The 115343-nt window shown below is 57.9% G+C and carries 103 protein-coding genes, 5 tRNA genes and 2 pseudogenes (2 of these 110 only partly in view); 31 read left to right on the forward strand and 79 right to left on the reverse strand.

Annotated features, from left to right (window positions below; translation table 11 throughout):
• A protein-coding gene (locus tag LAD35_RS14620) for a phytanoyl-CoA dioxygenase family protein (protein WP_224149744.1) crosses the window boundary here: on the forward strand, positions 1-93 show its final stretch. Its footprint begins 609 nt before the window's first position; the window shows 93 of its 702 coding nt (coding positions 610-702); the start codon falls outside the window, past its left edge; its stop codon occupies positions 91-93.
• 93 nt (positions 94-186) lie between these two features.
• Here LAD35_RS14620 and LAD35_RS14625 read toward each other — a convergent pair whose 3' ends face one another.
• Positions 187-1269, reverse strand: a complete 1083-nt coding sequence (locus LAD35_RS14625; RefSeq protein ID WP_224149745.1) for a TRAP transporter substrate-binding protein — start codon at positions 1267-1269, stop codon at positions 187-189.
• 257 nt (positions 1270-1526) lie between these two features.
• On the opposite strand from LAD35_RS14625, the gene LAD35_RS14630 reads away from it, so the two are divergent.
• Complete coding sequence (locus LAD35_RS14630; RefSeq protein WP_224149746.1) at positions 1527-1823, forward strand: pyridoxine 5'-phosphate oxidase C-terminal domain-containing protein; 297 nt, start codon at positions 1527-1529, stop codon at positions 1821-1823.
• Positions 1824-1869: 46 nt separating this feature from the next.
• Here LAD35_RS14630 and LAD35_RS14635 read toward each other — a convergent pair whose 3' ends face one another.
• Complete coding sequence (locus LAD35_RS14635) at positions 1870-2376, reverse strand: GNAT family N-acetyltransferase (RefSeq protein ID WP_224149747.1); 507 nt, start codon at positions 2374-2376, stop codon at positions 1870-1872.
• A gap of 217 nt (positions 2377-2593) precedes the next feature.
• On the opposite strand from LAD35_RS14635, the gene LAD35_RS14640 reads away from it, so the two are divergent.
• Both LAD35_RS14640 and LAD35_RS14645 read left to right on the forward strand, forming a co-directional pair.
• The gene (locus LAD35_RS14640; protein ID WP_224149748.1) at positions 2594-3130 is read left to right on the forward strand and encodes a P-loop NTPase family protein; all 537 of its coding nucleotides are present in this window, start codon (positions 2594-2596) and stop codon (positions 3128-3130) included.
• A gap of 287 nt (positions 3131-3417) precedes the next feature.
• The gene (locus tag LAD35_RS14645) at positions 3418-5562 is read left to right on the forward strand and encodes a tripartite tricarboxylate transporter substrate-binding protein (RefSeq protein ID WP_224149749.1); all 2145 of its coding nucleotides are present in this window, start codon (positions 3418-3420) and stop codon (positions 5560-5562) included.
• A gap of 213 nt (positions 5563-5775) precedes the next feature.
• Here LAD35_RS14645 and dxs read toward each other — a convergent pair whose 3' ends face one another.
• The 3 genes from dxs to LAD35_RS14660 form a co-directional block, all read right to left on the reverse strand.
• Positions 5776-7686, reverse strand: a complete 1911-nt coding sequence (gene dxs, locus LAD35_RS14650; protein WP_224149750.1) for a 1-deoxy-D-xylulose-5-phosphate synthase — start codon at positions 7684-7686, stop codon at positions 5776-5778.
• Positions 7687-7814: 128 nt separating this feature from the next.
• Complete coding sequence (locus LAD35_RS14655) at positions 7815-8723, reverse strand: polyprenyl synthetase family protein (protein ID WP_224149751.1); 909 nt, start codon at positions 8721-8723, stop codon at positions 7815-7817.
• An 8-nt stretch (positions 8724-8731) separates the two neighbouring features.
• Positions 8732-8989 carry an exodeoxyribonuclease VII small subunit gene (locus tag LAD35_RS14660; RefSeq protein WP_224149752.1) on the reverse strand — a complete coding sequence of 86 codons (258 nt, stop codon included), beginning with the start codon at positions 8987-8989 and terminating at the stop codon, positions 8732-8734.
• Between the two features lie 393 nt (positions 8990-9382).
• Between LAD35_RS14660 and LAD35_RS14665 the strand changes: the two genes are divergently transcribed.
• Both LAD35_RS14665 and LAD35_RS14670 read left to right on the forward strand, forming a co-directional pair.
• A complete protein-coding gene (locus LAD35_RS14665; protein WP_224149753.1) occupies positions 9383-10522 on the forward strand; it encodes an aromatic ring-hydroxylating oxygenase subunit alpha in 1140 nt (379 codons plus the stop codon).
• Positions 10523-10605: 83 nt separating this feature from the next.
• Positions 10606-11487 (forward strand): DMT family transporter, encoded by an 882-nt coding sequence (locus LAD35_RS14670; RefSeq protein ID WP_224149754.1) that lies wholly within the window; start codon positions 10606-10608, stop codon positions 11485-11487.
• Between the two features lie 24 nt (positions 11488-11511).
• Here the strand turns inward: LAD35_RS14670 and LAD35_RS14675 are convergent, their stop codons facing one another.
• Positions 11512-11649, reverse strand: coding sequence for a hypothetical protein (locus LAD35_RS14675; protein WP_224149755.1), 138 nt, complete (start codon positions 11647-11649; stop codon positions 11512-11514).
• Between LAD35_RS14675 and LAD35_RS14680 the strand changes: the two genes are divergently transcribed.
• The gene (locus LAD35_RS14680) at positions 11648-12523 is read left to right on the forward strand and encodes a sulfurtransferase (RefSeq protein WP_224152721.1); all 876 of its coding nucleotides are present in this window, start codon (positions 11648-11650) and stop codon (positions 12521-12523) included. The genes LAD35_RS14675 and LAD35_RS14680 overlap by 2 nt on opposite strands.
• 136 nt (positions 12524-12659) lie before the next feature.
• Here LAD35_RS14680 and LAD35_RS14685 read toward each other — a convergent pair whose 3' ends face one another.
• From LAD35_RS14685 to ppc, 19 genes and pseudogenes are all read right to left on the reverse strand, one after another.
• Complete coding sequence (locus tag LAD35_RS14685; RefSeq protein ID WP_224149756.1) at positions 12660-14315, reverse strand: hypothetical protein; 1656 nt, start codon at positions 14313-14315, stop codon at positions 12660-12662.
• 224 nt (positions 14316-14539) lie between these two features.
• Positions 14540-15481, reverse strand: a complete 942-nt coding sequence (locus LAD35_RS14690) for a hemagglutinin repeat-containing protein (RefSeq protein WP_224149757.1) — start codon at positions 15479-15481, stop codon at positions 14540-14542.
• Positions 15482-15512: 31 nt separating this feature from the next.
• The gene (locus tag LAD35_RS14695; RefSeq protein ID WP_224149758.1) at positions 15513-16013 is read right to left on the reverse strand and encodes a contact-dependent growth inhibition system immunity protein; all 501 of its coding nucleotides are present in this window, start codon (positions 16011-16013) and stop codon (positions 15513-15515) included.
• Position 16014: 1 nt separating this feature from the next.
• Positions 16015-16716, reverse strand: a complete 702-nt coding sequence (locus tag LAD35_RS14700) for an endonuclease toxin domain-containing protein (RefSeq protein WP_224149759.1) — start codon at positions 16714-16716, stop codon at positions 16015-16017.
• Between the two features lie 77 nt (positions 16717-16793).
• Positions 16794-17693, reverse strand: coding sequence for a hypothetical protein (locus tag LAD35_RS14705; RefSeq protein ID WP_224149760.1), 900 nt, complete (start codon positions 17691-17693; stop codon positions 16794-16796).
• Positions 17690-18055, reverse strand: a complete 366-nt coding sequence (locus LAD35_RS14710; protein ID WP_224149761.1) for a hypothetical protein — start codon at positions 18053-18055, stop codon at positions 17690-17692. The genes LAD35_RS14705 and LAD35_RS14710 overlap by 4 nt, the downstream gene beginning before the upstream one ends.
• A 290-nt stretch (positions 18056-18345) precedes the next feature.
• Positions 18346-18705, reverse strand: coding sequence for a hypothetical protein (locus LAD35_RS14715; RefSeq protein WP_224149762.1), 360 nt, complete (start codon positions 18703-18705; stop codon positions 18346-18348).
• A gap of 76 nt (positions 18706-18781) precedes the next feature.
• Positions 18782-19087 carry a hypothetical protein gene (locus LAD35_RS14720; RefSeq protein ID WP_224149763.1) on the reverse strand — a complete coding sequence of 102 codons (306 nt, stop codon included), beginning with the start codon at positions 19085-19087 and terminating at the stop codon, positions 18782-18784.
• A gap of 1 nt (position 19088) precedes the next feature.
• Entirely contained in the window at positions 19089-19364 is a 276-nt protein-coding gene (locus LAD35_RS14725; protein WP_224149764.1) for a CdiA C-terminal domain-containing protein, read from the reverse strand.
• 46 nt (positions 19365-19410) lie between these two features.
• On the reverse strand, positions 19411-19800 hold the full coding sequence (locus tag LAD35_RS14730; protein WP_224149765.1) for a hypothetical protein: 390 nt from the start codon (positions 19798-19800) through the stop codon (positions 19411-19413).
• 2 nt (positions 19801-19802) lie between these two features.
• Positions 19803-20699, reverse strand: a complete 897-nt coding sequence (locus LAD35_RS14735) for a hypothetical protein (protein WP_224149766.1) — start codon at positions 20697-20699, stop codon at positions 19803-19805.
• Positions 20700-20816: 117 nt separating this feature from the next.
• Entirely contained in the window at positions 20817-21053 is a 237-nt protein-coding gene (locus LAD35_RS14740; protein WP_224149767.1) for a hypothetical protein, read from the reverse strand.
• A gap of 241 nt (positions 21054-21294) precedes the next feature.
• Positions 21295-21723: a hypothetical protein gene (locus LAD35_RS14745; RefSeq protein ID WP_224149768.1), complete on the reverse strand. Its 429-nt coding sequence runs from the start codon at positions 21721-21723 to the stop codon at positions 21295-21297.
• Positions 21724-21727: 4 nt separating this feature from the next.
• Positions 21728-32215, reverse strand: a complete 10488-nt coding sequence (locus LAD35_RS14750; protein WP_224152722.1) for a hemagglutinin repeat-containing protein — start codon at positions 32213-32215, stop codon at positions 21728-21730.
• A 114-nt stretch (positions 32216-32329) separates the two neighbouring features.
• Positions 32330-33265, reverse strand: a pseudogene (locus tag LAD35_RS22435) (filamentous hemagglutinin N-terminal domain-containing protein); the annotation flags it as partial.
• A 115-nt stretch (positions 33266-33380) separates the two neighbouring features.
• Positions 33381-35042, reverse strand: a complete 1662-nt coding sequence (locus tag LAD35_RS14760; RefSeq protein WP_224149769.1) for a ShlB/FhaC/HecB family hemolysin secretion/activation protein — start codon at positions 35040-35042, stop codon at positions 33381-33383.
• 44 nt (positions 35043-35086) lie between these two features.
• Positions 35087-36946, reverse strand: a complete 1860-nt coding sequence (locus LAD35_RS14765) for a filamentous hemagglutinin N-terminal domain-containing protein (protein ID WP_224149770.1) — start codon at positions 36944-36946, stop codon at positions 35087-35089.
• A 455-nt stretch (positions 36947-37401) separates the two neighbouring features.
• Positions 37402-38660 (reverse strand): IS3 family transposase gene (locus tag LAD35_RS14770; RefSeq protein WP_396022749.1). Its coding sequence is split into 2 segments (ribosomal slippage): positions 37402-38312 and positions 38312-38660, totalling 1260 coding nucleotides; the frame shifts between segments, so codons are not numbered across the junction.
• 390 nt (positions 38661-39050) lie between these two features.
• Positions 39051-41945 (reverse strand): phosphoenolpyruvate carboxylase, encoded by a 2895-nt coding sequence (gene ppc, locus LAD35_RS14775; protein WP_224149771.1) that lies wholly within the window; start codon positions 41943-41945, stop codon positions 39051-39053.
• Between the two features lie 182 nt (positions 41946-42127).
• Between ppc and hemC the strand changes: the two genes are divergently transcribed.
• From hemC to LAD35_RS14795, 4 genes are read left to right on the forward strand one after another with little or no spacing between them, the layout of a single operon-like run.
• Positions 42128-43045, forward strand: coding sequence for a hydroxymethylbilane synthase (hemC, locus tag LAD35_RS14780; RefSeq protein WP_224149772.1), 918 nt, complete (start codon positions 42128-42130; stop codon positions 43043-43045).
• Between the two features lie 32 nt (positions 43046-43077).
• Positions 43078-43935 (forward strand): uroporphyrinogen-III synthase, encoded by an 858-nt coding sequence (locus tag LAD35_RS14785; RefSeq protein WP_317986711.1) that lies wholly within the window; start codon positions 43078-43080, stop codon positions 43933-43935.
• Positions 43932-45107 carry a uroporphyrinogen-III C-methyltransferase gene (locus tag LAD35_RS14790; RefSeq protein WP_224149773.1) on the forward strand — a complete coding sequence of 392 codons (1176 nt, stop codon included), beginning with the start codon at positions 43932-43934 and terminating at the stop codon, positions 45105-45107. The genes LAD35_RS14785 and LAD35_RS14790 overlap by 4 nt, the downstream gene beginning before the upstream one ends.
• Before the next feature lie 3 nt (positions 45108-45110).
• Positions 45111-46394, forward strand: a complete 1284-nt coding sequence (locus LAD35_RS14795; RefSeq protein WP_224149774.1) for a heme biosynthesis protein HemY — start codon at positions 45111-45113, stop codon at positions 46392-46394.
• A 143-nt stretch (positions 46395-46537) separates the two neighbouring features.
• Here the strand turns inward: LAD35_RS14795 and LAD35_RS14800 are convergent, their stop codons facing one another.
• From LAD35_RS14800 to glnH, 5 genes are all read right to left on the reverse strand, one after another.
• The gene (locus LAD35_RS14800) at positions 46538-47464 is read right to left on the reverse strand and encodes a MurR/RpiR family transcriptional regulator (RefSeq protein ID WP_224149775.1); all 927 of its coding nucleotides are present in this window, start codon (positions 47462-47464) and stop codon (positions 46538-46540) included.
• The gene (locus LAD35_RS14805) at positions 47461-48483 is read right to left on the reverse strand and encodes a C45 family autoproteolytic acyltransferase/hydolase (RefSeq protein ID WP_224149776.1); all 1023 of its coding nucleotides are present in this window, start codon (positions 48481-48483) and stop codon (positions 47461-47463) included. The genes LAD35_RS14800 and LAD35_RS14805 overlap by 4 nt, the downstream gene beginning before the upstream one ends.
• A gap of 4 nt (positions 48484-48487) precedes the next feature.
• Complete coding sequence (glnQ, locus tag LAD35_RS14810; protein WP_224149777.1) at positions 48488-49216, reverse strand: glutamine ABC transporter ATP-binding protein GlnQ; 729 nt, start codon at positions 49214-49216, stop codon at positions 48488-48490.
• On the reverse strand, positions 49213-49869 hold the full coding sequence (gene glnP, locus LAD35_RS14815; RefSeq protein ID WP_224149778.1) for a glutamine ABC transporter permease GlnP: 657 nt from the start codon (positions 49867-49869) through the stop codon (positions 49213-49215). Before glnP ends, glnQ begins: the two co-directional genes overlap by 4 nt.
• Before the next feature lie 113 nt (positions 49870-49982).
• The gene (gene glnH, locus LAD35_RS14820; RefSeq protein ID WP_224149779.1) at positions 49983-50729 is read right to left on the reverse strand and encodes a glutamine ABC transporter substrate-binding protein GlnH; all 747 of its coding nucleotides are present in this window, start codon (positions 50727-50729) and stop codon (positions 49983-49985) included.
• A 434-nt stretch (positions 50730-51163) separates the two neighbouring features.
• On the opposite strand from glnH, the gene LAD35_RS14825 reads away from it, so the two are divergent.
• From LAD35_RS14825 to galU, 5 genes are all read left to right on the forward strand, one after another.
• Positions 51164-51727 carry a cytochrome b gene (locus LAD35_RS14825; RefSeq protein ID WP_224149780.1) on the forward strand — a complete coding sequence of 188 codons (564 nt, stop codon included), beginning with the start codon at positions 51164-51166 and terminating at the stop codon, positions 51725-51727.
• A gap of 28 nt (positions 51728-51755) precedes the next feature.
• Positions 51756-52331 (forward strand): YceI family protein, encoded by a 576-nt coding sequence (locus tag LAD35_RS14830; protein ID WP_224149781.1) that lies wholly within the window; start codon positions 51756-51758, stop codon positions 52329-52331.
• 82 nt (positions 52332-52413) lie between these two features.
• A complete protein-coding gene (locus tag LAD35_RS14835) occupies positions 52414-52989 on the forward strand; it encodes a YceI family protein (protein ID WP_224149782.1) in 576 nt (191 codons plus the stop codon).
• A gap of 215 nt (positions 52990-53204) precedes the next feature.
• The gene (locus LAD35_RS14840; protein WP_224149783.1) at positions 53205-56120 is read left to right on the forward strand and encodes a valine--tRNA ligase; all 2916 of its coding nucleotides are present in this window, start codon (positions 53205-53207) and stop codon (positions 56118-56120) included.
• A 107-nt stretch (positions 56121-56227) separates the two neighbouring features.
• On the forward strand, positions 56228-57115 hold the full coding sequence (galU, locus tag LAD35_RS14845; RefSeq protein WP_224149784.1) for a UTP--glucose-1-phosphate uridylyltransferase GalU: 888 nt from the start codon (positions 56228-56230) through the stop codon (positions 57113-57115).
• A gap of 169 nt (positions 57116-57284) precedes the next feature.
• Here galU and LAD35_RS14850 read toward each other — a convergent pair whose 3' ends face one another.
• The 3 genes from LAD35_RS14850 to cysM form a co-directional block, all read right to left on the reverse strand.
• Complete coding sequence (locus tag LAD35_RS14850) at positions 57285-57512, reverse strand: sulfurtransferase TusA family protein (RefSeq protein WP_224149785.1); 228 nt, start codon at positions 57510-57512, stop codon at positions 57285-57287.
• A gap of 206 nt (positions 57513-57718) precedes the next feature.
• Positions 57719-58342: an NUDIX hydrolase gene (locus tag LAD35_RS14855; RefSeq protein ID WP_224149786.1), complete on the reverse strand. Its 624-nt coding sequence runs from the start codon at positions 58340-58342 to the stop codon at positions 57719-57721.
• A gap of 54 nt (positions 58343-58396) precedes the next feature.
• Positions 58397-59302 (reverse strand): cysteine synthase CysM, encoded by a 906-nt coding sequence (gene cysM, locus LAD35_RS14860; protein WP_224149787.1) that lies wholly within the window; start codon positions 59300-59302, stop codon positions 58397-58399.
• 41 nt (positions 59303-59343) lie between these two features.
• Between cysM and LAD35_RS14865 the strand changes: the two genes are divergently transcribed.
• Positions 59344-59428, forward strand: a tRNA-Leu gene (locus tag LAD35_RS14865).
• A gap of 354 nt (positions 59429-59782) precedes the next feature.
• Positions 59783-60028: a hypothetical protein gene (locus LAD35_RS14870; RefSeq protein ID WP_224149788.1), complete on the forward strand. Its 246-nt coding sequence runs from the start codon at positions 59783-59785 to the stop codon at positions 60026-60028.
• A gap of 235 nt (positions 60029-60263) precedes the next feature.
• On the opposite strand, the gene LAD35_RS14875 is transcribed toward LAD35_RS14870, so the two are convergent.
• From LAD35_RS14875 to LAD35_RS14905, 7 genes are all read right to left on the reverse strand, one after another.
• Positions 60264-60339 (reverse strand) — tRNA-His (locus tag LAD35_RS14875).
• A gap of 61 nt (positions 60340-60400) precedes the next feature.
• Entirely contained in the window at positions 60401-62314 is a 1914-nt protein-coding gene (locus LAD35_RS14880; RefSeq protein WP_224149789.1) for a SurA N-terminal domain-containing protein, read from the reverse strand.
• Positions 62315-62375: 61 nt separating this feature from the next.
• A tRNA-Val gene (locus LAD35_RS14885) sits at positions 62376-62451 on the reverse strand.
• Between the two features lie 16 nt (positions 62452-62467).
• Positions 62468-62740 carry an HU family DNA-binding protein gene (locus tag LAD35_RS14890; protein WP_021026954.1) on the reverse strand — a complete coding sequence of 91 codons (273 nt, stop codon included), beginning with the start codon at positions 62738-62740 and terminating at the stop codon, positions 62468-62470.
• Between the two features lie 306 nt (positions 62741-63046).
• A complete protein-coding gene (pgsA, locus tag LAD35_RS14895) occupies positions 63047-63613 on the reverse strand; it encodes a CDP-diacylglycerol--glycerol-3-phosphate 3-phosphatidyltransferase (RefSeq protein ID WP_224149790.1) in 567 nt (188 codons plus the stop codon).
• An 82-nt stretch (positions 63614-63695) separates the two neighbouring features.
• The gene (gene uvrC / locus LAD35_RS14900) at positions 63696-65678 is read right to left on the reverse strand and encodes an excinuclease ABC subunit UvrC (RefSeq protein ID WP_224149791.1); all 1983 of its coding nucleotides are present in this window, start codon (positions 65676-65678) and stop codon (positions 63696-63698) included.
• Positions 65679-65795: 117 nt separating this feature from the next.
• Positions 65796-67025: a CaiB/BaiF CoA transferase family protein gene (locus LAD35_RS14905; RefSeq protein ID WP_224149792.1), complete on the reverse strand. Its 1230-nt coding sequence runs from the start codon at positions 67023-67025 to the stop codon at positions 65796-65798.
• Between the two features lie 95 nt (positions 67026-67120).
• Between LAD35_RS14905 and earP the strand changes: the two genes are divergently transcribed.
• From earP to LAD35_RS14930, 5 genes are all read left to right on the forward strand, one after another.
• On the forward strand, positions 67121-68203 hold the full coding sequence (earP, locus tag LAD35_RS14910; RefSeq protein ID WP_224149793.1) for an elongation factor P maturation arginine rhamnosyltransferase EarP: 1083 nt from the start codon (positions 67121-67123) through the stop codon (positions 68201-68203).
• 164 nt (positions 68204-68367) lie between these two features.
• Positions 68368-68922, forward strand: a complete 555-nt coding sequence (gene efp / locus LAD35_RS14915) for an elongation factor P (protein WP_184711640.1) — start codon at positions 68368-68370, stop codon at positions 68920-68922.
• Between the two features lie 315 nt (positions 68923-69237).
• Entirely contained in the window at positions 69238-69864 is a 627-nt protein-coding gene (locus LAD35_RS14920; protein WP_224149794.1) for a DUF2239 family protein, read from the forward strand.
• A gap of 118 nt (positions 69865-69982) precedes the next feature.
• Positions 69983-71425: an MATE family efflux transporter gene (locus LAD35_RS14925; protein ID WP_377780348.1), complete on the forward strand. Its 1443-nt coding sequence runs from the start codon at positions 69983-69985 to the stop codon at positions 71423-71425.
• A gap of 133 nt (positions 71426-71558) precedes the next feature.
• Positions 71559-72371 carry a PPK2 family polyphosphate kinase gene (locus LAD35_RS14930; protein WP_377780349.1) on the forward strand — a complete coding sequence of 271 codons (813 nt, stop codon included), beginning with the start codon at positions 71559-71561 and terminating at the stop codon, positions 72369-72371.
• A 120-nt stretch (positions 72372-72491) separates the two neighbouring features.
• Here LAD35_RS14930 and rimO read toward each other — a convergent pair whose 3' ends face one another.
• Together rimO and phaR are read right to left on the reverse strand one after the other, a co-directional pair.
• Positions 72492-73904 carry a 30S ribosomal protein S12 methylthiotransferase RimO gene (gene rimO, locus LAD35_RS14935; RefSeq protein ID WP_224149796.1) on the reverse strand — a complete coding sequence of 471 codons (1413 nt, stop codon included), beginning with the start codon at positions 73902-73904 and terminating at the stop codon, positions 72492-72494.
• Positions 73905-74115: 211 nt separating this feature from the next.
• Positions 74116-74646 (reverse strand): polyhydroxyalkanoate synthesis repressor PhaR, encoded by a 531-nt coding sequence (gene phaR / locus LAD35_RS14940; protein WP_224149797.1) that lies wholly within the window; start codon positions 74644-74646, stop codon positions 74116-74118.
• A 461-nt stretch (positions 74647-75107) separates the two neighbouring features.
• Here phaR and LAD35_RS14945 point away from each other — a divergent pair, with 461 nt between their 5' ends.
• Entirely contained in the window at positions 75108-77261 is a 2154-nt protein-coding gene (locus tag LAD35_RS14945; protein ID WP_224149798.1) for a putative bifunctional diguanylate cyclase/phosphodiesterase, read from the forward strand.
• On the opposite strand, the gene LAD35_RS14950 is transcribed toward LAD35_RS14945, so the two are convergent.
• Together LAD35_RS14950 and LAD35_RS14955 are read right to left on the reverse strand one after the other, a co-directional pair.
• A complete protein-coding gene (locus LAD35_RS14950) occupies positions 77258-77662 on the reverse strand; it encodes a DUF4124 domain-containing protein (RefSeq protein ID WP_224149799.1) in 405 nt (134 codons plus the stop codon). The genes LAD35_RS14945 and LAD35_RS14950 overlap by 4 nt on opposite strands.
• 362 nt (positions 77663-78024) lie before the next feature.
• Complete coding sequence (locus LAD35_RS14955; RefSeq protein ID WP_224149800.1) at positions 78025-78276, reverse strand: hypothetical protein; 252 nt, start codon at positions 78274-78276, stop codon at positions 78025-78027.
• A 4-nt stretch (positions 78277-78280) separates the two neighbouring features.
• Here LAD35_RS14955 and LAD35_RS14960 point away from each other — a divergent pair, with 4 nt between their 5' ends.
• The gene (locus tag LAD35_RS14960) at positions 78281-79441 is read left to right on the forward strand and encodes a DUF7933 domain-containing protein (protein ID WP_224149801.1); all 1161 of its coding nucleotides are present in this window, start codon (positions 78281-78283) and stop codon (positions 79439-79441) included.
• Positions 79442-79975: 534 nt separating this feature from the next.
• Here the strand turns inward: LAD35_RS14960 and LAD35_RS14965 are convergent.
• Positions 79976-80377, reverse strand: a complete 402-nt coding sequence (locus LAD35_RS14965) for a hypothetical protein (protein ID WP_224149802.1) — start codon at positions 80375-80377, stop codon at positions 79976-79978.
• A 276-nt stretch (positions 80378-80653) separates the two neighbouring features.
• Here LAD35_RS14965 and LAD35_RS14970 point away from each other — a divergent pair.
• Positions 80654-81301: pseudogene (locus LAD35_RS14970) on the forward strand (IS5 family transposase).
• A 194-nt stretch (positions 81302-81495) separates the two neighbouring features.
• On the opposite strand, the gene LAD35_RS14975 reads toward LAD35_RS14970, so the two are convergent.
• A complete protein-coding gene (locus LAD35_RS14975) occupies positions 81496-83286 on the reverse strand; it encodes a prealbumin-like fold domain-containing protein (protein ID WP_224149803.1) in 1791 nt (596 codons plus the stop codon).
• A 626-nt stretch (positions 83287-83912) separates the two neighbouring features.
• A complete protein-coding gene (locus LAD35_RS14980; RefSeq protein WP_224149804.1) occupies positions 83913-84281 on the reverse strand; it encodes a hypothetical protein in 369 nt (122 codons plus the stop codon).
• A gap of 806 nt (positions 84282-85087) precedes the next feature.
• Between LAD35_RS14980 and LAD35_RS14985 the strand changes: the two genes are divergently transcribed.
• Entirely contained in the window at positions 85088-87166 is a 2079-nt protein-coding gene (locus LAD35_RS14985) for a DUF5979 domain-containing protein (RefSeq protein WP_224149805.1), read from the forward strand.
• A gap of 279 nt (positions 87167-87445) precedes the next feature.
• Here the strand turns inward: LAD35_RS14985 and LAD35_RS14990 are convergent, their stop codons facing one another.
• Both LAD35_RS14990 and LAD35_RS14995 read right to left on the reverse strand, forming a co-directional pair.
• Positions 87446-88963, reverse strand: coding sequence for a hypothetical protein (locus LAD35_RS14990; protein ID WP_224149806.1), 1518 nt, complete (start codon positions 88961-88963; stop codon positions 87446-87448).
• Positions 88964-89127: 164 nt separating this feature from the next.
• Positions 89128-89418, reverse strand: coding sequence for a hypothetical protein (locus LAD35_RS14995; RefSeq protein WP_224152728.1), 291 nt, complete (start codon positions 89416-89418; stop codon positions 89128-89130).
• A 136-nt stretch (positions 89419-89554) separates the two neighbouring features.
• Between LAD35_RS14995 and LAD35_RS15000 the strand changes: the two genes are divergently transcribed.
• From LAD35_RS15000 to LAD35_RS15010, 3 genes are all read left to right on the forward strand, one after another.
• The gene (locus tag LAD35_RS15000) at positions 89555-89770 is read left to right on the forward strand and encodes a hypothetical protein (protein ID WP_224149807.1); all 216 of its coding nucleotides are present in this window, start codon (positions 89555-89557) and stop codon (positions 89768-89770) included.
• Positions 89771-89817: 47 nt separating this feature from the next.
• The gene (locus LAD35_RS15005; RefSeq protein ID WP_224149808.1) at positions 89818-90099 is read left to right on the forward strand and encodes an XRE family transcriptional regulator; all 282 of its coding nucleotides are present in this window, start codon (positions 89818-89820) and stop codon (positions 90097-90099) included.
• Between the two features lie 553 nt (positions 90100-90652).
• Complete coding sequence (locus LAD35_RS15010) at positions 90653-91744, forward strand: IPTL-CTERM sorting domain-containing protein (protein ID WP_224149809.1); 1092 nt, start codon at positions 90653-90655, stop codon at positions 91742-91744.
• 25 nt (positions 91745-91769) lie between these two features.
• Here the strand turns inward: LAD35_RS15010 and LAD35_RS15015 are convergent, their stop codons facing one another.
• From LAD35_RS15015 to LAD35_RS15050, 8 genes are all read right to left on the reverse strand, one after another.
• Positions 91770-92303: a hypothetical protein gene (locus LAD35_RS15015; protein WP_224149810.1), complete on the reverse strand. Its 534-nt coding sequence runs from the start codon at positions 92301-92303 to the stop codon at positions 91770-91772.
• Positions 92300-92848, reverse strand: coding sequence for a glycoside hydrolase family protein (locus LAD35_RS15020; RefSeq protein ID WP_224149811.1), 549 nt, complete (start codon positions 92846-92848; stop codon positions 92300-92302). The genes LAD35_RS15015 and LAD35_RS15020 overlap by 4 nt, the downstream gene beginning before the upstream one ends.
• Positions 92845-93087 carry a holin gene (locus LAD35_RS15025; RefSeq protein ID WP_184708059.1) on the reverse strand — a complete coding sequence of 81 codons (243 nt, stop codon included), beginning with the start codon at positions 93085-93087 and terminating at the stop codon, positions 92845-92847. Before LAD35_RS15025 ends, LAD35_RS15020 begins: the two co-directional genes overlap by 4 nt.
• Before the next feature lie 67 nt (positions 93088-93154).
• Complete coding sequence (locus tag LAD35_RS15030) at positions 93155-94021, reverse strand: hypothetical protein (protein WP_224149812.1); 867 nt, start codon at positions 94019-94021, stop codon at positions 93155-93157.
• Between the two features lies 1 nt (position 94022).
• Complete coding sequence (locus tag LAD35_RS15035) at positions 94023-94685, reverse strand: DUF4376 domain-containing protein (protein WP_224149813.1); 663 nt, start codon at positions 94683-94685, stop codon at positions 94023-94025.
• The gene (locus LAD35_RS15040; protein ID WP_224149814.1) at positions 94686-96005 is read right to left on the reverse strand and encodes a hypothetical protein; all 1320 of its coding nucleotides are present in this window, start codon (positions 96003-96005) and stop codon (positions 94686-94688) included.
• A complete protein-coding gene (locus LAD35_RS15045) occupies positions 96005-96937 on the reverse strand; it encodes a hypothetical protein (protein WP_224149815.1) in 933 nt (310 codons plus the stop codon). Before LAD35_RS15045 ends, LAD35_RS15040 begins: the two co-directional genes overlap by 1 nt.
• 89 nt (positions 96938-97026) lie before the next feature.
• A complete protein-coding gene (locus LAD35_RS15050) occupies positions 97027-102714 on the reverse strand; it encodes a phage tail length tape measure family protein (RefSeq protein ID WP_263434660.1) in 5688 nt (1895 codons plus the stop codon).
• On the opposite strand from LAD35_RS15050, the gene LAD35_RS15055 reads away from it, so the two are divergent.
• Entirely contained in the window at positions 102661-103350 is a 690-nt protein-coding gene (locus LAD35_RS15055; protein WP_224152868.1) for a hypothetical protein, read from the forward strand. The genes LAD35_RS15050 and LAD35_RS15055 overlap by 54 nt on opposite strands.
• A 32-nt stretch (positions 103351-103382) precedes the next feature.
• On the opposite strand, the gene LAD35_RS15060 is transcribed toward LAD35_RS15055, so the two are convergent.
• The 22 genes from LAD35_RS15060 to LAD35_RS15165 all read right to left on the reverse strand — a co-directional run.
• Positions 103383-103652, reverse strand: a complete 270-nt coding sequence (locus LAD35_RS15060; RefSeq protein WP_224149816.1) for a DUF1799 domain-containing protein — start codon at positions 103650-103652, stop codon at positions 103383-103385.
• Between the two features lie 26 nt (positions 103653-103678).
• Complete coding sequence (locus tag LAD35_RS15065; RefSeq protein WP_224149817.1) at positions 103679-104098, reverse strand: phage tail assembly chaperone; 420 nt, start codon at positions 104096-104098, stop codon at positions 103679-103681.
• A 117-nt stretch (positions 104099-104215) separates the two neighbouring features.
• The gene (locus tag LAD35_RS15070) at positions 104216-104878 is read right to left on the reverse strand and encodes a phage tail protein (RefSeq protein ID WP_224149818.1); all 663 of its coding nucleotides are present in this window, start codon (positions 104876-104878) and stop codon (positions 104216-104218) included.
• Between the two features lie 112 nt (positions 104879-104990).
• Positions 104991-105344: a tail completion protein gp17 gene (gp17, locus tag LAD35_RS15075; RefSeq protein ID WP_224149819.1), complete on the reverse strand. Its 354-nt coding sequence runs from the start codon at positions 105342-105344 to the stop codon at positions 104991-104993.
• Between the two features lies 1 nt (position 105345).
• Entirely contained in the window at positions 105346-105936 is a 591-nt protein-coding gene (locus tag LAD35_RS15080) for an HK97 gp10 family phage protein (RefSeq protein ID WP_224149820.1), read from the reverse strand.
• A gap of 2 nt (positions 105937-105938) precedes the next feature.
• The gene (locus LAD35_RS15085; RefSeq protein ID WP_224149821.1) at positions 105939-106193 is read right to left on the reverse strand and encodes a hypothetical protein; all 255 of its coding nucleotides are present in this window, start codon (positions 106191-106193) and stop codon (positions 105939-105941) included.
• Entirely contained in the window at positions 106190-106516 is a 327-nt protein-coding gene (locus LAD35_RS15090; RefSeq protein ID WP_224149822.1) for a phage head closure protein, read from the reverse strand. Before LAD35_RS15090 ends, LAD35_RS15085 begins: the two co-directional genes overlap by 4 nt.
• A gap of 2 nt (positions 106517-106518) precedes the next feature.
• Positions 106519-106860 (reverse strand): head-tail connector protein, encoded by a 342-nt coding sequence (locus LAD35_RS15095; RefSeq protein ID WP_224149823.1) that lies wholly within the window; start codon positions 106858-106860, stop codon positions 106519-106521.
• 3 nt (positions 106861-106863) lie between these two features.
• A complete protein-coding gene (locus LAD35_RS15100) occupies positions 106864-107028 on the reverse strand; it encodes a hypothetical protein (protein WP_224149824.1) in 165 nt (54 codons plus the stop codon).
• Between the two features lie 56 nt (positions 107029-107084).
• A complete protein-coding gene (locus tag LAD35_RS15105; protein WP_224149825.1) occupies positions 107085-108257 on the reverse strand; it encodes a phage major capsid protein in 1173 nt (390 codons plus the stop codon).
• The gene (locus tag LAD35_RS15110; protein ID WP_224149826.1) at positions 108254-109117 is read right to left on the reverse strand and encodes a head maturation protease, ClpP-related; all 864 of its coding nucleotides are present in this window, start codon (positions 109115-109117) and stop codon (positions 108254-108256) included. Before LAD35_RS15110 ends, LAD35_RS15105 begins: the two co-directional genes overlap by 4 nt.
• Positions 109114-110304, reverse strand: coding sequence for a phage portal protein (locus LAD35_RS15115; protein WP_224149827.1), 1191 nt, complete (start codon positions 110302-110304; stop codon positions 109114-109116). The genes LAD35_RS15110 and LAD35_RS15115 overlap by 4 nt, the downstream gene beginning before the upstream one ends.
• Positions 110305-110396: 92 nt before the next feature.
• On the reverse strand, positions 110397-112073 hold the full coding sequence (locus tag LAD35_RS15120) for a terminase large subunit (RefSeq protein WP_224149828.1): 1677 nt from the start codon (positions 112071-112073) through the stop codon (positions 110397-110399).
• On the reverse strand, positions 112073-112501 hold the full coding sequence (locus LAD35_RS15125) for a terminase small subunit (RefSeq protein ID WP_224149829.1): 429 nt from the start codon (positions 112499-112501) through the stop codon (positions 112073-112075). Before LAD35_RS15125 ends, LAD35_RS15120 begins: the two co-directional genes overlap by 1 nt.
• 156 nt (positions 112502-112657) lie before the next feature.
• Positions 112658-112978, reverse strand: a complete 321-nt coding sequence (locus LAD35_RS15130) for an HNH endonuclease (protein ID WP_224149830.1) — start codon at positions 112976-112978, stop codon at positions 112658-112660.
• Positions 112975-113148, reverse strand: a complete 174-nt coding sequence (locus tag LAD35_RS15135; protein WP_224149831.1) for a hypothetical protein — start codon at positions 113146-113148, stop codon at positions 112975-112977. The genes LAD35_RS15130 and LAD35_RS15135 overlap by 4 nt, the downstream gene beginning before the upstream one ends.
• Positions 113149-113464: 316 nt before the next feature.
• On the reverse strand, positions 113465-113623 hold the full coding sequence (locus tag LAD35_RS15140; RefSeq protein ID WP_224149832.1) for a hypothetical protein: 159 nt from the start codon (positions 113621-113623) through the stop codon (positions 113465-113467).
• 253 nt (positions 113624-113876) lie between these two features.
• Positions 113877-113951, reverse strand: a tRNA-Arg gene (locus tag LAD35_RS15145).
• A 4-nt stretch (positions 113952-113955) separates the two neighbouring features.
• Positions 113956-114046: transfer RNA gene (locus LAD35_RS15150), tRNA-Ser, on the reverse strand.
• A gap of 146 nt (positions 114047-114192) precedes the next feature.
• Positions 114193-114603 carry a hypothetical protein gene (locus tag LAD35_RS15155; protein ID WP_224149833.1) on the reverse strand — a complete coding sequence of 137 codons (411 nt, stop codon included), beginning with the start codon at positions 114601-114603 and terminating at the stop codon, positions 114193-114195.
• Between the two features lies 1 nt (position 114604).
• The gene (locus LAD35_RS15160) at positions 114605-115030 is read right to left on the reverse strand and encodes a hypothetical protein (RefSeq protein WP_224149834.1); all 426 of its coding nucleotides are present in this window, start codon (positions 115028-115030) and stop codon (positions 114605-114607) included.
• Between the two features lie 16 nt (positions 115031-115046).
• On the reverse strand, positions 115047-115343 hold the 3' portion of the coding sequence (locus LAD35_RS15165; protein ID WP_224149835.1) for a hypothetical protein. The gene runs 42 nt beyond the window's last position; only the last 297 of its 339 coding nucleotides appear in the window; its start codon lies beyond the right edge, outside the window — the gene reads right to left on this strand; its stop codon occupies positions 115047-115049.

Here is a 115343-nt window from a genome sequence, read left to right on the forward strand (position 1 = left end):
CCGCTGTATGCCTCTCACCTCAAGACCGCCAGGCTGCGCAACGTACGCATGGATACCAGTGAGTGTTTTGAACCGGGTGCTGCAGGGGCCTGAGCGACCCTGATCGCCGCAATGAAAAAAAACGCAGCTTGCGCTGCGGCTTGGGTGCTCCATCCCGCAGCGCCGAGCGCTGCAGAGGGAATCGCTTTAGATCTTGACCGACGCCATGTACTGGTTGAATGGGTACTCGGAGAAACGGTTCCACAGGATCTGGTCGCGCTGGAAGGCACGCATGTCCTGGTGGATCTTCTTGAACTCGGGCGACTTGGCTTCGTGCTCGGCAAACACTTCCATCGAAGCCTTGAAGCCTGCGTCCATCAGCTCCTTGGGGAAAGGCTTGAGCTGGGTCTTGTTGGCCACCAGCTTCTTGAGCGCGATGGGGTTGAGGACCTGGTACTTGCTGGTCATGTCGGCAGCTGCCACACGGGTAGCTGCATCGAGGATCGCCTTGTTCTCGGGCGACAGCGCGTTGTACTTCTTGATGTTGATGAAGAATTCCAGGTCTGCGGAGCCTTCCCACCAGCCGGGGTAGTAGTAGAACGGAGCCACTTTGTTGAAGCCCAGCTTTTCATCGTCGTAGGGGCCGACGAACTCCACGGCATCCAGGGTGCCCTTTTCCAGAGCCTGGTACACATCGCCTGCAGGCATGTTTTGCGCCACCACGCCCAGCTTGGCCATGGCTTCACCGAACACGCCGCCACCCAGACGCATCTTGAGGCCCTTGAGGTCGGCAACGGTCTTGATTTCCTTGCGGTACCAGCCGCCCATCTGGGTGGTGGTGTTGCCAGCGGATGCCGTCTTGAAGTTGTATTTCTCGAAGAAGGCATCGAGCAGCTTGCGGCCATTGCCATGGTCCTTCCAGGCATTCATCTGCAAGGTGGTCAGGCCAAAGGGCACGGCACAGCTGAAGGCGAAGATCGGATCCTTGCCGGTGAAGTAGTAGGCAGCGGTTTCTGCCATGTCGATGGTGTCGGACTGCAGTGCGTCGACCACACCGAAAGCAGGCATCAACTCGCCAGCGGGGTGAACGGAGATTTCAAACTTGCCGCCCGACAGCGCCTTGACGGTCTGCGACAGCTTCTCGGCGCTACCGAAAATGGTATCCAGCGACTTGGGGAAGCTGGAAGCCAGACGCCAGCGCACCGCCGCCTGGGCATGCACAGCGGGGGCCACACCAGCGGCCAACACGCCAGCGATGCCAGCATTCTTGATAAGGGAACGACGATCCATCTGTATCTCCGATTGATTGTAAAAAGTTGCAGCTGCAATCGTGCCACAGCTGAAGCCCGGTTTTTGGTTTGCAAATTGTAGAAATGGTTGCTCATGCGACTTGCTCGGGTTTTCCCTGCAGATCGCGCCTTATTTATGTTCCTTGTCCACCACATCTGCACCACGCGTGCAAGAAGGCGTGTGGCCTTGGCCCCCCAATACATGGGCATGCTTTCACAACCGCTCTTTGCCAGTCGTTGCTTCTTGCCATCTTTGACATGGAGATGGAAAACGCGGCTTTCTTGACCTGCATCATGAGCCTTTGCTCATTCGACAATGAATGCCAATTCGTCAAGAGTGTCGCTCCGCAGCAGGTCACGCGCCTGCCGCCAGTTGGAGCCCGGACATTTCTCGGCAACCATCCCAAGCATACCGAGCCGGGATGGCGTCTGTTCGCCGTCATGCGCACCATGCCGGAGTTCTGGCAGGGCACCACGGACAGATCGCATCAACGGCTTCGCTATGCCAATACGGAAAAGGAAGGCAACTGGCAAAAGCAGGTGCTGTGGCCCTGAACGCCTTAAACGCCTTGAAGGCCCAGAAGGCCCCAGGCGCATTCCATCAATGCGTTGCCGTAAATGCAGAATGGTAGGAAACGACTCCGGCAGGCACTGTCGGCCCAAACGATATTGCCATGAAGTATTCAGGCGGGACGCCCGGCAAGACCAGACCCGCCTCATTTCTGAAGCCGAATCGCGTGTAGTACAAGGGGTCTCCCAGCACCACGCAGCCCGATGCCCCTTGCTCCTTGAGCATGCCCAGCGCCTGGCGTACCAGCTTCGACCCGATGCCTTTGCCTTGCAGGGCAGGAACGACCGATACCGGCCCCAGGCCGAACCAGCCCACCGAATCACCGGCAATGGAAACTGGTGAAACAGCGACATGCCCGACCACGGCTGCATCCACCTCAGCAACAAGAGAGATGCTAAGTGCCTGTGCAGCTCGAAGGGCCGCAACAATGCACTGTTCGTTGTGGTCGGTATGGGGCGCATGAAGAAATGCGGCCACGGTAACGGACTCAATGGCCGCTGGGTCTGTGGGCCTTTCAGGTCGAATCAGCAGGTTCATGTCTGCGAGTGTAGCGCTGGCAACATGCGGACCATCGCCGGTCTCTCACTCGTGTCTCCGCAGTTGGCAGGTAGTGAACTGAGCTTGCACTGATGTGCTGGCCCGTCATGCGTGTCTACAGAAGTGATGAACTTGCTGGTATGGTCGAGAAGTGTCGGCCTTCCGTCACCTCTTCTCTCGTGAGCACAATGGGAAGCCATGCAAATACAGGAATGAGATGCGCTATCTAGTAGTCGGCACCAGCGGGGCAGGCAAATCCACCTTGGCGATGAAACTGGCAGCCCAAACGCGGTCTCCTTTCATCGAGTTGGATTCGCTGTACTGGGGGCCAGGCTGGCAACCCGTGCCCCTGGATCAATTCAGGCGTTCGGTCACTGAAGCGACTCAAGGCGCATGCTGGGTCGCAGATGGGAATTACAGCGCTGTTCGGGACGTGCTCTGGTCACGCGCAACACATGTGGTCTGGCTCAACTACGGACGCTTCACGGTTTTCTCCCGCCTGCTCTGGCGCACCCTCGGCCGTGGTCTCACTCGCAAGCAGCTGTCACACGGAAACCGGGAATCGCTGCGCATGGCATTCTTTTCCAAAGACTCGATTCTTCTCTGGGCTCTGTCCACCTACGAGAAAAACCAGTCGAAATTCGCTGCTTTGCGCGACCACGGCGAATTCTCCCATCTCCAGTGGATAGAAATCACCGAGCCGTCACAGGCCCCGCAGTTTCTCGACAAAGTCACCGCTTCGCCGCGGGGCTGATACGGGGGCGCGCCTCGCCCCAGCAGTGAACAGCTCAACCGTCCATTGCATATTTGGCATCAGGCATTTTGGGGACTGGTTCAGACAGCAGCTGCGCTGCGCCTTTGCCGCGGATGGGACTGTGACCGAACCCTTCGCTCACATGGCGCATGTTTCACAACAAACCACCATACCATTCCAAACAGTATGCTCTTGTCCATCTGCCCGGTGCATTGCCAAGGCGGCAAGGTAGCGATAGGAAAATCATGCCATTGAAATGGACACGCAGTGCCTGGAGACATCACCCGATGAAGCGTCTGTATCTCGTCGCCGCCCTGTTGTGGCTCGGCATCGCCCTGGGTCAGGTCCATGCAGCGCCGCCGAGTTACGCCGACCTCTATGCCGATCCTGGCCGTGCCATGCCCATGCAAGCGAACTGGCAATTGCAGCCGGTGACCGGGCAAGTCGGGCAGGTGCAGCCGTGGAAAGACATTTTCGCGTTCACGGTCGGCATTGACCCCCGCCTGATGGAGCGGTTGCGTTGGCTAGGCCTCAATCCGGGCAAAAACAGCGCGCTGGCCCCCGCGCTGTTCAACGCGCAGAGCGGACAAACGCTTTTTCTGTCCTCGGCAGCTCGTAGCTTCTGCGATGGCCGCTGGCAGGTTGTCCGGATGGACTATGTCAGCGCCAGCAGCATCAACGACACACTTCAACCGGGATTCAAAGTGTGGCTGGTAGAGCGAAAGCCGGGAGGTGGACTCCGAAGCACCACGGCCTACGGGCGGATTGATTCGCAAGGTCGGTGGGCCGTTCCGCCCGTGACCTGTGATGGCTTGGACCCGAGATACGTCGATTCCCCCTTCGCCATTTCCTACCTGTCGCCAGACGGAGGCGAACAAATGGCCTCCGATTTGCATATTGACAAGGTATATGCACAGCCTGGGCTGCGCAATGCACAAGGCCAGTGGCTTCCCCCCGTACCGCCGCTCGATATCACTACTGCGCAGTGGATGGCCTACAGGAAGCAGATTGTGACGCCTGGCTCCTCTGGCACAGGACTGATCGATGCGCGAGGGAGGATGGTGATCCCGTTCATCTTCGGCAACCTGCCCGATGCAACCGCCCAGAAGCGCATCCAGCTGTGTACCTCTGGCGGATGGGATTCTCAGCGCCACACCGACACCTCACGTGTGTGCCGCTGGCAACGGTTGCACGGCAGCCATGGAGGAGCCGCCCTGCGCCCGGTGAAGGATGTGAACACGAATCGGTGGGGATACCAGGACGCCCAGGGCCAATGGGTGATTGCGCCGCAATTTCATGAGGCGCGCCAGTTCCGCCACGGTTACGCCATTGTCGCAGGCGCATTCCCGGAGGATTGGCGCCCTCCCGGGTGGCAGGACGATTGGCCCATGATCCGGAAATTCCATCGCGTGGGTCGCTATTGGGCGGCCGAAGCTCTGGTACGCAACGCATCTACTGATGGACAGTGGGCCATACGCTTCGGACTGATGAACGATGCAGGGCAGTGGCTAGTCCCTGCACCGCAGCCCACGCTGCACATCACCGTGATATTTCCCCCCGGTGGCCGCAGCGACCACTATGCCCAGATGCTGGCCAAGCACTTGCCCAATCTGCTGGGGCGCAATGTGCAGGTCGATCACAAGCCGCCCGCCACTTTGGCCGACTATCGCCTGTTGACGATGGAAGGCGGTAACGCCAAAGTCTGGCTCGGCGCCATGATGCTGCCGCGCGGGGGTATCAAGGGCCTGCACCAAGGCCCGTCGATCGATACGCTGCTGCAATCCCTTCACCCCGTCACGCTGCTGGCGTCGGAGCCACTGGTTCTGGTCATCGACAGCGAGAAGGCCGACACGCTGGGCATTCACAGCACGGATGACCTGCTGGCCTACGCGCGCGCCCACCCTGGCAGCCTGCGCATCGCCACTGGTGACGATGGCTGGATCGGACACCTCGCCTTCGGCCTGCTCCGCTCGATGAGCGGCGTTGACATGCAACGCGTGGTCTACAAGCGCATGTACCCCGACTCGGATGTGATTACCAAGGAACATGCGGTGGAGTTGCTGTTTGCACCCGCCAACGGCGTGAAAGTAGCCATCGAACGCGGCCAGTTGCGGGTGCTGGGCACCACCGCCAACCCGGCGCATCCCCAAAGCTACCGGGGAGTGCAGTGGCCAACGCTGGCTTCAAATGCATCCTTGGCTGGCTACACGGTATACGACCACTTCAGCCTTTGGGCACCTGCGGATTCGGATTCCGCATCCAACCGCATCTTGCAGGAAGCGGTGGCACAGGTGCTTGCCAAGCCCGAGGTGCGCGACTATCTGCGAGACATTCAGGCCGTCGGTGGAGGCGGCCCACCCGAGGCCTTGCTGGAGCTGGAACACCAGGAGTACGAACACTGGATGCGCGCGCTCTCATCATCGACGCGTTGATGGCTGCATTCACGCTCTCCACGGAAAGCGACGCTGCCACAGCGGCAGTCTCACGCGCTCGCCAGCAGGCAGGCCTGGGCCGGCCCACCGCATCCACGTCAGGCAACCAAACAGGACCAGGCACCCCCCGAAAGGTGCTTTTGTTCAGCGAGGCATCTTCCAAGAAAAAATGCCTGGCAACCTGCCAGGCATCGTGATTGGCGTGTACGGAAATCAGGCTGCCGCACTGGCAGCTGCAACGGTGCGCGGGCCAAAGCGCTCGGTGATCGATTTCTGGATTCCTGCCGCATCCAGCCCTTGCAACGCCATCAGTTTGGCAGGGTCGCCGTGTTCGATGAATTCGTCCTTCAAGCCCAGTTGCAGCACCGGCACCTCCAGGTGCAAGGCCTGCAGTGCTTCGAGCACGGCGCTGCCTGCACCGCCCATCACACAACCGTCTTCCACGGTCACCAGGGCATCGTGGGTCTGTGCGATCTGCTGCAGCAGTTCGGTATCCAGCGGCTTGGCCCAGCGCATGTTGGCAACCGTGGCATTAATCTGCTCTGCGGCCTGCAAGGCCGGATACAGCAAGCTGCCAAACGACAGGATGGCAATGCGTGGCGCCCCCGCCACCGCAGGCTGGGCCTGGCGGCGGATTTCACCCTTGCCAAAGGGCAGGCCCTCCAGCGACTCCAGCGGTACCACGCCAACGCCTGCGCCACGGGGGTAGCGCACGGTCACGGGGTGGTTCTGCGCATAGGCGGTGCTCAGCAGTTGGCGGCATTCGCGCTCATCAGCCGGGCAGGCCACACTCATGTTGGGAATGCAGCGGGTGAATGCAATGTCGTAATTACCCGCATGCGTGGCGCCATCGGCACCGACAAGGCCCGCGCGGTCCAGCGCAAACACCACGGGCAGGTTCTGCAGGGCCACGTCGTGGATCAGCTGGTCGTACGCGCGCTGCAGAAAGGTCGAATAGATGGCGACCACCGGCTTGAGTCCTTCGCAGGCCAGGCCCCCGGCAAACGTGACCGAATGCTGCTCCGCAATGCCCACATCGAAGTAGCGCTTGGGAAAGCGTTTGTGGTATTCGACCATGCCCGAGCCTTCGCGCATGGCTGGCGTAATGGCCACCAGTCGCTCATCATGGGCGGCCATGTCGCACAGCCAGCTGCCAAATACCTGGGTGAAGGTCTGCTTGGGCGGCGTGGCAGGTTTGACGAGACCAATGGCCGGGTCGAACTTGCCCGGGCCATGGTAGGCCACCGGGTCGGCCTCGGCCAGTTTGTAGCCCTGGCCTTTCTTGGTGACGACGTGCAGAAACTGCGGCCCCTTGAGCTGGCGGATGTTCTCCAGCGTGGGAATGAGCGAATCGAGATCATGCCCATCGATGGGGCCGATGTAGTTGAAGCCGAAATTCTCGAACAGCGTGGCAGGCACCACCATGCCCTTGGCCTGCTGCTCCAGTCGTTTGGCAAGCTCCAGCAACGGCGGCACCTGCTTGAGCACGCTCTTGCCCACGCCACGCGCCTTGGCGTAGAACTGGCCGCTCATCAACTGCGCCAGATAGCGGTTGAGTGCGCCCACCGGCGGGCTGATGCTCATGTCGTTGTCGTTCAGGATGACGAGCAGGTTCGCATCGCTGACACCGGCATTGTTCAAGGCTTCAAACGCCATGCCGGCCGTCATCGCGCCATCGCCGATGATGGCCACTGCCTGGCGGCTTTCGCCCTTGAGCTTGGAGGCTTCGGCCATGCCCAGGGCTGCCGATATGCTGGTGGACGAATGCGCGGTACCGAATGCGTCGTATTCGCTCTCGGTACGCAGCGGAAAGCCCGAAATCCCGCCCAACTGGCGCAAGCCGGTCATGCGGTCGCGGCGGCCGGTCAGAATCTTGTGTGGATAGGTCTGGTGGCCCACGTCCCACACGAAGCGGTCATGGGGCGTGTCGTAGACCGCGTGCAAGGCAATGGTCAACTCGACCGTTCCCAGGTTGGAACTCAGGTGTCCGCCGGTCTGCGACACGCTCTCCAGAACGAACTCCCGCAGTTCGCGCGCCAGGGTCTTGAGCTCGGCGCGCGACAGCTTGCGCAGATCGGCCGGATCGTTGATGGTGGCGAGCAATGGAAAGTTCTTCGTGGGCATACTACTGTTTCGATAGCTGACTGCGCATGCCAGACAAGCGCTGGCGCAGTTTTTTGTTCAAATCGCAATGGTCTATGGTAGCGCCTTGGGTAAATTGACCTATATCAAGGCACTTTTTGCACCACGCCTCAGTGGCTGCGGCGCACCACCATATCGGCCAGCGCGGCCAGCGCGCGCGGTTGCGCAAGGCCGCTGCCCGCCAGCGCCAGTTGCGCCTCGGCCAGCAGATCATTGGCGTAGGCGCGGGCAGCATCCAGGCCCATCAGCGATACATAGGTAGGCTTGTCATTGTCCGCGTCCTTGCCTGCCGTCTTGCCCAATGTGGCGGAATCTGCCACCACATCGAGCACATCGTCGATGACCTGAAAGGCCAGGCCCAGTGCCGCGCCGTATTGCCGCAGCGCCGCCAGTGCAGCGCCCGTAATACCGGCGCAGGTGGCGCCCATTTCCACGCTGGCCTGCAGCAGCGCGCCGGTCTTGAGCTTGTGCATCTGCTGCAACTGAGGCTGCGTCAGACTCTTGCCGACACTCGCCAGATCGATTGCCTGGCCCCCTGCCATGCCGTTGTAGCCAGCGGCGAGCGCCAACTGGCGGCACAGCCTGGCCTGCATGGCGTCGGGAATATCGCGGCCCTCAGGCACCAGCAATTCAAACGCCAGGGCCTGCAAGGCATCGCCCGCCAGCAAGGCCTGGGCTTCGCCAAACTGCACATGCACCGTGGGCTTGCCCCGTCGCAGCACATCGTTGTCCATGCAGGGCATGTCATCGTGCACCAGCGAGTAGGCATGGATCAGCTCCACCGCACAACCGGCGCGCAAAGCGGCTTCGGCCTGCGGCACGCCCAGCGGACCGGCGGACTGTGCAGCGGCCAGCACCAGCAAGGGACGCAGGCGCTTTCCCCCATCAAGCACGGCGTAACGCATGGGCTCGCCCAGGTTGGCGGGAGCGTCGGCCACGATCCATTGGTTCAGGGCCGCTTCCACGCGGGCCAGTTCATCGCTGCACCACTGTGCAAAATTTTCGTGCGCTGCTGTCATTGTTCTCTTTATTCCTCGCTCGCCCAGGGCTTGAGCTGGCCATTGTCCAGCACCTTGATCTGGTCCTGCACCGCTTCGAGCTTGCCACGGCAGTAGGCCAGCAACACGGCGCCGCGCTGGTAGGCGGCCAGCATGTCGTCGAGCGGCAACTGGCCCGATTCGATGCGCGCCACCAGGCCTTCGAGCTCCTGCAAGGCGCTTTCATAGTTGGCGGGTTCGGGCAAATCTGGCATGGCAGACGCCTTGGAGGCTGTGGCCTTGGGCATGGGCTTGCGAGGGCAACCGGGGTTGCCGCTGGTACGGAATGGAAAGCGCTGATTTTAGGCGCTGCGCGCGCCACCACGAACACAGCGCCCGCTGCCCCTGCAAAGCGCAGACCAGCAGGCCATCATATCCAGTTCTCCAGACAAGGATTTCGCCCTACCAGAGCGCGCAGTCAGCTATCAATTTGATAGAATTTTGAAGCCAGCATGGAAAGGCAGTTCCGTTCTGCAGCCGAGAATTGCTCTCAATTCACGCATGAACGGAACGGGAATAACCCCACTGGGTATAATCCCATTTCTCGCGAAACCGGTATTCTTCTAGGGTAGCCGGTTTTATTTTTTCTCTGCGCATGCACGCGCAACCTCCCTGTGGGGAGTCTTTAGGTCAGGTCACCCATGTCTGATTTAAGTCTTCAACTGCAGCAGGCCGCAAGCCAACTTCCAGTTTCAAGCTATTTCGATCAAGCGCTCTTTGAGCGCGAGATGCAAACCATCTTCCAGCACGGCCCCAAGTATGTCGGCCACCAACTGGCGATCCCCGAGATTGGCGACTATTACGCCCTTCCGCATGAAAAGGAAGGGCGCGCTCTGGTGCGCAGCGCCACGGGCCAGGCCGAGCTGATCTCCAACGTCTGCCGACATCGCCAGGCGGTGATGCTCAAGGGCCGGGGCTCACTCCATCACCAGCAAAAAGGCAGTGCGGGCGGCAACATCGTCTGCCCGCTGCACCGCTGGACCTACAGCCCCAGTGGTGAACTGCTGGGCGCGCCCCATTTCGCGCAAGACCCTTGCCTCAACCTCAACAACTACCGTTTGCGTGAATGGAACGGCCTGCTGTTTGAAGACAACGGTCGCGACATCCAGGCCGACCTGGCTGGCATGGGCCCGGCCGCAGCGCTCAGCTTTGATGGCTTTGTGCTCAACCACGTGGAAATGCACGAGTGCAACTACAACTGGAAGACCTTCATCGAGGTCTATCTGGAGGACTACCACGTCGGCCCTTTCCACCCAGGTCTGGGCAATTTCGTCACCTGCGACGATCTCCAGTGGGAGTTTGGCAAGGAGTACTCGGTGCAGACCGTAGGCGTTGCGCCCGGCTTTGCCCGCCCCGGCTCCGATACCTACAAGAAGTGGCACGAAGTGCTGCTGGCCTACCGTGGCGGGCAGATGCCCGAGCACGGTGCCATCTGGCTCACCTACTACCCGCACATCATGGTTGAGTGGTACCCACATGTGCTGACCGTCTCGACCCTGCACCCGATCAGCCCGGAAAAGACCATGAACGTGGTCGAGTTCTACTACCCGGAAGAAATCAGCGCCTTCGAGCCCGAGTTCGTGCAGGCCCAGCGTGCAGCCTACATGGAAACCGCCATTGAGGACGACGAGATCGGCGAGCGCATGGACGCGGGCCGCCGGGCTCTGTGGGAGCGCGGCGACAACGAAGTCGGCCCCTACCAGAGTCCCATGGAAGACGGCATGCAGCACTTTCACGAGTGGTATCGCAGTATGATGAAAGACGCTGTTCTGGCGAAGTAATTCCTCTCAATTACTATCAAATCAATAGCTGCTCGCGCTTACACAATAAGCGCAAGCAGCTTTTTTATTCTAAAGTCCTTCCGATGCAAGCCCTGTGGATGGTGGCCGCCGCCTTTTGTTTCGCACTCATGGGCGTGTGCATCAAGTTCGCATCTGCCCACTACAACGCGGCAGAGATCATCTTCTACCGGGGCCTCATCAGCATGGCCTTGCTGTGGTGGCTGGCCCGGCGCAAGCGCATCACCCTGGGCACGCAGTACCCGTTGATGCACGCCTGGCGCAGTTTCATCGGCGTGCTCTCGATGGGCTTCTGGTTCTACTCCATCGGCAAGCTGCCCCTGGCCACCGCCATGACGCTCAACTACATGAGCAGTCTCTGGATCGCTGCCTTTGTCGTGGGCGGCGCGCTGATGGCCTGGCGACCCAAGGCAGCAGGCGACCAGCCAGCGCTCAATATTCCGCTGGTGCTCACGGTCCTCATCGGCTTTGCCGGGGTGCTGCTGATGCTGCGCCCCAGCATGGATGCCGAGCAGCTGTTTGCCGGCATCATCGGCCTGCTGTCGGGCCTGATGTCTGCCTTTGCCTACATGCAGGTGGTGGCGCTGTCGCGCATTGGCGAGCCCGAGCAGCGCGTGGTCTTCTACTTTGCTGTGGGCTCCGCTGTTGCAGGGGGGCTGACCATGCTGTTCACCGGCGCCTCGCCCTTCCCCGGCTGGCCTGCGCTCTGGCATATACCCATCGGCATTCTGGCCACGGCAGGTCAGCTGTTCATGACCATGGCCTACGCCAGTGCCACCACGCGCCGCGCGACCCTGGTCGTGGCCAACCTCCAGTACTCGGGCATCGTGTTCGGCGGGCTGGCCAGCATTGTGGTGTTTGGCGACCAGATTCCGGCCATCGGCTGGATCGGCATGGCGCTGATCGTGGGCAGCGGCATTGCCGCCACCGTGCTGCGCAAAGGATAGCTGACGGCGCACACCAGTCATGCGTCAGCCGTGTTTTTCATTCATAAAGCACGGCGCCAGCAGTGCTGCACCATAATGGCTGAAAACAACTCTTTTCAGGCTTGAGCGGGCCTTGTCCGGCCTGCGCCAGCCGCTTTTTTGGAGCACTGTGATGGCAACCATGCCCTATACCACCCTCATCACCCCTGCCCAGCTGCAGGCGCTGCAGCAGAGCGCGCCTGCTAGCGTCATGGTGTTCGACTGCACGTTCGAGCTGGCCCAGCCCCTGGCGGGCGAGGCGCTGTATGACGAAGTGCACATTGCTGGCGCCCTGTACGCCAACCTCGACAAGAACCTCAGCGCCCCGCACGACGGCGCTGGCCGGGTGGTTGCGGCCGCATCCGGTGGTCGCCACCCCCTGCCCACGCGCGAAACCTTTGCCACCTGGCTGTCGCAGGTCGGCTTTCGCAACGACATGCAGGCTGTGGTGTATGACCGCAATGGCGTCAATTACGCAGGCCGCCTGTGGTGGATGCTGAAATGGGCAGGCCACGAGGCCGTCGCCGTGCTCGACGGTGGTCTGCAAGCCTGGCAAGCCATGGGCGGAGCGGTAGAGAGTGGCAAGCCCACCAGCCATTTCCAGAGCAATTTCGAGTTGAAAGCCCCATTGCGCGAGCTGCGCACCGCAGGCCAGGTGCTCCAAGCGCTGGGCAGTGCGCAGACCGTGATCGATGCCCGGGCCCCTGCCCGCTATCGCGGCGAGGTAGAGCCGCTCGATCCTGTTGCCGGCCACATTCCAGGTGCGCTCAATCGTTTGTTCAGCACCAACATCGGCGCAGATGGGCGCTTCAAACCGGCCGCCGAGCTGCGCGCCGAATTTGACGCACTGCTGGGTGGCCGCGATCCCGGCACCGTCGTTCACCAATGCGGCAGCGGCGTGAGCGCCCTGCCCAACCTGATCGCCATGGAAATTGCAGGCTACGCGCCCACGGCCCTGTTTGCGGGCAGTTGGAGCGAATGGTGCAGCGATGCGGCGCGGCCGGTGGAGCGCGGGTAAAACGCACCGCCCTCACGCCGCACAACAAAAAAGAGGCCTGCGCTGTGGGTTGATAGAGCAACCCCCAACGTCAGGCCTACAGACAGGTCCTAGTGACCTACAGCTTCTGAAAATCTAAATTTCTGACCGGCTGGGCTTACACACCCAGAAAATTGCCTTTTCGATCCTTGATTTTGATCACGCTACCAGATGCTGGCGAAGTGCCGTTATATACAAAAGACACGCCCCCCATTTCCTGGGGCGTAGCACCACTGCTGTAGAACTTGCAGCTGATTTGCCTCTCCGCCACAGACTCAAACAGACATTTGACGTTGCCAGATTTATTGGCGACCGCACCGTCCACCACCCGATCCAGCGACACTGTTGTCAGAATGCTGCCTGATTTCTCGCCTCGAAAAATCATATGCCAGTCCCCCAGCAAAGATTCTTCAGGGGAACTTTGCGACGTCAACCCCATGCGAACCATCTTCTTGGGCCCCTCGCCGGGAAATTGAATCATTGCCTCTGCCAATGAAGGTGCCCCCTGAAGGTCAATCTGCACAGCGCCAGCGTCCTCCACCACAGATCCACTTCGAGCCGGGCCACCAAAATAGCGCCCTCCACCGTAGCGGAAAAGATCAATATCCATGGACGACTGGCCATAAGAGCCCGACCCCATGTGAAAAGTAGAGGCGCCAGTATTCAGGTAATCAAAAATCTGCAACACAGCAATATTGTTTTGCACATCCAAGCTGATTCCTCTTCCGGGTTTTCCATTGAGCTCATCCGCAACCACCCAGGTTCCATTGACTGGCATACGGGAGCCATTGCAGTTGTCACCTGGAACAAAGGTCTGCAAGGTTGTAGAAATGCATTGGCCGGGTATAACGCTCCCAGGCACCGCTCCATTGGCCAGCATATTGCCCATCAAGCGTATAGTTTTGCCAGTGGATGCATCCGTGATGACCGTGCCAGTCACATCTGCAGCCGCGTAGCGAAAGCTGATTTTTGGCATGAAATTGGCTGGAGCCTGCGAATCGCTGCGTGTGCAGTCGTAACCCTGGGCACCGCTGCCGGAATACTGGCAGTCGTAGGTCAGGTTCTTGCCAAGAAAGAGTGGCTCATTCGAGCCCAGAAAAAATGGCTTGTAGGTGATCGGGCTCAACTTCAGCTGATACTTGCCTTCGGCCGTCTTGAGCAGCTTGCTTCCCCAAATGACGGCAATCGAATCACCATCAACTGCTAGCCACCTTGCATTTTGACCGTCTCGCATTGCTGCGGCGTTGCCGGGGCTAAACGCATCATCAGAGCTTCCCGCCAAAAAGCGCTCAATCGCTACAGGCTCCTCACCCGGAAACTGAACCGTCCCCGTCAACCCACTGGAAAAAGTAATGGTCACATTGCCTGCATTACCAGCTTCATGGGCTGTAAGTGGCCCACTTCCAAAGTAGCGACCACCTTCGTAATGCGTCAAGGGAGCTGTTACCGTATTGCCCTTCAATTCACCAAGTGCGGTGTGGAACGTCGCCTCGCCATTGGCCTTGTAGTTGTAGACCTGCATGAAGAAAGTGTCTTCCTGCACGTCAATGGCCAGGCCTCGGCCCGGTTTGCCATTAACTTCTGCGCTTACCACCCAGGTACCCGCCTGCGGCGTGAAAGGGCGTTGCTCTGCCTGAGCCAAATGCCCCATCAAAAGACAAGCAGTTACGGGCATGCTACCCAACCAAACCAAAGCACGTCTTTTCATTCCATCTCCTCTTTGAGTAAAAATCAACATGGGTGAATTTGAATTATTCAATTGATAATCAAGCATTCTTATCACTATATCTTTACCATATAGTTCTTGCCATCAAACCAAATTACGCAATTATGGCAAATATATAATTTAATAATTACAACATAATTATGATATTCTTCATTTTTGCGCTGTAAATTTGATTTCAATCAAACACAAATCATTTTATTAATAATAATTACTGAGCAAATAATAGGTAAAATTTTATATTCATATAATCTCTCACCAAAATCCTGCACACTCTATACATGCTTCACTGAGTTTTGACATCCTAAAAATTCAGACCTAACGCGCTCTTTGTCAAAGATTGGCTTGAGGCCTGTTTCCTTGTCTCCCGTTCTCGCACTGGTGTTGCCAGCAATGCCCGAGATACCAGCCTGCGTTGTGCTGCTGGCACTGCCATTGTCCCGGCCCACGCCAGCACTGCTGCTGCCCAGGCTTCCTCCCACACCGAGCGTCATTTGCGAGCCGCTGGCGTTGTATTCGGCCTGGTTCTGCAGGTCGCTCATTACCAGCTGACCACCCGTGCGGAAGCTGTTTTTGCCCTCATCCACCGCCTTTTGCGTGCTGGTGATGGCGCCGCCCTTTAAGGTAGTGTCTCCGGCTACGTTGACTTGGAAACCTCCGTCACCGGCTCGTATGCCGCTTTGGGTGCCCGTGCTTTGGTAGTTGCTGTCGATATTGGTGTTGCCATGGCTGACTGTGAGCCCGGGCATGCCCGCACCAATGGGAATAACCAAACTAAAGCCGCTATTGCTGCTGTGTTCGTTGTAGTTGTCCTTGTTTTGCAGGCTTTCGATGGTGAGGTTACCGCCCACATCGGCCTTGACGCCAGTGCCCGCTACTGTTGCCCCGCGCAAGGTGGTGTCGCCCGCGCTTTGCAAGCTGACATTGCCACCTGCTTTGACGGTGGTGTTGTTGTAGCTGACTCCTGTGCCGCTGACTGTGCCAGCGCTGACGGCGCTATGTGCCGTGCTGCTTTGCTGTCCACGATCACTGCTCACACCCGCAGCTGCGCCGCTGATAGAAGCTATTATATTTATAGCATTCTGCGCTTGATGGGCAAGCGCCAAAGGCTGCTTTCCCTTCAAATCCCCTATCGCCACAACCCCTGCCTGCACCGGCGTGCATAGCAGGGTCTGCAAGATAAAGAAGATGGTAAAGAGACGGGCCAGTGATTTCACAAGGCCTTTATGTGATTGCGCAAAAACACCTCTACCTAATTGCACTTGTGCACAAAGTGAAAGCGTGTCGTAATGCTGCTCCTAGTTCTTCGTCTGAGACTGTATGTGATATCTTCAAAGGGGTTAAATCCATATCTTTTGTTACGGTATATCCATCTAATGACGTTTGTTGGGTCGGCTGAATTTCAATGAAATCACCATATACGCTTACATCACATAAATTCATGTTTTTATACAATGCTTTTTTTGTTTTGTATCCATATTTATTCATGGTGTACTTCTCGCGCATTTTTTCTGTTTCTTCGAGAATCCCCGAATTCCATAACTTCTGAAATTCTTCCAAACTTACTCTCTTGCTTTTAGAAAGAGCCAACCTCAACGATTCCCCTAAGATTTTATCTGATATATCTAGAGGTAAATATTGAGGCTCAACCTCTGGATCCCCATAACCCAACATACCTCTTGATATAGTTGTAATTTCAAAAAAAACATCGTTAAAACTTACATTAGCCCACGCTGTCGATTTATTCATTTCACTTCAACCTTGTTACAACAATAGCAATACCTCTATCTGCAGCATATTGCATCGAACGATTAATAGCATCCATCTGAGCTGGCGTTGTGCTGTATGGAATAGCAAGCTGCATCTGCTTAGACGCAATATCAGCAGATGTAATTTGTCGTCCATTGCGGGGGCCATCTCTCACAAAATTCACCATATCATCCACATACCCATTAAGCGTACTAGTGATCCGATTTGGATTTTGGTAAGTCACGCTCCCAACTGTGTCCATCGTCTTGGTACTGACGGCCACGCCCTCTGGCGTCAGATGATCAAATGTCTTGAAGTTACTCTTGATGATGTTGAGATCGATAGTACCTTCAGGCAGTTGGGATTGCACGTAGCTTTCAAAGGGTTTGCCTTGGCCGTTGATGCCTTTGCCAAACTCTACACCCGTTGCCTCTTTGGCTACGACTCCGCCCAATGCCTCAACTTCCATGCTCCCCGTCAGGCGCCCATACAATGCAGCCACGCCTTTGAATGCGGTGTTGATGACTTTATTGCCCAACAGTAGCTCTTCGGCCGTCGTGTCCGGCTTGATGCTGTCTCGCATCGCATAGAACTGGTTGAGCTCCTGGATGCTGTTTTTCTCATCAGCCGTGCAATAACGCGGTGGAGAGCAGGCAGTGTTGAGCTCGGTCAGTACCGACTGTAATGATTGCTTGTCAAACACGCTCGAGCACTGATCTTTGACCAGCCTACGCTAGCTGGCAACGACATTTGTGCTACAACGCCATTCCTCTTACATCATCACTCGCTGATAGACGCCAATACCTGCCGCCAATTTCCTGCCAATGGCTGGCGCAGAATGTAATGCTGCCTGAGCGCAGCCAATTCTAGGCGTAGAACATTAATATTTCCAAACAAATTCGTACCGTCTATGTTATCCCCAGGCATGCCTCGAAGCTCGGGGTTGCGCACGTTGTCAAAGAACGTTTGGAATTCTTCAATTGCCTCATCAGACAAAGAACCCTCATCCGCAGCATCAATGGCGTTGCACAGCGCCTGCAGCCACTGCTGGTGCACATAAGTGTGCTTGAATTTGCGGCGGATGTTTTTTAGCAGGAACTGCGCCTTGTCTACCCGGCCAGCTAGCAGGCACAGGCGCACGGAACGCAAATACTTGCTTTGGGGCATGTAGATCCATTCTTTGGAGCCTCCATGCAGAGCGGTTTCGGCGATCTCTTCGGCAGCTTGCAGAAGGAGTGCAGCATTTAGTTCGCTGTCATCTCGCAGGACACGGGCCAAGCAAGCTCCAGCCAAGGTTTCACCGTGGTTGCCAGGGTAGATGCCTTCAACCTTCCACCCTCTGCATGGCCCATTAGAAATGAACTTGACTGACCGGTCTGCTTCTGGATCGATATCGAATCGCTCATCAGCCAATGCCCGGTCTGCTGCTTCATTGGCCCAATTTAAAAAAATCCTACTGTATTCATGGTCGGGGTAGGCCACTGAAATGAAGATGAAATTACCCAAGAACCTATCCACCGGCCCCTCTGGCATGGCCAATTTTCCCCAATCAAAGAAAGGCCCCCCTTTTTCAGCATAAGACCTTATCACTCCTGGATATCCAGATATTTGCCCCCACTGATCCAGTGTGCCGTCTAATGAAATATCAACCTTTTGCTTCCAATCCTCAAAGTACATCATTTATTTCTCCCGAACGTAACAACCCGAGAAACAGGAGATCCCATTCTTTTGGCAAGAATATCATCCACCCGGCCCGCTGTCTTGGCTGCATTATTTACACTAGTATAAAGCTCCACCTGATAAGTTTTAGACTCCAACTGCACCAAAAGTGAATCCCGTATTCTCTCATTATCAATTTTCAATATGCTTTCTCGAACTACATTGAGATTTCTATTTAATGTTTCCACCTTATATTCCCCCAGTGCAGTTAACTCACTATCACCCGCCTTGGCTTCACCAATCACTAATTGGGGCCGTCCGTTTACCATCTTGGCGTACGCAATGTCAAGGCCATTGTTATTACCAGTCTTGGAGCCAAGCATACCAATGAAGTCCTTTCCAGCCTCGTCTTTGACAAACTGCGCTGCAGAGGCTTTGCTATTATTTCAGCAGCTTCAAGCGCTTTATGGACGGGGCACTAGAGGCTGATTTTCTTGTAACTTGCAAAGATCACCTCGCCTGCGTGCGCATGAGGTAGCGACATTGCGCATAGCACGATGATGAGGTGGAGGAGGCGGAGCATCAGATTTTCAAAAGGAGAGCGGGGCAGCTTGGTACGGCACAGACGGGTAAAAATAAGCGTGGGTCAGCTTGGAGCGGCACACGATTTGGCTCACCAATTCTTCAACTGCTCGCCAGAATCAGGTACTGGTCGTAGTACCCCATCTGACATGATGATTACGTTTTCAACACCAAGCGCTGCCCTTACAAGAGCCAAGACTGTTCTTACTAGGTCTGAGGCGCTTTTGTCATTGAGGCTAATGATGAATTCGCAAGTTGCAACAAGACCGTACTCAAGAGCAATCTCCTTTTGAATGTCAGTTGCCTCCGTTGCTTCATATATTATGAAGCGACTTTGATAGGCAGACGTCTTAGAATAAAAAAGGCCAGGGTGCTGAGCTATCAATGAATCAAGCACTTTTGTCACATGTTCCAATGGTAATGATGAATAGCAAAATAGATCGACTGCCATATTATTTCGGTGGCAACAGAATAAATACAACCTTGCCAGTTTGATGATGCCCTCGCGCCTAAGCCGCTTCCAGACCTTATTGTCGTTCCTCGTTTTCAAACAAAACGACAACATTGGCATCGCCAAACGCATCTTTGACAATGTCCGCGACCTTTGATATTTGCCCCACTGCGCTCTTGTCATTTACACGAATGAGAAAAGTACTCCTTGCATGCAAGCCATGCTCAAGCGCAACTTCTTTTCCCACGTCACTCGATTCCGTAGCCTTGGAAATCAAGAATTTTTTTTCAAAAAATTCTTGATGTTTTGCTAATAGCAACTCGAGTACATCCGTCACATCACCCGCCGACCGTGAGACATGACAAAACAGATCAATTGCCATGTCATTTCCCCTTGAACTTGATGACAGTGGGCGTACCCGACTTGTCTATGATGATGACTTGCTTCAGACTAGGAATTGGGTAGTTGGTCAGTTGCTGCCGCAGTGCGTCAGGAGTAATCGAGCTATCCGCCAAATTGACAACTACATTGTCTGCTTGCCCTGAAGCAACTTTTCCGCCAATAACGTCTGCGGCATTTCGCACATTGCTTGTAGAGGGCGCATAGTTATCAAACACTTGCCCATTGATGATGTAGTCAGGGTTTTTGCCATTTGGCAACGTTGGCGGATTTTTTCCATGTGGTCACTACCCCTTCCCGGCAGGCTTATGAATCCGTATGCAACTCAAAATTTCTCGCTCGTACTTCCCAATCAACCCAAGCAACGGGCGTATTCAGGGTGCCTTCAAGCAAATACGTTGTGGCATTTTCATCAAATGTCCCCGGTGGAATATCTTCCACCAAATACTCATCCTTGAAACCCTGGGGATGTCTCGGATCACCAATGTACTCAGTTAACTTTCTTGCCGACTTCGATACTTCCGCGAAGACAAGATAGCCACTGATCTGCTTCAGCGTTCCGTCATTCAATGGATGTCCCTTTAATGTGAGAAGACCAGAAACCGGGATAGTCAATGTCCCACTCTTAACCACAGGCTCACCCAAGCGACTTTCAGTGAAATGAAGATGGTCAAAATATCCGACGATGCGCTTCATGGTCAATTCCCTGTCTTCTGCAACACGGTTGAAAGAACCTTGTTGCTGGGAATTTGCCCACCATCGGTGTAGCGGAAAATATTGCCTTGGAATTCCGGCAACAGCGGGCCTGGTGGTTGTACTACTTTTAAACCGAGGCTATCAAGAACATCGGCGCTGGGCAGTTGACCAAATTTATTCAACTGCGTTGCATTGATTGTCAACGTGCCGCCAGATTTTAGAGAGTTTGCCTCATCGGGTAGCCAGTCCATGATTCCAGATCCCCCGGGCAGGTAAGGGTTGCTGGCAATGATGCGATCTGCGGTCGCTGGCCCAAAAGGAAGCTGAGTGGCTGAAGCCCTAACTCCTTGCTCCGCAACAATATCAACATTGATTGCACCAGGAATTTGTGAGGTGCGCCCTCCGAAGAGATCAAGGACAACGGGCGTGCCGCCCGTCGCACCACTCCCCTTTGCCCCATCTCCAACCGGCACCCCACCGCGCTGAGCCGTTCGCGATCCCGCTGCTGGCCCTGTTCCTATATTCTCCAGTACCGTTACGCCCACCTTGCGGCCTACCGCAGCTGCCACCACTGGTATCGTCAACGCCGTCACCAGCGTCTCTCCGCGCACCCTCGGGTCATCGCTCATCAGACCCGCCATGATGTTCTCTGGCAGCCCCTTGATGCCTTGAATCACAGCTATTGCTGTTGCCTCTCCTCCATTGTTAATGATGGCAGTGGTGAGGTTGTAGGCAATTTGTCCTGCCCCTGCTACCGCCCCTGCAGGTGTGAGGTAGCTCAGCCCTTGGGACAGACCCAGCAGAAATTTGGCCTTGTCTACGCATTCTGGCGTGTTGCACTGGCGGTCATAAAGGTTGCCGCGGATGATGGTGGCGCCGTTGCTTTGGAGGTTGAGCAATTTCCCCACATCGTTTGGCGAGATAGGTGCTCCGATGTTGCGACGGATGCTATCAATGCTACGTGGTCAACCGATACGCGGTAGACCGCCTCAACAAGCCCAGCAGTTTCACAGGCATCAGATCAGCTTGAGAATTTTGAGATCGTGCCGAAATACTTCTACCTCATCAGTCGGAACGTCAGCAAGCAGGCTTTCTAGGTCATGCTTGGCTATTGCAGCAGTAATCAACTGATACTGACGACGAGGCCATTCTGGATACCATCCACCAGACAGCACCAATAAAATAACATTCCACATCAAATCCTCTATAGGGCGCTCAAAACCATCCTCAAAGCTATAGGCAATTCGTGCCAATACTTGTTCGTGTGGCCAGCGACTAACTAACCCACTACCCCTACAAAAATCGAAATAATCATTTAATGCCCAGGATTTAAGGGTTTCATATGTTACTCACTCTTCATGAAGCATATTAAGGCACCTTTTTAACTGGGGCGACAGCACCACCGTTATCCATAATATAAATCGTTATATCAACGAGCGGCCCTATGATCGTCCGGAATGCGACAGCTAGCCGCCTTTAAATCATCTTAAATTATCAATCCTCAAGCACATGCAAGGAAAATTTTTCGGCAGAAATCATGTAAAAATACGATAACAAAAAATCATCGTTACTCATTCTAAAATTAACCCCAAAAGAGAAATCATTCATGAGATTATTATTTTTACAAAAAACATAATACTGTTCAATCGATTCTTTTTTATGCTCTGATTTTTCAATGATTGGGGTAATTCTAAAATGCACTCTACAAACATTGTGAAAAACCAATTTACAGGCACCCAAATAAAGAAATTCTTTTTCTTCTTCATATAGTTGCTTCTCTGTTACCTCCAGAGAAGTTCTTTCAGGATAAAGATGTATACCCTCTTTCACATAAATCTCTGACACATGTTTATTAAAGTGATGATCACCAAAAATTGCAGAGGACACATAGATATTATTCCAACAGTTATCAATTATTTTCATGATTTTACTTTTTTACAAAAATAATAGTTTGCATTGAATTAACAGGCATTACTGCACCTTCTGTCGTTCGGTACACACCTCCTTGAAACTCTGGTTTCAGTGGCCCTTGATAGATCACCTTCAGTCCTAACTCATCCAATTGCGACAACGAAGGCAGCTTAACGTAAGGGTTCCTGATCGTCCCATTGACAATAATTTCACCACCTTGCTGTGTAATACGCGTCGCCTCTGGCAAATAATCCATCATGGAGAAAGTTCCACCTGCATCTTTGGGAATAAATGGATTATTAGCGACCACCGTGGCTTGACTGCCGCTTGGAATACTCGGCATATTCGTCGCATCTGTAGCTACTGCTCCTGGCGTAGTGGGGCCTACCCCCACAGCACCAGGTACTTGTGGCCCTCGAGAATCCGTAAACAGTTCAACGGTTCCTCCTTGCACTGCGACCGACGGCTTTTGCGAAGTTCCGCCAGAGTTTGGCTTTCCACCGGCGCTATCCGCATCCCCGTTACCAAAATTCACCCCACCGCGCTGTGCCGTTCGCGATCCCGCTGCTGGCCCTGTTCCTATATTCTCCAGTACCGTTACGCCCACCTTGCGGCCTACCGCAGCTGCCACCACTGGTATCGTCAACGCCGTCACCAGCGTCTCTCCGCGCACCCTCGGGTCATCGCTCATCAGACCCGCCATGATGTTCTCTGGCAGCCCCTTGATGCCTTGAATCACAGCTATTGCTGTTGCCTCTCCTCCATTGTTAATGATGGCAGTGGTGAGGTTGTAGGCAATTTGTCCTGCCCCTGCTACCGCCCCTGCAGGTGTGAGGTAGCTCAGCCCTTGGGACAGACCCAGCAGAAATTTGGCCTTGTCTACGCATTCTGGCGTGTTGCACTGGCGGTCATAAAGGTTGCCGCGGATGATGGTGGCGCCGTTGCTTTGGAGGTTGAGCAATTTCCCCACATCGTTTGGCGAGATACCCGCATCCAGCAGCCCTTCTATAGTGCTGGTGCCTTTGCTGTACTCTGCCTTGAGGGTATCGCAGCTATTGTTGGCCTTGCAGCCCAGCAGTTCCAAGTCGTTGGCGGCACTGGTGATGTACGCGTTTTGAATGACTTTGTCACGGCATTCCTTGTCTGAGCATTGCGTCAGTTGTTGCTTGATGCGGATGACATCTTCGTGTTTGAGGTAGTTGTTGGTGACTTCATTGGCTGCAGCTGCTGCCCCCGATGCACCACCGGCTACCGCGCCCACAGCCGTACTTGCTGCAGCGACAATGGTGTCTGCCAGCGGGCCGGTAATGCCCGCTTCTTGCAAGGCTTGCGCCACAGCAGGAGCGGTGAGCGTGCCTGCTGCCGCACCGGCTGCCCCCTGTACGCCACCAGTGAGGCCGCCTACCACGGTGTGGGCCAGTACGCGCAATTTGCCATCAGATCCCCAGTCGCTGTCGAGTTGCTGGGCCTGCTGGTTCAACTGGGCCTTGCGCGGGTCGTTGTCATCCAGTTGCGCAGCCTCACGTCTCAGTCCATCGGCTTTGTTCAGCTGGCTTTGCGCATAGTCACCCACAGCTCTGGTGGCTTGTTGGCCGAACATGGCGTAAATCTGCGCATTGGCTTGTTGCTGCGCCATCAGGGCTGGGCCATCCCAGGTTTTGTTCAGGCTGCCTGCAGCTTTTCCATCATCTCCTGTGCGAGCGTCCCGATTCAAGCTGGCTAGCACTTGGCCAGAGTTCTGTCCTGCACCAGTGATGGTGACTGCGCCTGCGCTGACGGCGCTGTGTGTCGTGCTGTTTTGCTGTCCACGATCACTGCTCACACCCGCAGCTGCGCCGCTGACCCCGGGTTTACCGGGGTTTTGCCACGACCAGTCGGTGCCGTTGTTTACGGTGCTGGGCTGGCCCCCTGCCTCTTTGGGGTCCTTGCCTCCGAGCGACACGCCACCTGACAGGTTGATGCCACTCGCGGAGTAGTTGTCATGGTTCTCTATGCTGCTGACGGTAAGGGACCCCGTTGTCAGGCTATTGGCGTTGCTGTCCACTGCCTTTTGTGTGCTGGTAATCGCTGCACCCTTGAGATCGGTATTTCCTTTGACGGTGATGTCAAAACCGCCGTCGCCTGCACGGATGGCCGTTTGCTCGGTCACGCTGGCATAGTCGCCATTGGCCTTGCTGCTGCTGTAGCTCACGCTACCTGCAACGCCAGCACCGACCGTGATAGAACCGCCCAGGCTTTGCTGCTTGCCGTCGAACTTGCTGGTGTCTTGCAGGCTTTCGAGCTTGAGGTCACCACCCACGTTCGCTGTTACTTTTTTGCCTTGGGCAACCGCCCCACGCAGAGTGGTATCTCCACCTGATTGAATGGTCAGGTTGTTACCGGCGCTGATGTGGGTATTGGTGTAGTAGACATCGTCAGAGTTTTGATGCCCACGGCCACCACTCGCACTGGCAGTGATGCCCGCTGCAACGCCATTGCCACCTAATTGAAGAGCCACCCCTACCGCCGCGCTGGAGCTGCTGTTCTCACCTCGATTGGTGACAGTGTTTTTCGCCGCAAGCAGGTCGATTTTGTTATCGGCGGCCAATGTCAAGTCTTTATCTGCCGAGACATTGCTGCCTTGGATGCGAATGTTGCTATCCTGACCTGCCCCTGTCGCTTTAATAGTGACATTGCCGTTGCCGTGTACAGTGCTTCCAGCAGCCAGATACTTTTCTTGGTTTTGAGTGCTCTGGCTTTGGCTGGAGCCCAGAGTGAGCGAGATGTTGAGGCCTGCTGCGGGGTTGCCGTCGGTAAGAGCCTGGGCCGACTGGCCTATCGCCTGGGCATTGTTGTAGGCATACAGGCCCGTAGTGGCTGCGCCCAACGCCAGTGCGCGGGCATCGCTGGTCTTACCCATGGCGTTGCCCAATGCCGTGCCGGTCTGAATGGCGCTGATAATCGGGCTGCTGATCGAGAGTGTGAGCCCACTTTGCTTGGCGCGGGTCTCAAACTTGTCCTTCTCGATTTCGCGTGCTTCGGTGATATCTACACTTTTAGCAAGAATGCTGACGTCCTTTTCCGCAAGAACGGCCGAGCCAGTTTGCTGGTAGTGACCACCTGCAACTACATTGACACTGCCTCCCATGGCTTGCAAACTGGAAGCAGCAGCCACTTCGCTTGTTGTGTTATGGGTCGACGAGACAGTGCTGGAGCCCAATGTCCAACTGAACAAGCCATTGCTAAAGAGGCCAGATTTTTTGGTCTCGCTAAAACTCTCACCCTGTGCGGTATTTTTACCCGCCAATACATTGATATCTCCGCCAGCGAGTAAGCCGATGTCTCCTGTAGCCACAACGTGCGAGCCGCGCAGGTTGATGTTCTGGCCCGCATTTATAGTGACATCCTTGCCCTGTACAACACTGCCTTCGCTGAGGCTCGAATGGCCCGTGTCAACAGTGGTGGTGCGCTTGCTGCTTAAAAAGCCGCTGCTCTTGCTGTAGCTTTCCTCGTAGCGGTCATGCCCGGTTTGCACGTCTAGCAGGTTGACATCACCGCTTGCAATGAGGGCTGTATTGCCCTTGGCAGTGACGGTGGCACCTTGCAGTGTGATGTTGCCAGAGCCCTTGCCCGAGCTGATTTCCGTGGGTTTTACCGCCACAGGGTCATCTGGGGTGCCTGTGCCAGTGCGGGGATTGGCTGGCTTAGGTACGGGAGTTCCGTTGGCAATGAGCGTGATGCCACCATCCGCAGTGATTTCACCGCCCTTGAGGGTTTCATTGCTTTGCGCCAGGCGGTGTTCTTTGCGGCCGCTCTTTTCGTAGTCGTTGGTATAGGCGCTGTCTTTGGCCGCCTGCACGGTGACGCTCGCGCCCTTGACGACGATGTCTTTACCCGCAGTGAGGTTGGAGCCGATGATGCCCACATCACCCTTGGCAGCAATTTGCACATCGCCTTCTTTGCTGGAGACGACTGTGCTGTGGTTGGTCACGCCGGTGCTTTCGCCTTCGGTGCGGGTGTTTGCCAGGGTGGTCTGTTTGCCGCTGTAGGTAGCGCTGCTGTCCGCCTTCAGGGCTTGCAGGTCAACATTGCCAGTGGCCGAGATGCCCACGCCTTGCTTGCCTTCGATCTGGCTGCCGGAGAGCAGCACGTTGCCGCCTGATTTGCTGGCGTCGGTGCCCGCGCCGCCATCGGCAATGATGGCCACCTTGCCACCTGCGGTTACAGTGCCTCCGCTGTAGCTTTCGCTACGCGTGGTGCTGGTTTCGCGGTCGGTTTCGCGGCCATCGGCAGTGCGTGTCTGCTCTTTGGTGGTAACGGTGCTTTCTTTGGCTGCCTGCACGGTCACGTCTGCGCCCTTGAGCAGCACGTCCTTGCCAGCATTGATGCCGCCACCAGTAATTGCAAGCTTGCCGCCAGCGGCAATGGCGACACTGCCTTCTCCGCTTTGAATGGTGGTGCCAACACTGGTGGTGGTTGTGGTGGTGCTTGCCTGGCGGTTTTCGATAACCGAGGTGCCCTCTACAAAGGTGTCGCTGCCACTGGCGCTGTTGTTCCAGGCTTGGGTTTCTGTCAGATTTTTATTCGCATGAACAGTTTGGGTGGTCTGCTTGGCTCCCAGATTAATGTTGCCACCTGCATTAAGGCCCACGCCTTGCTTGCCTTCAACCTTGCTGGCAATGAGGTCGATGTCGCCACCGGCATCCAGTACAAACTTGCCTGCATCGCTGATGAACTGGCCTTCATTGGCCGCAATGTTGCCACCCGCCTGCAAAAAGCCGCCGTTGCTCGCAACGATGCGGCCACGGTTGTTGCTGATGTCTCCCTTGATATCGGTGACAAGCGTGCGAGCTTGGATAAGGCCGTTGTCGTTGTTCAGGTATTTGCCATTGAGGCTGGCGGTGCCGCCTGCCCTGATGCTGGCACCGAAGTTGTCAATGCCTTCTGCAGCGTTGATGATGAGCTGGTTAGTGACATCAAGCTGGCCGTGGTTGGTAAAGCGGCCATCCAGGTTGAGTTGCAGGTCATTGGCGCTGATGCCACCAGGCACCACGCGCAATTGGTTCCAGTCTGGCCACTTCGGGTTGAAGCCCGAGCCCATCAATACCGCGACGGCGCCTTCCGGTGTCTGGAAGATGGGGTCTTTGAGGTTGAGGGTACGCGCTGGCGGCGTGGGAGTTGGTCCATCGCCATTGCCTGCCACAGGGGTGCCCGCTGAGCCGGTATCGCCTGCGCCGCCATTGCTGCCTGCGCCGCTTCCTGCGCCACTCGTATCGGTGGTCGCTACATTGGTGCTACCGGCTGCGTTCGGGTCATTCACCGCCAGAGGCTTGATATTGCCGGTCGTGGTGTCTGCCGTGTTGCCAGCTTGTGCATTACCCGCATTGACCTGGGTGCCCTGCGCGTTGGTGACCAGAGGCAGGCCTGTAGCCGGATCAATGCCAGGATTGATGGTGATGCTGCCGCCATTGATGACGATTCCATCCCCTACGATGGTGCCGGTATTCGGGCCGTTGAGCGTGATATTGGTCGTACCCGAACCGGTATTGAGTCGCGCCAGTGTTTGAGAGTCTGCTTCTACCTGAACGGTATTTCCACCTGCATCTTTCCCTTCCCAGATGACTTTCTGGGCGACGTTCTCCTGGGTCAAGCTATAAGTGCCACCAACAGAAGCGTCAGAGGCGCGATTGTGCAGGCTTCCGCTGAAAGCGCCACCAATATAGAGTTGTGCACGGTGATCGACATCGGTGTACCCCACCACCGTCGCTCCGGTCAAGCCAGTAGGCGAGCCATTGATTTCATAAGTACCGTCATAGACGTTGGGAGACCCCGTAAATGCGCTGTTACCCGAGGACAGGTTCTCGATCGCACCCGATGCATTACCCGCCATGGCTACGCTGCCGTAGTTGGTCAGGGTACCCGTCCAGTTGACGTCGGTGCTGGCAACATTCCAGCTCTCGCCTACGCCTACCGAGATACCGCCAACCTGCAGATCGAGTTTACCCAGTGCCACGAGGGCATTGCCCGCTGGCGCGTAGTTGCCTGCCATGGTCAAGGTGGCGTCCTGCAAGCTACCGACAGTGCCGCCCGTGTTGCTGTATGTCCCAGCCTTGATGTCGAGCTTTTCGCCAGCGATCACGATACCTGTGGCGGCATTGTTAAAGCCACCATTGGTCTGGATAGTGACCTTGCTTGGGGCGGCATTTTGCCCATAGACAATTCCTGCGTTGCTGAAACTGTCGCCCTTGATGGTGACATTGTCGCCCAGCAGTTTTCCGTCTTTGGTGTTGGAGACGGCGCCGGTCGCAGTAAGGTTCAGGCCTCCAGTGGCTGCAACGGTGCCTTTGTTGTTGATGGCGCCATTGGTGGCAATCAGGTCCGCATTGCCTGCCTGAGCCAGCACCATGCCATCATTATTGATGGTTCCTGCAGTCACCTTGACGCTCTTGCCGATGACTTGACCGGCTACATCCTCCGTAGGTGCTGCATTGTTAAATGCACCGGAGCTCGTAATTTGCACAGCATTTCCTGCTTGCAACTGACCGCTGTTCTGTACAGATGGCCCTGTCACATTCAGGTTGCCACCTGCAGAGATAATGCCCGAGACCGCGCCACCGCCAGCCCCCGCCGAGGTGTAGGGGTCGTTGGTGCTGCGCTCGTTGTTCAGGGCGCCATTGATGGTGATGTCTGAGCCCGCATGGATCACCCCTTTGTTGGTGGCGTTCGCTACGTTGATATTGAGCGTGCTGCCCGCGGAGATGGATCCGGGGGTCTGGCTGTATTCGTAGGTGTCAGGCGTAGTGCATCCGCCCGGCTGCGTGCAGCTCTTGCTCTCTTGCAGGCGGTTTTCAAAAGTACCACCAGCAATAATCATCGCGCCAGAGGACTGGATTTGACCCCCATTGGTGATGGCGGATCCAGCCAAGCTGACTGTGCCGCCGGCAATGGTGCCGTCATTGGACGTGGAGCCGCCGCTGACACTGACCGAGCTGCCACCACTGACGGCTCCGGTATTCGACAGGCCGCCGCTGATGTCTACCGTGTCCGCCGCAATTTCACCCGAGTTATTGGTTGCACCCAGGGTGACGCTTTGGGCACCGACCTTGCCACTGTTGTCCAACGAAGCCATGGTCAGCGTCTTGGCTGCAATTTCGCCGCTGTTGGTGGCGCTGCCAGTCACATTCAGGTTGTTTTGGATATACACATTGCCTTGGTTGGCCAGGGCAGCATCGATATCTGCGTTCTGCGCTACCACAGTGCCGCTGCTAGACAAAGCACCACCCGTATAGTGAAGGTCTTGGCCCGCGGCAATGGTGCCTGCCGCTTGGGTGCCAGATGCAGCTTGCAGGGTGATGTCCTCGGCTGCATTGAAGGTACCGCTCTGGCCTTGGCGGGTCATGCCTGATGCCGTCAACGACAGATTGCCGCCTGTGGCAATTCCACCTTTTTGCGCCAGATTGCTGTCAATGTTTCGGGCACTGACGGTGATATCGCCTTGTGACTGGATCGTGCCTTCGTTGACGAAATCGCCCGTGGTATTGATGTTCACGGCTTGGCCAAAGGTCATGTTCCCCTGGTTGTTGATGCGGCCCGTATCTGCCTTGAGGTCAGTCTGCCCCAACAGCAGGCTGTCACCCAAGAAGTTCAGGTCTTTGTTGGCATGGCCACTGAAGTCGCCCGCCACTTGCAGGTCATCCGCAAAGGTGATGCTGCCTGCACTGCTGGCCGCTTGCAGGTTGCCCATGACCGCTGTCTTTCCGGCCACGGCGATATCTTGCTGTGCCTGCAGCGATGCATCGCCCTGGGATGAGAGGTTGCCGCCGACTGCCACGCCGCCACCGCTGCTGGTGAACTGAACGGCATTGGCCAATACATCGCCACCGACCTGCACGCCTTGGTTTGCATTGACCAGGGCTGCTCCCTGGGTACCCAGCAAGCCGCCGACATTCAGCGCGCCGGCAGTGCTTGTCACCTGCAGACCATTGTTGGCGATCAGGTCGCCAGTCACTTGCAGCCCACCTTGGGCATTGGAGAGCAATTGGTCAGTGACTTGCAGATTCCCCGCAATTTGCTGGGCACCGCCGCTTTGCAGCTGTGCGTTGCCAATGACCAGTGCATCGCCATTGACGACGATATTGCCGCCAGCCTGCGCCTGCAGACCGTTGCCTACCGAAAGCAGGCCTGCCTGTATGTCTCCCCCCGCTTGTACGTCAGCATGGCCTTGAATTGCCATGTCGTTGGCAACAACGTGGTTCTGCCCCGCGCGCCCCACATAGTCACCACCGGTCCGCAAACTGTTCAGCTGCACAGAACCCGTCGCAGTAATGGAGGCCGCATCGGCATTCGCCACGCCAGCGACAATGTCGCCTGCCACAATGTTGCCCCCCGACGCCATCGCCAGCGCCCCCGCCGTGCCCACCTGACCACCAATAGTGGTGTTGCCTGTAACCGATTGAGTCACTACAGAGCCTGCCATCAGATTTTGTGCAACGCTGATGTCTTGCTTTGCCTGGAGGTTGGCTTGTCCCCCCACCTGCAGCTCATTGAGTGTGATGCTATCGGCAGCGATTTGGGCATTGCCGCCTGCAGCCACGTTTGTGGCAACCAATGCTCCGCCGATTTGCGTCTGCAAATTCTGCTGTGCAATTACATCGCCGCTAATGCGCGTGTCTCCAGCGCTTTGCAAGGTAATGCTGGTAGCGGACTGAACGGATCCGCCAATGGTGGAGGTGCCAGCGGACTGCAGCAGCACGTTACCCATAGCGGCTATGCCCGCATCGCTATTGATGTTGCCAGCCGTCGCGACAACGGTTGCAGCACCTCCCGATTGCAGCCCTTGGGCCAGGCGAATGTCTTTGCCTTCGACATCAACACTCTGCGCTCCGTAAAGGCTGCCCCCCAAATCCACCTTTCCACTGGAGCTGGCGATCCGCGCATTGGCGCCGGATGCGACTTCACCTGCAACGACGATATCGCCCATTGCCTGGGTGTTGATATCCCCACTAGCCAGAATCGCCTGCGCCGATAGCCCGGAGTTCGTCGACGTCAAAGTGGCATTGCCTCCTGCACTGACGCCACCGGCAATCTGCACAGCCTGCGATGCTGCAATGGAGAGATTCTCTCCAGCAGAAGCTTGGGCGAGCTGAACGCCCGCCTGGCTGGAGGCGATGGCGACGTTCCGGCCTGCGCCTACATCTCCACTCACGGCAATACGGTCTTGGGCATTGAGGGTCAGATCACGTCCTGCCAGCAGTGTTTGCGCGGTAATCTGATTGGCAGTGGAGACAAGTGAAATATCGCTGGTTGCCTGAACGGTTTGAACATTGACACTACCGGGGCTGCGCACGTCGACCGAGCCATTGGAGAAGACCGACTGGGCCACGATCCCGCCTTGCGCGCTGCTGAGATTGACGTTGCCATTGGCCCGCACCTCATTGCCCAATTGGAGATTGTTATTTGCAGCAATAGTGACTGCACCATTGCCCAGAACCGTTCCAGCAATATTGACGTTGCTACCTTGGACATTTACGTTATTGCCCTGCAGTCCTTGAGAAGCGTTGAAATCCCCCCCGGCTTGCCAGTTCTGCGAGCCAGCAGAGTTGACTTGCTCATTCACGGAAATATTGCCACCAGCCGTCCCATTCACACCACCACCTGCGGTGATCGTGTTATTGATCTGCAGGTTGTTGCCTGCATTCAAGTGGGTGCTGCCACCACTGTTTACCGCACCGTTGATAGCAATATCGCCACCCGCATTGACGCCAAAATTGGAGCCTGTGGAAACCGTGCCATCAAACTGTGCATTGCCTCCTGTGGTAAGACCAAAGCTGCCAGAAACATTGACATTGCCCGTGTTATGGAAAGATTGGCTGACGTTGAGGTTGAGGTCGCCTCGAGCATTGAGATTGCCGTCTGTTCCGCCCAGATTCAACTGCTGTGCAGATACGGTGGTCTGGCCAGCATCCAGGTCGCCAGAAATGGTGACGTTCCCCCCTCCAACACCCAGATGGTTTCCTACCGTTGTGGTACCCAGAAGATCCACGGACTGGACTCCCAGGATGTCCATGTTCTCGCCGACGGTGAGGGTGCCAGATGTACTGACATTGCGGCCGCTTACGCTTGCGCTCTGGTTGACCTGGATATTGCCGAACAGCGCGGAATCGCCGCCGCTTTGCATGGACAGGTTGCCGGCGATGGTGGCATTGCCTACGATCGAGGCGCCGCTGGCTGCATTGATATTGACGTCTTTACCGCCAGCAAATTTTCCCGAAATGGATACCGTATCACCTGAGAGATTGGTATTTCCCGCAATCTGGGTTGCGGCGCTCTCGGAGTTGAGACGCACGGCTTGCGCCGCTTGGACATTGAGGTCTCCCGCCGTTGCCAGGGGCCCCAACGCAGTGATGCCGCCCTGGGCACTTGAAAAATTGAGCCCTTTGTTGGCGCTGGCCGCTCCCGCAAGGTAAACACCATCTTTGCCGTTGATTTGCAAGCTGTCGTTGGCGGCTACTCTGCCGCCCGCCACTACAAATCCGTCTGCATCAATACGGATATCGCGCGAGGCGGCTATATCCCCGGTAGAAACTCGACCCGCACTTTGAATGTTTACGTCTTGCTGATATGCCAACAGAGGGCCCCGCAGGTTCACACCCATACCTGCATCGTTAGAAATGATACTGATGCGCCCTGCCGTCATGGCCCCCAAAGCCGTGGCATCGATTGCCACCGATGTACCCGGCACCGCACTTGCAGCAACGTTAGAGTTTGCAGTTAACGCAGGGGTTACGGGTGTTTTACCGGCCGTAAGATTGATGCTGGATATACCTTGGTTCAGGTAGTGCGCGCGCAACGGTCCATCGATACGCAACAACTCACCGATTAAATCAATCTGCCCTACGGTACCTTCAATGCCCGTGCCCTGAATCGACACCTGCCCACCTTGAATGTTGTATCCAACACCAGAGGCAAGATCAAAGTTGCTGGAAGCGCCATTGACGTCTTGCAATGTAATGCTGCCGGTGCTGAACGACAGGCGGGGAGCATTTACGACACCGCAGCCATTACAGGTGATACCGCTGGGATTGGCCACAATGACCGCAGCCGGATTGCCAAACACTTCGATCGTTCCATTGATCTGGCTCGGACCACCTTGAACTGTGACCTCATTGACAATCGTATTGGCGGTTCCTCCTGTCAAATGTGGATTGGCTGTTACAGCCCCTCCAAGCAAAGGAGTTCCGCCAATCTGGCTGTTATTGAGAACGACACCGGATGCCGGAACATCGAACTGCTGGTATTGGTTGAGCGACAGGCCAGCAGCGTTCGGTGTAGTAATGTTGATTACCGGTGCACCACCTGGCGTCGTCTGGATGCTTGGCTGAAAAGCAAGTGGCGCACGTGGATCAGCGATGGGCCCAATTGGCATCGGAGGCGCGCTCTGAGCAAACGCGGGCGCCAACACGCCCATGCCAGCCTGTGTCCAAAAATAGGTCGCAAGCACTGCTTTTGCGACGCGGCGTTTGTTCTTGTTGGTAAACAGCATAGACCGTTCCTGTTGTTCGCTGCACTCGTTCATCACATCACCCCTCGCGACTACGCATTTCACAGCAGCCTCGCGACGCTGGGATCAATACCTGTCCTGACCTTTAAAACCTACAATGGAGCCAGCACAAGGACCAAATCCCAAATACTTAAAACTGATACGTCAAATTGGCGTTAACCCGCCAGCCTTGTTTCTGATATCCAGTAGGAGACTTCATTGCTCTACCGACTTGAACATCGGCAAAAGCGTTTTGGAAGGCTAGGCGAGCACCTGCACCGACTCCAAAAATGCTGCGCGAGCGACCGTCAGAGACCGTCTTGAGGTACGCTGCATCCGCAAAGAGATAGGGCTCATAGCGCGCACCGCCTTCCCATAACGGCTGGGTTTTGGCCAAAGCAAATTCGTTGCGCCAGATAACGCCTTGGTCACCTCCCAGATAGGACTCTGGATATGCACGCACACTGGAGACACCCCCGGCAAACAACTGCTCTGATGAATAAAGCGGCCGATTGCTCCAGATGGCGCTGAGCTTGCCTCGATAGATGATGCGCTCGCCAACAGGACGATCCAATGAGGCCGAAGCGTCCAGTTTGGTGAATTGGTAACGTGCTGCCTCCTTGGGCAGATCATCCGGGTCTTTGTCAGCGCTCAGTGCAGGGATGCCACGCGAGAGCCCAACATCCACACTCCACTGCCCTGTCCCCAACTTCGTGTCAAACCGCGTCAACCGGTTGACCCCTGCGCGCAAACTGGTTTGACTTTGTGGAGTGAGAGGATAGTTGTTGACTTCTCTTGTGGACTCACGTTTTGCCAACGATATGTCCAGCGCGGTTTTACTATTCTGATCGCGCGCCAGCAAACGGTTGAGTGACAAAGAGAAATTCTTGGAGCGTCCATACACCAGCGCCGTATCAGCAATGAGGTTCTGATACTCAGAGATAGACGCCATGGCCGAGATAGTGTTGTATCCCCAGGGGACAGAGACTAGGCCGTAGATGGCATTGGTCTCTTGGCTGGAGGTCAAGCCAAATGTCATGGACTCCATCAAGCCAAGAATGTTGCCTACGTCCACTCCTGCTTGGACGCGTGCGCGCCCCGTACTGGAGCTTCCCTGGTTGTCCAACCCCATGTTGTATCTGGCCGCTTTCCCTTCCTTGTTGACAAATTCAACGATGGAGCCGCCAGAGGTCTCGCCTGGCTTGATGAGGACTTGAACATTGTTACGGCGCAGGCGGTTGAATTGGTCCACCGCTTGCTCGATATCGCGCAGACGGAGAATATCTCCCTCCCTCATGGGCATGGCCAGCCACGCGCCCACGTCAGTAGCGGGCGCTCCATTGAAGAGCAGTTTTTCTATTCGACCCGCAACGATGGTGATCGCAAGGGTTCCTTCTTTGAGGTTCTGGCCACCCACGTAGGCGCGCGACGTGGTGTAGCCCTCTTGGATCAATGCCTTGTTGATACGGTCAAGCAGGACGTTGATGTGCTCGACTGCCAGTTGTTGTCCAACAAAAGGCTGAGTGATTTTGGCAAACCGGCTGCTACTGAGCAGTTCGCTGTCACCTGTGGCATGGATCTCGTGAATCTCAAAGCTCGGCCCCGTGGTTTGAAGCCCGGCAGGGAAGCTGCTGTCATCCTCCGCCCCGCTCGCTGGCTCGGCACCCTGCTGGATTTTTCCTGCGGCGTTCTGCTCCACCAACTCCTTGCGCAGCTTTTCTTGCTGCTCGCGCATAAGTTGATCGTTAGGGTCGCGAATTGGGTTGTTCTGCGCCATAGCAGACAGGCTAAGCACCCCTGCCAGCGAACCCATCCAGAGCGCGCTCTTTTTTCTATTTATTTTCATCGCCGTACCTACTACCACCAGAAGATGCCGAGATGATCCTCGATACGTACAGGGTCCCGATGGGGTTTACGGATGACCTGAATTTCTCCGTCAATTCCGACAGCTGCCACAAAAGCTCCTCCGTCTTGCTGAGCAACCCCTTGCAGCATTAAGCGACCTTGTTGAGCAGTGAAGGACCCGCCTTGGTCTGTGGCATACACCTGGGCCCAGGTGTCCCCAAACAACGCCTTGAGTCCTTTGTCTCGCAAAATGACAGTGTGAACAGGCTTGGCTCGCGCAATGATGGACGGCGCGTTGATAACCATGTTCTGGCCTGCATACATGGTTCCGCCATTGTTGAGCACGGTGCCTCCAGCATCTACCCGCAGGTCATTGGCAGCCATGACCTTGCCTCCCATCAGCTTCTCAGTGCTATTAGCTGTTGTTTTGCATATGAAAAGCACGCAGCGCTTGCTGTACTCAAACATTCCGACGCTATGCGCCTCATTGGTGAAAGCGCCTTTCGTCTTGATATCCACGCTACCTGCGTTGGAATAGATGAACCCACCAGTGTTGGACAAAGATGCGCCTGAAACGCTGACATTGCCTTGAGCGACCCAGTAGCCGAGATTTTTCTCGTCCGCAAGGCTTCCCATGTCTACCCGGTAGCCATTCTTGCGAGACAAGAAGCCCGATGTACGCCAGTCCGAGGATTCACTACCCAGGATGTGCGCGCTTTCATTGGTGATGGCACCTTGGCTGACTAGGTCCAGGTTCAAGTTAGAGACAAGTCGCGCGTTCACGGAGTGAATCCCGCCTGCGCCAGACTCCAGCTTGATCGAGTCACCCTTACCGAAAATAACACTGGTCTTTTCTGCACCTACGGGGCTGCGGTTCTCTATGCCATTGCCTGCTTTCAGGTAGACCGCGTAAGGGCTTTCCTCCGAGAGCCTTTGGGTGCCAACAATTTCCCCACCAATATTACGAATGGAACCGATCGCCTGCAAATTCGCTTGCAAGCCAGCAGAGACCAGGCTTTGATGCGCATCTACACCTTCTAGATGGATATCTGCTGCACTTAAATTGACAGAGCCTTGTGCACCGATCTTGCCACCAAGCTGAACCAGGTCTCCCGTGGCAGACAATGTAAAATTACCCGCCGAAGCTACCATTTCACCTTCGTTGCGGACACCTGCGCCTTTATCAGTGACCAGGATTTCGATCTTGCCTGCTGTGACTTTGGAGCCCGCCCCTACCTTAATTGCGACTTCTTTGCGCTCCGCAGAGCCTGCTTGATAGTAAACCCAAGGGGTCAGGTTATCGACCGGTGACGCTGCAGTATCGAAACTGGCCTTGGAGTCCCCGGCCACCATGCGCACCTGCGCGCTGGATGATGTGTAGTTATTGGCAACTGGGCCGTTAACCTCAATATTCTTGGCGATCATCTCAAGACGGATGAGATTTCCTGCGATCCCTTGGTCGCCCACCTGGATGGTGCCTTGACCTGTAGTGACATCGACAAAGCGCTGGTTGTGACCTGCGCTTTGCTGCTGGTCCCTTAAGCTGATGGCGCCTGTTGCGAATGCCACACTGCCAAAATTTATAAGGTTGGTGCCATTAAGGCTAATACCGTTCTGATTTGCCAGAATGAAATTTGCACGCGGCCCCACGACCTCCAGGTCTCCTTGAATTCGAGACGGCGCCGCTGAAAACACTTCAGCCACAATCGTGCGCGCATTGACGCCCTGATTCTCAAAAGTCAGCCCTTGCTTGCCTACGTCAAACTGGTTGAATCCGTTGTACGAAACACCATCTTTAGCTGCTGTCGGTATCACATGTGCACGGCCAGAATCGCCTATGTGGACTTGGGCCCCATCCAATCCTTTAGGCACAACCGAAGTAACAACGGTTTGAGCACAGCACCACTGTGTGGTTGTAAACAGCAACCCTAAGCACAAACACCGACGCGTCCCCATAAGTTCCTCATTCTTCCGTTCCACACATGAATGCACTCAATTTATACAGCGTTGCATTTCAATAAATTATGCTTACATCTCTCTGACTGGGACTGCTTGCCGTACTGACTCTATGAGGATTTAGCATACGAATTTCTTTATGAAAGGGAGTCACTTGGTGTTAAAGCAACATAGCCATCAAAGAGAACGCATCAGCAATTTGTCAACAATCGACATCAAAAATTAATAACGCAGATTTTTGACAAACGCTCTGCTAGCAATTCATTTTTCCAAGCTTGGAAGCACTGCTTGCTGACCAATCTCTCCAAGCAAAGAAATTTGGTAAGTGGGGTCTCGCTTAAGGAGTGACTCGTCCTGTCATAGGTTGACACCTATTCGCGACTAATCTCCAGCCCAAGCTGGTTGGCGAGAGACGCCCGATGTACTGCATCGGGCGTTTTGTATTTTAGGGACAGGTGCGGCCGGCGCTCGTTGTACAGCCGTACCGATTCGCCCACCATGGTGCGGGCCTGCGAGAGATCGGCAGGTCGTTGCAACAAGTATTCCATCTTGAGGATTCCATTGACCCGCTCAGCCAGAGCGTTTTGGTAGCAATCGTAGCCATCGGTCATGGAGCAGGTGATGCGGTGGCGTGCATGGATGCGCTGGTATTGAGCCGAGCAGTACTGAACACCTCTATCAGAGTGGTGTACGAGCGGCTGATCTGTTCGCCGCTGACGCAGTGCCATCTTCAACGCTTGGCTGACCTGCTTGGTCTCCAGACTATCGTGCACGTGCCAGCCCACGATCTTGCGCGAGTAGGCATCGGTCACCAGGCTCAGATAGGCAGTCTTCTCCTTGGTGGGTAGATACGTGATGTCAGCGACCCATAGCTGCTCACAACCACTTGCCACTGTTTTGGTCGGGCCCTCCTTGAGTAGATTGGGGTGCCTGCGGTAGTGATGATGGCTATTGGTGGTCTTGTGGTACGCATGCCGTGGCAGCACCAGCATGCGTGCTTGGCGCAGGACAACGAACAGTGCATCGCGCCCGATCTGGATTCCCGCCTGTTCAAGCGGCGGCTTGAGCAAGTGCAGCAGTTTGCGCGTGCCAATGCGTGGCTGATGGCGCCTCTCTTCACTGGCCAACTCCACCACCGCCTTGTCCCGCTCGCTGCGTGCACGCTGGCAGACCAGGCGCTTGTAGTGCGCTTGGCGGCTGATTCCCATGTAGCGGCAAGCCCTCGTGACGCTTAACCCTTTGACGAGCTTTTGCGTGAGGACTTGCCCGCAGGCTTTTTTGTGACTTGGACTCCGTAGTCGCGCTTGAGCACGTTCACTACCGCTTCAAAGAAGGCCGCTTTCTCGCGGGCTTCTTTCAGTTGCACTTCCAGCTCCTTGATGCGCTGCTCTGGAGTCAGCAGCTTGGGCGATTCAGGCATCTTCTGTAATCCTTTGCCCCTTGATGATGCAGCTTTCCAGTCCTGCCGTCCGTGCTTGCGAAGCCACACCAGTACAGTTGAGGCGCCCTGGATTCCGTACCGCTCATGGGCCTGCCGGTAGGTCAGCTCACCTCTTTCTACTTGATCGACTACTGCGAGTTTAAAAGCCAGCGTGTAGTCCCGTTGCGTTCTCTTAACCCACTGTTCCATTTGACTTTCCTTTCTGTTCTTCAGAAAGGTGTCAACCCAATTCAGGACGGGTCAGAGAAAGGAAAGAGAAAGCTCGGAATCTGTGCGGACGCCAGCAATCGCTTCTGGAACGGCGAAATTTTCAACGAACGATCTGGACGTTTTTACGTCAAATGTTCGAAGAGCTTTCCTTATTAGATGAGCTGCCAGGGACATGGCGATTAGGTAGCGTTGCAACGGTACGAACTGCTTACAGAACAGCTAGCCCCAAAGAACTGGAGCGTGGCTGTGATCGCACTCCATTGCAACGCCTAAGCTGGATGCAGGATCTTCTAACGATTCAAAAGAACATCCTTATGTTCGTCTTCAGCCTCTAATTTCTTGATTACTATTGCCGATGGCCCGTCTCCCTCAACCCGTATTGCGCAGTGCTGCTGCGATACCGTTGATCGAGATGTGGATGCCGGTTTTCACGCGCTCGTTGTCCTCCCCATTGCGCCAGCGGCGGATCAGCTCGACCTGCAGGTGGTGCAGCGGATCGATGTAGGGGAAACGGTGGCGGATGGAGCGCTCCAGCGCCGGGTTGTTGGCCAGGCGACTCTCCTCCCCCGTGATCTGGGCCAGGGCGTGTGCGGTGCTCTTCCATTCGACCTCGATCGCCTGGAACACGCGCTTGCGCAGACGTGTGTCGGCCACCAGTTCGCTGTAGCGCGAGGCAAGCGCCAGGTCGCTCTTGGCCAGCACCATGTCCATGTTGGACAGCAGGGTCCGGAAGAAGGGCCACTGGCGGTACATTTTCTGCAGAAGTGCCCACTGCGCCTTGGCAGACTTGCCCTCCTGGTTCACGAAAGCCTGCACCGCCGTGCCAAAGCCATACCAGCCGGGCAAGGTGAGGCGGCATTGGCCCCAGCTGAACCCCCACGGGATGGCGCGCAGGTCTTCAATGCGCTGGTTGGCCTTGCGCGATGCTGGGCGCGAGCCGATGTTCAGCTCGGCAATCTCGCGGATCGGGGTGGAGCTGAAGAAATAGCTCTCGAAGCCCTTGGTGCCATAGACCAGCTCGCGGTACGCGGCCATGCTGGCAGCAGACAGGTCAGCGGCTGCAGCCAGAAACGCCTGCGTAGCGGGCTTGGTGGGCTGCAGCAAGGTGGCTTCGAGCGTAGCGGCCACCAGGGTTTCCAGGTTGCGGCGGCCGATTTCAGGGTTGGCGTACTTGGAGGCAATCACCTCCCCTTGCTCGGTGAGGCGGATCTGTCCACGCACCGTGCCCGGTGGCTGCGCCAGAATGGCCTGGTAGCTGGGCCCGCCGCCACGCCCCACGGTGCCGCCTCGGCCATGGAACAGGCGCAATTGCACCGGGTGCTGCTGGCTCAGTTCGTCAAACAGCGCCACCAGCGCAATCTCGGCCTGGTACAGCTCCCAGTTGCTGGTGAAGATACCGCCATCCTTGTTGCTGTCGCTGTAGCCGAGCATGATGTCCTGCTCTGCCCCGCTGCGCTGAACAAGAGACGCAATATGCGGCAGCGCATAGTATTCGCGCATGATGGTCGCTGCGTTGCGCAGGTCGTCAATGGTCTCGAAGAGCGGGCTCACGATCAGCGCGGCCTGCGACTGGCCATCGTTGATGCGTCCGCCCAGCAGACCCACTTCCTTTTGCAGCAGCAGCACTTCGAGCAGGTCGCTCACCGCTTCGGTGTGGCTGATGATGTAGTGCCGGATGGCCTCGCGCCCATACAGCTTCACCGATTGGCAGGCCCGCTCGAAGATGGCCATCTCGCTCTGGGTCTTGTCGCTGTACCGCGCGCCAACCACCCGCAACGGGCGCGCATCGCACAGCAGGCGGATCAGCAACTCGCGCTTGGCAGCTTCGGGCAACTGGGCGTAATCGCCCTCCAGGCCTGCAGTGGCCAGCAGTTCCGCAACCACGGCCTCGTGCTGGTCGGAGCTTTGGCGCAGATCCACCGTGGCCAGGTGAAAGCCGAATACCTGCACCGCACGGATCAGCGGCGACAGGCGTTGCTCGGCAAGCGCCCGGCCATGGTTGTCGCGCAGCGAATCCTCGATGACGCGCAGATCCGCCAGAAACTCATCGCTTGTCACATAGGGATTCTGCGGCGCCACGGCATGGCGGGCGGCGTCGCCGCCGCTCAGGTTCTTGAGCGTTGCAGCGAGGCGTGCATACATGCCGATCAGCGCGCGGCGATAGGGCTCGTCCTCGCGGTGCTCGCTGGTGTCGGGCGATCGCGCGGCCAGGGCCTGCAGCGCTGGCGTCGTACCTGCAAGGCGTTGCGACATCGACAGCTCTCCGCCCAGGTAGTGCACTTGCTTGAGGTAGTGGCGCAGCACCAGATCGGCCTGGCGACGCAGCGCCTCCTGCAGGCTATACGCGGTCACGTTGGGGTTGCCATCGCGGTCACCGCCAATCCACTGGCCCATGCGCAGGAAAGTTGCCAGATCGCGTTCGCCCAACTCGCGCTCCAGCGCGGCGTAGAGCTTGGGAATCTCGGTCAGGAACGTGGCCTGGTAGTACGACAGCGCGTTGTCGATTTCGTCTTCGACCGTCAGCTTGGAAAAGCGCAGCAGGCGCGTTTGCCACAGCTGCGTTACCTGCGCACGCAGCAGCAGTTCGTTGTCGGCCAGTTGCCTGGGCGTGAGCGTGTCCTTGCTGCTGTTGAAGAGCTGGGCGCGAGCTGCAATGTCATCGCGCTCCACCAACAGGGCAGCAATGGCGCGCTCGGCGTCCAGAATGCTCTTGCGCTGCACTTCGGTCGGGTGGGCGGTCAGCACCGGCGACACCAGGCTGTGCGACAGCGTGTCAGCCACCGACTTGACCGGAATCCCCGCCCAGCGCAACCGGGCCAGCGCCACTTCAATGCTGCCTTCCTGGGTGTTGCCGGCGCGCTCGTGCACCTCGCGGCGGCGGATGTGGTGGCGGTCTTCCGCCAGATTGGCCAGATGCGAGAAGTAGGTGAAGGCACGGATCACGCTCACCGTCTGATCGCTCGACAGGTGCTTGAGCAGGGTCTTGAGGGATTTTTCCGCATCCTGATCGTCATTGCGACGGTAGGCCACCGAGAGCTGGCGCACCTGCTCGATCAGGTCGAACGCGGCCTGGCCCTCCTGCTCGCGGATCACATCACCCAGAATGCGGCCCAGCAGACGGATATCTTCGATCAGCGGCTGGTCCTTGTCGGCACGACGCCCCGTGGGCTGGCTTGCAGTGCTGTCGGCAGGCCTGGTCTTGCGCGTTGCGGTCTTGGCAACTGCATGCGCTGCAGAAGAGTCTTTTTTGCTGGCAGTAGTCATGGGCGAAGGAAAACAGGTGGCAAAACAGAAGGTGCTGCGCAGGGCGAATCCGCACTGCGCCAATCACGGCGCAGCACATGCTAGCATCGAAGATTGCATTTCGTGACCTGTTTTGAGACGCTTTTTCGCTCCGGTGGTGGGGAATCCGCCGCCCGTGAGCGCAGAAGGCGGTGCCCAGACCCATGACCTCCTTATCCCTGACCATCGCCACCCGTGAAAGCCAGCTCGCCCTGTGGCAAGCGCGGTACGTACAGCAGTTGCTGCAAAACCTGGGCCACCAGGCCTCGCTGCTGGGCATGACCACGCGCGGAGACCAGATCCTGGACCGCACGCTCTCCAAAGTGGGTGGCAAGGGCCTGTTCGTCAAGGAGCTGGAAACCGCGCTGGAGACCGGCGCCGCCGATCTGGCCGTGCATTCGCTCAAGGACGTGCCGATGGAGCTGCCCGAAGGCTTTGCGCTGGCGGCCGTGCTGGAGCGGGAAGACCCGCGCGACGCCTGGGTTTCCAACCGCTATGCGCGGCTGGATGACCTGCCTCAGGGCGCGGTCGTCGGCACCTCCAGCCTGCGCCGCCAGGTGCTGCTCAAGGCATTGCGGCCTGATCTGGACATCCAGCCGCTGCGCGGCAATGTGAATACCCGCCTGCGCAAACTTGACGACGGTCAATACGATGGCATCGTTCTGGCGGCGGCAGGCCTCAAGCGCCTGGACATGCACGACCGCATCCGCCACGAATTCGATACCGACACCATGCTGCCCGCCGCAGGCCAGGGCGCCTTGGGCATTGAAATCCGCGCAGACCGGCAAGACCTGGTAGCGCTGTTTGCCAGCATGGCCGATGCCCGCAGCTGGAAAACGGTGACCGCCGAGCGCGCCGTCAGCCGCTGCATGGGTGGCAGCTGCTCCATGCCGCTGGCCGCGCATGGACAGTGGCAAGGCGACACCCTGCACCTGCAAGCTGCCTGGGGCGACGAGCTTCAACCCGACGCGCCACTCGTGCGCGCCGCTGCCAGCGCGCAAGTCACTGACCTGGCCAGCGCCGACGCCCTGGGCCAGCAAGTGGCCCAGCTGTTGCAGGCCGCAGGCGCCAAACAGCGATGAGCCGCCAGCGCGGGTAGCGCACAGCATCCTGAATGACTGATATGACCCTGCCCCGCATCATCGTCACCCGCCCGCAACCCGAAGCGGATGCATGGGTGTCGCAATTGCAAGCGCATGGCGTGCCCGCACGGGCCTTGCCGCTGATCGAGATCGGGCCAGCTACCCTGCCTGCCGATCAACAGGCGGCAAGCGAGGCCCGGGCCGCGTGCCAGCGTGGCGGTCGCTATGGCGCCATCATGCTGGTAAGCGGCAATGCGGCGCAGTATTTTTTAGATGAAAAACTGGCTCTGGCGCTCTCCTGTCAAGCGCCTACAGCTATCAAAACCAGAGTATGGAGCCCTGGCCCCGGCACAGCGCGTGCTGCCCTGGCCCAGGGCATTCCGGCCACCTTGATCGACCAGCCTGCGCCCGGCGCGGCGCAGTTCGACTCTGAATCGCTGTGGGCACAAGTCTCTTCCCAGGTGCCTGCGATGGCTGCAGCGGGCTTGCGTGTACTGGTGGTGCGTGGCGCCTCCGAGGGCGATGGCGGGTCTGGCGAAAACTCGGCCTCCGGCGGAACGGGCCGCCAATGGCTCGCGACGCAATTGCAGGCTGCCGGCGTGGGTGTGGATTTTGTCGCTGTGTACGAGCGCCGAATGCCACAGTGGACGCCCGAGCAGATGGCACATGCCCGCACCGCCCTCACCGATGGCAGCATCTGGCTGTTCAGCAGTTCACAGGCAGTGATGCATTTAAGCAACATTTTTTCACCCGCAGAACTGGCGGCCGTTTCGGCTATCACCACCCATCCACGCATAGCGCAGGCCGCGCAAAAGGCAGGATTTGCCTCTGTCAAGCCATGTCGTCCCACCGTGGCGGATGTCATAGCGTCGTTAGAATCCAGGCTATGACGCCGCCAGAGCAGACACCGGCCCCCCACCCTACGCCAGCACCCACACCCCCCGCCACCGACAGCGCTGCCAGCACCGCTGGCGCTGCGGTTGCCGGGTCTGCTGCCGCGAGCACGGGCATGGACGGTGCGCCGAATGCCTGGGTATGGACGTCGGTCGTGCTGGGCGTTGCAGCCACGGTGGCGGTGGTGAGCAGCGTGATGCTGTGGCAGCGGCTGGGCAATATCCAGCAGCAACTGGCCCTGCAAAGCGCTGATTCTCGTGGCCAGGCGGTGGAAGCACGTACCCTGGCACGCCAGGCCGAAGATGTATCGCGCGACGCGGCCTCGCGCATGTCAGTACTTGAAGCGCGCGTAGGCGAAGTGGCCCTGCAGCGCGGCCAGCTCGAAGAGCTGATGCACAGCCTCTCGCGCAGCCGCGACGACAACTTGGTGGGCGATATCGAGGGTGCCATCCGTTTTGCCATGCAGCAAAGCCAGCTCAGCGGCAGTCCGGATCCGGTGGTGAGTGCGCTCAAGACGGCGCAGCAGCGCGTCATGGCGTCTGCCCAGCCGCGTCTGGCGCCCGTCGAGCGCGCCATTGCCCGTGATCTGGACCGTTTTGCCAGCAGCAAATCGCTCGACACCGCTGGCCTTTTGGCGCGGCTGGACGATCTGCTGCGCCAGGTGGACGAGCTGCCGCTGCAAAACGATGTCGCTACCAACACGGGCCGCCGCTCCGCGCCTGCCCGCGCCAAGGACACAGCCCACGGCAAAGACGTCTCCAGCAAGGACGGCGACGCACAGGAGGAAGCACAAAGCTGGTGGTCCACCGCGTTCACCACCGTATGGAACGCGGTGCATGACGAGGCACGTAGCCTGGTGCGCGTTCGCCGCATCGACTACCCCGATGCCGTGCTGCTCTCCCCGAGCGAGGCCTTCTTCCTGCGTGAAAACCTCAAGCTGCGCATCATGAATGCTCGGCTGGCCCTGCTGGCGCGTCAGATGCCAGCATCGCGCAATGACCTCGCGTCGGCTGGCGAGACCATCCGCAAGTATTTCGACCCCTCGTCGCGCCGCACGCAACAGGCCAGCCAGCAGCTGCTGCAGTTGCAGCAAGCCATGCGCGATGTGGAAATTCCCCGTGCCAGCGACACGCTGGCAGCCCTGGCCACTGCGGCTGCAGGACGCTAAGCCATGCGCGCCGCCATCTGGTTGATTGGCCTCTTTGCGATTGCCGTTGCCGCCGCCCTGTTTGCAGGCAGCAACCAGGGCAGTGTCACCCTGTACTGGCCGCCCTACCGCATTGATTTTTCGCTCAACATGGTGGTCGTGTTGCTGCTGCTGGGTTTTGTGCTGCTCTATGGCGCGCTGCGCGGCATCAGCGTCATGTTCGAGCTGCCCAAGCAGGCCAAACGCTGGCGCGTGCAGCAAAAGGAACGCGCCATGCATGGCGCGGCGCTTGATGCCGTCACCCAGTTGCAGGCAGGCCGTTTCGTGCGGGCACGCAAGGCTGCGCTATCGGCCCTGGCACAGGAAAAAGCCCTGCACGACACCGGCGAAGCCATGCCGCATGGCCTGCAATTGCGCGTGCTGTCGCACGTGCTGGCTGCAGAAAGCTCGCATGCGCTGCAGGACCAGACCCAGCGTGACCACCACTGGGACCTGGCCATGCAGGAAGCAGTCAGCGCGGATGCCAGACACCTGCCCGAGTTGCGCGAAGGCACCCAGCTGCGTGCCGCCCAATGGGCGCTGGACGATCACGACGCCCATGCCGCGCTCGACAACCTGGCCCAACTGCCACAGGGCGCAGCACGCCGCACCCTGGCGCTTCGCCTCAAGTTGAAGGCTGCACGCCAGCTGCAGCAGGCCCTGCCGGCGCTCGATACCGCGCGCCTGCTGGCCAAGCACCGTGCATTCTCGGCCGCTGCGGCGCAGAGCATCGTCAAAGGCCTGGCGATGGAGCTGATCAACGACGCCCACGACCCCGAGCAACTGATGCAAGCCTGGCGCAGCCTGGATGCGGCCGAACGCGCCATGCCCGAAGTTGGCATCCACGCAGCACGCCGCCTGCACACCCTGGCCGGATCACCCGCCCAGATGCGCGAATGGCTGCTGCCCGCCTGGGAACGGTTCACCGGTGGCAGCAAAAGCCTGCCCAGCCTGCAGACCGAACGCCTGGTGCGCGTGCTGGAAGACAGCATGCAGGATCTGGACGGTGAATGGCTGGCCCGGATTGAGAACGCCCAGCGCAAGCGCCCGCACGACGAACACCTGCAGTACCTCGCCGGTTGCGCCTGCCTGGAGCGCCAGCTGTGGGGCAAGGCCCAGCAATGGTTGCAACAGGCTGCCCCTGCGCTGCAGGATGCAGAGCTGCGCCGCAGAGCCTGGCACCACCTCGCCCGGCTGGCAGAGCATCGCGGCGATGACGCAGCAGCCGCACAGGCCTGGAAGCAGGCTGCACTCAGCGTTCTCCAGTAAGCAGCTATCTATAAAAACAATAGCTGATAGCGCTTGGCCTGTCTTGGTATTGGATATTTTCAGCCACAAAATCTAATACAGATTAGCGCTGAAAGCTATGGTTTTGTGAGCAATTTGCAAGGCACCCCCTGTTGGCGCGCCCATCACTGCTCAATGCCGAGCCTTGCAATCCATCGCTCCCGCTGCTGCACTGCGGCAAGCGCACTGTCGCCCAGCAACTGGGCGGCCGTATTCACCAGCGCTTCGCATACCACCAGATGCGCCACGAGGCTGTTGCTGACAAAGGCCGAGGCATGCGATACATAAATGGCATGCTGGGCGGCGGCGGCCAGGGGCGATGCCCGGTGGTCGGTCAGCGCCACCACCACCAGCCCCTGCTCGCGCGCGGCGCGCGCCACATCCACCACCATGCGGGTATAGGGTGCCACGCTCGTCACCACCAGCACGTCGCCAGCCACCAGTTGCGCCAGGCCTTCAGCCACCGCCATGTTGCTGCCGCCCAGCACGCAAACATCCGGGCGCAGCAGACCCAGGCCATAGCTTAAATAGCTGGCAACGCTGTGCATCTGCCGCAGGCCAAAACAGGCCACCCGGGGCGCGGCAGCCAATTGCTGCGCCACCTGCTCGATCTGCTGCGCATGGCCTTCGCTGCCCAGCGCATGGATATTGTCGATGGCGCTCTGGGCCATGGCTGCCAGCACCGCAGCGGCGGTGCCACCGGGCTGCTGCAGATCGACGGCCTGCCTGGTCTGGCGCGCGTAGAAATACGGGGTCTGCTGCGCCAGATGCGCCTGGAACACCGCCTGAAAATCTGCAAACCCCTCATAGCCCAACCGGGTGGCAAGCCGTGTCCAGGTTGATGCGCTGATGCCATGGCGTGCCGCTGCCTGCGTGATACTGAGCAGCGCAAAATCAGCGGGTGCAGCCAGTGCCTGCGCCAGCGCCGTCATGGCCTTGCGGCCCAGTTGCACATCGCCCGTACCCTGCGCCAGGCGATCTACCAGCTGTGCCAGCGCCTGCAGGCTGGCTGGTGCGGTGCCGGGCACCTGGGGTACAGCGGGCGGGTTCATGCCGCCTGGGCATTCACAAATTGCATCACCGGTACGCGCCCGCCATCCTCCAGCACATCCCAGCGGATGGCATCGGGCCCCACCTCCATGAAGGCCGTCGCCATGGTGTTTTCATCGTCGCTGTCATCGGCCGCATTGCGCAGAATCGGAAATGCACTGTTGTGCTGGTCTGCCAGGATCGACAGCGCATCCCGCACGCCCTCCTGCAACAGCTGCTCGCCGCGCTCCTGCCGGAATCCCGATGAATTGGTCACCAGCTGCGGATGGTGGCGCATGGCAGCGTGCACCAGATGGTTGGCATGCAGCGCTGGCGCAGTGATCAACTCCATCGACACCCGTTGCGCCGTGAACTCCACACTGGCAATGAAGGCCACGCCCGCCTGGGCCACCGAAAAGTGAAAGCCTCCCGCGCGCGGCACTTCTTCAAGCATGTGCTGCACCGCCACGGCGCTGTCCAGGTTGAGCGCCGCGCGGCCCAGCACCATACGGGGCACACCAGCGCGAACGAGCCGCGTGCGCACGTTGTTGACGGTAATGCCCAGCCCCCGCGCATTCACAGCAAACGTATGGCCCGGAATCGAGCCTGGGTAGGCGAACGACACCACATCGCTGTGGCCGCGCACACTGGCACGCACGATGGCGCAGTGGTTCTTGAAGAACGGCAGGCCATCTTCGTTGTGCGCCAGCCGGGCGGTTGCGCCCGCCTCGCCGGGCAACAGCACCGTGGTGCAGCCGTCGGGCGCCATGGCCCACAGATCGCCCCGGCAGTTCCAGATGAACACATCGGCCAGCGGCAGCTCCAGGCCAGCGGCCAGGCCTTCGATTTCCTGCCAGATCGCGGGAAACCGCTCCTGCGTGAGCTGCTGCATGACTGCAACCTCTGCGCTGCCGCGCCACGCCATCAGACTGGCCCATGCAGCGCTCGGCAGGAGCAAATCGTGCACCGCCTGCTTGCCAAAGCGGCCCAATGCCTGGCCCAACTCGTAGGGCGAACCTTCCACTTCCAGATACTTCAACATAAAACTACTCAACGTGCTGCAGAAAATCGCGCAGGCGCGGGTTGCTGGGGTTGTCGATCATCTCCACCGGATTGCCATCGACCGAGATATGGCCGTGTTCCATGAAAATGAGGCGCGTGCCCACCTTGCGGGCAAAGGCTATCTCGTGCGTCACGACGATCATGGTCATGCCGCTCTCGGCCAGGTTCTGCATTACTTTGAGCACCTCCTGGCGCAATTCAGGATCAAGGGCCGAGGTGGGCTCGTCAAACAGCATCAGCTTGGGTTTGACGGCCAGCGCACGCGCAATGGCCACGCGTTGCTGCTGCCCGCCCGACAGTTCTGACGGGTAGTGGCCCTTGCGCTCGGCAAGGCCCACCCGGGCCAACAGCTGCTCGGCCTCCTGCATGGCCTGCGCCTTGGCCGTGCCGCGCACCTGGCGCGGACCAAAGGCCACGTTCTGCTGCGCCGTCATCTGCGGAAACAGGTTGAACTGCTGGAACACCATGCCTGCTTCGCGGCGGATCTCGCGCACCGTACGCTCGCCGCCATTCACGCTCAGGCCGTCCACCAGCAGGTCGCCGCCGTCGATCCTTTCCAGCGCATTGATGCAGCGCAGCAAGGTGGACTTGCCCGAGCCCGAAGGCCCGATCAGCACCACGACCTCGCCTTTTCCGATCTGCAGATCCACACCGTCAAGCACCACGGTCTTGCCAAACCGTTTGCTGACTTTCTTGAATTCGACCATGCTCATAGGATGCGCATCCTTTTCTCCAACTGGCGCAGGCCAAAGGTCAGCACGCCCACGAGTGCCAGATAAATCAGCGCCACCGCAGTCCAGATCTCCACCGCCCGGAAATTGGTGGCGATGATCTCCTGCCCCTGGCGCGTGAGTTCGCCCACGCCAATCACGATGAAGAGCGAGGTGTCCTTCAAACTGACGATGAACTGGTTGCCCAGCGCAGGAACGGCGCGGCGAAAGGCCACCGGCCCCACCACAAACAGCAGCACGCGCCACATGGGCATGCCCATGGCCTGGCCCGCTTCGCTCAGACCCTTGGGCACCGACAGAAAGGCGCCGCGCACGATCTCGGCAATGTAGGCGCCGGAGTTGACCATGATGGCCAGCACCGATGCAGCAATCGGATCGATGCGCAAGCCCGCCAGCAGCGGCAGCACAAAGTACAGGAACATCACCTGCACGACGATGGGCGTGCCACGGATGGCCTCGATATACACCAGCGCAATGCCGCTCAGCAGTTTGTTGCCGTAGGCGCGCATCAGGCCAGCCAGCAGCCCCAGCACCAGGCCGCCCAGCAGTCCCAGGACGGCAATGTAAAGCGTAAGCCGCGTGCCCTTCATCAGCTCGGGCATGGCGCTCCAGATCACTGACCAGTCGAAATCCATGAGCTTCTTTCTTCAATGAACGCACAAGCCCCTGCCGCTTCTCGCAGCAACGGTGCCGCCCTCCCCGGCGCGAGGCGCCCGAGAGGGGGAGGCGGGTGACGCCTCAGAGGCATTTACTTCTTGGGAGGCTCCACACCAAACCACTTTTTGTAGATGGTGGTGTAGCGGCCGTCGGCCTTGATCTTGGCCAGTGCGCCATTGACCTTGGGCACCAGCTCGCTGCCCTTGGGAAAGCCGATGCCGTATTCCTGCGCCATCATCTGCTTGCCCACTACCTTGACCTTGCCCTTGCCGGTGGTGTTGGCGTAATAGAGGACATTGGGCGTGTCGTGCATGGCAGCATCCACACGGCCGGTCATCAACTCCATGTAGGCGTTGTCGATGTTAGGAAACAGGCGCAGCTCGGTCTTTTTGAAATTCTCCTTGGCGTAGTCGACGGCCGAGGTTCCCGTCTTCATCGCCATCTGCTTGCCGTCCAGGTCTTCGCCGCCGTTGATCTTGCTGTTGGCGGGCACCATGATCATGAAGCCGCTGTCGTAATAGCCATCCGAGAAGTCGATGACTTTCTTGCGCTCGTCCTTGATGGTGATGCCGGCGAGCGCCACATCCACATTCTTGGTCTGCAGCGCAGGCAGGATGCCGTTGAAATCCATTGGCTGCAAGCGGTAGTCGAGCTTGAGTTCCTTGGCAATGGCATCCCACAGATCGATGTCGAAACCAACGTACTTGTCACCCTGCTTGAATTCAAAAGGCACAAAGGCCGTGTCGGTGGCCACCACCAGTTGCGCCGCCTGCGAGGCACCCGCAGCAGCCAGCGACATCAGACCCATGGCCAGCAGTTTCTTGAACTTGAATTTCATCGCAACCCTTTCTCAGGCATGTTGAAGATCAGGCGCTTCGCGATTCGCAAAAACGGCCCTCGCTGCGGCCGGACCGCACTGCCAGGCCCACAAGACATGGCTGGTACGCCATCAGGTGGCCACGAAAAGCAACAAAAATTTGCATGCAAAGCGTCAATGCAAATTTATTTGCATATGCAGAAGCCGTCCATGGGGTTTACCCGTTTTTCCCGCTAGGGCTTGTACCAAGTCAACCACCCCGCCCGAGCGGTGTTGCGCAAATAGCCAACCGGCATTTGCATATGGCAATTGGTTCTGGAACTTTGTGTGTCCCACGCCAGTCAATTCAATTCTTTTGAACTTCAACATCAATCAGGCTGAACTTTCGCAACCCGCCCCCCTCCTACACTGGCTCCCATTGATGACCGCTGCCGCTTGTAGCGCAGCGCTTTTTTATGCCCTCTGCCTCCACTACCTCTCAACGCTATACCGGCACCGCCATTGCACTGCACTGGATTCTGGCCCTGGCCCTGATCGGCATCTTCGCCTTTGGCCTGTACATGACCAGCCTGCCGTTCTCGCCTGCCCGGCTCAAATACTTCAACTGGCACAAATGGGCCGGCATGACGATCCTGATCCTGTCGGCGCTGCGCATTCTGTGGCGCATCACGCACCGCCCCCCTGCGCTGCCTGAAGCGGTCAGCCGCAGCATGCCTGCGTGGCAGCACATCGCCCACCACGGCGTGCACCACCTGATGTATGTGCTGTTCTTCGCCATTCCGCTGGTCGGCTGGATCTACAGCTCTGCCGCCGGGTTCCCCATCGTCCTCTTTGGCGTGCTGCCCCTGCCTGATCTGGTGGGCAAGAGCCCCGAACTGGCCGAGGCCCTCAAGCCCTGGCATGCCTACCTGGCCTACGCTCTGGCGGCCCTGGTGGTACTGCACGTAGCAGCGCTCCTCAAGCACCAGTTGATCGACCGTGACGGCCTGCTGGCCCGCATGCTGCCCGGCAAAGCCTGATATTCCCCATTTTCTGGAGTCCGAACCCATGTCTTCCTTCTTCAAAACCACCCTTATCGCCACCGCCCTGGGCGCAGCAGCCTTCGCTGCCCCTGTATTTGCCCAACAGGCCCTGGTACCTGCGCAGAGCGCCGTCAATTTCGAAGCCAAGCAGATGGGCGTGCCGATCAAGGGCCACTTCCAGAAGTTTGATGCCAAGATTGCGTTCGATGCAGCCAAGCCCGAAGCGAGCAAGATCCACTTCACGGTCGATACCGGCAGCGCCACCATGGGTGCCAAGGAAACGGATGCCGAGCTGCCCAAGGCAGAGTGGTTCAACGTTGCCAAATTCCCGCAAGCCACGTTCGACTCCAGCACCGTCAAGGCGCTGGGCGGCGGCAAGTTCCAGGTGGACGGCACGCTCACCATCAAGGGCAACGCCCAAAAGGTCAGCCTGCCTGTGACGCTGGCGCAATCGGGCTCCACCACCACGGCCACCGGCACGTTGCCGCTCAAGCGCCTGGCTTTCAAGATCGGCGATGGCGACTGGGCCGACACCTCGATGGTGGCCGATGAAGTGAACGTGCAGTTCAAGCTGGCCTTGACCGGCGTCGGCAAGATTTAAACGAAATTGGCTGCTGGCGCTTACCCATCAAGCGCCAGCAGCTCTCATTTTTGATATTCCATTCCAACAAGGAGTTTTCACCATGCGCACCACCGTTTTCGCTCTGGCCGCTGCCGCTCTATTTGCCACCGCCGCACAGGCAGCGCCTGCCACCTACGCCATCGACCCAACCCACACCTTCGCCACGTTCGAGATCGACCACTTCGGCGCTTCCACCAACCGCGCCCGCTTCGACAAGAAGAGTGGCTCGGTCGAATTCGACAAGGAAGGCAAGAGCGGCAAGGTGGAAGTGGAACTGGACATGACTTCGGTCAACTCAGGCACGCCATCCTTCAACAAGCACCTGCAAAGCGCCGATATTTTTGACGCGGAGAAATTCCCCACCGCCAAGTTCGTGTCTGACAAGTTTGTGTTTGATGGCGACAAGCTCAAGGAAGTGACCGGCCAGTTGACCCTCAAAGGCAAGACCGCGCCGATGACCATCAAGGCCAACAAGTTCACCTGCTACGAAAGCCCGATGCTGCAAAAGCGCGAAGTTTGCGGCGGCGACTTTGAAGCCACCATCGACCGCACCCAGTGGGGCCTGGACTACGGCATTGCCTATGGCTTCCCCAAGAACGTGCGCCTGGTGCTGCAGATCGAAGCCGTAAAGCAATAAGCGCACATTTCAGATAAAAATAGCTGCCAGCGCTTTATACATGAGCGCTGGCAGCTATTTTTTTGGAAGCAAACACGGCAGCTGCAACCGCCCCGCCACGGCCCACATGCCCACGCAGCCCATTCCTGCTGGCGGGCGGGCTAAAATCAAGCCATCTGTCTGATTGCTATAGAACGGCATCCCCACCCGCGATGCCGTTTTCCATTGATAACACCATGAGCGAAACCAATTCCACAACGGTCTCCCAGCCGGGCCTCGACAGCCTCTCCAAGTCGTTTGAGCCTTCGTCCATCGAAGCCCACTGGGGCCCTGAGTGGGAAAAGCGCGGCTATGGCAATGCAGGCTACCGTGGCACCGGCCACCCGGACGCCCAGGCCACCGCCGAGCACAAGAACTTCGCCATCCAGCTGCCGCCCCCCAACGTGACCGGCACGCTGCACATGGGCCATGCGTTCAACCAGACCATCATGGACTCCCTCACGCGCTACCACCGCATGAAGGGCTACAACACCGCCTGGATCCCCGGCACCGACCACGCCGGCATCGCCACCCAGATCGTGGTGGAGCGCCAGTTGCAGGAACAAGGCCAGAGCCGCTACGATCTGGGCCGCCCCGACTTCGTCAAGAAAGTCTGGGAGTGGAAGGAAAAGAGCGGCAACACCATCACCACGCAGATGCGCCGCATGGGCGATACCGTGGACTGGAGCCGCGAGTACTTCACGATGGACGACAAGCTGTCCACCGTGGTGACCGACACCTTCGTCAAGCTTTATGAGCAGGGCCTGATCTACCGTGGCAAGCGCCTGGTGAACTGGGACCCGGTGCTGCAATCGGCCGTGTCCGACCTGGAAGTTGAAAACCAGGAAAAGGACGGCAGCCTCTGGCATATCGCCTACCCGCTCACCAGCGGCGAAGGCAATCTGGTGGTTGCCACCACCCGCCCCGAAACCATGCTGGGCGACGTGGCCGTGATGGTGCACCCCGAGGACGAGCGCTACAAACACCTGATCGGCCAGACTGTAACCCTGCCACTGGTGGGCCGCCAGATCCCCATCATCGCCGACGAGTACGTCGACCGCGAGTTCGGCACCGGCGTGGTGAAGGTCACCCCTGCGCACGACCAGAACGACTACCAGGTGGGCCAGCGCCATGGCCTGCCCATGATCACGGTGCTGACGCTGACCGCCAAGATCAACGACGAAGCGCCCGAAAAATACCGTGGAATGGACCGCTTTGTGGCCCGCAAGGCCATCGTGGCCGACCTAGAGGCGCAAGGTCTGCTGGTGGAGACCAAGAAGCACAAGCTCATGGTGCCGATCTGCGACCGTACCGGCCAGGTGATCGAGCCGATGCTGACCGACCAGTGGTTCATCGCCATGAGCAAGGTCAGCGACCAGGACCCCACGGGCAGGAGCATTGCACAAAAGGCCATCGACGCCGTGGCCTCGGGCCAGGTGGAGTTCGTGCCCGAAAACTGGGTCAACACCTACAACCAGTGGATGAACAACATCCAGGACTGGTGTATCTCACGCCAGCTGTGGTGGGGCCACCAGATTCCAGCCTGGTACGACGAAGAGGGCAATATCTACGTTGCCAAGACCGAAGCCGAAGCCCAGGCCCAGGCCGACAAGGTTGCGCCAGGCAAGAAGCTCTCCCGCGACTCCGATGTGCTCGACACATGGTACTCGTCGGCCATGGTGCCGTTCTCGACCATGGGCTGGCCTGCCCAGACCGACGCTGCTGACGACGACTACAACCTCTACCTGCCCTCTTCGGTGCTGGTGACCGGCTACGACATCATCTTCTTCTGGGTTGCCCGGATGATCATGATGACCACGCACTTCACCGGCCGCGTGCCGTTCAAGCATGTGTACATCCACGGTCTGGTGCGCGACGCGCAGGGCAAGAAGATGTCCAAGTCCGAAGGCAACGTGCTCGACCCGGTGGATCTGATCGACGGCATTGCGCTCGAACCCCTGCTGGACAAGCGTACCGTCGGCCTGCGCCGCCCCGAAACCGCGCCGACCGTGCGCAAGAACACGCAAAAAGAATTCCCCGAAGGCATTCCCGCCTACGGCGCCGATGCACTGCGCTTCACCTTCGCTGCGCTGGCGTCGCTGGGCCGCAGCATCAACTTCGACAGCAAGCGCTGCGAAGGCTACCGCAACTTCTGCAACAAGCTCTGGAATGCCTCGCGCTTCGTGCTGATGAACTGCGAAGGCCATGACTGCGGCCTGCTGGAACACACCAAGGAGCAATGCGCCACCGGCGAGTACCTGCAGTTCAGCCAGCCAGACCGCTGGATCGTCTCCCAGCTGCAGAAGGTCGAGGCCGAGGTGGCCAAGGGCTTTGCGGAGTTCCGCCTCGACAACGTGGCCAACACCATCTACGACTTCGTCTGGAACGAGTTCTGCGATTGGTATCTGGAAATCGCCAAGGTGCAGATCCAGACCGGCAACGAAGCTGCGCAGCGTGGCACACGCCGCACGCTGATCCGCGTGCTCGAAGCGATCCTGCGCCTGGCGCACCCCATCATCCCGTTCGTGACGGAAGAGCTGTGGCAGCAGGTGGCACCAGTCGCCGGCCTCAAGGGCGAATCCATCGCCATTGCGCGCTACCCCGAGGCTCAGCCCGAGAAGATCGACGAAGCCTCCATCGCCTACGTGGCCCGCATCAAGCAGATGGTGGACGCCTGCCGTGCGCTGCGCGGCGAGATGGGCGTCTCTCCAGCCCAGCGCGTGCCGCTGCTGGCAACGGCAGGCTCAGCCGACGAGCTGCAATTCCTGCACAGCAATGCCCAGGTGCTCAAGAGCCTGGCCAAGCTCAGCGACGTCAAGATCTTCGAAGACGAAGCTGCCTGGTCTGCCGAGGCGCAGAATGCGCCTGCCTCGGTGGTGGGCAATGCGCGCCTGGCACTGTTTGTTGAGATCGATGTGGCGGCAGAAAAGGCCCGCCTGACCAAGGAAATCACCCGCTTGGAAGCTGAAGTCTCCAGCTCGCAAAAGAAACTGGGGAACGAGGCTTTTGTCGCCAAGGCGCCGCCAGCGGTTCTGGAGCAGGAGCGCACGCGCGTGGCCGAAAAGAGCGCTACCCTCGCCAAACTGCAGGAGCAGTTGCAGCGCCTGGGCTGAAACCCCGGCGCTGCCATGCGCAAATCGTCAGATAATGCGCCATGACGGTGCACAAAGGCGCAGCATGCTGCGCCTTTGTCACATCTGCCTTAGTAAACTGAGCACCTATGATCACTCCAACCCGTGTACGCAAAGCAGTTTTTCCGGTAGCTGGCCTGGGCACCCGCTTCTTGCCCGCCACCAAGGCGTCCCCCAAGGAGATGCTCCCCGTCGTGGACAAGCCGCTGATCCAGTACGCCGTGGAAGAGGCCTATGAGGCCGGCATCCGTGACATGATCTTCGTCACCGGCCGCAGCAAGCGCGCGATCGAAGACCATTTCGACACTGCTTACGAGCTGGAGAACGAGCTGGAGCGCGCGGGCAAGCAAGCCATGCTGGAGCTGGTGCGCAGCGTCAGCCCCGATGACATGAACTGCCTCTTTGTGCGCCAGCCACGCTCGCTGGGCCTGGGCCACGCCGTGCTGTGCGCCGAGCCGCTGGTCGGCAACGAACCCTTTGCCGTACTGCTGGCCGACGACCTCATGACCGGCTCTGCCGGTGGCCATGGTGTGATGGCACAGATGACCGCCGCTTTCCTCAAGCAAGGCCGTTCGCTGCTGGCCGTGCAGGAAGTGCCACTGGAGCACACCAAGCGCTATGGCATCGTGAAGGGAGAACCTGCAGGTGGCCCCTTGATGCGCATCGATGAGATCGTGGAGAAACCGGCGCCCGAAAAAGCGCCGTCGCGCATGGGGGTCGCGGGCCGTTATGTGCTGACCCCGGGTATTTTCGACCAGATCCGCAACCAACCCCAGGGCGTGGGAGGCGAGATTCAGTTGACCGATGCGATTGAACGCCTGATGGCGCACGAGACGGTGTATGCCTACCAGTACAGCGGCAAGCGCTACGACTGCGGCAGCAAGGAAGGCTTTCTGGAGGCGACAGTTGAACTGGCGCTACAGCACCCCGATGTCGGCGAGAGCTTCCGCCAGTACCTCAAGAACCTGAGCATCTGATAGCGTCCAAAGTGACCCCCATCAGGGGAGATGTGAATTTCAAATACGAAAAGGCCTGCAAATGCAGGCCTTTTTTACGCAAAATGCTACCTTATCGATAGCAAACAGAGAATCCATGGTCAAGCCATTGCTGCATCGCTGCAAGCCGATGCCGCCATCTTGGCCCATCTCATCTTCTGCGCAGGATATGAATGAACTCCTCGCCCACCGTCTGCTGTTCCACCAGTTCATTGCCGGTTTGCTTGGCGAAGGCCTGAAAATCCCGGATCGATCCCGTATCGGTTGCGACCACCCTGAGCAACTGGCCGCTTTGCATGGCTGCCAGCGCCTTTTTTGCCTTCAGGATGGGCAGCGGACAGTTCAGGCCGCGGGTATCTACTTCTTGGTCAACTTCCATCGTGCACTCTCTGTGCAGCGCAGGGGCGCTGCTTCATGGCTCCATTATCACTACCAGCATCACGGTCCATGGCATTGCCATGCAACGAAGCCATCAACGACAGCAAGGATGCCCGAGAACTCTCTGCAATACTCCCTTCTGTGGTTTGAACGCGGTCTCGGGCGATCCGCGTCCATCCCATCTGACGAAGACTCTGCAGAAGCTCCCTAGTCCAAAGCAGGCGCCACCACAAACCGGCCATCCTCGTCCCAGTAACGCACGGGCCATTTGGCAGGGTCTGGTTCCGGGTTCTGGCCAGGGCGAAATGCACCGAATCGCACAGGCTCGCCCTTGCTCTTGATCCACTCGGCCAGTGCATAGCCCGTACCGGCAGGCCAGCACTGGGCCTGCTGCGCCGTCTTCCACTGGTAATCGGCCAGCTCGGGCGACAGGCGCACGTCGCCGGGCTTGCCATGCACACGTACATGGTAGGCAATCAGCACCTGGTTCATCCGCAGAAACTCCCAGCAGCCGATCAGGCGCAGCGCCTTGGCACGCAGGCCCGTCTCTTCAAGCACCTCCCGCGCAATGCCTGCCTCCGGCGATTCACCCGCCTCCATGAAGCCCGTGATCAGGCCGAACACCCCTTCCTGCCACAGCGCGTTGCGGGCCAGCAATACCTGGCCATCATCGTTTTCCACCACGGCAGCCAGTACAGGCGTGGGATTGCCCCAGTGCGTCCAGCCGCAGGCCGGACAACGCAGGCGGTTGACATCACCGCTGTCCTCCGCCGTCACGATCCATTGCAGTGGGGTGGCGCAGTTCACGCAGAATTTGGTTTCGTATTGCATAACGCTTTCAAATGGATAGCAGCTGCGGCAGAAGGGGCAATTGCGTCAAATCCATCAGGCGGGAAACACCCCGGTAGACAAATAGCGATCCCCACGGTCGCAGACAACGAACACAATCGTAGCGTTGCGCTCGCGGCGTGCAATTTCCTGCGCGACATGGCAGGCGCCAGCGGCGGAAATGCCCGCGAAAATACCTTCTTCGCGCGCCAGACGCCGCGCCATGTCTTCTGCGTCGTCCTGCGTCACGTACACCAGCTCATCGACCAGGCTGGCATCGTAGATGGCGGGCAGGTATTCCTCGGGCCATTTGCGGATGCCGGGAATGCGCGAGCCCTCGGTAGGCTGCGCTCCAATGATGCGCACGGCCGGGTTCTTTTCCTTCAGGTACTTCGCGACGCCAGTGATGGTGCCCGTGGTGCCCATGGCGCTGACAAAATGGGTAATCTTGCCGCCAGTCTGCTGCCAGATCTCGGGGCCGGTGGCCTCATAGTGCGCACGCGGATTGTCGGGGTTGGCAAACTGATCGAGCACCTTGCCCTTGCCATCGGCCACCATCTTGTCGGCAAGATCGCGCGCGTATTCCATGCCGCCACTCTTGGGTGTCAGGATCAACTCGGCACCATAGGCCTTCATGGTCTGGGCCCGCTCGATCGACAGGTCCTCGGGCATGATCAACACCATGCGATAACCCTTGATGGCCGCAGCCATGGCCAGCGCAATGCCGGTATTGCCCGATGTCGCCTCGATCAGGGTGTCACCGGGCTTGATCTCGCCTCGCTCCTGCGCGCGCTGGATCATCGAAATCGCCGGACGATCCTTCACCGAACCTGCAGGGTTGTTGCCCTCCATCTTGCCCAGCACCACATTGCCATGCGAATCGTTGTAGTCCGCTCCAATGCGCTGCAATGCAACCAGAGGAGTGTTGCCGATGGCGTCTTCAATCGTTGGATATCTTTTCATGGCCGAATTTTGTGTCATAATTTTGGTCTGCGAGATACACAGCCCGGGTGGTGAAATTGGTAGACGCAGGGGACTCAAAATCCCCCGCCGCAAGGCGTGCCGGTTCGATTCCGGCCCCGGGCACCAACCTGAAAGCCGTTAAGTTTTAACAACTTAGCGGCTTTTTTATTTTTCAGGTTGTTCGCATTCATTTCATCGTTTCCTCATAAGTTTCCGCATCGTTTCCGCGAAAAACTATAGCAGCCCGCATTCTATCCACGAGTAAAGGCCATGTTTGCCTCGCTGCTGAGAGCCTGTTCAAACCCGCCCCACCAGGAGTTGAATCGCAACCGTGCAGGGCTTGCTCGCCTGCATCCTGCCCACGCCCTGAAGCGCGCGGCGCTTCATCGCTCTACATGGATCCACATGTCTTCTACACCCATCGCGTTTTGCTAACATGCAATAGGTTAAAAACACACTAATTAACAAATTGCACGAAACATGAGCCTGTACGAATCTATAGAAGCGGCATTCCTTCAGGCACTGAAAAATGGCCAGATCCCGTCGAGGCTGCACCTGACGGACGATGGACTCCATGAGCTGATCAATGACCGCACGCTGGGCGCGTCGTGGATGCCGAGCATCCCCGACTTCTGGGATCAGCGTGTCCTGGGCTTGCCGCTGTCCAGATCACTGGCCCACAACGCCATGGAAGTGGACGGCCAGCTGGTTGTCATTGAGCAGTAAATAACAAACCTGCCTGCCGAGGTCTCGCCTGATTGAAGACTCCGGAATCCTCTATCCACCCCTGGAAGCAAGCCAGGTGATACAGAATGATCAACCGCCATTCTGCTTTCAAAGCAAAACATACGATCCCTTGAAAGAGATCGGGCAGGGATCCTTGTAGTGCTCCAAATTCCCACGGTTGGAATATAAAGCAAAAGGCGCTAGAGCTTTAATAGCACTAGCGCCTTTGTTTATATGGGGTGGCTGATGGGGCTCGAACCCACGACAACAGGAATCACAATCCTGGACTCTACCAACTGAGCTACAGCCACCGTGTTGGTGAAGACATGATTATAGCGGCTAATTTACCACTTCCAACGAAAGCGAGGATTTTTATGATGCCTTGTTTTCTTGTGGACGCGGCACCTTGATCTGCACCTTGAAACGCTCCTTGAGCAATTCATAGTACGCCATGGTTTCCGCATAGCTCTCCAGACGCTCGAACTCCTGTTTCTGCGCCAGGCGCTTTTCCGCAGTGTCTTCTGCACGGGGCACAGTCTTGTTGATACGCACCACGGCGTAGCCGTCCTTACCCAGGTCCACGCCAGCCCATGCGACCGAGCCATCGAACTTGGCCTGCATCACGGCATTGATGAGGACCGGCGACTGACCTTTGACATCCTGACGCGACACTACGATGGGAGCCGCCAGACTGGCGCCTGCGGCATCGGTCTTCCAGGCCGCCAGCTTCGCCTCACCCTCCTTGCGGGCCAACTCGGCCGCCTGCTGCGCAATGTACAAGTCATGCGCCTTGGCCTTGACTTCTTCAAATGGCAGCACCCGTGCATCCTGGTGCGAGACGATGCGGCCAGATGCCAGCATGCTGGTGCCAACCTCAATGGCCTCGGTATTGCGCTTGTTCTGCAGAGAGTCGTTCGAGAACAGTGCTTCCAAGAATGTAGGGTTGGCCAATGCACCCGTCGCACCGGCTGCAGGCGTACGGGTAATGTGCTCAGCCTTTTCAATCTTCAAACCCAGCTTTTCGGCCACAGGCTTGAGGCTGTCCGATTGCTCGAACACGGTGTTGGAAAAGGTCTCTGCCGCTTCTGCATACTTCTTCTGCACCTGCTGAGCACGCACCTCTTCTTCAAGTTTGCTGTGCAGCTCTTCAAAGGTAGGAACGCGAGGCGTCTTGACTTCACCCATCTTGATGATGTGGAAACCATATTCGGTGCTGATGACATCGCTGATTTCGCCTGTCTTCAAGGCAAATGCGGCATCTTCAAACGGCTTGACCATGTCGCCCTTCTTGAAGGCTGGCAATGCACCGCCGTTGACGGCGGAGCTGGTGTCCTGCGAATTCTTCTTGGCCAGCTCTGCAAACTGCGCAGGGTTGGCCTTTGCCTCAGCCTGCAGTGCCTCGGCACGTTGCTTGGCTTTTTCACGGTCGGCCGCTGGCATCGACTGCGGCGCGTTGATCAGGATGTGGCTGGCCGTGCGCATCTCCTGCCCCATGAAGCGGTTCAGGTTTTCCTTGTAATAGGTGCGCAGATCATCTTCGCTGGGCTTGATCATGCCTTTCACAGCGTCAGCATTCAGCACCACGTATTCGATGCTGGCTTCCTCCTGCTGGCGGAACAGCTCCTGGTTGGCTTTGTAGAAAGCCTCCAGATCCGCGTCGCTCACCTTCACTTGCGATGCAAAGGCCTTGGCATCGAAGCGTGCAATCTGGATTTCACGCTGCTGATAAAGCGCGTCGATGGCGGTCTTGGTCTGCGCATCGGTCACGAACGCGGTGTTCGAAACACCACCCAGAACCTGACGCACAGCCAGATCACGGCGCATGCCCGCTTCAAAGCCCTCGGGGCTCATGCCCTGCGCGCCCACCAAGGCACGATACGCCTCCACGTCCAGGCTGCCATCGGGTTTTTTCAGCGCGGCAATCTGCGGAATCTCCATCAGCGCCCGCCCCAGCGTGGCGTTGTCCACGGTCAGGTGCATCTTCTGAACGGCAGCATCCAACACCCGATCACGCACAACCCGCTCCAATGTGAGATAACGGGCTTCGGGGCCGTCCATCCACTTGGCATCCATGTTGGGATTTTGCTGACGCATGCGATCGGTCTCCATGCGGTGCGCATTGTCCCAATCCATTTGTGTGATCTCTTTGCCGTTGACCTTGGCGACAACGGGGCTCTTTTCGCTGAAATAGTTCTGGTTCACTCCCACCAGAACAAATGACAGAATGATCAGCAAGAACAGCGGATACATCAGCACCTTGGAGTACTTGCGGATGGATTCAAACATCGTCTAACTTTCTGAGCAAGAAAAAAGAAAAGGCGAACTTTCGTTCGCCTTTGTTCGGTGGTGGTGGGTGCTGACGGGGTCGAACCGCCGACCTACGCCTTGTAAGGGCGCCGCTCTACCAACTGAGCTAAGCACCCCACCTGATAACCTGAATTAGTTCAGAGCATCTTTCAATGCTTTACCTGGGCGGAACTTAGGCACCTTGGCAGCCTTGATCTTGATCGCTGCACCAGTGCGGGGATTACGACCCGTACGAGCTGCGCGCTTACCAACAGCAAAAGTACCAAAACCTACCAGAGAGACTGTACCACCTTTTTTCAAGGTTTTCTTCACTGCATCAATGGTGGACTCCAGTGCGCGAGCAGCAGCGGCCTTGGAAATATCAGCATTATTAGCAATGTGCTCAATGAGTTCAGTTTTATTCACAAGCAGCCTCTATAAATCAAGAGAGTTAAGGAAGTGTGTATCTTGAAATTATGGGCAGTAAGGGCAACACCCGTAAAGCCTCACATCGCAAAAACAACACCACTGGGAAAAAGCATTTTGTCTCAACCCCAGTGCCTTGGCAACGAAAGGATTCTAGACGGATTTTTCTGGGTGATTGCGAAAAAAATCACTTTTTTTCAGCCGGCTTGATTGGTTGGAGCCTGTTGGAGCCAAGCCCAGCGCATCTGGCAAGCCATTTGATTCGCCCAGACGCGATGCAGTCTAGCGCAAACCAGCGCACTTGCACTACGAATCAACCCTAGCCTTGATCTCTGGCAAGGCCTTTTGCAGGTAGTAGACCATCGACCACACCGTCAGCACGGCGGCTGCCCAGATGAGCCAGGTACCCCACACGCCTGTATCAACAGGGCCGATCTTGCCGTCATAGAGCAGGAACGGAATGGCCACCATCTGCACCGTGGTCTTGACCTTGCCGATCATATGCACCGCCACGCTCTTGCTTGCACCGATGCGTGCCATCCACTCACGCAGCGCGGAGATGGCAATCTCGCGCCCGATGATGATGAGGGCCACAAACACATCGGCGCGCTGCAGGTAGACCAGGATCAACAGCGAGGCACACACCAAAAACTTGTCGGCCACCGGATCGAGAAATGCCCCGAATGACGAGGTCTGGTTGAGCCGGCGCGCCAGAAAACCATCCAGCCAGTCCGTGAAGGCGAACACCACAAACATGCCGCTGGCCCACAGATTCTTCGTGGCCATGTCCAGGTGCGAGTAGTACACGCCGATGATGAGCGGGATCGCGAGGATGCGCGTCCACGTCATGATGGTGGGGATGGTGAAAAACATGCATGTATTGTGGCATGCAATGGCCCGCCGGCACGACCCTTGTTGTGACACTACGCCTGGCAGGGGCCGGCCGCACCGGCACTCAGTGCAAGGCTTTGTAGATGTCTTCTGCAAGTGCCGCCGAGATGCCTTCCACCGTCATCAGGTCATCCACGCTGGCGTCCTGCACGCCGCGTACACCGCCAAAGCGCTGCAGCAGCCTCGCCCGCTTCTTGGGGCCCACGCCCGGTATTTCTTCAAGGCTGCTGCCGCCCACGCGAACCTTAGCGCGCGCCGCGCGCATGCCGGTGATGGCAAAGCGGTGTGCTTCGTCGCGGATCTGCGCCACCAGCATGAGTGCGGCCGAATCCTTGCCCAGGTAGACCTTGTCTCGGCCGTCGCAGAAGACCAGCTCTTCCAGGCCCACCTTGCGGCCCTCGCCCTTTTCCACGCCCACGATGCGCGACAGATCAAGCCCGAGTTCGGTGAACACTTCGCGCGCCACGCCCACCTGGCCCTTGCCGCCGTCAATCAGCACGATATCGGGCAGCCGTGCGCTGCCCGAGGCCAATTCTGCCCCCCCTGCATCGCGCTGCGCCTCGGCCACCTTGCTGTAGCGGCGCGTGAGTACCTGGCGCATGGCGGCGTAGTCGTCGCCGCCGGTGATGCCGTCGATCTTGTAGCGCCGGTATTCGCTGCTCTGCATCTTGTGGTGGTGAAACACCACGCATGAGGCCTGGGTGTTCTCGCCTGCAGTGTGAGAAATGTCGAAACACTCGATGGTCAACTGGTCGACGTCATCCTGCGGCAGATCCAGCGCATCGACCAGCGCGCGCGTGCGCGCCTGCTGCGAGCCCTCTTCGGCCAGCAGGCGTGCCAGCTGCAGCTGCGCGTTCTTTTCGGCCATCTCCAGCCACACGCGGCGCTCTTCGCGTGGCTGTGAGACCGCAGCTACGCGCTGCCCCACCTGCTCTGACAGCGCCCGCAACAGCGCCGCATCGACCGGATCGCTCACCACGAGCACTGGCGGAGGCGCCACCTGCAGGTAATGCTGCGCCACAAAGGCTTCCAGCACACGGGATTCCACTTGTTTTACCGCCTGGCTACGCCCATCAGGCATGCGCTGATTGCTATCATTTTCTTCCAAATCAGCCTGCGCGATGGCGGTGCTGTCCTCGACATGCACCGGAAAATAGGCACGGTCGCCCAGATGCCGCCCGCCGCGCACCATGGCGAGGTTGACGCAGGCCTTACCGCCCTGCACCTTGACGGCCAGAATGTCCACATCCCGGTCATCGGTGGTCTCCACGCTCTGCTGGTGCAGCACGCTGGCCAACGCCTTGATCTGGTTGCGGATTTCCGCTGCCTGCTCAAACTCCAGCTTGTCCGAGTGCGCCATCATGCGCGCCTCCAGTGTCTTGAGCAGCACATCCGTTTCGCCGCGCAGCATGGCCTCGGCATGGGCCACGTCGGCGGCATAGTCCTCTGGCCCGATGTGCTCCACACAGGGTGCACTGCAGCGCTTGATCTGGTAGAGCAGGCATGGCCGCGTGCGGTTGGTAAACACGCTGTCTTCGCAGGTGCGCAGGCGAAAGACTTTCTGCAGCAGCAGGATCGTCTCCTTAACCGCCCAGGCATTGGGATACGGGCCAAAGTAGCGATGCTTCTTGTCCGTAGAGCCGCGGTAGTAGGCAATGCGCGGATAGGCCTGGCTGGGTGGCGTCTTGAGGTTGCCATCATGGATGGCAATGCCGGTGATCTTCAGATAGGGATAGCTTTTGTCGTCCCGAAAGAGAATGTTGTACTTGGGATTGAGCGTCTTGATCAGGTTGTTTTCCAGCAGCAGCGCCTCGGCTTCCGAGCGCACCACCGTGGTTTCCATCCGCACGATCTTGCTGACCATGTGGCCGATTCGCGTGCCCCCATGATCCTTCTGAAAATAACTGGATACCCGGCGCTTGAGATTGATGGCCTTGCCCACATACAGCAGGGCATCGCTGGCATCAAAGTAGCGGTACACGCCGGGCAAGGCGGGCAGCGCGGCCACTTGGGCCAGAAGTTCGGAAGAGTGCACAGGACTGGACATGGCACTATTGTGCTATGCCGTGGCGCGCCCTGCGGTCAGCCGAAAAACTATGATTTTGATAGCTATGAGCGCTTAACAATAAAGTGCCAGCCATCAATTTCTCATAAAAACCGCGATCTACTGGACAATGCCACGCTCGCGCAGTGCTGCGATCTGCTGCGCATCCAGTCCCATGGATTGCAACACGGCATCCGTATCGTCACCCAGGTGCGGTGCGCTGCTGCGTACCGTGCCCGGTGTGCCGCTGAGTTTGGGCACAATGCCCGGCACTTCGAGCGTGTGCCCATCGCGGGTCTGCTGCTGCAGGATCATCTGGCGCGCGCGGTAGTGGGGGTCTTCCGCAATGTCCTTGGCGGTATAGACCTTGCCTGCGGGTACGCGGGCAGAAGCCAGCGCGTCCATCACCTGGGCAATATCGCGCCCGGCCGTCCAGGCGCCAATGGCAGCATCGATTTCCTGCACCCGCGCCACGCGCCCTGCGTTGCCTGCAAGATCTGGCGCGTTGCCCAGGTCGGGACGGCCTATGGTGTCCATCAGGCGCTTGAATATGCTGTCGCCATTGCCCGCCACCAGTACCCAGCCGTCCTGGCAGGGATAGGCGTTGGAAGGCGCGATGCCCGGCAGCGCACTGCCTGCGGCTTCGCGCACCGTGCCAAAGGCACTGTATTCAGGGATCAGGCTTTCCATCACATTAAAGACCGCTTCATGCAGGGCCACATCGATCACCTGGCCGGCTCCGCCGTTCACCTTGCGGTGGTAGAGCGCCATCATCACGCCGATCACGCCGTGCAGCGCCGCCAGCGTGTCGCCAATCGACACCCCCACCCGCACCGGCACGCGGCCGGGCTCGGCCGTCAGATGGCGCAAGCCCCCCATGGCTTCGCCAATCACGCCAAAGCCGGGTAGATCGCGATACGGGCCGCTTTGGCCATAGCCCGAGATGCGCAGCATCACCAGCTCCGGGTTGATTGCATGCAATTCTTCGGGCGACATGCCCCAGGCCTCCAACGTACCGGGACGAAAGTTCTCCACCAGCACATCGGCTTCGGCAATCAGGCGGCGGGCAATATCCTGCGCCTCTTTCTGCCGCAGATCGAGCGCCACCGACTTCTTGTTGCGCGACTGCACCTGCCACCAGACGGAGGTGCCGTCCTGCAGCAGCCGCCAGTTGCGCAGCGGGTCGCCTGTGCCCGTAGCTTCGATCTTGATCACCTCGGCACCAAATTCGCCCAGTGTCTTGCCGCAGAACGGCCCAGCAATCAGTTGCCCCATCTCCACCACCTTGACGCCCTGTAGCGCCGCAGGGCTTGCATCCTGTTGAGGAAGGTTTGCAATGTTCGTATCCATCGGCGTGTCTCCGTCATTCATGGCTGACCGACATTGTCACCCAGTACCGCAGCAATGCCGGTGACTGCGGAGACTGCACTATCATCGCCCTCCTGATGCATGAAGCCCGTCCTGCCCACCGCCCCGTCTGGGATATCTTTTGCCAGGTGATTGACAACTTTGGCGACATCGGCGTGTGCTGGCGGCTGGCGGCCGATCTGGCGCAGCGCGGCTGCCAGGTGCGCCTGTGGGTGGACGATGCCAGCGCCCTGGCCTGGATGGCGCCACAAGGCGCACCTCACGTACAGGTATGGCCGTGGCCCGAAGCTGCCCCGCCCGATGGCCCGGGCGATGTGGTGATCGAAGCTTTCGGCTGTGAAATCCCACCATCTTTTCAGCAGGCCATCGCAGGGAAGGCGCAAGACAATCCTCGCAGCCCGGTCTGGATCAACCTGGAATACCTTTCTGCGCAAGACTATGTGGAACGCTGCCACCGCCTGCCCTCGCGCCTGATGAGCGGACCTGCAGCGGGGCTCACGCGCTGGTTCTTCTACCCCGGATTCACCGACCGCACCGGTGGCCTGTTGCGTGAAGCCGCTCTGGCAGAGCGCCAGGCCGCATTTGACCGCCCTGCCTGGCGTGCTCGCCACGGCTTGCAGGATAGTGACCTGGTTTTTTCGTTGTTCTGCTATGAACCAGCTGCCTTTGCACAGGTATTTGCAGCCAGCGGGCCCGGTGTGCAATGGCTCGTGACGCCCGGGCGTGCAACAGCGCTCGTGCAATCGACGCCGCAGGCGGCAGGCGCCGCCCATGTGCATTACCTGCCAACAGGCACCCAATTGCAGTTTGACGACATGCTGTGGGCCTGCGACCTCAATTTTGTCCGCGGCGAAGATTCCCTGGTGCGCGCCATCTGGGCAGGCAAGCCATTCATCTGGCAAATCTATCCGCAGGATGACAATGCGCACCACGCCAAGCTGGCGGCTTTTCTGGACTGGCTGGAGGCGCCAGCCAGCCTGCGTGAGGCCCACGCGTTGTGGAATGGCACCGCTCCCGCAGATGCGCCATTGCCCTGGCCCACACCGAGCCCGGCCCTGCTTGCCCTATGGGCAACCTGCGTGCAGGCTGCACGCCACAGGCTGCAGGCCCAGCCCAGCCTCACAGAACAGCTCATGGCGTTTGTGGGCGAAAAAGGTTAGAATCGGAGTCTTTGCGCTTTTCCGCTTTTGGATCGCCAATCGGCCCAACGGATGCGCTCAACGCCGCGGAACATGCTACGGCGCAGCACAGGCAGTGCTCTCGTCCACTGCATCATTTGCCGCCCGTAGCCGTTTGAGCGGCCCCAACACAGGCAAATACTGCTATGAAAATCGCTCAAGAAATCCGTGCCGGCAACGTGATCATGTTCGGCAAAGACCCGATGATCGTTCTGAAGACCGAATACGCTCGCGGCGGCCGTGGTGCTGCAACCGTGCGCATGAAGCTCAAGAGCCTGATCGGCAACTTCGGCACGGAAAACGTGTTCAAGGCCGACGACAAGATCGACAACGTGATCCTGGACAAGAAGGATTGCACCTACTCGTACTTCGCTGACCCGATGTATGTGTGGATGGACCCCGAGTTCAACCAGTACGAAGTGGAAGCCGAAAACATGGCTGACGCACTGAACTACCTGGAAGACGGCATGGAAGCCGAAGTCGTGTTCTACGACGGCAAGGCCATCTCGGTGGAACTGCCCACCACCATCGTGCGCGAAATCACCTGGACCGAGCCCGCCGTCAAGGGCGACACCTCTGGCAAGGTCCTCAAGCCCGCCAAGATCGCAACCGGTTTTGAAGTGGCCGTGCCACTGTTCGTGAGCCAGGAAGACAAGATCGAAATCGACACCCGCACCGGCGAATACCGCAAGCGCGTGTAATGCAGCGTCGGCCTCTCGGGCCGGCTTTGCAGATCGACTTCACACAAAGCCTCCAGCCAGCTGGAGGCTTTTTTGCGTCTGGGGTGCCCCTCGCCAACAGGGCAACAAATCCAGCACCATGCACCGCAAAGCGCAGGGCTACCGTGCAGATACCCCTACCCATACCTTGAGGAAGTGCCTACTTCCTCTGAAAGCGCAGCCTTCCACCGGATTACCCAGAAAATCCCAGAAACATATTTTTACCCACTAAAAATACAAATTTATTTTTGCCCAGGTAGAATTCGACGCCATATTGATAGAAATTCTGGACTCATCATGGACCATGACCAAGCCGAAGCCCGGCTGACCATTTTTCAAGGCATGCAACGGGTACTGCAAGCAGACCGGCTGAGCGTGCTGCGTTATCTGCAGAACCACGACGAACTGCACCCGCAAGGCAGTACGCCTGCGCCGTGGGTGTTCGACGATGCCACGGGTTTGCGCCTGGATCTGAATTGGCGTGCCGAACTGGCTGAACATGCGGCAGCCGCATCGCCTGGCCCTGCAGCCAATTCCCCCTCCTCAACCGGCGTCGACAGCCGCAACGCTACCCGCTCGCGCGCGGTGGGCCGCCCCAAGCTGGGTGTGGTGTCACGGGAAGTCACCCTGCTACCACGCCACTGGGAATGGCTGGGTCGCCAGCCCGGCGGCGCATCGGCTGCGTTGCGCCGCCTGATCGAAGACGCCCGCAACGCCCATGCTGCGCAGGACGCCCGGCGTGCAGCAACCGAAGCCACTTATCGCTTCATGCAGGAAATGGCCGGAGATCAGCCGGGCTTTGAGGAAGCCTGCCGCGCATTGTTCGCCAGTAAGGAATCGGCTTTCCAGCTGCAGACCCAGGGCTGGCCAGACGATATACAGGCCTACCTCCACCAGCTCAGCCGCCCTGTCTGGGCAGGCTGATCTGCCATCTACCGAGCCATCGACCAATCTTGCCTGCGCACATGACCATGCGCCGAACATTCGCGTGTTCGCGTGCTCGGCTCAATTTTTTACATTTAGCAAAAAATCACAACAACAGATGCAAGCCTCCGCCTCTCCCGCGCCCAACGCTGCACAGGCAACGCAGCCACCCGGCCCTCCCCCGCGCGCGCCATTGACGCAGCCCTCTGGGAATGCACCACAACGCCCTCTGTGGAAGGTGTTCATGGTCTTTCTGGGGCCCATGATCCTGTCCAACATCCTGCAGTCGCTCTCGGGCACGCTCAACAGCATGTTTCTGGGCCAGATGATGGGGTTCAAGGCGCTGGCGGCCGTCGCAGCCTTCTTTCCAGTGATGTTCGTGTTCATCGCCTTTGTCATTGGCCTGGGCGCCGGTGCCTCGGTGCTGATTGGGCAGGCCTGGGGAGCGCGCCAGTTGGACAAGGTGCGCGCCATTGCCGGCACCACCTTGCTCGTGGGCCTGATCTTTGGCGCCGTGGTGGCCGTGTTTGGCGGACTGTTCACGCGCCCCATCATGCAGTTGCTGGGTACGCCGGCGGACATTCTGGAGCAAGCAACCATTTACTCCCGCATCGTGCTGCTGGGCATGCCGGGGTTGTTTGTGTTCCTGCTGGCCACATCGCTGCTGCGCGGCGTGGGCGACACACTCACACCGATGTGGTCGCTGATTTTGTCCACGGCCATTGGCCTCATCAGCACACCCGCACTGATTGCAGGCTGGTGGGGCCTGCCCCAATTGGGGGTGGCCAGTGCAGGGGTGTCGATGATTCTGGGTTTCAGCATCGCCCTGGTCTGGCTAGGGGTACACCTGCGCCATCAGGGCAGCGTGCTCGCACCGGGTCGTGCGCTTCTCAAGGCCATGCGCATTGATGCCGTGCTGCTCAAGGGCGTGCTGCGCGTAGGCATTCCCACAGGCGTGCTGATGATTGCCACATCGCTCGCGGGCCTGGTGGTGATGTCGCTGATCAATGGCTTTGGCTCCAGCGCCACGGCCGCGTATGGCGCGGTCAACCAGATCAACTCCTTTGCCCAGTTTCCCCTGATCTCGATCGCAATCACCGCTTCCATCCTGGGTGCGCAGGCTATTGGCGCAGGCCATAGTGAGCGCCTGCCTGCCATTGCGCGCACGGCCCTCACCATCAATCTGGCGCTGGGTGGCGCGACGGCGCTCGCCGGTTCGTTGTTTGCCAGGCCTTTGCTGCGCATCTTCATTACCGACGAGCAGGTACTGCATGTGGCGGTCGAGCTGCTGTACATCGTGCTCTGGAGTGGCCTGCTGTTTGGCGCCTTTGCATCGCTGTCCGCGCTGATGCGGGCCAGCGGCGATGTGGTGGTGCCTACCGCCATCACCATTGCCGTGCTGACGGTGCTGGAGCTGCCGCTCGCCTGGCTGCTGAGCCAGCGCTTCGGCCTGATCGGCATCTGGATGGCGTTTCCGCTCTCCTACAGCATCACCCTGGGACTGCAGACCTGGTACTACAAGGCCGTCTGGAAGAAGCGACCGATCCGCAAAATGGTATGAGCACCGCCCACTGGGCGGCGTGGATTCGGTAAAGCTTTGTCAGCCATTGCGGCAACTGCGCGGCCGCATGGTGACAGCCTGTTCAAAAACTGAAATCATGGCCAACCTGCACTTGTGGCACCAACACCTCTCTATGCCCGATACCAAGAAATACCGCGTTCCCATCAAAGGCAAGGTCAAACTGGCCGACTACGATCCTGCGGCAACCCCATTTGCGCACGACAGCATCAAAGCCCAGGAGAAGGACCTCAAAGCACTGAACCAGCAGCTGGCCCGGCTGACGCGACCGCTGCAGGCAGAATGCAAGCGCTCCATCCTGCTGGTATTGCAGGGTATGGACGCGTCGGGCAAGGACGGCACGGTACGCGGCGTATTCAAATACACCAGCCCGCTGGGCGTGCGGCTGGTCACCTTCAAGGCGCCCTCCAAGGAAGAGTTGGCCCACGACTACCTGTGGCGCTGCCACGCCATGGTGCCCGCCAAAGGCGAAATCGGAGTGTGGAACCGCAGCCACTACGAAGACGTGCTGGTGCCCGTCGTCAACCAGTGGATCGACAAGGACACCACCCGGCAGCGCTATGCACAGATCAACGACTTTGAACGCCTGCTGACCGAGAACGGCACCACCGTTCTCAAGTGCATGCTGCACATCAGCAAGGACGAGCAGCGCAAGCGCCTGCAGGAGCGCATCGATACCCCTGAAAAGCGCTGGAAGTTCAGCCTGGGCGATCTGGACGTGCGCAAGCAGTGGGACGACTACCAGCAGGCCTACGAAGACCTGCTGGAGGCAACCTCGACCGCGCATGCGCCCTGGTACATCATTCCAGCCGACGACAAGCTGCACCGCAACCTGATGGTGAGCACCCTGCTCAACCACACGCTGCTGGACATGCAGCCCCAATACCCGGTGGATTATCCCGAACTCGCTGGCCTGCGGGTGGTCTGAGCCACTCCCTCGCGGCACGCTCAAACAGCATTTTTCAAATAAAAAAGCTGCTGGCGCACATTAGGTGCGCGCCAGCAGCTATTATTTTTATAGTACTAAGCGCCAGTCAGGACCAGACCGTTAGACGGGGATGCCCACCAGATCGTGCCCCTGGCTGCGCAGGATGCGCACCTTGATCAGCTCGCCCACCTTATAGGTCTTGCTTGCCTTCTCTGGCGGCATCAGGTGAACCACGCCATCGATTTCAGGTGCATCGGCATAGGTGCGGGCCACGCCACCCTTCTTGCCCAGACCGATAGATTTGTCCACCAGCACCTGCATGGTCTGGCCCACGCGGCGCTCCAGACGTTTGGCAGACACCTCTTCGGCTACTTCCATGAAACGGGCGCGGCGCGCCTCGCGCACCTCCTGCGGCAGCATGCCGGGCAGGTCGTTGGCGGTCGCACCGTCCACCGGGCTGTAGGCAAAACAGCCAGCGCGGTCGATCTCGGCCTCGCGGATGAAATCCAGCAAGTGCTCGAACTCTTCTTCGGTCTCGCCCGGAAAGCCTGCAATGAAAGTGGAGCGGATCACCAGTTCAGGGCAGATCTTGCGCCACTCCATGATGCGTTCGAGGTTCTTTTCACCGCTGGCGGGGCGCTTCATGCGCCGCAATACATCAGGGTGGCTGTGCTGCAGGGGCACATCCAGGTAAGGCAGTACCAGACCCTGCGCCATCAGCGGCAGAATGGCGTCGACGGTCGGATAAGGATAGACATAGTGCAGGCGCACCCAGGCGCCATAGGGCTTGGCCAGCTCACCGAGCGTCTGCACCAGCTCCAGCATGCGGGTCTTGACGGGTTTTCCATCCCAGAAGCCCGTGCGGTATTTCACATCCACGCCATAGGCAGAGGTGTCCTGGCTGATCACCAGCAACTCCTTCACACCGCCTTCAAACAGCGCCTTGGCTTCCTTGAGCACGTCGCCGATCGGGCGGCTGACCAGGTCGCCCCGCATCGACGGGATGATGCAGAAAGTACAGCGGTGGTTGCAACCCTCGCTGATCTTCAGATATGCGTAGTGCTTGGGCGTGAGTTTGATGCCGGCTTCGCCAAAGCTGCCAGGCACCAGATCGATGAAAGGGTCATGGGGCTTGGGCAGATTCGTGTGCACCGCATCCATCACCTCCTGCGTGGCGTGAGGCCCGGTCACCGCCAGCACGCTGGGGTGCATTTGCTTGACCATGTTGCCGCCGTTCTCGCCCGTCTTCGCGCCGAGGCAGCCGGTCACAATCACCTTGCCATTCTCGGCCAGCGCCTCGCCAATCGTGTCCAGGCTCTCCTTGACAGCGTCGTCGATGAAACCGCAGGTGTTCACGATCACCAGATCTGCGCCCTCGAAGGTCTTGGAAGTCTGGTAGCCCTCTGCGCTCAATTGCGTCAGGATCAATTCACTGTCGGTCAGTGCCTTGGGGCAGCCCAACGACACGAAGCCCACTTTGGGGACCTTGGCTGTGCCGGGGACGGAGTTCGCGGGGGTGATGGTTTCGGTCATAGGGCGGGTATTTTCGCAGTTTTGCGTGAAACTCCGCAGCGCTAGGGTTTGTGCGCAGCAGCATGTCTGTCACACGGCCCCGCTCCAAAGCCATAAAAATACCCGCCAGCGCATACCACGCAAGCGGGATCAGCTATCAATTTTGATAGGGTGTGGGGGGGGGGGGGCCAACGGCACCCGCGCCAAAAGCCACTTCCGGTCAGGGAACCACTCAGGGCCGCTTGACGCCAAAGGCTGCCAGCATCTGCTCGGTCTGCTTTTGCATCTGCTCCTGCATCTGCTGAAAGAACTGCTGCGACTGCGCCTGATAGGTGCCTGCTGCAGCCGACATGTCCTGCATTCCCATGAGGTTGCGCCATGCATCAGGCGCAGCGCCCTTCATCTGCTCGGCAAAGCGCGACTGCATCTCGGTGAACATCTGCACGTTGCGCTCCAGGTACGAGCCCATGAAGCCCTGCATGGCATGGCCATAGAAACGGATGATGTTGGCCAGCATGGCTTCGGTGAACATGGGGGCGCCGCCCGCCTCCTCTTCCAGAATGATCTGCAGCAGGATGCTGCGTGTCAGGTCTTCGCCAGTTTTGGCATCCTTGACGATGATTGGCTCATTCTGCATCACCAGCCCCTTGACTTCGGCAAGCGTGATATAGGCAGAGGTCTGGGTATCGTACAGACGGCGGTTGGGATACTTCTTGATGACGCGCTCGGAAGCGGCTGCATTTCCTGGATTGTTTTCCGACACGCGGATCTCCTGTCTGTTTCTGGCTTGAACAAGGTACTGACGCCCATCGCATCAATATGATCGGCACCAAGGTGCCATGCCTAGGATTGTAGTGAGGCGCGTCCTTTATTGCGCCGCAGCACTTACCCTGATAGAACGGTCGACAGACATCGTCTTGGGCAGCCGATGTACATTGCTGCAACCGATCAATCCCATGGCATTTTGGTTTACTTATTAATTTTATCTATTTATTTATAGATAAAAACAATTGCAAAGATTGTAAATATAGTTCATCGGATGCATGGTACCGATAACAACTTCGCTATGGGTACGCGGAAGGAATGTAAGCAAAAGCCTTCCCTATTCACAAACAGCAGCAATCTGTCGCTTTTTTCTACGGTAATAGGAAAAAGGAATGGTTATACTCTTTTTAACAAAATCAAAGGCGTAACCTTGGGTTCGCCGCTCACCGACCTTTCTCCGTGACAACCCCTCTGCACTACCGGCACCGCCCACAGCGCTCCACCGCTGCTGCCACGGCCTGCCCCACAGGTAATGCAACAACTGCCCCCACACCCATCCAGTTGCAGGCCATGGCAGATTGCATGCCTCAGTTGACCTGGATGCAAGGCAGCGCCCATCAGGCGCCTCACTGGAATCCTGCCTGGCAACAATGGGGTGGTCTGCACGATGCAAATGCGGATTCGGCAATCGACTGGACGGCCCAGGTTCATCCTCTGGAGCGCGGTACGGTGCAGCAGCAATGGCTGAGCCAGACCCAGTCAGGCACCGACACCCCCGGTCATTTGGAATGCGATGCACGCCTACACCATCACTCGGGCACGTATCGCTGGTGCCGCGTCCAAGCCTATCCCGTTGCACTGGAAGGCGGCGAGTCCACATGGCTGGTCAATGCTGTCGACATCCATGACCAGGTCGAGCGCTCCCATCTACTGCAGCAAGAGGTACTGGCCCAATCCCAGATGCTGGATGTCAGCATGGATTGCATCAAGGTCATCCGCCCCGATGGTTCGTTGGCGCACATGAACAGATTCGGCTGCGATGCACTCGGGATTGCACCGGAATCAGGCTTCGGCATGCAATGGCTTGAATTACTGCCACCAGAAGTTCGCCCACGCGGCAAACGCGCCTTGCAGCAAGCGACGGCCGGCAAGAACGCTCGTTTTGAAGGTACCAGCCTGATCGCTGGACAAAAACCCCAGTATTGGGACAACGTGTTGACCCCTATCAAGGCAACCGATGGCAGCACCACAGCCATTCTGTGCGTATCACGCGATGTGACCGTGCAGCGAGAAACCGCTTTGCACATGCGTGAAGCCAATGAACAGGACGACCTGACCGGCTTGCCCAATCGCCGCGTCTTCAAGGCCAAGGTTCAGCAGATCATCAAGCATGCCCGCGAACATGACCTGCAGTTTGGCGTCATGCTGCTGGATCTGGACCATTTCAAGTACATCAACGACACGCTCGGCCATGTCGCAGGCGATCACCTGCTGCGCGTACTCTCCCGCAGGTTGGCTGCGCTGCTTTCCCCCGACTCGGTGCTTGCTCGCCTGGGCGGCGACGAATTCGCGATTGCAGTCCGTCATATTGCGGACGAGAACGACCTGCTGAATCTGGCAGAAATCGTTCGCCAGCAAATCAACACCCCCATCACCTACGCCGGTAAGCCCATCAATGGCGGCATGAGCATTGGCTGCGCCCTGTATCCCCGCGATGCAAGCGATACATCGGGGCTGCTCAAATGCGCCGACACCGCCTTGAACGACATGAAAGCGATTGGTCGCGGTGGTGTGCGCCTGTTCAGCAAGGAGATGCACGAGGCCGCAATGCGCGCGGCTTCACAGGTTCACCAAGCCCGGGAAATCGTGCGCAATCAGCTTATCAAGCCCTACTACCAGCCCAAAGTCAATATCGACACAGGCGAAGTCGTCGGGTTCGAAGCCCTGCTGCGCTGGCAACCGCCTCAAGGCGATGTGCAACTGCCTCACACGGTCGCAGAGGCATTCAAGGACTACGAACTGGCCACCAGGATCAGCGACGCCATGCAGACGCGGGTGTTTGCCGACATGACCCAGTGGCTGGCGCATGGCATGGCGGTACCGCCCATTTCCATCAATGCGGCACCGGTCGAGTTCCTGCGCGACGATTTCGCCGAGCGCATGCTCGAACGCCTGCGCCAACACCACGTCCCAACCCACCTGGTGGAGTTGGAGATCACGGAATACATTCTTGGTGACCGCGGCTCGGAACTCGTCGCCCGCGCCTTGACCTTGCTCAAGAAGGCAGGTGTACGCATTGCGCTGGATGATTTTGGTACCGGCCACTCATCCTTTACCGACCTGCGCGACTACCCCGTCGACTGCCTGAAGATCGACAAGAGCTTTGTGCAGCGCATGACCCATGAACGCGCCATTCTCGCCATTGTCAAGGCCATGTGCCAACTGGGCACCGATCTGTCACTCGATATCGTGGCCGAGGGCATAGAAACCCAGGAACAGCGCATGGCGCTCATAAGCGCTGGATGCCACATCGGCCAGGGCTACCTGTTTGGACGAGCATTGCCAGCAGCAACCGTGGTGGAAATGCTTACATCCCCCACCAGGCCTGCTTAACCGCAGCGCTGCTTGAGCGCTTCAAAATCCTGCCGCTTCTGGTTTCGAATGGGCAGCGGCAACGCAACGGAATCCGCCTCCACCTGCAACCTCTGCATCTCTTGCGCATTTGGGCAATTGCTCGGGCGCTCTGCAGCCGCCGGCTGCGCTGCCGGAGCAGATACCCCTGCCGACTGGGGAGACGGGCGTTGCGCAAGCGGCTTGCTGCCCTCCGAAGGATTGACGCCCTTGCTTGAAGGCGTCACCACCAGCTCCTCCGCCTTTTGCCCCGCCGCACACGGCTCATCCTGAAAACTGGTGCGCCCATTGGCATCCACACATTTGTTGATGGCCCAGGCATTGCCGGATACACCGCCCATCGAGACCATAGATATCAGCACAGCCATTGCGAGTTTTGACACGGGCTTTCCTTTGCATCATCAGCTATGCAGGGAATTATGCGCGAGCAGCCTGTGGCCCGCTACATGACCTCTCGTCTGCAACACCGCCGTTTATTCAGCCAAGCGCGGCTACGTATTGATGAAAATCACCTCCCCAATAAACAAGGGAAAAGTCACTTACATGCCACGCAACACTTTGCTAAACACTGTCAATGCAAGTGCGGCCAAGGAGTTATGGAGCTGTTTAAGAACAGAATGCAAGCGCCAATCAAACTGTAAACGCTCACTAACAAATTTATGAATAAACAATTTTCCTGGATCAGTCTTGCTCTCGCATCGCTTGTAACTGCACATTCTCACGCCGTAGAAAACAGCCGAGTGATTCAATTCAACGGCCAAGCTGCACCGGCACCGGCCTCGAGCGCAACCGTATCCAGCACAAACGGCTCCATGACCATCTCGCCCATGGTGGCTGGCAATGGTTTGAACTTTCCAGCCAGCCAATCGTATGGGCTCAACGTACCAGGAACCCCAACCGGTACAACCTTCACCATCACCCCTGCCACCACGGCGGTTCCACACCGGCTGGGAGTAAGTGACCAGCGAACCTCCTCCACCCAGTAGATCAGCGCCAAGTGCGTGAATCCCACCACATTGGCGCTGGAGCCCTGCGATTTCGGCAACACCACCCTCTTTCCCCGCACCTTCAACCCCCCAGGTGGTGGCGCGTTCTACCAAATGGCGGATGTGCAGTGGAATAGCGCCCTCCAGCAACTGGTAGTGACCACGCCTGGGCCAAGCAACCAGAACATCCAGAGCACCGGCATGTATATTGACCTGCCACCCTATGTAAGAGAGGTCACCTTCCGCGCAGACAATTTTGGGAATGCTGATACGATATTCGGATTTGTAACAGTTGCCGATGCACCCAGCGTGACCAAAGCATTTTCGTCCGCTGCAGTACAGCCCGGCGGCCAAAGCACGCTGACCATCACGCTGAAGAACCCTGACTTGGGCGCATCGGTGCCTGGAGTGAATCTGACCGACGTATTACCTGCACCGCTACAACTGGTCAGCGCTACGCACACCTGCACCGGTGGCACCTTGACGGGTGCTGCAGGCAGCAGCACCCTCTCCTTGACCGGAGCCACCATTCCGGTGGGCGGCTGCCAGATCACGGCCCAGGTGCAATGGCCAGACACCAGCGCGGGCATCAGTGCTTGTCAATCAACCCCAAGCGTCACCAATACCATCACACCGCCTGCGCAATTCAATACTGCCATCGGCCAGATGGACACCCCCGCTGCTGCAGCCCTGAGTTGCAGCTATACGCCACCCCAAGTGAGCATAGCCTGCTTGCCTGCCGAAATCACCGATTCACCTGCCCAGACTTCCACCTGCACGGTAACTTCCACATTGCCCGCAGCAACAGGTGGCCTGAGCATCAACCTGGGCTTGCCTTCGTCCAACCCGCGTTATTCCACCAATTGCACCAGCCCACTGCTGATTGCCGCTGGCGCCACATCTGCCACCTGCACCATAACTGCCACCGCGAATACAGTGGTTGGCGATGGCGATGTTGTTGCTGCATTGTCCATTGCGCCCCCCAGCAATGCGAATGACTACACCGTCACCGGAACACCGGTCCAGGTAACGGTCAAAGATGACGACAAGGCCAGCCCGCAAGGCACAACCGCTGCGGCCCCCGTTCCATCATTGAACAGTCTTGCCACCATACTGTTGTCGCTGATTTTTGCTGCATTCGGCTTGGTAAAGGTCGGGCGCAGACCAGGCAACTAAAAACACGCTGAAAAGTAAAGCCAGTCAGTCCTTGACTGGCTTTTTGCAGAAATCAACAGCTATACATGGGATACACCCATATTCGCACCCGCATCATTCAGTATCGTAGGCAGACAATTGGTCTTAAGCAGCGTTACAAATACCTGGTGCGTAGACCAGCCAGCGATCGGGGCAACACCCGCGCCCAGCAACACGTTGGCAGGACTTGCTGCAACGACCGCATTTATCGCGGCATTCTGAATTCGTCAACGTCGTCACGTTATAGGAAAGCGAAGCAATCCAAGCTTAATCCGAAACAAGGACTGTCACTAACCCGCAAACGACAGAAACCTCCCAAGTGCCATAGTGGCGCCGGGGAGGTTCTTTTTTCCTGTATCAGCAGTTACCCTTTTTAGCTTGGCCTGGAGGACAACCATGAGGATGCGGTTTTTTCCTAGGTGCGTTGTCGTAGTAACCGTCGCCATATACAGCACAGCCACTCAGCAACAACGCGACAGCTGCAATGGACAGAATCTTTTTCATGAGTGGGAACCTCTATTGATAAGAGGTGCAGTCTAAAAGACTGGCACATGCATGCTGTAAATCATTGTTCTTGCCCATCTCCGAGGCCTGATCACCCGCATCACAGTTCAGGCTACGCTCGGTGTTCACCTGATCGCACAGTTCAGCTACTTCGACGTCTCGTTGTTGAAGAACGCCTCTGATTCCTGTAGCCACAACTCGGTCTCTTGCAAGACTCGCATCGAGGGCCGAGGCTTGATCCACGAGATCGTGGCTGGCAGTGATATCGGCTTTGCCTTGCGCACGACAAATGGCAGCTCTGCTGTCGGTGTCACGGTGCAGGCGCTCAGCACGGAGCAGTTCAGCGCACACATCACCATCAATGCCGAACTTGAAAGCGGCCAGACGATTGGCGTTGTAGAGCGAGTCTTTCACATGCTTCCCCTCCAGTCGGGCGATTTGGGTTTCATCGACGCGAGTGGTCACACCCTAGGACTAGGCGCCCCGCCAAACCTATGCAACAAACGCACTGGGTGCGGGATTGAACCCGGCCTATATCGCCAGACAGATGGAGCACAAGAACGCGAAGATGCCCCTCACGGTCTACGCCGAGTGGACAGATGGAACTGACCAACCTGGACAGGTGCTCGGAAATGAAAAGCCGCCCTAAGAACGTGTTCAAAGTCTCCTCGGAAGTGTGAGAATGGGGGGGTGAGAAAAAGCTATCCAAGCGACATCAGTCGCGAACAATTCGAGATCATCAGGCCCTTGCTGGAGAGCGCGCGCAAGAAGACGGCACCGCGCAGAGTGGAGCTGTATGAGGTGTTCTGTGCGGTACTGTACCTGCTCAGGAGCGGCTGCCAGTGGCGCATGCTGCCGGAAGAGTTTCCCAAGTGGCGCACGGTGCACTCGTACTTTGCGATCTGGAGTGAGCCTCGTGAAGGAGGCAGCCTGCTGGAGCAGGCACTCAAAAAATCAGGTTGGCGCGGCCCGAGAGAGACAGGGGCGCAACGCATGCAGCGCGCACTTGATCGTGGACGCGCAGAGCGTGAAGAACACGGACACGGCAGCCCTGAAAGGTTATGACGCGGGCAAGAAGGTATCGGGCATCAAGCGCCACCTTGCAGTGGATACGCAGGGTTTGCCACATGCAGTAGCCGTGACCACGGCTAATGTGACGGATCGCAAAGGAGCGAGCTACACACCTTCAAGGTCATGCCCAAGCGCAGGATCGTTGAGCGCAGCTTTGCCTGGCTGGACAAGAACAGGCGATTATGGAAGAACTGCGAGCGGCTGCTCAATACCAGCTTGCAGTTTGTCCATCTGGCCTTCTTGGTTCTGCTGCTCAAAAGACTTTGAACAGGTTCTAAGAGCATTCAAGGCCCAGGGCCTAGGACACAGGCTGGCAGATCCATACCAATGATGTGCTCTGCAACGATCTCAGGGCTGGCCGCACAAGCGAAAAAAACCTCCCCAGTGCCTTATCTGGCACCAGGGAGGCTCTTTCTATTTTTCTTGAGTATTCGATCTGGTAGGCCTAACAGTATTAGCCACTAGTGTCGTTTGGCCTTCAAACTACGAAGTGAGAAAGCCCATAACAATATCGCCGTTATAACCAAAGCCAAGGGTGTATCAACAGGCACGGGTTTGGAGGACGCTTGATTTACGTTTGTAATGTCAGTCGCACAATGAGAATCCCCTTCCGAGCAACTACCCGGCACTGGAGGAGCACCTCCGTTGTTAGGATCTCCTCCCCCTCCCACTGAGGCAGTATTAGTCACTCGAAGGGCTGCACTTTCGCCAACTGCAACTGGTAGATTGATTGTAGAAACACCACCTGCTGCAATGGAAGCAGGGCTGATACATGTTACATCCTGACCGCTGACAGTACAACTCCAGCTTCCACTATCTAGATTATTTGCAGAAATTCCTGCAGGCAGACTATCACGCACAGTGATATCACCAAATGTTGGAGCAGATCCAGCATTAATAACACTCAGGGTGTAAGTAGCTCCGCTTTGTTGCACGCCCCAAGGTCCATTACTTGACTTTGCCAACCTCAGCTTAGGGACAGGATTTACATTAATTATTATATTGGCTACCGCCGCAAGCCCCTCTACATCTTTAATTTGATAGGGAATTGTAACTACACCGGTGAACCCAGGTGCCGGTGAAAACGTATATTCCCCAGCTACATTTACAGTGATAGTTCCATTTGCCAGATTACGAATGCAAGGAAAAAAATTGCAGGCAGAGCCATTCAGATCAAATAGAGTAATACCAGTTCCTGTGTCATTCACAAAAATCGAAGCTCCTCCATTCACTGGTACATCCATTGCAGTAGACTGTGTATCATCTACTGCAACCAACAATGAATTCGTGAAGAGGCAAGTAATATTAGCTGCTGGATGGAGAAAGCTTGACGGTATCACAAGGGTGTTACCTGAGCGTGTTCCGAATTCGCTCGCATTACCAGTAATTGCTCTATTTGCATCTGTGCAAGATGCCTTTGCCTGGCGCCAGCCAGATGGAGAACTCGGCAAGGTTTCGGCAATGGTGATTGGCACGATAGGGTTTGAAACAAATGCCGTTGGGCCATCTACTGGCGAATTGATTGCTGTCGTTGTCAATACTGAAGTCGGCACCGAAAGATTTGTGTTTTCAAAAGAAAAACTCCCGACCGCGCCTACACTAAGTTTCCGAGTAGTAATACAAGTTGGAATTGAAGCCAAGCCATAGCCCACAAGGTCTCCAACATTAATCCCTGAAGCGGTCAGGGTTAAACTTGAGACTAAATTGTTTGAATTTCCAACCAGCGCCCCTGACTCTCTAACCGTAGGGGTAGTAGAAGTTTTTGAGATTACGCCGCTTGAGGAAGTATAAGTTAGTGGATTCAGGGGTGAATTGCTGGCTCCATCCAACATACTCGAAAAACCAAAATCGCTTGATCCAGCACCTCCTGTCACTGAAAGAGTTAATAATGGAGAATATGGAGAAGGTATTGATGTTCCCACACCTATATCAAACACCACTAAAGCCACACGATTCGCCGGCACTGGTGACGAAAATGTGTATGTAACTGATGTATTGCCTGTTGCCCGCAAATAGTTAGCGCTAGCGAATGCTCTGGCAACTCCATTTACATTCTGCAGTATAAACGAACCACCTGGTAAAAAACTAGACGCCGAACCGACACTCACACTCACCGTACTATTGTAGGACTCTAGCTGAAAACTGTTTCCGGAGGCTGCACTATTGCCCCCTAATGCACATGTTTGGGCTTGCGCGGCAACCATAGCGCTCAACAGCAACAAGCCTCCCAAAAGACTATTTACGCTCATCATCACTAGTTGCCGAAAAAATTATTTACTCTCATGATGAAACCTCTCATAAATGAAGAATGCACTTCATGATCCCGGGAGATAATCACGTACTCTTTAACGATAAAAATAGCACAGAGGAATACCGGTGAGCATTGTGAACTCCCACCAATGGGGCTGTGTATTGCATACAAAATCTTCTTGAACGCCCCACACCCCTATGACTTATACAGGAAATTTATTTTTTTGATTTTGCTTTATTTAATTTTTCTTTGATTAATCATCAAGTCGCTTAGAATTCCCCAACGCAAGAGCATTTCTTTTTTTATTTGCAGCAACATTCGATTCATTTAACAGACAAATAACAATCGATTGCTACAATTCAAAAAATCCTAGTCATCACATGGTGCATCTCTCTCGAATTTCTATTGAATATTGCGAGCCTCATTCCCTGTATCACCGTTCAGAGCGCGCTCAATGTTCACCTGGGCGCAAAGTGCGGCGACTTTGGCGTCTCGCCGCTTGGAGCCGCTAACACAACCCAGCAAATCGTAGATTTGCGGTTGAGACGAGGCGCGAAGCCGCAGGCAATACAGACGTACGACAAGGCTGGGCGCCCCCGGCGAAGCAACGACGTATCAAGGGTTGTGTTAGCGACTCTTAAGAGTGCCTCCGATTTCCGCGACCACCCCGACGCCTTCTGTAAGCTGGCGGTCGAGGGCAGAGGCAATATCTGCGAGAGCGCTGCGGGCAATGAAGTCGGATTCGGCTTGCGCGCGATAAGTGGCGGCTCGGCTGTCGGCGCTGAGTTGCAGGCAGTGAGCGCGCTCAAGCTCAGAGCGCACATCAACAGCAATGCCAGTCTTGGGGGCTATCAGGCGGTCGGCGTTGTAGATCGTGTCTTTTGCATGTTTGCTCTCCAGTTGGGCGACTTGGGTTTCGTCATCTCTGGCAGCCCCTGCGTGGTTGGCCATGTCCTGCGTCTGGACGATCTCGCACTTGCCTACCTGAGCGGTCATGCCTCACCCGTTCACCAGCGCACTGGGGGCAAACAGGGCAATGCAGGCCAAATTCGCAGAATCAGATTGCAGCCCTGCTCTATCCGCCCAGCGTTGATGCTATGGACGGCCTCGGGCTGGATCGCCGCACATGACGTGATCGATGTGGATTTTGATCGCCGCAGCATCAAGGGCGATGCTGAATACCTGAACCCCGCCTACATTGCGCGGCAGATAGGGCACAAAACGCGAAGATGCTTTTTACGGTCTACGCCAAGTGGATAGATGGAGTTGACCGGGGCCGGGAGTTAGCCAAGCTGGAACAGGTGCTCGGAAATGAAAAAACCGCCCTGAAAGGCGGCTTGATCTATGGAGAACATTCTGAATGTCCCCCCAATGTCCCTGAAGTTTCCGGAAGCTGGTCTCTTCCGAATGGGAACATTGGTAGGCGCGATTGGACTCGAACCATAAATGTAGGGCAATCAGGTCGCATTCTGTCGTGGCGGCTCTCTGGAGCGTGCGACTGGCTGCGACCTGAAAACCCATTCAGTTCCCTGAAAAGTTCCCTGGGGACTTACGCCAGCATCTCTCAACGCACTGCACACAGTGTTGGAGCGATACTAGAGGCGTTCCATCGATCGACAGAGCCACTACAACAGGCACAGACATCGGCTATCTAGTCCGATGTCTAGGCCCAAATCTGCAAATTAGCAGCATTGAGAAAATTTAACAATCTATAGTGTTTGTTTCTGATAAACGATCTAGGATAAAAACAGAATTACAACTATATTAAAAAATTACCGCATTGATACACTCAATAGAACGACATGGACGGCACTCTTCAACTTGCAGTTTTGCACCAGAATTTTCCCATCTCTGCATCGCATTTTGGGAAATTATCCATCCAGGTAGGTTTGCTTGCAGGCCTAGTCGCGGCTCCCCAGCTGGCGCTAGCGGTATGTCCCGCTAACCTAGCCGCATCAACATACACCTCTCCGATACAAGACGGTGGTTCTACCTGCGTTTATACGGCTGACCCAATAGCAGTAACAGTCAACGCTTGGACGGCGACAGGATTGGTACAAGCATCGGGCAATACCACGGTCAATGGAGTGCTAACCGTCACGGATACGGGAGGCAACAACAGCCGAGGGATCTTTGTAACAGGAGCCGGGATCGGAAACTTCGTGAAGGATGTGACGGTCAACAAGCCCAACGGCGCCAACAACGCAGCTGGTATTGAAAAAACTGGAACTGGCACGGCTACCTTTCAAGGACACGTCGCCGTGACTTCCAACACGGGAGCCCCTACGGCAACTGTTAACACCCGCGACGGAGTACGTAACAACGCAGGAACAGCCAACTACCAGCAAAACCTCATCATCACTAGCCAGGGCGGCACCCGTTCTGGGTTGTATGTTGGCGCTGGTACGGTGACAGTGGGTGGTAATCTTGTGCTGGACTTCCAGTCCAACTACTACAGCACAAATTACGCGCCGCTGTGGAGCCAAGGCGGCACCACCACTGTGATCGGTAGCACCAACGTCACCACCGCAAGCGCTTCGGGCCTCACGCCGGGTGTGATGGTGGCGAACTCACAGGTCAACCTAAATGGCCCCACCTCCGTAACGGTAGCGGGAGCAGGCGCTGCAGCGGTGTACATCCGAGCAGCAGGCATTGCTCAGTGGCCACTAGCTGGCAACACCATCAATGCATCAGGTGCAGCGGGAATTGGTCTGCAGCTCCAAGGCAATGGCAGTTTCACCGCTGGCCCAGGCCTCACGGTCAATGCCTTGGGCACTTCCTTCAACCACCTGGGAGCAACAGGTAGCCTCAGTCTGGATGCTGTAACTGCGACCATGGCCCCAGTAGTATGGAATGCCGATGCTACAAGCGCTACCACCTATACCGGCAATGGGGGGCACTACAAAGGCGCCAGCCTGTTGGCCAGCGGTGGACAGCTAACCTTGAACCTAAACAGTGCCGCGCTGTGGGAGGCAACCGCAGCTTCTGCCTTTACAGTGCTAAATCTGCAAAGCAATGCTGTGCTGGATGCTTCGTTGCTTCCCAGCTTAGCGGCTACGGGCAATCTGAACAATGCCGGAGGGGTCGTGTCTCTGGCACGCAGCGACTCCAGCCCTACCAACACATTGTCATTGGCCGGTCTCTATACCGCCAATGGCGGCTCACTAGTGATCAATACCTTGCTCAACGATGCATCCACTTCGGTGAGCGACGTGCTAGAGGTGGCATCGACAGCGGTAGCCGGTGCCCCTACCCTACTCTCTATTCTGCCTGATGCGGCCAGCTCACCAGCATTCACTAGCGGTAAAGGCATTCTGGTGGTGCGCGTGACTGGCGGTGCTGCCAACTCGGTCACCAGCGCCTTTGCCCTGCCAGGCGGTTATCTTGACGCTGGCGGTATTCGCTACGAACTGGTACGTGATGTAGACGATGGCAACTGGTATCTGCGTTCGGTAGCCGCAGCGCAGTTGACTGTGAACAAAGTGGTGACCGGGCCGTCAGGCGCATCGCCCTTTGCCGGAGAGATTCCTTTCACCGTAACTTGTACCGGTCCGGCAGCGTCCTTTAGTGGTAGCGTGATAGTAACGGCCAATCAAGGTAGCGCTATGCCCATCACCATTCAGCAAGGCAGTGTCTGCGCGGTGGCTGAAGGCTCGCTGCCCGACGCCCCTACAGGCTACCGTTGGGCGGAGCCAAGCTATACGCAGCCGGCTACCATTGCCATTGGAAGCAACACAGCCACTATCACCAACACCTTGATCTCCAATACGAATGAGCCAACGCTAAAACCGGTCCCCTCCATGGGTACACTAGCCCTTAGCGCGTTGTCACTGGGGCTTGCAATTATGGGCCTTGGTCAGATGCGTAGACGCCAAAGCTAATACACGAAAGCCACCTTCGGGTGGCTTTTTCTTTAGGCTTCTGCAATATGGCTTCCGTAACAGCGCCAGCGCTAGGCTACTGCCGCGTAGGAGTGGCAGCAGAGCGAGCTACCTGCCGCCCGAACCCGGCGAGACCCCCTACCCTTCGCCGGGTTCCACCTGCGCCAGCATCCTAGTCTTGCCTGATGTTGATTTTCAAGACCACCGTTGTAGGTCCGAAAAATCAACATGGGGGTGTCGGACCTGAGTCCAGCAGAGGCTCAAATTTCTATTTTGGCTCTAATACACCATTTCCAGTGCTTCATGCACGCCATGCCTATCCACAATGCGCATGCCCGTGAGCGATTTAGCCTTGGAATCACTAGGCATGCTACCAGTAGGTACAGTCGTGCCTTCGAGCAGCGCTTTACCGAAGGCTATGCCGTTGTCGTTTGTAAAACGGTAGTCAATGATGTAGCGCGTGTCTTCTCGTGAAATGGCAGAACCTTGGGCGCAACGCACCTGTCGAGCGACGGTATCGGTGTAGCTGCACAAAACGCCACCGCCCTTAGCAGTATTGCCCACTACTTCGGTGAGCCGCAGCATTGTAGTCTTGTCATTCGTCTCGTCGTAGAAGGCCCAAGTGCCCAGCAAGCTTTGCGGATCAGGTGCCTGCACACCAAATCGGTAGCGTTGGATAGCCAGCGGCCCCTCGCCCGGAAAACGCACCACTCCCCGGGTCGGAGTATCAAAGGCAAGGTAGACCATGCCCGCATCGCCAGCCTCCATTCCCGAACGCGGGCCGCTGCCAAACCAGCGTCCGCCCTGATAGCGTTTGAGTGGACCTTGGCTTTGCAGGTCCTTGTATGGGCCTACTGCCAAATGAAAAGTGGCATTTCCCGTCGCATCGTAGTTGTACACCTGCATTACTAGGAGGTTGCTTTGTACATCGATCGCCATGCCACGGCCTGGCTTACCATCGACCTCAGAACTTACGACCCATGTACCACTCTCTGGTGCAGGGGAAAAGGCATACCGTGCGACGAATCCTGGCACATCCGACCCAGCTTTGAAATCTGCCAGGCGCGTACCTACCATGCGGTAGGTTTTCCCACCCGCTTGCAATGTGCCGCTCAACTGGCGGATGTATTCCTTGAATTCGGCCTGTATGCCGCTGCCAAAACAGCGGAAGGAATAGCTGGCCAGCGAGTATTGACATTGCGTCTGCGTAGTTACACTATTTACAGAGCGTGCAAAGTTCAAAATTATGTTACCAGTCTCGTCGGAGGTTTGTGTATTGGCTAAAAGCAGCTCAGCAGCATTTCCGTTTTCATCCAATAAAGCGAGCAACCACAGTTTGTCGGCCAACTTATCAGCGGATACGCCCTCAAAGCGGTAGCGCTCCATGGCAACTGCTTGTTCACCCGGAAATTGCACTATGCCCGTACCACCACTAGTGAAACTGATGTTCACCATACCGGCGTCACCATCTTCAACACCCGACAGTGGGCCGCTACCGAAAAAACGCCCTCCTTTATAACGCTTGAGTGGTGCGCTCACTTGGTTGTCCACCACATTTCCAATAGCTAGATAAAAAGTGGCGGCGCCATCTTCTCGGTAGTTGTAGACCTGCATAACCATCGTACCGTCCTGTACGTCAATAGCCATGCCCCGACCCGGTTTGCCATCCAATTCAGAGCTCACAATCCAGGTGCCGCTTTGCGGGGAAAAACCTGCACTGGCATAAGCAAAACAGCTACAGATTAAGACCGCTGTAGCCATGAGTGCCCGGGTGCAATCACGAACAAGAGACTTCATAGCGAGCTCCTTGAAAAAGTGGACAACAGATAGCCAAACACCATTTAACAGCATATTTACGCCGAGTCAAGCGAATCCATCTCTACTCAGGGCTTCTGAGTGCTCATTCATAACCCGGGCCAGATACTGACCGGGCGCGCTTTTTTCAATGTGCAGGCTCTGGATCATTTTTTCACTTCGGGGACGAATTGAATGGTGCCTATTTTCTCCGCCGCGATGCTGCTGGGTGTAGGCCGAATCCAATGGTTCCATAGTCCCTTCATCCAGGCCAGGGCATAGAGCACGCTCACGGCAAATATGCCCCACTGCTCAGCCTTCCATGAGGCATAGAACCAGAACGGCTGCCCGAGCATGCCGAAGATGCAGGCCCACCGCCTGAATGCCTCCGAGCGCGCCTGAGACAGCCAGGCAGCAGCAGCCCCGAGCACGGCAATGGCGATCTGATCTATCTGCATAAGCGCACCCCGAATCACTGGATAAAAGAACAGTATAAATAATTCAAGAAAAGACTTGCGCACTAGCACCAAAGGGGCTACATTAATGGACATGGGTAGCGCATATCGCGCAGCCCGACACCCCGAAAGGATGAACATGCAAAAGCACTGGAATATGGACGCAGCAAAGATCGAAGCCGAAGTTGGCAAGCTGATCGCAGAAGCAGGCAAGCTGCTCGCTGAGACCACAAAGCTCAATGCCGAAACCGCCAAGCTCAACCGAGAGCACTACTGGATGCCAGTAGCAGCAGGAGCTACAGCGATGGCCGGAATGATCGGTGCAGCAGTAGCAATCGCCAAGATGTTTATCTAAGCCAAGGCCCGAAAGGGCCTTTGTTCTTCCAGCGCAGAGAGCCGCTCATGATCGAATACACCCCACCCTCAACCGAGAACTTGGCCAAGCTGAAAGACCAACTCGGCCTAACTGGTGAACAGATGGCCGACTTGGCCAGCGTTGCCGGTGGCCAGCAGTGGCGCAAGTACACAGGCGGTGCGGAGCCGCGCAGCCTGGGGGTTCACATCTGCTTTCTCATGGCCGCACGCTTGGCGCTGTCGCCGGAGGAATTGGCCAAGGTCACAGCCAAGATGCGTGAGATGGGCGCGGACGTTGAAGCAATCAACCCAGTGCGAACTGCAACCTGACCGCACAAACGAAAAAAGAGCCTCCCGGGCGCCATTACGGCACTGGGGAGGCTCTTTGCTTTTTGCTTAAATAATGCTGAAAAGAAATCGATGTCGCCTTTTTATCACACTCAATGTTTCAATTGCTAACATTTGCCAATAACCCAATAATGAACTGTCAACAAGGGTTTATTGCACTCGCAACTTCACAAAGCAAACAATCAAACCGCTAAAGTTCTTCATCAATTAATCATAGCTATTTTAAATGGGAGTAATTATGAGGTCTTTTTGCATAGGGTTAGCTCGCACAGGTATCGCTGTCGCAGTTCTTGGTAGTGTTGCGTTAGCGGCCCAAGCTGCAACAATCCAAGTTGCTGCGAACTCAAATTACTTTAATGGTTGGCAGTTCAACACCTCTACCTCCCCTGGCACGGGCTGCGGATCGGAAAACACTCCTGCGACAACCACATTTGCAGGTACGCTTGGTGCAGGAACCTTCCAACTTACTGCGGATGCGTCCCCTGTGCCTGAGCAATGGCAGAACTGCCCGGCATGGAACTATTTTGGAGGAGGGATGCCTGCAGGAATCAGTGCTCCCTCAAGCGTAAGCACAGTCAACATTCGCAGGGGAAATACCCAGTACTCATTTCCCCAGGCGCTTCCCGTTGGCACGACATTTTTTGTGCAAGATGTCGATGCTCAAGAAACGGTGAACATTTCATTCTTGAGTTGCTCTGGTCAAGCAGTCGATGCAAGCGGCTTTGACCTGCTGCGTGTGTCCAATCCTTCCGCAACAACCCCTATTGTTACTCCCGGCGCTAGCTGGAGCGCAACCACCGCGGTTCTAAACAGCAACTCTCCCAATGAGTTGTTTGGGATCACTATCCGCGATAGCAATGTATGTTCCGTTCGGCTCGTAAGCACCGCAAATAATAATAGTGGTGGAGAGCTATTCTTTTTTGGTCTTCCTGCCGCCACGGTGACTGCTGTTGATGACACGGGAACCACAACCCCTGCAGTGCCAGTTACCGTCGATCTGCGCGTCAACGATTCCACGAACCAGCCGGGATATGTAAGTTTGAACACACCAACCATCACGACACAGCCGACCAATGGCACCGTGTCTATCGATGGCTCTGGCAATGCCGTGTACACGCCAAACGCAAACTTCACTGGCACCGACACCTTCAAGTACCAAGTCTGCACCCAGACAACAGTTCCTCAATGCGCGGAGGCTACGGCAACTATTACCGTAACTGCTATCCCTCCAACGCCTCCAGTCATCAACGACGCGAGCTTTACCACTCCGGTAAATACGCCAGTTACTGGCAATGCAGGCACTGGGGGACAAGTTCCTCCCGGCTCTGCCTTCCAAACAGCGACGCCACCAGCACATGGTCAGCTGACGATTGATCCAACGACTGGCGCATTCACATATACACCCAGCGCCAATTACACGGGCACGGACACCGCAACTGTTCGAGTGTGTCTACCCGCTCCAAACAGCACGGTATGCGATGACGCTGTACTTACCTTCAATGTGCAAGGCGGTGGAGGCGGTTCTTCTGCAACTCCTGTACCAACGATCAATGAGTGGGCTCTGATCGGATTAGCTACTCTGACTGCATTGTTTGGCTTTGGCCACCTTCGTAGACGCCAAAATTAAATAGCAACCGCCTCCGGGCGGTTTTTTATTGTCCAATGCATGCCTGATCGCTCGCGTCACCATTCAATCTGCGCTCGATGTTCACCTGGTCGCACAGCGCTGCTACTTCGGCGTCTCGCTGTTTAAGAGCGCCTCCGAGTTCCGCGACCACTCCGACGCCCTCTGCAAGCTGGCGGTCGAGGGCTGAGGCTTTATCTGCAAGAGCGCTGCGGGCAGTGGCGTCGGCTTCGGCTTGCGCGCGATAAGTGGCGGCTCGGCTGTCGGCGCTGAGCTGCAGCCTGTGAGCGCGCTCAAGCTCAGAGCGCACATCAACAGCAATGCCAGTTTTGAGGCTGGCCAGCTTGTCGGCGTTGTAGATCGTGTCTTTTGCATGTTTGCTCTCCAGTTGGGCGGTTTGGATTTCGTCGGCCCGGGCGGCTTTGGCGCGGGTTGCCACGCCCTGGGCCTGGGTGGTTTCGCACTTGGCTACCTTGGCACTCATGCGCCACCCGTTCACCAGAGCACCGGTGGCAAACAGGGCAATACAGGCCAGAATTCGCAGAATTACACCGGTGGTCATGCTGCCTCCAGACACAAGGCGCGCTCAGCTTGGCGGCGGTTCTGCAGGCCCTGCACATACTTTCCGCCAGCGTTTGACCAGTTGGGCGCACCAGAAGGCGTGCGGGCGATCAGATTGCAGCCCTGCACGATCTGGCCAGCGTTGATGTTTTTGACGGCCTGGGAGCCGCAAGCGCCCTCCTTACCCACGTTGATTGCGAACATGGTCAAACCGATCAGGCGCTTGGCCGTCAGGTAGTCCCAGTTGGCACACCCCAGCACGGCAAAGCCATGCTCCAGCAGCGTTGCCTTATTCACCACCCGGCATTGGTCATCAGTGAGCTTGTCGCCCACATTGGCTTTCCAGTCGGTACGGCCAGCGCAGTACGTAGGGATGCCATGCGCCAGGTTGTCGGCATAGACACTCAGGACATTGCCCTCCCAGCGCTCCAACATGGTGTACGCCAGGGGACTGGTCAGCGCGGCCAGCAGAGCTGCAGGGATCGCCCCCTTGCGCGCCAGCGAAGCCGGAATGCTCGGCTCTTTTGGAATCAGTGCATCTGTCATAGCTCATCCCATCCCGTACCAAATTTGTGCTGCATGCGCGCTTCCATCTCGCGCGCCTCGCGGCGGTCTTTACGCCAGGACCAATACTGGCTGCAGGCCCAGCCCAGAACACCGATCAGCAAGCCGCCGATCACGCCCCACTCGGACACCGTGAGCCCGCTCACAAATGCACCTGTTGCCCCGCCATAGGCTGCAGCCTTGCCCGCGACAATCGCGCCGTTTTCTGCACCATTGCTCATGCGCGCCCCTCTCAGATATGAAAAAACCCGCTGGGCGCACCATGCGGGTATGTGAATCACAAAAAAGTCAGTTAATCAGTCCGCCAAGCCGTGTGCCAGGTGCGGCCCAGGTAACAAAACTGTTGCCATCGACTGCAGGGCCCGCAGCGCCAGCAGGAGCCGCCCGGATCGAAATGCCGGTTGCCGAATATGAGCCGCCGTAGTCTGTGATGCCGCTGCCCACATTCCCGGCCAGGCCCCATGTGCCGCCATCACCACCCTTGCCGCCAATTGCCCAAGGCTTCGTCTGCCCACCAAGCACCGCTCCGGGGTGTTCCCGCCTGGTGGCTGATAGGCCAAATCCCTGTCCATTGACAGTCAGGCCGCTGAACGACGCAAAGCCTTGCCCTGAGCCACCATAGCCGTCATCAGAAATAGTTCGGGTCGTGTTGTAGTCAACAAACCGGCCATCGCCTGCACTGCCGCTGCCACCACCACCGCTGATGATCCCCTGGTTGTTGATCGTGACTGGAACCCGCGTCTTGAATGCGAATGAGCCGGGATTGCCTCCAATACCAGCACCACCGCTCATAGAGGCCCCCACCCCGCCGATGCGCGTACCGGCAGACACGTTCAAAGTGATGCCACCAGCAAAGGCGGTGCTCCCTAGGTCAAGCGAATTGATCAGCGGCGCAGTGATATTGACGATCAGCGGCGCCGATCCATTCCAACCTGCAGCCGTTGCCAGGGACCGAATATTAGGCTGCGCCACACTGGCGGAGATATTCAGCACAAAGGCATTCGACTTGCCGTAGAAGTGCGTAAAGCCAATGTATCCAGAGGCAGGAATGCCAGCCGCCTTGCCGTAGAGCTTGGTGAAGGTCACGGGCTGGGCGGTGCCGAATTCTGCCCCTATGGCCCTCAGCGTAATCAGACCAGTAGATGGAAGCGCCATATCACGCCCCCCATCCTTCGTTGATCATCACCGCCAGCACCAGCAGCGCATCAACCTTCTTGCAAAGCTCGATCTGCTCGGCAAAGTCGGCTTCATGCGCAAAGCAGCCCTGCACATGGGCGAAGACTGCACCGCCGAACATCTTGATAGCCTCAGCATCCAAGGTCACGAAATGGTTGTCAGCCTTCCAGCGCACAGTGGTGGCCGGATCGTCAATCGCTCGGGTGTACGCGCCGGTAATCGTGGCTTGGCTCTCCCGGTCGGTCTTGACCTGGGAGCCATTGATCAGGATGCCGCCCGTTTCATGCTGGTAGCGCACATCTGCCAAGCGCAACAGCAGACGCTCTTTCAGCACCGGAAGATTGGCATCAGCCCGCAGATCGACAGCTTCTACCGGGCGCACCCACTCACCGCCGACAAGCTGCGGCAGGCCCACGCGCGCATCCTCGAACCACTCAAGAGCACGATCGAGGGGCTGAATGGGTGCATTTGCGTTCTGCTCTTGCAATTCCTCCAGTGTTAGCTCGGGCAGCAAGGGCAGATTGGTTTCAGCCCACGCCTTGAACTCTGGATAGTTGGGGTCCTGGTCATCGAAGCGGATCACCTTGCCATCGGCCAGGCGCGTGACGCTCAAATAGTCTCGATTGAATTGATATGTGCTCATTTATGCCACCGATTCCAAGGTTGTTTGCCCAGCAGCTCCGTTGTTCTCGATCACAGGCGCATAGGTGCCGCCACAGACGATTTCCCCATAGCGGTAGTACAAGCCGCCGCTGTGCCCAAAGGTCAGGGCGTTGGGAAGCATTCGGGTCGCCCCAGGATCTACTACCCCCAGTGGGTAATCGATGAGAAAGGTATCCTCCGTCTGGTATTCCTCAAGCACAGTGAGCACGTATGTCTCTGATGTGGAGCCGAACCCGGGCAAGCGCATCTCAATGAAGGAGCCGCTATTGGAGCTGTAGCCGCTGATGCGATACTGATAGGGATAGGCGTAGAAATAGGAATATGCTCCCAGAACACGGATCGATGCCCAGGAGTCGCCACCAGCGCCTGCAGTCGTCTTGGAGAAGGTGATTTCTGCCGCCCAGTGGCGCTCTGGACACGACAGAATGAATCTGGAATACAGGGGCCGATTGGAGCTGCCGAAGTAGCAAAGCGTGATCCACTGTGAGCTAGCAGTGTTCAACACCACCTTGCGAGTGCCGCCAACAGTCAGTTGCGCGAGCGTAGCCGGATCACGATATTTCAGCCGGTCGCTGAATGTCTTCTTGCCTGCAATCGGCTGATCACCAGTGAGCAGCACCGTTGTGGCAATTGCTGTATTGAGCGCGGTTGTCGTAACCGCGTCTGTCAGGCCTGCTGCTGCAACAGTGGTCGGCTTGCTCAGCAGGTTCGCCCAGGTATTGCTGGCCTTCAGAACAACATCGGTCAGCCAGCCATTTGCAAGCGTCGGCTTGTTGAGCACGTTTTCCCAAGTCACCGTACCCACATCCGGGTCGGACATGCCCAGCTTCCAGACCGTGCCGCTCCACCAGTACCATGCCCCATTGGTCGTGTTGGTGAACCAGGCGCCCAGGGTAAGCGGACCGCCCTGATTATTGGTCGTGGGCGGGGCAGCTTTCGGCCCCAGGTACAGCATTTGCATGCTCAGCAGGCTTGCAGCCGCAGCGCTCGCGCTTTGCTGGGCATTTCCAGCCGAAGTAGCAGCAGCATCCTTGGACGCCTGGGCGGAGTTGGCAAAACCCTGGGCGGCGTTTGCCGATGTTGCTGCGGTGTTAGCGCTCGCCCCTGACGCCTGGGCCTGGGATTGTGCATGCTCGGCGTTTGTCTTTGCAGACACACCCACATCATGCACATCAGAGCCCCATCCAGGCATATTGCCCGTGAAGACTTCAGCAGTCTGGCTGAACTCCTCTTCATCCATGGTGTTGCTGTCGGGCACCGTGCCCAGGTCACGGATATTCGGTACGTTTGCGATTGCCATCAGACAACCCCTTTCACATTCACATTGAGCGATGTAGTGCGCGATGTGACGGGCTGCCAGCCAATGCTGAGCCATCCCACCGTTGCAATAAATCGGTATTTCGTCTTGCTGGATGCATAGACCGACACAGGCGTGTCCTTGAGCTTTTCCACCAGCGCGAATAGGCGGTTGGATTCGTCCGAATCCACCACAACAGGAAGCGTCAAATTGACCGCTGAGCCGCGCGGCACCAGGCGGAAAGTCCCATCCTCGAATTCCTTGCGGAAGCTGTAGTTCTGGATCTCGGCGCTGACCCCGAACAGGGTGCCGGAGCGCGAGCCAGAGCTGCGCACGCCGAATGCCGTCCAGTTGCCCACCGACAGCCAGCCCACGGCCACGGCCTGGTCTTCGTCTGCGGTGATGGTGATGGTGATCACCATCGAAGACTTGTAGGGCAGACCTTCGAGCCGGTAGCTCTTGACTGGAGAGCGTTCCCTAAAGAAGTATTGCCACCAGCCCAGGCGTGGGAGTTTCAGACGCCGATCGATGGGCGGGATGAGGTCGGGCCCGCCGACCCCATCCGTTACCTTGATCTGCAGCCGGTTTCCCTGCAGGCCATGCAGTGAGATGCCATCAATGAACGGCACTTTCAGCACATAGGTGAGCACCCCCTTGCGGCCTACCTGCGCGGTTTGGACGTAGGAGTCGAAAGGCGCATAGCGGTTGCATGGCCGAATATCGCTCCAGCTCAGCTCGTCCGCTGGCGGGGGCTTGCTCAGGTCATCCGGAACCTTGGCGCAGCGGAAGATTCGCCCACCGTAGACCCGTTCATTGCCGATGGCCACAGTCTGGCCAGAAGTCCACGCCACCTCTCCTGCCTCGGTATCGACCGCAGGAATTGTGCCCGCGAGCATCATGCTGTCAGTGATGGTTTTAGGCACTAGGACATACATTGCAGCCCTTTCAAAATAGAGATGCCCGCATGGGGGTTAGCCATGCGGGCAAAGAAAAGCCGCCTCAGGGGCGGTTAAAGACAGTCAGCTCAGCGGGCAGGCTCGGCGTCCGCCATATCGAGGGTGCGCATGGCGTTTCCGCCCTCGGTCACCTCTTTGAGGATCTCCGCCGTCTGGTTGCCAAAGGATGCGCCCGCTCCGGTGTTCTCCTCGATGGCTGCCAGCTTTGCCTTGACTTCGCGCAGCTCGGCCACAACCTCGGCCAGTTGAGCAGCGTTACCGCCACCCTCCAAAGCCGCGATCAGGGCCTTGTTGTCGGCCCGAGGAATCACCCGCTCACCGGCATGCAAGTTCGCCTTCATGTCGTAGGGCACGAAGTTCGTGCCAACATCGAATGAAGGGCGCTTCACATACATCTGCTTGGACGGGTCCCAGTCGTACATCTCCAGGCCGTACTGCTTGCCACCCAGCCAGTAGCCGTCATAGACAGACTGACCAGCTTTCAAGCGCTCCCACTGGTCCTCAGACAAGGCCGCGTTCTTGCTGACCCCGCTGGCGTCGTACTCGCCAGGCTTGACGCCCCTGGAGCCGTCGCTGTAGTACGCACGGCCCTCGGCATCAAAGCCGATGATCGTGGGGTACTTCGAGGAGCCCGCCACCGAGCCGCCCAGCGATGCGCCGCCAGAGGATGAACCACCGGAGGAGCCGCCAGAACTGCCCGAGCTGCCGCCACTGGAGCCGGAGCCCACAGAGCCGCCGCCCGTGGAGGTGGAGCCACCTCCGACCAACTTGGCCATTGCGTTGACCGCATCTGCAACCGACAGCGTTGCGTCTATCGATTCCTGGCCATAGTTGTTCCAGAAGTCCAGAATGCCATCGAGCCGCTCAATCTGGGCATTGCCCGCGTCGATCAGCTTTTCTGCATCGGTCTTCTGGGTGTCGGCGTACTTGCCCAACTCGTCCAGCTGCCCGGCCAGCACCTTCTTTTCATAGTCCAGTTCGACCTGTGAGCCGAAGTAGTCCATGACGAGGCCGGAGCTGGCCGCGTTGATCGCCTTGTCGGTCTGGTCGTAGTCAGGCAGGCCCAGGCCCTGCCGCGCCCGCTCCAGCGCGTTCTCGATGTAGACCATGCCAGCCGCAGCCTGCATAGCCAGAACATCTTCGATTGGATCGCGCAAAGAGGCTGCGGCATTCGTCACCAGGGTAAAGAAGCTGGCCGCCTTCTCCAGCGATGTTTTTGCATCGCTGACGAACTTGTCCCAGTATTCCTTTTCCCGGCCAACCGCGCCCTGCAGGTTCTTCATGGCCATCGCATAGGCCGCGTCGTAGGCCTTCTGCGCTGCAGCCTCTGCGGCATCCCGGGCCTTTTGAGCCTCTTCGTCCGCCTTGGCCTTGTCCTGCGCCGCCCATACGTCCTTTTGCAGCTGGATTACGGAAGGGTCCTTGTACTTCTCCAGCTCAGCCAGCTTCTTCTCGCGCTCGCGCCTGGTGGCCTCAGCATCGTTACCCTGTGCTCTGAGCAGGTCCAGGGTCAGATCGTCTTTGATACCAGCAATTTCTGCCAGCATGTCAACCATCTGCTGCATGGCATTGTCCGAAGCGGTGTAAAGCTCATCGAACACGCCCGACATATCGAGCAGCATCTTGTAGAGCTTTTGGCCCGCCTCGGTGCTGCGGTCGATGCCATCGACCATCTTGCGGAACTCTTCGCGCGAGCGGGGGACGGTCAAGCCAAGGCCCTCAAAGGTCTTGTTCACCTCCTCCATCTTGCGCTGCTGGTTCTCCGCGTCAGAGTAGAACTTGTCGTAGTAGGCTTCCTGCGAGGACCTGAGCGCCGCTTCCGCCTGCTCTGCAGCCGAATAGACCACATCGAAGGCATCAGCCATGCCAATCAAGGCCGCGTAGAGCTTGCGCCCGGCTTCGGTCGACACGTCGATGCTGTTGATGTAGTCCCGCAGGGCTTGGCGGCTCATCGGCATAGCATCAACACCAAGTTTCTTCAAAGCGTCTTGGAGCAGGCGCGTTTGGTTCGCCACCTTCTCTTCATCGCTGAAAAACTTGTCGTAATACTTGCTGGTTGCCGACAGGAACTTATCAGCCCCGCCAAAGGCATCAATCAGCTCAGACGCCATATCAGCGCCAGCCAAGCCCACGGTAAACAGCGTGTCGCCGACGGCTTTGAACCACTCATTTGCCAGCGTGATAGAGCCTGACAAGCGGGTGAGTGCTTCGAGCTGGGTTTCCCCTGCCCGGGTGTACTCCTCGCTGGTTAGCACCAGACCACCCATCTGCTCGGCGATCTTCTGGAATTCCTCCTGCAGCTTCTTCGTGGCTTCTTCTGGGCTCAGGTCCTTGAGGTCAACCTTGAACTTGGCGGTAAAGCCATCCAAGGCCTCACCACTCAGGCCCACGGCCCCAGCCATGTCGCGGATCGCCTTGTCCATCGTCAGGAACTGGTCGCCCAGGCCCTTACGCATTTCCTCGGGCATGTCTTCGTAGGTCGTTTTGTTCGACCGGAAGAGTCCGCCCTTGTAATACTTGTACAGACGCCCCTCGAAACCGGACTCTCCGCCAAACTCGCCCTCGATGCCCGACTCTTTGAGCTTGCGCCCAAAAAGCCCGCCAATCGCGCTGCCCAGCCAAGAGCCGATCATTGTGCCGATGCCCGGCAGGATGTACGTGCCAATGGCAGAGCCGATGGCCGCGCCATAGTCACCCTTGGCAAGCGCCACCACCGAGCCAAGATAGCCCACGGCAGAGCCCAGACCGCCCTCCAGGCCGATCCCCTTGAACCAGGTATCAACATTGGAGATGGTGCTGCTGAAGTCCATCATGGCGCCACCAACGGAGGTGAAGCCGTTGTTCACCATGGAGATGCCGTTGTTCCACATCCAGTCGGCTGCCGCCGTGCCCATGTTGGTCCAGTTGGTCATCCCTCCATTCATCATGTTGGATGCACTGCTGGCCATCTGGCCTACCGCGCCACCTCCGCTGCCACCTGTCATACCCATCAAGTTGCCCACCAGATTGACCACGATGGGCTTGATGAACATCCTGTAGATTTGATCGGCGACTGTGGTCTTGAAGGTGGTTGTCAGACTCTTGGTGAAGCTCTTCCAGCCGTCTTTGCCGTTGTTGAGCATGTCAGCAAAGCCCTGAGAGAAGATCTGGTCGTACTGGTCAACCGTCTTCTTCCATTCGTCCACCATTGCTTGCTGCACTTTGGCCTGGGCTTCTTCCAGAGCTGCTGTCTTTGCCGCTTCGCTAGCAGTTGCCAACTCGGCGCCTTGCAACCCCTTGCGCTCCAGCTCGGCTATATCCTTTCTGATCCGAAGTTGCGCCTCTAACTGCGCAATAGCCTTTGCCCGCTCAATCCCAGACAGGCCCATCAATTGAAGCTCTTGCTCTGATACGGCCATCGACTCGCGGGCAGCGCGGGTGCGCTCCTTGAAGGTATCAAGGGCCTTGTTCAACTCGGCCTTTGACATTGCGGCATTGACGCGCTGCTGCTGAGTAACTTGAGCTTCGAGCTTCTTCGCCAAATCGGAATATCCATTGGCCTGCACTTCCGCCGCCAGAGCATCTTTCAAGCGCTGGGCAGTCATCTCGCCAATAACGATTGCCGACTTACCGTAGTGCTTGTTGGTCTCTTCGAGTTGATCTGCCTGGCGTGCTAGAGATGCCGCACTCGATCCAGCCTCCTTCTCTCGCAGTGCAGTTAAGGTGCGCAGATGCTCTTCCTTGGATTTGAGCTGCGTCTCTTCACTCAGACCATTTTTGGCGGCATCAGCCATCACCTTGTCATAGCGTGCCTGCTCAGCCGCCATCTCCTTGGTGTATCCCACCACTCCAGAGATTGCCGCCCCGTAGTCTTGCCACGCAGCATCAGCACCCTTCAAGGCATCTTCCAATGCTTGATGCGACTGCATCAATGCATCTGCGTTCGACTTTGCAATGGCATCCTGCTCCAGCGCCTTTTGCTCAGCTTCTGAAAGAGTCTTCCAATGCTCCGTCGCCTTCATGCCGATGAAGTCGGCCATGATCTTGTTGTAGCCCGCTTGCTGCGCTGCCATAGATGCCGTGGCCGCAGCCGTGGCGTCTTGCATCTCCCGGATTTTTTGCTGAGTGGCAATGGCCTCCTTGTTGAGTGCCACGCCGGGAACAAGGCCGTTGTAGTTCCCCTGCGCATCAGTGGTGAACTGGCCCAGCACCTTGCCTGCATACTTTTGGCCTTCAGGACCCATGTTCTGCAGCCAATCGCCACCAACACCGGCCTTGGCAATGGCCTTGTCGACATTGCCCTTACCCGAGTGGTAGGCGGTGAGCGCTTTGACAGCATCACCGTCAAAGCTGCGCATCAGGTACTCGATGTAGGCAGAGGCAAGTGTTCGCCCATAGTTGGCACCCTGCTCCAGACGGGCTTTGCTCCACTCCACCCCAGCCAACTGGGCCATGTGTGGGCCACTGGCGGGCATGATTTGGTACATGCCCAAAGCGCCGACGCTACTGGTGACGACGTTGCCGCTACGGTCAGTTTGGCGCCCACCGGACTCCACGCGCGCCACAGCATCAAGCATCGCATCACGATCAATGCTCCGCTGGTTGGCGGCATTGTTGGCGCGAGACGCACGAGCATAGTCGGCCTCAACCTTTCCGAGGTCCATGCCGCCCAGGCGTTTTGCCGCTTCCACAGCCTTCTTGTACTCTTCGGCCAGTTGCCGCGCGACTTCCAGCCGCTTTTCCTCTACGGTCTGCCCCTGCTTTGCCGCCTGGGCCAGAGCATCAGATGCATCGATGTAGCTTTTGTTGTCCGCCGCCATGCGAGCAGTGACGCTATCGACCGACTGCATTTGCGACAGGAGCGCCTTCGTCGCCTCTATCTGCTTCTTGAGGTTCTCAAGGCTTTTCTCCCTTGAGGATCGCATTGCCGCAGAGTCCACTGCAAGAGGAGCCGATTGCTTTTGCTCCAGCTCTTCCTGCAGCCTGGTGAGGTTCTCTTGTGCCTTCTGCAATGGCGATTCTGGACGGCCAACGTCCAGCATCTTGTCCCAGGCCTTCTTTGCGGTATCGCCGACGCTTTTCCACCCACGCTCCAGAACACCCAGATTTGCAGTGATCTCGGCTTGGCGTGCCTTCATCGTATTGGAGTAGGCGCGCTGCGCAACTTCCGCAGCCTCCTGTGTTTTGCCTTGCTCGTCCAGCGCCCGAATCTGCTTGTAAACGTCAGCAGTCAAGAAATTCATCTGCTCGTTGAGCGCCATGGACGCTTTGAGCGGATCTTTGGCAAGTTCAGCAAATTGCTTGGCAGTTTCCGCCACTGCCTGCCCCGTGGCCTTCTCCCACAGAATTGCCGATGCTGTGAATTCCTGAAGGTTCTTGGAACCTACCTTGCTCTTTTGAGCCATTTCGGCCAACCCAGCCGCAGCAGCCCCTTGCGTGCCAACCACGGCGGCCATGGACTTGGCCATGGAGCTAAGTTGGTCGACGGAGGTTCCCGCCTGGTTGCCCGTAAGAACCAGTATCTTGCGGAAGTTGTCGGCCTCCTGACTGCCTTGGTAGTAGGCCAGCCCGAGCACACCAACCGCAGCGCCAGCAACAGTGAACGGGTTGACCAGACCCAGGATGTAGCCGCTCATGGCCTTGGCCGCAGCGCCAACCCCGCCAAAGGAGCCCACAATCTGCGAACCCTGCTGCAACAGCACGGTTAGCGGTGCCTGACCACCTTGGAGGGACACAAAAATGTCCTGAAACTGCAGGGGCAGCTGTTGCAGCGCCATTCGGGTCTGGCCCGCAGCAATTCCCACTTTGCCAAAGCCAGACTCAGCCGCGCGGAGCCTTGCGAGCATTGGCGCAGCTTCGTTGGTGAGTCCCATTTCTGCGGCTTGCAACTCCAGCAGTTGAGTGCGCGTTTTGCCGATGGCATTGGACTGCTCACGCAAAGAACTCAAAAAGCTATCGTTGCGCGCCGAAGTCGCTTGTTGTGCCTTTACCGCAGCAAGCGCAGCCTCGGCCTCGCGCGCCTTATGAATAAGCGGGTCAAATTTCGCAGCATCAAGGCCGCGCAATTCGATTTTTTGCGAAAATGCGCTAGAAAGGCTCTCTCCAGCCTTGGCTGCAATCGTGGTCTTTTCAATGTATTTTTGAAGCGCCGTGGCAATAACAGATTCACCCTTGGTGAACTTCTGCGCCACAGTGGACATGCCGTCGCCAATTCCGTCGACGCCCTTTGCGGCGCGTTTCCCCGACTGCTCCACGGATGCCGCCATGCTGGCTGCATCGTCCTTGACCTCCTGAAACGCGCCCTTGGCACTGTTCTTGGCAACAATGTCAATTTCCGCTTTGCGGCTATCGCCTTCTGCCATTTTGAACCCCGCAAAAAGAAATGGCCCGACCAGAATTGGCCGAGCCATTGATAAATAGACCTGCATGAAGCAGGCCCGCGCCCCTACTTCACATCGATTGCAAGAACCACTCTCTCCAGGGCGCGCATTTCAGCGAAGAGGTGATCCCATTCTTCTTGATCGCCCGCAGCAATCCGATCCAGCAGCGGGTACAGGGATGCGTACCACATCCCTGTTCTGCCGCCTCCGCCCACTCCGACCGCAATGCTCCATTGCGTCTGCATGCTCACAAAGAGCAGCAGCGTCTCCCAGTTTTCGGGCCAGACTTCTACCGGGTCTTCCCAGTAGTCCTCTGGCTCACAACCTTCAGCCACTTCTGGGGCGGGCTTGAAATACGAAATTACTGCGGCTTCAAGTTTCCCAGGCGGCCTTCCGTACACATGGCACGGTACTTCTCCCAGAACGCGCTTGGAGCCTCAGGCTCTTCGTCAAAGAGCTGCTCCAGGTTCTTCTGGCTCAGCTCCAGATCCAGCGGCCAGGACTTCACAAACTGCATGGTGCGTTTTGCGTTGGCCTCGATCCCCTGGTCTGCCAGCTTGGCAAAGCTGAATTTCTCGCCTTCTTCAAAGCCGTTGACCTTGGCTTCGGCAAGTTGGTCCCAGAATTGCGCAAACTCCTTGCGGGTGCGATAAATGAACTGGCATTCGAGCTTCACCTCTTGGCCGGTCACGCTGGTGAATTCGACAGTGCCGGGGATGCTCTCAGGGCGCGCGCCGAAGATGAACGCTGCAGGTTTTTGCTTCTTGGTTTCGGTGGTCATAACGATTTTCTTTCAGTGGAGGGAAACAGATAAGCCCGTGCGCAGCCGCCCGCCCCACTGAAAGGAGCGAAGCGGCTGCGTCGGTGCATGGGTGATGGGCGAAATGCCCGGGAGTGCTTACACGCTGTTGCTGTAGCGGGTGGACTTGGACTTGCCCGAGAAGTCAGCCTTGCATCGGTTGACTTGGCCGTCCTGCATCGTCACTTCTTCGTTGAAGGCAACAGTGCAGGCCAGGTACGACACAGCGCCCTTCTTCATGGTCAGGCGCTGGATCGTGTCCGCGCCAGTGGCCGACAGGTCCACCAGTGCGTCATAGCCGGGGGTTTCGATGGCGTCCGCGTCGATTTCGATGGAGCGCGAGACGGGCGTGAAACCATCATTGATTTCCTGCTCGTTTTCGCTCTCCAGGTAGCGATAGGTCACCTTCTTGGCATCACCGCCCGAGCTGGTGTTGTTCAGGATCTGAACCACATCAACCCAGGTCAGGGCCTTGACGAAGCCACCCGCGCCGCCGCCAGGGCTGAACAGGTTGGTGTTGGTCGTGTTGGCATTGCGACCTTCCAGCGTGAAGGTGTCCGGCGTCGGTACAGCCTTGATGCGGTACACGCGGCCATTGAGCTGACCCCAGCCGGAGAACACAATCACAATGTCGCCAACCTGCAGGCCGTGGGCTGCAGAGGTGCAGACCGCTTCAGCAGCATTGGTAACAGCAGAGATCGTCTTTTTTGCAGACAGCGAAGTGGCGACAGCAATACGCGCGCCGGTAGGTAGAGAAGCCATTTTTGGCCCTTTCTGAAACAAAAAACCCGCTCGGCGCGTGCTTTGCGGGTGGGAACAGCCCTCGTCGGGCACAAAAAAACCGGCCTAAGCCGGTGTCTGGTGGTCGGGGCGGTTAGCGCGCTCCGGTGATAGAGAAGGTCATCAAGTAGCCTTTGGCTATGTCTGCGTCGTCATAGGACAGGACAGGCTGGCCATAAGCCTCTGCTTGGAACTGAGGTGCCTTGCAAATGGCCTCCTCCAGCCGCAGGATCAGCGCCAGCGCATCGAGCGCCGTTGCGTCCCAGGTATTGATCTGTATCTGCGCATTGCGTTTGTCTGCCGCCTCGCTGTCCAAGTAGCGCAGCGGATCGCCTCCGATGTGCTGCCAGGTGACATAGGGTGTTTTGGTGTTGTAGGGAGCAGTCCCCACAAACACCCGAGGACAGTGCGCGCCGATCACAGCAAGTAGATCGCTCTCAAGTGACATATCAACCTTTCAGGCCCAGCCGCCTCCAAAGCTCATCGCGCGCCGCGTCCTGAGCTGCAGTGATCGAACTCGAAGCACTGCGCACGAATGCAAAGCCGGGGATCTGCTTGGGCGTGGGCAGCGGCACGTAATAGGCATCCTTCTCGGCCTGGGAAGCACGTCGCCCCGGTTTCTTGGTGCCGTCCATTCCAGGCCGCACCATTGGCCCCATGCCGTCCGGGCGCATGCGATAGCGCTGCATCCAGCCAAATTCAAGCAAATGCCCGTGGGGGGCCTTCTTGTGGTTCCAGCTAACGTGATACTCGACCCGCAGGCCCTCAACCGAGTTTTCCGGGCTGTATGCCTGGTAGATCGATCGGTCCAGATTGCCTGTAACCCTGCCCATGGTCGACACGTTGAGCTTTACCCGGTCATACAGAACCTGCGCGCCCGCCTGGGCGGCTGGCCGGATTGCCTGCTCAATGTCCTCCTCCAGCGCGTCCAGGCCATCAAACATGCCGCCAAGGTCCGCATCAATGCCGAAGCTGCTGTTGCCCTTGAGCACTTTGGATCGGCCATTGCCGCCCTTCGTTGACAGCGTGCGCCGGGCCATGGTCAGCTCTTGAACAGCACAGCGTCAGTGCCAGCAGCCATTGCGGCCTCGACCGCAGCCGGGTCAGACTTCAGCCACGCCTTGTTGGCCTTGGCAACATCGGCAGGTACGCCAATGATCAGCAGCCCAGCGGCATAGCCATATGGGCCAAAACTGCCCCGCGCAGTGGAGAGGACCGTAATCGGGTCGTTGCCTGCTGCTTCTGGCTTGGCCGTGACAGGCTTGGCCTGATTCGGCGTATCTCGGGATTTCGTCATGTCTTTTCCTCACAAACGAGGTCTATAAATTCGCGCTTTCCATCAACCGAAAGCGGACCGGCCTTGATTTCGTAGACGCGCGCGCCATGCACAACCCGCATGCCTGGGGCAACATCGGTGCGGTAACGGATGCGAATAGAGGTGCGAATCACCGAGGTTTGTGCGCCCGCCTTGATCGTGGCTAGGCCCGAAGGCTGGCGAATGTCGGCCCAGGGCTCGCACACCAACACCCATTGATCTGGAAGCGGCTCATGCCATTCGTTCTCAGCGGGGCCTTGCTTCTCGACCCGCACCTTGTTTCGCAGTTGGCCAGCAGTGGTCATACTCAGACTCCATTGATGATGCGGTGAGGCCGCAGAAGCGACCGCGCACCCAGAGGCAGCCGCGCGACCGAAAGGCCCGTCACCACATCCTCGCGGTTGGCGTACAGGTGGCCCAGCGTCAGCAGAATTGCTGCTTTGATGGCGTCGTTGACCACCATCGGGCTAGCTCCGGCAGCGCCAGCAGCCACAGCCGCGTCAAGCGCCGCCTGATCTGCGAACACCTTGCGGTTGAGGTAGTCCATGGCGGATTGCTCCGCTGCGCCCTGGTACAGGGTAATCAGAGCATCCTCCTGACCGGCCTCTACTCGCAGATGGGCGAGCACTTCGGGGGTGGTCAGGAACATGGTTTAGGCCTCCGGCTTGGCGGGCTTCTGCGCAGCGGGCTTGGCGTCCACTGCCTTCAGCTCAATAGCCGCGGCTTCCAGCTCAGGCGGGATTTCGTCGCCAGGGTTGAATGTGGTCGGGTAGATTTCGCCGCTCTTGACGCCATCGAATTGCTTGGTTGCTTTCATTGCTTGCTCCTGAAATGAAGAGGGAGGCCGAAGCCCCCCCAGGGTTACACCGTGGCTTACGCAGCGACCTTCAGAGCGCGCAGGCACTCTGGGTTTTGCACGCCGCCGCCCACACGCTTAGTGGTGTAGAACAGCACATAGGGCTTCTTCGTGTACGGATCGCGCAGCACGCGGATGCCCATGCGGTCGATGATCAGATAGCCGCGCTTGAAGTCGCCAAACAGGATGGGCAGCGAATTTGCGGCCACATCAGGCATGTTTTCGTCCTCAGCCAAGCCATAGCCGTGCAGGGTTGCAGGCTGGCCAGCCTGGGCAGAGGGCTGCCACAGGTAGTTGCCTTGTCCGTCCTTCAACTTGCGCAGCTTGGCGATGGTCAGGTTGTTGGTCAGGAACTGGGCGTTCTGGCGGTACTTCTTGGGCAGGCCATAGATCAGATCCAGCACAGCATCAGAGCCAATATCGGCTGCTGCACCACTGTTGATCGCCTTGATGGCGCCAAATGGGTGCTTGGCCGCGTTGGAGCCGCCCGTCACGTAGGTCAGGATGCCAGCGGGCTTCTTGACGCCATCGCCGCTGATGAAAGCCACGCCCTCTTGCTCAGCGAATTCAGCCTGCACCTCCGATGCCAGCCAGGCCTCGATGTTGATTTCTGCATCGTCCAGAATCTGCTGGGTGGCAGCAGGGTTGGCGTAGATTTCACCGTGCCCGAAGCCCAGCTCAGCCAGCACAGGGGTGGCGGTCTCGGGGCGCACGTCCGTTTCGCCCACCCAGCCGGAGCCAGTGCCGCCCATGTTGAACAGCTTCTTCCAACCTGCTTTGCTGGTGACCTGCACCTGGGCGAGTTGGCGCATGGGCGATTCTTCGCGCAGCTTGTCAGTGATGGTGCCATCCCATTCCACGGGGGTCAGGTAGCCGCCTTCTTCCGCCGTGCCCTTGTTGAGGGCAGCTTGCACGTCGCCCTTGCGCATGTGAGCCTCGAAGGAGCTGGTGTACTCCTTGTCGCGCAGCGCCTTGGTGCCGGTGCCCATCTGGGCAGATGCGATCTTGGTATGGGCGTCTTCCACTTCCTTTTGCAGGCGATCAATGTTGGCATTGATCTTGTCCTGCTTGGCCAGGAAGTCGGCGGTGCTATTGCCGTCTTTCAGAGCCTTCAGCTCTTGCGTGTGGGTGCTCTTGAACTCTTCGAACGAGCGGCCCAGGTCTTCAATGGTCTTGTTGATGTCGGTCATTTTGTGCCTTTCATGGTGGCAATGAGGTCTTGCAGCGCTTGCGCTGCTACGGGTTTTGCTGCCGAGTCACTCAGGCCGCCATTGCCAGCCGAATCGCTCAGGCTGGACTTGAAATCAGATAGAACGCGCTGCGCCTCGCTACGAGGCAAGCCGCTTGCGCGCAATGCGGCCTCGATGCGGCGGACCGCTGAGGCCTGGGTGTCAGCGCCGTGCTTGATGGCGGCATCCTCTAGCAGGGAGTCGGCCCAGCCGTCCGCCACTGCTGCAGAGCCGCCAATCCAGCTCTCTTTGTCCATCAGGGTTGTGATGCGCTTGAGGTCTACGCCCGTGCGCTCCTGGTACACATCAGCCATGGCCGCATCAAAGGGCGCCATCTGCTCACTCAGCGCGGCAAAGTCGTGGCGGTTGCCAGCGGCCAAGCACCAGCAGTTGTGAATCATCAGGAACGATGGGCGCCCTATGCGGATCTCGTCGCCCGCCATGGCGATCACAGAGGCCGCGCTGGCAGCAATGCCCAGAATGTTCACCGTGACGCGGCCCGGATGCATGCGCAGCTGGTTGTAGATGGCGATCCCCTCGAACATGTCGCCGCCTGGGCTGTTCATGTTCACGGTTACGTCCCGGTCGCCAATGGCGCGCAAGGCGCCAGCAATCCGGTTCGCTGTGACGCCCTCCCCAGTCCACCAGTCCTCGCCGATCACATCCAGAATGCTGATCACGTTGTCTGGCGAGTCGCCTGCTGCAGCCTGTATGCCCGGCGTCCAGCGCGACATGGCGCTGGGCAAGACATAGGACTGGATGTGCCCACGAATGCCCGCGTATGCGCTCGCATTCAGCTCAGGTAGTTTCTTTAGGCTCATCTTTTTGCCTTCTTTCCCGTGGGCTCGCCCAGGGTGTTGAACTTCGGATTCGGGTCAGCGGGGTATTCCGCCAGGTCCCGGATTTCGTTGGCGTTGTGCCATGGCTGGTGCCCACCAGCGCCCAGGGCCTTGGCGAAGTAGTCCGCCTGGTCCTTGAGGGTGCCGCGCAGCAGTGCACGCACGTTGAACTTGAAATACAGGCTCTCGCGCTCCTTGTCGGTCAGGAGGGTGCGGGCCAGGGCCTCTTCCCAGGACTGAAACCGGCTGGCCAGCGTGTACTGCACAAAGAAGATGCCCAGTTGCTCGATGCCAGAGCCCCAGCTGGTGTCATCCATCATCAGGAGGGGTCGCGGCACGCCGTACAGGCGGGCAACCTCCTCAATCTGGTGGTTGCGGTTCTCAATGTTCTGGCCATCACGGGCCGTGGAGCCGAATTGCTTGGCCTTGGCGCCATCTTCCAGAATCATCCACTTGTTGGCGTTTTCGGCCCCCGTGTAGTCCTCGTCCATGGATTGCTTCATGCGCTTGAAAGCTGGCTCGGATAGCTCGCCCTCAACCTCGATTGCGCCACCAGCCATCACGCCAGTGCGGAACACGTTAGAGGCCGCACGCTGCGCACCGGCTGCCAGGTCGAACACCTCAGAGGACAGTTTTCGGCGCGAGAGGCCCTCGATGCCATCCAGCGACAGGTCGCGGATATGCAAGATTTCCTCTTGGTCCAGGGTGAGCTGGCCGCCGTTCTCCGTTGTGCATTGGTACTGCATGCGCCAGCCCGGGCCCAGCTTCCCAGTTACCCGCCCCTTCTCGAAGGGGATGAGGTGAATCGGGCGGCCTCCGGAGCGGATGACGCGCGCATAGGCGTTGCCTTCCGTCTCCAGCAAAAGCTCCATCTGGCTCTTGAACTCCATGGGAGTCTGGTAGGGGTTTGGCTTGATGCGCACCAGCTTGTGGGCCGCGTGATCAGTCGCCTTTTGCTTGTCGTTTCCCTCTCGGTAGAGGCTCAAGGGCAGCATGCCCAGGCCATTGCAGATCAGGGTGAGGCAGCGCAGCGCAGCGGTGTTGCGCAGCATTTGGTTGCCCGTTGCGCTGCTGCCAGATCGCATGAATTCGAGGAAAGCCGGATCATTCAGCCCCTGAAATACCTGCCCCTCCGCCCGGTATGCAGGCGCCGAGGTGGCGTGCTGCATGACTGGCTCCAGGCGCTCCAGCGGTTCAGGCGGGCGCGACTGTGCCTCCGGATTTCTCCGGAACATGTCCAATAGTTTCATTGAGTCGTACCCTATAAAAACCTGATGCCGCGCCGCTCGTAGACCGATTTGCGCTTGGCTTCAGGGTTGGTCGCCATCAGCGTGACTGCATTGAGTGTTGCCATGAGCGGGTCAATCTTTGCGCTACCGCTGGCTTGCTTGGTGATCAATTGGGCATTGCCTCGCGGCTCAACCTTGGCATTGCCCACACTCCAGGCCATCAGCGGCGCGCCAGCATGGGTCAATTCACCGTCTTTCAGCGCCAGCTCAGCAACAGCAATGGCGCCGGTCAGCTTCCAGCCCTGAGAGATGCCGATAATCAGCTCCTCCGGGATGCCAGCATCCACCAGCGCCGTGAACACCACCTTGTGCGTGCGCTCAGGGTCCAGACCGATCTTGGCGAGCAGCCCCGCGTCGTAGATCTCCTTGCACAGTGCGGCAACTTCTTCAACGTCTTGGCGCGGTCTTTCGACAATCACCAGGTCGCCGTCTTTCACGAAGTCCAGATACTTGGCCTCGTCCGACTTGCGCCGCTCGATGCCGATGGGGTGAACCCAGGCCCGATTCCACAACAAGCAGCTTTGCTGGCCGGTCAACCTGCCCTCGACCGCGAAGCCCAGCAAGTCATCCAGGCCTCCGCCGTCGATGCCGACTGTCACCACCTCGCATTCGCGTTTGATGCGGGCCAGCGTCACGCTCCGGTCGCCGTTCTGCTCCCAGAAGTCGGCGCCGGTCCAGCGGTTGGCATGCAGGTTCTGCCCAATCTGAACATTCAGGTGCTTGGCCCGTATGTCTCGGACGGCGTGCTCGCCGGATTCCTCCGCCTCTTGAATCTTCTGCGCGATGACCTCCGCATCAACCGACACATTCCAATTTGGGTTGGTGATGTATGCGTTATCGAGATCCTCGTAGGCCTTGGCCTCCAGCATGTGGTCTGGAAACTCGTAGATCACAGGCAAAAATCGCTTGTCGACTACTTTTCCGTCTCGTACCTTGCGGGCATAGGTCAGCTTGTCTAGGAACACCCCAGCAGGCGGCTCAGCCGATTGTGTGGTGCAGTAGAAAACAAAGCCCTCAGGACGCGATGCAATTCCGCCCGTCGCCTCGGTGAGCATAGCTGCAGCCTTGGCGCTCTTGCCGAACTCATGAAGCTCATCGACAAACACCCCGGTCGCCTTCTTGCCGGTGACTGTTGCGCTATCTGCAGCAACCACTTTCAGCGTGGCATTGGTCAGCCGGTCGGTGACCGTCTTGTAATACTGTTGCTCATGGAAGCGGGCGGACAACTCCTCGTCAGCCAGGATCATTTCCCGAATAGGCTTGTACGCGTTGTCTGCCGCTTCTTTGGTTGGCGCAAGAATGATGAACTCCGCAGCCGTCCGGGTGTTGAGAATAAGCGCCGTGAGCATTACCCCCGCCGCGATCATAGACTTCCCGTTTTTCTTGCTGACCATCAACAGATAGTTGGTGATCAGACGACGCTTGCGCTCTGGGTCGTATGAACCAAACAGCGCGGCAACAAGCTCATTTACCCACGGCAAACAAGCTTCGCCCATAGTTGGACCACCATCAGCGTCCATCATCCGGAGGGCGCCAAACACATCCATTGCATCAGCAGCGACCTCGGGAAATAACGGCTTGACCGGCACCATGGACTGACGCGCAACAATGCGCTCCTCCCAGTCCGGGAGGCTTGTGGTCCACTCCATCACTTCACCGCCCTAAGGCCAAACTTGCCAGTAGCCGCCTTTTCAGCAGCCTCTTGCCTTGCGTCCTTTTTACCGCCCTCGCCCTTTTTGGCGAACTCGAATGGCATCAGGGCTTTGGCAGCATCGATACGCAGCCTGGGATCTAGGGCGACATCATTCATTGCCGCCATCAGGAACACGCGCGGGTCCTTATGCGCCATTGCCTGGTTGAGGTCAAACGAAGGGCGATCATCCGGAGGGGCCTCGCCCGCGTCCTTGGCCTTCTTGTGCTTTTTGATGTACTCAGCCACCTCAGCATCTTTAACAAGCCTTGAGCCTGCCGCTGATGCGGTTGCTGAGCTGTAACCTGCGGCGATTGCCGCGTCTTTATTCGACTTGCCAGCCAAAACGGCATTGGCGAACAGTCGCTTCTTGCCTGTTAAAGCCATTAACAAATCCTCCAATAGGGGAAATTTTCCGCGCGTGCGGAACAGGTCGGTTTCCAGGGAGGCCGCCCCTCAGGACTTATCACACCCCCGGGGGGTATCGATGCCGCTGCGGCTTGCCAGATCGCGCCAGGAGCATCGATCCTCTTGCACCTAGGGTCAACGCCCTGCGCTCCCTCTCGCCCTTGCCTGGGCTTCTCGCCTGGTCTTGTCCGCATGGCATGGGGTCTTGTGCAATGGCTGCAGGTTCGATTCATCGTTGCTGCCGCCCTGCTCCCGTGGGACGATGTGATCTATCTCATCTCGCCAGGGCAACCAGAGCAGCCCGCAGGCCGCGCACATGTAGTTGTACCGCTTGGCTACCCGCTCCCGCTTCGCCATCCATGAGCTGCCTCGCTCCATCTCTGTAGCGCCTGCCTTGGTGTCCAGCACAGGAACAGTGGAGCCCAACATGGGCAGGGTTGTCTTGAGCGTCTTCATTCAAGATACTCCTGCAAGAGGTCACTGACTGCTGGCCGATTGCAGTATTCGCAATGCTCAGGGCCAGGTTTGAGCAGTGCACCACATCCTTTGCAGCGCTCTCCCTCTGGGTCGATGATGATGTGGCGAGGATGCGCATCACACAGAAACTGATAGCTTAATGTCTGCATGGCTCTCTCCTATCGGGTGCAGGGGCTAGGCTCCAAGTGTGTAGGTCGCGTGTGCGGAGAGCCTGCCCTGCGGAAAAGAAACCGTCTTGGAATACGATGGGAGCTCTCACACAACCATCAATTTGACTAGGAAACGGCCTACATGCCCGTACTCCACACTCCTACAACAAGAACTTTTAGCATGTAGAAAATTACGGCTGTTTGGTGAAAAACTTGGGAGTAAACAACTGTGGAGATAGTCGATATTCACAGCATCAGTCCAGCCAACAAATGCTTGTTTGCCGACGGCACGAGCGTGGCTTGCTTTGCCTTGGTCTCATTGAGTGATCGAAGCACTGGAGGCAAGCATGTTGAGAAGCGAATCATTCCAATCAGGGAAGAAGACATTGGCTCCAATCTTTTGGGCCGGGATGTCCGCGACTTTGAAATAGCCATTGCCTTTATAGACACCTTCACTCAGCAAGGAAACTTTCATACGCACTAAGAGGGAGAGATGTTAGACAAAAAGCTGATCAGTGGCCTAGTTCTCGCTGCAGCAACAAGCCACACTTTAAGTACATCAGTTAGGGATCAATTTTTCAGTGATCAGAGCTATGCGGCAACGTTAACTTGCACTGCCTCAAATTTACAAGCACTCCCTTGGTGCCAACTCACTTCGATGTCGTTTCTTCAGATTCAGGAACCGCAAACTGGAAACGAAAAAGCCCGCACTAGGCAAGGCTCGGTGTTGGTGGGCCCGGAAGGAATCGAACCCTCATCCTCCGGTTCGTAGCCGGAAGTCCTGTCCATTGAACGACAGGCCCAAATTGGCGGAAGCACAAGGAATCGAACCCTCACCCGCTCTTCACGGATGGCGACGGTTTTCAAGACCGTTTCCCGACCTTCGGGGCATGCTTCCTAAAACGATGAGACAGAAACAAAAAAGCGCCCCCTGTCGGAGCGCTCTATCACCGAGCTTTGCAGACACCGCCGCCTCCGTCCAGGGATGCTGCGATTCTTATGCGTCTGCGCTCAATCGATAGGCTGAACGATACCATATAAATCTCATTTGTGCCAGCCCTTGCGAATTATTTGTGCAGCGACTTGAACAACTGCCTCAGATCGTGAGCTGCACACATCGGAATGCAGTCGCTGCCCTCCTCTGCCAGCTTCACACCGGTAGCTGCAGCGATCCCTCTGGAAAACCGTCACCACCCACCCCGCAAGGCTCAGTTTGCGCTCTACCTGGGCGGCATTGATCGGGTTGTGGGCTGGCCGAATCAGTTTGCTGCGCCACAGATCGCTTACTTCAGCATTGGTCGGGCGACCTTCGAGCTCTTCTTGCGCTTGGCACTTCTGGCACTTGGTGAACAACCTCAGGAAGCCGCGAATGACCTTGAAATCCTCATGCAAGCATTGGCCCAACAAGTGCTGATTCACCAACATCTCATCTGCTGTAGGGTAGGTACGCTTCATCTCACCCCCCCTTGGACAGCAGCATGTTGCGGCTGTCGGTCAGCAAACGGCCCAGCTCAACCAGACTGGTTCCAATGATCTGGCATGCCTTCTTTGGTGCCATCCATGGCTTCACATATACCCAGTTGAGAACGCCACGGTGCGGTAGTGGAAGATGGATTACCGCAGCATGAATCTTGGCAGCGTCCAGGTGATCAATCCTCTCCTGCGTCTCGGCCCGGGCTTGAGCATGATCCCTGGGCTCCGGCGGCACCATGCGAAACATGGGCGATATTTGGCGCGCTACCGACCCGTGACACCAGCGGCCCCAGTTCACCAGCCGTGCATCAATCTCTCTGTGCGCCTCTGGCACAGTGTTGAAGTCCACATAGCCGCGACCGCTGCGGCGCGCTTGTGTGGAAAGTGCTGCTGTCTCTGCAAAGTTCATTGGTCCTCCGTTTTGGCTATTGGGGTGTTGCGCTTGAGGCCTGCTGGTTCGCCTGCACGCGCTGGGTGAGATCCGCCATGAAGGCGTCGCAAAGGTCACCAACTCTGGTTGGCTCCCACTCTTCGATGGGCGGGGTTTTCCTCCCATACTCAGCCAAGGTGCGCCGCAAGAGGCTGCTGGCCAGCCTGCATTCGTCATCGCCGCCGACAAAGACCGGTATGAAATCTGACGCCCGGCCTTCGACATAGCATTTGCGGTTCTTCTCCAGCATCGTGCGCAGCGGCTCTACGTGGAAGCAGCGTTGCGATCCGCT

The sequence above is a fragment of the Comamonas odontotermitis genome (assembly GCF_020080045.1).
In the GTDB taxonomy this organism is placed as follows: Bacteria; Pseudomonadota; Gammaproteobacteria; order Burkholderiales; family Burkholderiaceae_C; genus Comamonas; species Comamonas odontotermitis.

What these genes read in the sequence shown, in the direction of transcription:
- rimO (WP_224149796.1), bottom strand. Translation starts at nt 73,904, where the DNA reads ATGACCGAAACCATCACCCCCGCGAACTCCGTCCCCGGCACAGCCAAG.
- LAD35_RS14835 (WP_224149782.1), top strand. Translation starts at nt 52,414, where the DNA reads ATGCGCACCACCGTTTTCGCTCTGGCCGCTGCCGCTCTATTTGCCACC.
- LAD35_RS14760 (WP_224149769.1), bottom strand. Translation starts at nt 35,042, where the DNA reads ATGGGTTCGCTGGCAGGGGTGCTTAGCCTGTCTGCTATGGCGCAGAAC.
- LAD35_RS15025 (WP_184708059.1), bottom strand. Translation starts at nt 93,087, where the DNA reads ATGAGCAATGGTGCAGAAAACGGCGCGATTGTCGCGGGCAAGGCTGCA.
- LAD35_RS14800 (WP_224149775.1), bottom strand. Translation starts at nt 47,464, where the DNA reads ATGAACCCGCCCGCTGTACCCCAGGTGCCCGGCACCGCACCAGCCAGC.
- LAD35_RS14640 (WP_224149748.1), top strand. Translation starts at nt 2,594, where the DNA reads ATGCGCTATCTAGTAGTCGGCACCAGCGGGGCAGGCAAATCCACCTTG.
- LAD35_RS15050 (WP_263434660.1), bottom strand. Translation starts at nt 102,714, where the DNA reads ATGGCGCTGCAACAGCTGCCCCTGCAGTTTCAGGACATTTTTGTGTCC.
- LAD35_RS15040 (WP_224149814.1), bottom strand. Translation starts at nt 96,005, where the DNA reads ATGGCAATCGCAAACGTACCGAATATCCGTGACCTGGGCACGGTGCCC.
- LAD35_RS15080 (WP_224149820.1), bottom strand. Translation starts at nt 105,936, where the DNA reads ATGGCCCGGCGCACGCTGTCAACGAAGGGCGGCAATGGCCGATCCAAA.
- LAD35_RS14665 (WP_224149753.1), top strand. Translation starts at nt 9,383, where the DNA reads ATGTCTGATTTAAGTCTTCAACTGCAGCAGGCCGCAAGCCAACTTCCA.
- LAD35_RS14680 (WP_224152721.1), top strand. Translation starts at nt 11,648, where the DNA reads ATGCCCTATACCACCCTCATCACCCCTGCCCAGCTGCAGGCGCTGCAG.
- LAD35_RS15160 (WP_224149834.1), bottom strand. Translation starts at nt 115,030, where the DNA reads ATGAACTTTGCAGAGACAGCAGCACTTTCCACACAAGCGCGCCGCAGC.
- LAD35_RS15020 (WP_224149811.1), bottom strand. Translation starts at nt 92,848, where the DNA reads ATGACAGATGCACTGATTCCAAAAGAGCCGAGCATTCCGGCTTCGCTG.
- cysM (WP_224149787.1), bottom strand. Translation starts at nt 59,302, where the DNA reads ATGAAAAGATATCCAACGATTGAAGACGCCATCGGCAACACTCCTCTG.
- LAD35_RS14850 (WP_224149785.1), bottom strand. Translation starts at nt 57,512, where the DNA reads ATGGAAGTTGACCAAGAAGTAGATACCCGCGGCCTGAACTGTCCGCTG.
- LAD35_RS14625 (WP_224149745.1), bottom strand. Translation starts at nt 1,269, where the DNA reads ATGGATCGTCGTTCCCTTATCAAGAATGCTGGCATCGCTGGCGTGTTG.
- LAD35_RS14790 (WP_224149773.1), top strand. Translation starts at nt 43,932, where the DNA reads ATGACGCCGCCAGAGCAGACACCGGCCCCCCACCCTACGCCAGCACCC.
- glnH (WP_224149779.1), bottom strand. Translation starts at nt 50,729, where the DNA reads ATGAAATTCAAGTTCAAGAAACTGCTGGCCATGGGTCTGATGTCGCTG.
- LAD35_RS15120 (WP_224149828.1), bottom strand. Translation starts at nt 112,073, where the DNA reads ATGGAGTGGACCACAAGCCTCCCGGACTGGGAGGAGCGCATTGTTGCG.
- LAD35_RS14920 (WP_224149794.1), top strand. Translation starts at nt 69,238, where the DNA reads ATGGACCATGACCAAGCCGAAGCCCGGCTGACCATTTTTCAAGGCATG.
- pgsA (WP_224149790.1), bottom strand. Translation starts at nt 63,613, where the DNA reads ATGTTTTTCACCATCCCCACCATCATGACGTGGACGCGCATCCTCGCG.
- LAD35_RS14975 (WP_224149803.1), bottom strand. Translation starts at nt 83,286, where the DNA reads ATGATGAGCGTAAATAGTCTTTTGGGAGGCTTGTTGCTGTTGAGCGCT.
- LAD35_RS15000 (WP_224149807.1), top strand. Translation starts at nt 89,555, where the DNA reads ATGCAAAAGCACTGGAATATGGACGCAGCAAAGATCGAAGCCGAAGTT.
- LAD35_RS15135 (WP_224149831.1), bottom strand. Translation starts at nt 113,148, where the DNA reads ATGCAGACATTAAGCTATCAGTTTCTGTGTGATGCGCATCCTCGCCAC.
- uvrC (WP_224149791.1), bottom strand. Translation starts at nt 65,678, where the DNA reads ATGTCCAGTCCTGTGCACTCTTCCGAACTTCTGGCCCAAGTGGCCGCG.
- earP (WP_224149793.1), top strand. Translation starts at nt 67,121, where the DNA reads ATGCATGAAGCCCGTCCTGCCCACCGCCCCGTCTGGGATATCTTTTGC.
- LAD35_RS14825 (WP_224149780.1), top strand. Translation starts at nt 51,164, where the DNA reads ATGCCCTCTGCCTCCACTACCTCTCAACGCTATACCGGCACCGCCATT.
- galU (WP_224149784.1), top strand. Translation starts at nt 56,228, where the DNA reads ATGATCACTCCAACCCGTGTACGCAAAGCAGTTTTTCCGGTAGCTGGC.
- LAD35_RS15005 (WP_224149808.1), top strand. Translation starts at nt 89,818, where the DNA reads ATGATCGAATACACCCCACCCTCAACCGAGAACTTGGCCAAGCTGAAA.
- glnQ (WP_224149777.1), bottom strand. Translation starts at nt 49,216, where the DNA reads ATGAGCATGGTCGAATTCAAGAAAGTCAGCAAACGGTTTGGCAAGACC.
- LAD35_RS14645 (WP_224149749.1), top strand. Translation starts at nt 3,418, where the DNA reads ATGAAGCGTCTGTATCTCGTCGCCGCCCTGTTGTGGCTCGGCATCGCC.
- ppc (WP_224149771.1), bottom strand. Translation starts at nt 41,945, where the DNA reads ATGACTACTGCCAGCAAAAAAGACTCTTCTGCAGCGCATGCAGTTGCC.
- LAD35_RS15125 (WP_224149829.1), bottom strand. Translation starts at nt 112,501, where the DNA reads ATGGCTTTAACAGGCAAGAAGCGACTGTTCGCCAATGCCGTTTTGGCT.
- LAD35_RS15035 (WP_224149813.1), bottom strand. Translation starts at nt 94,685, where the DNA reads ATGAGCACATATCAATTCAATCGAGACTATTTGAGCGTCACGCGCCTG.
- LAD35_RS15095 (WP_224149823.1), bottom strand. Translation starts at nt 106,860, where the DNA reads ATGTTCCTGACCACCCCCGAAGTGCTCGCCCATCTGCGAGTAGAGGCC.
- LAD35_RS14985 (WP_224149805.1), top strand. Translation starts at nt 85,088, where the DNA reads ATGGACGGCACTCTTCAACTTGCAGTTTTGCACCAGAATTTTCCCATC.
- LAD35_RS14635 (WP_224149747.1), bottom strand. Translation starts at nt 2,376, where the DNA reads ATGAACCTGCTGATTCGACCTGAAAGGCCCACAGACCCAGCGGCCATT.
- LAD35_RS14925 (WP_377780348.1), top strand. Translation starts at nt 69,983, where the DNA reads ATGCAAGCCTCCGCCTCTCCCGCGCCCAACGCTGCACAGGCAACGCAG.
- LAD35_RS14675 (WP_224149755.1), bottom strand. Translation starts at nt 11,649, where the DNA reads ATGGTTGCCATCACAGTGCTCCAAAAAAGCGGCTGGCGCAGGCCGGAC.
- LAD35_RS14870 (WP_224149788.1), top strand. Translation starts at nt 59,783, where the DNA reads ATGAGCCTGTACGAATCTATAGAAGCGGCATTCCTTCAGGCACTGAAA.
- glnP (WP_224149778.1), bottom strand. Translation starts at nt 49,869, where the DNA reads ATGGATTTCGACTGGTCAGTGATCTGGAGCGCCATGCCCGAGCTGATG.
- LAD35_RS14715 (WP_224149762.1), bottom strand. Translation starts at nt 18,705, where the DNA reads ATGGCAGTCGATCTATTTTGCTATTCATCATTACCATTGGAACATGTG.
- LAD35_RS14685 (WP_224149756.1), bottom strand. Translation starts at nt 14,315, where the DNA reads ATGCTTGATTATCAATTGAATAATTCAAATTCACCCATGTTGATTTTT.
- LAD35_RS14995 (WP_224152728.1), bottom strand. Translation starts at nt 89,418, where the DNA reads ATGCAGATAGATCAGATCGCCATTGCCGTGCTCGGGGCTGCTGCTGCC.
- LAD35_RS14630 (WP_224149746.1), top strand. Translation starts at nt 1,527, where the DNA reads ATGGAGATGGAAAACGCGGCTTTCTTGACCTGCATCATGAGCCTTTGC.
- LAD35_RS14695 (WP_224149758.1), bottom strand. Translation starts at nt 16,013, where the DNA reads ATGAATAAATCGACAGCGTGGGCTAATGTAAGTTTTAACGATGTTTTT.
- LAD35_RS14855 (WP_224149786.1), bottom strand. Translation starts at nt 58,342, where the DNA reads ATGCAATACGAAACCAAATTCTGCGTGAACTGCGCCACCCCACTGCAA.
- LAD35_RS15045 (WP_224149815.1), bottom strand. Translation starts at nt 96,937, where the DNA reads ATGTATGTCCTAGTGCCTAAAACCATCACTGACAGCATGATGCTCGCG.
- LAD35_RS14905 (WP_224149792.1), bottom strand. Translation starts at nt 67,025, where the DNA reads ATGGATACGAACATTGCAAACCTTCCTCAACAGGATGCAAGCCCTGCG.
- LAD35_RS15100 (WP_224149824.1), bottom strand. Translation starts at nt 107,028, where the DNA reads ATGAAAGCAACCAAGCAATTCGATGGCGTCAAGAGCGGCGAAATCTAC.
- LAD35_RS15070 (WP_224149818.1), bottom strand. Translation starts at nt 104,878, where the DNA reads ATGGCTTCTCTACCTACCGGCGCGCGTATTGCTGTCGCCACTTCGCTG.
- LAD35_RS15130 (WP_224149830.1), bottom strand. Translation starts at nt 112,978, where the DNA reads ATGAAGACGCTCAAGACAACCCTGCCCATGTTGGGCTCCACTGTTCCT.
- LAD35_RS14720 (WP_224149763.1), bottom strand. Translation starts at nt 19,087, where the DNA reads ATGGCAATTGATCTGTTTTGTCATGTCTCACGGTCGGCGGGTGATGTG.
- gp17 (WP_224149819.1), bottom strand. Translation starts at nt 105,344, where the DNA reads ATGTCACTTGAGAGCGATCTACTTGCTGTGATCGGCGCGCACTGTCCT.
- LAD35_RS14705 (WP_224149760.1), bottom strand. Translation starts at nt 17,693, where the DNA reads ATGATGTACTTTGAGGATTGGAAGCAAAAGGTTGATATTTCATTAGAC.
- LAD35_RS14785 (WP_317986711.1), top strand. Translation starts at nt 43,078, where the DNA reads ATGACTGATATGACCCTGCCCCGCATCATCGTCACCCGCCCGCAACCC.
- LAD35_RS15085 (WP_224149821.1), bottom strand. Translation starts at nt 106,193, where the DNA reads ATGACGAAATCCCGAGATACGCCGAATCAGGCCAAGCCTGTCACGGCC.
- LAD35_RS14670 (WP_224149754.1), top strand. Translation starts at nt 10,606, where the DNA reads ATGCAAGCCCTGTGGATGGTGGCCGCCGCCTTTTGTTTCGCACTCATG.
- LAD35_RS14655 (WP_224149751.1), bottom strand. Translation starts at nt 8,723, where the DNA reads ATGACAGCAGCGCACGAAAATTTTGCACAGTGGTGCAGCGATGAACTG.
- LAD35_RS15015 (WP_224149810.1), bottom strand. Translation starts at nt 92,303, where the DNA reads ATGACCACCGGTGTAATTCTGCGAATTCTGGCCTGTATTGCCCTGTTT.
- LAD35_RS15090 (WP_224149822.1), bottom strand. Translation starts at nt 106,516, where the DNA reads ATGACCACTGCTGGCCAACTGCGAAACAAGGTGCGGGTCGAGAAGCAA.
- LAD35_RS14805 (WP_224149776.1), bottom strand. Translation starts at nt 48,483, where the DNA reads ATGTTGAAGTATCTGGAAGTGGAAGGTTCGCCCTACGAGTTGGGCCAG.
- LAD35_RS14730 (WP_224149765.1), bottom strand. Translation starts at nt 19,800, where the DNA reads ATGAAGCGCATCGTCGGATATTTTGACCATCTTCATTTCACTGAAAGT.
- LAD35_RS14840 (WP_224149783.1), top strand. Translation starts at nt 53,205, where the DNA reads ATGAGCGAAACCAATTCCACAACGGTCTCCCAGCCGGGCCTCGACAGC.
- LAD35_RS15105 (WP_224149825.1), bottom strand. Translation starts at nt 108,257, where the DNA reads ATGACCGACATCAACAAGACCATTGAAGACCTGGGCCGCTCGTTCGAA.
- hemC (WP_224149772.1), top strand. Translation starts at nt 42,128, where the DNA reads ATGACCTCCTTATCCCTGACCATCGCCACCCGTGAAAGCCAGCTCGCC.
- LAD35_RS15115 (WP_224149827.1), bottom strand. Translation starts at nt 110,304, where the DNA reads ATGCAGCACGCCACCTCGGCGCCTGCATACCGGGCGGAGGGGCAGGTA.
- LAD35_RS15155 (WP_224149833.1), bottom strand. Translation starts at nt 114,603, where the DNA reads ATGAAGCGTACCTACCCTACAGCAGATGAGATGTTGGTGAATCAGCAC.
- LAD35_RS15140 (WP_224149832.1), bottom strand. Translation starts at nt 113,623, where the DNA reads ATGAAAGTTTCCTTGCTGAGTGAAGGTGTCTATAAAGGCAATGGCTAT.
- LAD35_RS15010 (WP_224149809.1), top strand. Translation starts at nt 90,653, where the DNA reads ATGCCTGCAGGAATCAGTGCTCCCTCAAGCGTAAGCACAGTCAACATT.
- LAD35_RS14830 (WP_224149781.1), top strand. Translation starts at nt 51,756, where the DNA reads ATGTCTTCCTTCTTCAAAACCACCCTTATCGCCACCGCCCTGGGCGCA.
- LAD35_RS14660 (WP_224149752.1), bottom strand. Translation starts at nt 8,989, where the DNA reads ATGCCCAAGGCCACAGCCTCCAAGGCGTCTGCCATGCCAGATTTGCCC.
- LAD35_RS15065 (WP_224149817.1), bottom strand. Translation starts at nt 104,098, where the DNA reads ATGACCACCGAAACCAAGAAGCAAAAACCTGCAGCGTTCATCTTCGGC.
- LAD35_RS15110 (WP_224149826.1), bottom strand. Translation starts at nt 109,117, where the DNA reads ATGAGCCTAAAGAAACTACCTGAGCTGAATGCGAGCGCATACGCGGGC.
- LAD35_RS14980 (WP_224149804.1), bottom strand. Translation starts at nt 84,281, where the DNA reads ATGACCGCTCAGGTAGGCAAGTGCGAGATCGTCCAGACGCAGGACATG.
- dxs (WP_224149750.1), bottom strand. Translation starts at nt 7,686, where the DNA reads ATGCCCACGAAGAACTTTCCATTGCTCGCCACCATCAACGATCCGGCC.
- efp (WP_184711640.1), top strand. Translation starts at nt 68,368, where the DNA reads ATGAAAATCGCTCAAGAAATCCGTGCCGGCAACGTGATCATGTTCGGC.
- LAD35_RS14745 (WP_224149768.1), bottom strand. Translation starts at nt 21,723, where the DNA reads ATGAAAATAATTGATAACTGTTGGAATAATATCTATGTGTCCTCTGCA.
- LAD35_RS14795 (WP_224149774.1), top strand. Translation starts at nt 45,111, where the DNA reads ATGCGCGCCGCCATCTGGTTGATTGGCCTCTTTGCGATTGCCGTTGCC.
- LAD35_RS14710 (WP_224149761.1), bottom strand. Translation starts at nt 18,055, where the DNA reads ATGCTTGGCTCCAAGACTGGTAATAACAATGGCCTTGACATTGCGTAC.
- LAD35_RS14930 (WP_377780349.1), top strand. Translation starts at nt 71,559, where the DNA reads ATGCCCGATACCAAGAAATACCGCGTTCCCATCAAAGGCAAGGTCAAA.
- LAD35_RS14990 (WP_224149806.1), bottom strand. Translation starts at nt 88,963, where the DNA reads ATGAAGTCTCTTGTTCGTGATTGCACCCGGGCACTCATGGCTACAGCG.
- LAD35_RS15030 (WP_224149812.1), bottom strand. Translation starts at nt 94,021, where the DNA reads ATGGCGCTTCCATCTACTGGTCTGATTACGCTGAGGGCCATAGGGGCA.
- LAD35_RS14880 (WP_224149789.1), bottom strand. Translation starts at nt 62,314, where the DNA reads ATGTTTGAATCCATCCGCAAGTACTCCAAGGTGCTGATGTATCCGCTG.